Annotated in this window: 110 protein-coding genes (2 of these 110 cut by a window edge); 55 read left to right on the top strand and 55 right to left on the bottom strand. The window is 62.4% G+C overall.

All coding sequences use genetic code 11. The features are described from left to right. Positions 1-127, bottom strand: partial view of a metal/formaldehyde-sensitive transcriptional repressor gene (locus tag FB597_RS14810; RefSeq protein ID WP_141915777.1) — the start only. 149 nt of this gene lie to the left of the window's left edge; 127 of the gene's 276 nt are visible here — the first part of the coding sequence; its start codon is at positions 125-127; the stop codon falls past the left edge of the window. 272 nt (positions 128-399) lie between these two features. Between FB597_RS14810 and FB597_RS14805 the strand changes: the two genes are divergently transcribed. From FB597_RS14805 to FB597_RS14755, 11 genes are all read left to right on the top strand, one after another. Continuing rightward, entirely contained in the window at positions 400-2,013 is a 1,614-nt protein-coding gene (locus FB597_RS14805; protein WP_255517180.1) for a methyl-accepting chemotaxis protein, read from the top strand. A gap of 194 nt (positions 2,014-2,207) precedes the next feature. Then, on the top strand, positions 2,208-3,077 hold the full coding sequence (locus FB597_RS14800) for a CheR family methyltransferase (RefSeq protein WP_141915771.1): 870 nt from the start codon (positions 2,208-2,210) through the stop codon (positions 3,075-3,077). After that, positions 3,074-3,679: a chemoreceptor glutamine deamidase CheD gene (cheD, locus tag FB597_RS14795; protein ID WP_141915768.1), complete on the top strand. Its 606-nt coding sequence runs from the start codon at positions 3,074-3,076 to the stop codon at positions 3,677-3,679. The genes FB597_RS14800 and cheD overlap by 4 nt, the downstream gene beginning before the upstream one ends. 54 nt (positions 3,680-3,733) lie before the next feature. After that, positions 3,734-4,810 (top strand): chemotaxis response regulator protein-glutamate methylesterase, encoded by a 1,077-nt coding sequence (locus tag FB597_RS14790; protein WP_141915766.1) that lies wholly within the window; start codon positions 3,734-3,736, stop codon positions 4,808-4,810. Between the two features lie 183 nt (positions 4,811-4,993). Next, positions 4,994-5,389, top strand: coding sequence for a chemotaxis response regulator CheY (gene cheY / locus FB597_RS14785; RefSeq protein ID WP_050466451.1), 396 nt, complete (start codon positions 4,994-4,996; stop codon positions 5,387-5,389). Further along, positions 5,382-6,026 (top strand): protein phosphatase CheZ, encoded by a 645-nt coding sequence (gene cheZ, locus FB597_RS14780; protein WP_141915763.1) that lies wholly within the window; start codon positions 5,382-5,384, stop codon positions 6,024-6,026. The genes cheY and cheZ overlap by 8 nt, the downstream gene beginning before the upstream one ends. 365 nt (positions 6,027-6,391) lie before the next feature. Next, positions 6,392-7,564, top strand: a complete 1,173-nt coding sequence (gene flhB, locus FB597_RS14775; protein WP_141915760.1) for a flagellar biosynthesis protein FlhB — start codon at positions 6,392-6,394, stop codon at positions 7,562-7,564. A 2-nt stretch (positions 7,565-7,566) separates the two neighbouring features. Then, positions 7,567-9,663, top strand: coding sequence for a flagellar biosynthesis protein FlhA (flhA, locus tag FB597_RS14770; RefSeq protein ID WP_141916065.1), 2,097 nt, complete (start codon positions 7,567-7,569; stop codon positions 9,661-9,663). Next, a complete protein-coding gene (gene flhF, locus FB597_RS14765) occupies positions 9,660-11,132 on the top strand; it encodes a flagellar biosynthesis protein FlhF (RefSeq protein WP_144769935.1) in 1,473 nt (490 codons plus the stop codon). Before flhA ends, flhF begins: the two co-directional genes overlap by 4 nt. A 34-nt stretch (positions 11,133-11,166) precedes the next feature. Then, positions 11,167-11,967 (top strand): MinD/ParA family protein, encoded by an 801-nt coding sequence (locus FB597_RS14760; RefSeq protein WP_141916064.1) that lies wholly within the window; start codon positions 11,167-11,169, stop codon positions 11,965-11,967. Positions 11,968-11,972: 5 nt separating this feature from the next. Continuing rightward, complete coding sequence (locus FB597_RS14755; RefSeq protein ID WP_141915755.1) at positions 11,973-12,707, top strand: RNA polymerase sigma factor FliA; 735 nt, start codon at positions 11,973-11,975, stop codon at positions 12,705-12,707. 345 nt (positions 12,708-13,052) lie between these two features. On the opposite strand, the gene FB597_RS14750 is transcribed toward FB597_RS14755, so the two are convergent. The 3 genes from FB597_RS14750 to flgA form a co-directional block, all read right to left on the bottom strand. After that, positions 13,053-13,514: a flagella synthesis protein FlgN gene (locus tag FB597_RS14750; protein WP_141915752.1), complete on the bottom strand. Its 462-nt coding sequence runs from the start codon at positions 13,512-13,514 to the stop codon at positions 13,053-13,055. A gap of 28 nt (positions 13,515-13,542) precedes the next feature. After that, a complete protein-coding gene (flgM, locus tag FB597_RS14745; RefSeq protein WP_144769934.1) occupies positions 13,543-13,845 on the bottom strand; it encodes a flagellar biosynthesis anti-sigma factor FlgM in 303 nt (100 codons plus the stop codon). Positions 13,846-14,009: 164 nt separating this feature from the next. After that, entirely contained in the window at positions 14,010-14,738 is a 729-nt protein-coding gene (flgA, locus tag FB597_RS14740; RefSeq protein ID WP_183405853.1) for a flagellar basal body P-ring formation chaperone FlgA, read from the bottom strand. A 210-nt stretch (positions 14,739-14,948) separates the two neighbouring features. Here flgA and flgB point away from each other — a divergent pair, with 210 nt between their 5' ends. The 11 genes from flgB to flgL all read left to right on the top strand — a co-directional run bounded on the left by flgB (position 14,949) and on the right by flgL (position 26,056). Beyond that, a complete protein-coding gene (gene flgB / locus FB597_RS14735) occupies positions 14,949-15,377 on the top strand; it encodes a flagellar basal body rod protein FlgB (RefSeq protein WP_141915748.1) in 429 nt (142 codons plus the stop codon). 6 nt (positions 15,378-15,383) lie between these two features. After that, positions 15,384-15,788 carry a flagellar basal body rod protein FlgC gene (gene flgC / locus FB597_RS14730; RefSeq protein WP_141915746.1) on the top strand — a complete coding sequence of 135 codons (405 nt, stop codon included), beginning with the start codon at positions 15,384-15,386 and terminating at the stop codon, positions 15,786-15,788. A gap of 11 nt (positions 15,789-15,799) precedes the next feature. Continuing rightward, a complete protein-coding gene (locus tag FB597_RS14725) occupies positions 15,800-16,525 on the top strand; it encodes a flagellar hook assembly protein FlgD (RefSeq protein WP_141915744.1) in 726 nt (241 codons plus the stop codon). Positions 16,526-16,551: 26 nt separating this feature from the next. After that, on the top strand, positions 16,552-17,814 hold the full coding sequence (gene flgE / locus FB597_RS14720) for a flagellar hook protein FlgE (protein ID WP_141915742.1): 1,263 nt from the start codon (positions 16,552-16,554) through the stop codon (positions 17,812-17,814). 110 nt (positions 17,815-17,924) lie between these two features. Then, complete coding sequence (gene flgF, locus FB597_RS14715; protein WP_141915740.1) at positions 17,925-18,665, top strand: flagellar basal-body rod protein FlgF; 741 nt, start codon at positions 17,925-17,927, stop codon at positions 18,663-18,665. Between the two features lie 45 nt (positions 18,666-18,710). Then, on the top strand, positions 18,711-19,493 hold the full coding sequence (gene flgG, locus FB597_RS14710) for a flagellar basal-body rod protein FlgG (protein ID WP_141915738.1): 783 nt from the start codon (positions 18,711-18,713) through the stop codon (positions 19,491-19,493). Positions 19,494-19,545: 52 nt separating this feature from the next. Beyond that, positions 19,546-20,205, top strand: coding sequence for a flagellar basal body L-ring protein FlgH (locus FB597_RS14705; protein ID WP_144769933.1), 660 nt, complete (start codon positions 19,546-19,548; stop codon positions 20,203-20,205). Positions 20,206-20,303: 98 nt separating this feature from the next. Next, complete coding sequence (locus FB597_RS14700; protein ID WP_255464040.1) at positions 20,304-21,362, top strand: flagellar basal body P-ring protein FlgI; 1,059 nt, start codon at positions 20,304-20,306, stop codon at positions 21,360-21,362. Between the two features lie 91 nt (positions 21,363-21,453). Continuing rightward, complete coding sequence (gene flgJ, locus FB597_RS14695; RefSeq protein WP_141915732.1) at positions 21,454-22,425, top strand: flagellar assembly peptidoglycan hydrolase FlgJ; 972 nt, start codon at positions 21,454-21,456, stop codon at positions 22,423-22,425. 178 nt (positions 22,426-22,603) lie between these two features. Then, positions 22,604-24,898: a flagellar hook-associated protein FlgK gene (gene flgK, locus FB597_RS14690; RefSeq protein WP_141915730.1), complete on the top strand. Its 2,295-nt coding sequence runs from the start codon at positions 22,604-22,606 to the stop codon at positions 24,896-24,898. 24 nt (positions 24,899-24,922) lie between these two features. Further along, entirely contained in the window at positions 24,923-26,056 is a 1,134-nt protein-coding gene (gene flgL / locus FB597_RS14685) for a flagellar hook-associated protein FlgL (protein ID WP_141915728.1), read from the top strand. Between the two features lie 214 nt (positions 26,057-26,270). Here flgL and fliR read toward each other — a convergent pair whose 3' ends face one another. The 13 genes from fliR to fliF form a co-directional block, all read right to left on the bottom strand. After that, a complete protein-coding gene (gene fliR, locus FB597_RS14680) occupies positions 26,271-27,074 on the bottom strand; it encodes a flagellar biosynthetic protein FliR (RefSeq protein WP_141915725.1) in 804 nt (267 codons plus the stop codon). Positions 27,075-27,142: 68 nt separating this feature from the next. Beyond that, positions 27,143-27,412 (bottom strand): flagellar biosynthesis protein FliQ, encoded by a 270-nt coding sequence (fliQ, locus tag FB597_RS14675; RefSeq protein ID WP_141915724.1) that lies wholly within the window; start codon positions 27,410-27,412, stop codon positions 27,143-27,145. 45 nt (positions 27,413-27,457) lie between these two features. Continuing rightward, on the bottom strand, positions 27,458-28,279 hold the full coding sequence (fliP, locus tag FB597_RS14670) for a flagellar type III secretion system pore protein FliP (RefSeq protein WP_370454701.1): 822 nt from the start codon (positions 28,277-28,279) through the stop codon (positions 27,458-27,460). Continuing rightward, the gene (gene fliO / locus FB597_RS14665; protein ID WP_141915722.1) at positions 28,263-28,748 is read right to left on the bottom strand and encodes a flagellar biosynthetic protein FliO; all 486 of its coding nucleotides are present in this window, start codon (positions 28,746-28,748) and stop codon (positions 28,263-28,265) included. The genes fliP and fliO overlap by 17 nt, the downstream gene beginning before the upstream one ends. A gap of 85 nt (positions 28,749-28,833) precedes the next feature. Further along, positions 28,834-29,289, bottom strand: coding sequence for a flagellar motor switch protein FliN (gene fliN / locus FB597_RS14660; protein WP_141915720.1), 456 nt, complete (start codon positions 29,287-29,289; stop codon positions 28,834-28,836). A gap of 2 nt (positions 29,290-29,291) precedes the next feature. After that, a complete protein-coding gene (gene fliM / locus FB597_RS14655; RefSeq protein WP_141915718.1) occupies positions 29,292-30,296 on the bottom strand; it encodes a flagellar motor switch protein FliM in 1,005 nt (334 codons plus the stop codon). 23 nt (positions 30,297-30,319) lie between these two features. Further along, complete coding sequence (gene fliL, locus FB597_RS14650; protein WP_141915716.1) at positions 30,320-30,832, bottom strand: flagellar basal body-associated protein FliL; 513 nt, start codon at positions 30,830-30,832, stop codon at positions 30,320-30,322. Between the two features lie 146 nt (positions 30,833-30,978). After that, positions 30,979-32,295: a flagellar hook-length control protein FliK gene (locus tag FB597_RS14645; RefSeq protein WP_144769932.1), complete on the bottom strand. Its 1,317-nt coding sequence runs from the start codon at positions 32,293-32,295 to the stop codon at positions 30,979-30,981. 51 nt (positions 32,296-32,346) lie between these two features. Next, on the bottom strand, positions 32,347-32,787 hold the full coding sequence (gene fliJ / locus FB597_RS14640) for a flagellar export protein FliJ (protein WP_141915711.1): 441 nt from the start codon (positions 32,785-32,787) through the stop codon (positions 32,347-32,349). Positions 32,788-32,824: 37 nt separating this feature from the next. Beyond that, the gene (gene fliI, locus FB597_RS14635) at positions 32,825-34,231 is read right to left on the bottom strand and encodes a flagellar protein export ATPase FliI (RefSeq protein WP_144769931.1); all 1,407 of its coding nucleotides are present in this window, start codon (positions 34,229-34,231) and stop codon (positions 32,825-32,827) included. A gap of 54 nt (positions 34,232-34,285) precedes the next feature. After that, positions 34,286-34,990 carry a flagellar assembly protein FliH gene (gene fliH / locus FB597_RS14630; protein WP_141915707.1) on the bottom strand — a complete coding sequence of 235 codons (705 nt, stop codon included), beginning with the start codon at positions 34,988-34,990 and terminating at the stop codon, positions 34,286-34,288. Between the two features lie 29 nt (positions 34,991-35,019). Further along, positions 35,020-36,015 (bottom strand): flagellar motor switch protein FliG, encoded by a 996-nt coding sequence (gene fliG / locus FB597_RS14625; protein WP_141915704.1) that lies wholly within the window; start codon positions 36,013-36,015, stop codon positions 35,020-35,022. After that, complete coding sequence (gene fliF / locus FB597_RS14620; RefSeq protein WP_144769930.1) at positions 36,008-37,792, bottom strand: flagellar basal-body MS-ring/collar protein FliF; 1,785 nt, start codon at positions 37,790-37,792, stop codon at positions 36,008-36,010. The genes fliG and fliF overlap by 8 nt, the downstream gene beginning before the upstream one ends. Positions 37,793-38,048: 256 nt before the next feature. On the opposite strand from fliF, the gene fliE reads away from it, so the two are divergent. Then, a complete protein-coding gene (fliE, locus tag FB597_RS14615; protein WP_144769953.1) occupies positions 38,049-38,405 on the top strand; it encodes a flagellar hook-basal body complex protein FliE in 357 nt (118 codons plus the stop codon). Positions 38,406-38,522: 117 nt separating this feature from the next. On the opposite strand, the gene FB597_RS14610 is transcribed toward fliE, so the two are convergent. The 10 genes from FB597_RS14610 to lexA all read right to left on the bottom strand — a co-directional run bounded on the left by FB597_RS14610 (position 38,523) and on the right by lexA (position 48,683). Continuing rightward, on the bottom strand, positions 38,523-39,278 hold the full coding sequence (locus FB597_RS14610; RefSeq protein WP_141915700.1) for a flagellar brake protein: 756 nt from the start codon (positions 39,276-39,278) through the stop codon (positions 38,523-38,525). 23 nt (positions 39,279-39,301) lie between these two features. Then, entirely contained in the window at positions 39,302-39,646 is a 345-nt protein-coding gene (locus FB597_RS14605; protein ID WP_144769929.1) for an EscU/YscU/HrcU family type III secretion system export apparatus switch protein, read from the bottom strand. Beyond that, positions 39,633-40,808 (bottom strand): flagellar hook-length control protein FliK, encoded by a 1,176-nt coding sequence (locus tag FB597_RS14600; protein WP_144769928.1) that lies wholly within the window; start codon positions 40,806-40,808, stop codon positions 39,633-39,635. The genes FB597_RS14605 and FB597_RS14600 overlap by 14 nt, the downstream gene beginning before the upstream one ends. A gap of 2 nt (positions 40,809-40,810) precedes the next feature. Then, positions 40,811-41,140 (bottom strand): flagellar protein FliT, encoded by a 330-nt coding sequence (locus FB597_RS14595; RefSeq protein WP_141915693.1) that lies wholly within the window; start codon positions 41,138-41,140, stop codon positions 40,811-40,813. Between the two features lie 2 nt (positions 41,141-41,142). Continuing rightward, positions 41,143-41,610 (bottom strand): flagellar export chaperone FliS, encoded by a 468-nt coding sequence (gene fliS, locus FB597_RS14590; RefSeq protein WP_144769927.1) that lies wholly within the window; start codon positions 41,608-41,610, stop codon positions 41,143-41,145. A 29-nt stretch (positions 41,611-41,639) separates the two neighbouring features. Next, the gene (fliD, locus tag FB597_RS14585; protein ID WP_144769926.1) at positions 41,640-43,715 is read right to left on the bottom strand and encodes a flagellar filament capping protein FliD; all 2,076 of its coding nucleotides are present in this window, start codon (positions 43,713-43,715) and stop codon (positions 41,640-41,642) included. A gap of 185 nt (positions 43,716-43,900) precedes the next feature. Beyond that, positions 43,901-44,260, bottom strand: coding sequence for a flagellar protein FlaG (locus FB597_RS14580; RefSeq protein WP_144769925.1), 360 nt, complete (start codon positions 44,258-44,260; stop codon positions 43,901-43,903). A gap of 78 nt (positions 44,261-44,338) precedes the next feature. Then, positions 44,339-45,427, bottom strand: a complete 1,089-nt coding sequence (locus FB597_RS14575) for a flagellin (RefSeq protein ID WP_141915684.1) — start codon at positions 45,425-45,427, stop codon at positions 44,339-44,341. Positions 45,428-45,865: 438 nt separating this feature from the next. Next, entirely contained in the window at positions 45,866-47,815 is a 1,950-nt protein-coding gene (locus tag FB597_RS14570; protein WP_144769924.1) for a tetratricopeptide repeat protein, read from the bottom strand. A gap of 211 nt (positions 47,816-48,026) precedes the next feature. Beyond that, on the bottom strand, positions 48,027-48,683 hold the full coding sequence (lexA, locus tag FB597_RS14565) for a transcriptional repressor LexA (protein WP_141915680.1): 657 nt from the start codon (positions 48,681-48,683) through the stop codon (positions 48,027-48,029). Between the two features lie 294 nt (positions 48,684-48,977). Here lexA and rpsF point away from each other — a divergent pair, with 294 nt between their 5' ends. The 7 genes from rpsF to FB597_RS14530 all read left to right on the top strand — a co-directional run bounded on the left by rpsF (position 48,978) and on the right by FB597_RS14530 (position 54,071). Beyond that, entirely contained in the window at positions 48,978-49,343 is a 366-nt protein-coding gene (rpsF, locus tag FB597_RS14560) for a 30S ribosomal protein S6 (protein WP_006462645.1), read from the top strand. A gap of 24 nt (positions 49,344-49,367) precedes the next feature. Next, entirely contained in the window at positions 49,368-49,661 is a 294-nt protein-coding gene (gene priB / locus FB597_RS14555) for a primosomal replication protein N (protein WP_141915678.1), read from the top strand. A 42-nt stretch (positions 49,662-49,703) separates the two neighbouring features. Continuing rightward, positions 49,704-49,988 carry a 30S ribosomal protein S18 gene (gene rpsR / locus FB597_RS14550; RefSeq protein WP_006462643.1) on the top strand — a complete coding sequence of 95 codons (285 nt, stop codon included), beginning with the start codon at positions 49,704-49,706 and terminating at the stop codon, positions 49,986-49,988. A 26-nt stretch (positions 49,989-50,014) separates the two neighbouring features. Continuing rightward, a complete protein-coding gene (gene rplI, locus FB597_RS14545) occupies positions 50,015-50,467 on the top strand; it encodes a 50S ribosomal protein L9 (protein ID WP_141915674.1) in 453 nt (150 codons plus the stop codon). Between the two features lie 204 nt (positions 50,468-50,671). Continuing rightward, positions 50,672-52,126 carry a replicative DNA helicase gene (locus FB597_RS14540; RefSeq protein ID WP_141915671.1) on the top strand — a complete coding sequence of 485 codons (1,455 nt, stop codon included), beginning with the start codon at positions 50,672-50,674 and terminating at the stop codon, positions 52,124-52,126. A gap of 216 nt (positions 52,127-52,342) precedes the next feature. Continuing rightward, positions 52,343-52,969 (top strand): DUF47 domain-containing protein, encoded by a 627-nt coding sequence (locus FB597_RS14535; RefSeq protein ID WP_141915668.1) that lies wholly within the window; start codon positions 52,343-52,345, stop codon positions 52,967-52,969. An 88-nt stretch (positions 52,970-53,057) separates the two neighbouring features. Beyond that, the gene (locus FB597_RS14530; protein WP_141915665.1) at positions 53,058-54,071 is read left to right on the top strand and encodes an inorganic phosphate transporter; all 1,014 of its coding nucleotides are present in this window, start codon (positions 53,058-53,060) and stop codon (positions 54,069-54,071) included. A gap of 99 nt (positions 54,072-54,170) precedes the next feature. On the opposite strand, the gene FB597_RS14525 is transcribed toward FB597_RS14530, so the two are convergent. Then, positions 54,171-55,856, bottom strand: coding sequence for a PhoH family protein (locus FB597_RS14525; RefSeq protein WP_183405854.1), 1,686 nt, complete (start codon positions 55,854-55,856; stop codon positions 54,171-54,173). A 125-nt stretch (positions 55,857-55,981) separates the two neighbouring features. On the opposite strand from FB597_RS14525, the gene FB597_RS20305 reads away from it, so the two are divergent. Continuing rightward, on the top strand, positions 55,982-56,140 hold the full coding sequence (locus FB597_RS20305) for a hypothetical protein (RefSeq protein WP_183405855.1): 159 nt from the start codon (positions 55,982-55,984) through the stop codon (positions 56,138-56,140). A 158-nt stretch (positions 56,141-56,298) separates the two neighbouring features. Here the strand turns inward: FB597_RS20305 and FB597_RS14520 are convergent, their stop codons facing one another. The 9 genes from FB597_RS14520 to FB597_RS14480 form a co-directional block, all read right to left on the bottom strand. After that, a complete protein-coding gene (locus FB597_RS14520; protein ID WP_141915662.1) occupies positions 56,299-56,775 on the bottom strand; it encodes a peroxiredoxin in 477 nt (158 codons plus the stop codon). A gap of 92 nt (positions 56,776-56,867) precedes the next feature. Beyond that, positions 56,868-57,809, bottom strand: a complete 942-nt coding sequence (locus tag FB597_RS14515) for a polysaccharide deacetylase family protein (RefSeq protein WP_144769923.1) — start codon at positions 57,807-57,809, stop codon at positions 56,868-56,870. Between the two features lie 179 nt (positions 57,810-57,988). Next, complete coding sequence (locus FB597_RS14510) at positions 57,989-59,044, bottom strand: bifunctional UDP-4-keto-pentose/UDP-xylose synthase (RefSeq protein ID WP_141915658.1); 1,056 nt, start codon at positions 59,042-59,044, stop codon at positions 57,989-57,991. 27 nt (positions 59,045-59,071) lie between these two features. Next, positions 59,072-59,989 carry a formyltransferase gene (locus FB597_RS14505; RefSeq protein ID WP_144769922.1) on the bottom strand — a complete coding sequence of 306 codons (918 nt, stop codon included), beginning with the start codon at positions 59,987-59,989 and terminating at the stop codon, positions 59,072-59,074. Beyond that, entirely contained in the window at positions 59,986-60,942 is a 957-nt protein-coding gene (locus FB597_RS14500) for a glycosyltransferase (RefSeq protein ID WP_141915652.1), read from the bottom strand. The genes FB597_RS14505 and FB597_RS14500 overlap by 4 nt, the downstream gene beginning before the upstream one ends. 127 nt (positions 60,943-61,069) lie before the next feature. Continuing rightward, entirely contained in the window at positions 61,070-62,191 is a 1,122-nt protein-coding gene (locus FB597_RS14495; protein ID WP_141915650.1) for a DegT/DnrJ/EryC1/StrS aminotransferase family protein, read from the bottom strand. Positions 62,192-62,265: 74 nt separating this feature from the next. Then, complete coding sequence (locus tag FB597_RS14490) at positions 62,266-62,637, bottom strand: EamA family transporter (RefSeq protein ID WP_141915647.1); 372 nt, start codon at positions 62,635-62,637, stop codon at positions 62,266-62,268. Continuing rightward, positions 62,634-64,364 (bottom strand): glycosyltransferase family 39 protein, encoded by a 1,731-nt coding sequence (locus FB597_RS14485; RefSeq protein WP_144769921.1) that lies wholly within the window; start codon positions 64,362-64,364, stop codon positions 62,634-62,636. Before FB597_RS14485 ends, FB597_RS14490 begins: the two co-directional genes overlap by 4 nt. A 56-nt stretch (positions 64,365-64,420) precedes the next feature. After that, the gene (locus FB597_RS14480) at positions 64,421-64,801 is read right to left on the bottom strand and encodes an Mth938-like domain-containing protein (RefSeq protein ID WP_141915642.1); all 381 of its coding nucleotides are present in this window, start codon (positions 64,799-64,801) and stop codon (positions 64,421-64,423) included. Positions 64,802-65,219: 418 nt separating this feature from the next. Here FB597_RS14480 and FB597_RS14475 point away from each other — a divergent pair, with 418 nt between their 5' ends. Both FB597_RS14475 and FB597_RS14470 read left to right on the top strand, forming a co-directional pair. Then, complete coding sequence (locus FB597_RS14475; RefSeq protein WP_141915639.1) at positions 65,220-66,449, top strand: pyridoxal phosphate-dependent aminotransferase; 1,230 nt, start codon at positions 65,220-65,222, stop codon at positions 66,447-66,449. 130 nt (positions 66,450-66,579) lie between these two features. After that, positions 66,580-67,890, top strand: coding sequence for a homoserine dehydrogenase (locus FB597_RS14470; protein ID WP_141915636.1), 1,311 nt, complete (start codon positions 66,580-66,582; stop codon positions 67,888-67,890). 89 nt (positions 67,891-67,979) lie between these two features. Here the strand turns inward: FB597_RS14470 and FB597_RS14465 are convergent, their stop codons facing one another. The 5 genes from FB597_RS14465 to FB597_RS14445 all read right to left on the bottom strand — a co-directional run bounded on the left by FB597_RS14465 (position 67,980) and on the right by FB597_RS14445 (position 72,153). Further along, positions 67,980-68,420 carry a surface-adhesin E family protein gene (locus tag FB597_RS14465; protein ID WP_141915634.1) on the bottom strand — a complete coding sequence of 147 codons (441 nt, stop codon included), beginning with the start codon at positions 68,418-68,420 and terminating at the stop codon, positions 67,980-67,982. Positions 68,421-68,618: 198 nt separating this feature from the next. Next, entirely contained in the window at positions 68,619-69,479 is an 861-nt protein-coding gene (locus FB597_RS14460) for a penicillin-binding protein activator LpoB (RefSeq protein ID WP_141915631.1), read from the bottom strand. A 21-nt stretch (positions 69,480-69,500) separates the two neighbouring features. Then, positions 69,501-70,112: a penicillin-binding protein activator LpoB gene (lpoB, locus tag FB597_RS14455; RefSeq protein WP_141915629.1), complete on the bottom strand. Its 612-nt coding sequence runs from the start codon at positions 70,110-70,112 to the stop codon at positions 69,501-69,503. 40 nt (positions 70,113-70,152) lie between these two features. Further along, positions 70,153-70,566 carry a YcfL family protein gene (locus tag FB597_RS14450; protein ID WP_141915626.1) on the bottom strand — a complete coding sequence of 138 codons (414 nt, stop codon included), beginning with the start codon at positions 70,564-70,566 and terminating at the stop codon, positions 70,153-70,155. A gap of 48 nt (positions 70,567-70,614) precedes the next feature. Then, entirely contained in the window at positions 70,615-72,153 is a 1,539-nt protein-coding gene (locus tag FB597_RS14445; protein WP_255464027.1) for a COG3014 family protein, read from the bottom strand. Positions 72,154-72,443: 290 nt separating this feature from the next. Between FB597_RS14445 and FB597_RS14440 the strand changes: the two genes are divergently transcribed. The 9 genes from FB597_RS14440 to FB597_RS14400 all read left to right on the top strand — a co-directional run bounded on the left by FB597_RS14440 (position 72,444) and on the right by FB597_RS14400 (position 81,347). Continuing rightward, positions 72,444-73,592, top strand: coding sequence for a helix-turn-helix transcriptional regulator (locus FB597_RS14440; protein ID WP_144769920.1), 1,149 nt, complete (start codon positions 72,444-72,446; stop codon positions 73,590-73,592). Between the two features lie 102 nt (positions 73,593-73,694). Further along, positions 73,695-75,155 carry a threonine synthase gene (thrC, locus tag FB597_RS14435; protein WP_144769919.1) on the top strand — a complete coding sequence of 487 codons (1,461 nt, stop codon included), beginning with the start codon at positions 73,695-73,697 and terminating at the stop codon, positions 75,153-75,155. A gap of 154 nt (positions 75,156-75,309) precedes the next feature. Further along, the gene (gene glp / locus FB597_RS14430; RefSeq protein ID WP_141915619.1) at positions 75,310-76,593 is read left to right on the top strand and encodes a gephyrin-like molybdotransferase Glp; all 1,284 of its coding nucleotides are present in this window, start codon (positions 75,310-75,312) and stop codon (positions 76,591-76,593) included. After that, entirely contained in the window at positions 76,590-76,847 is a 258-nt protein-coding gene (gene moaD, locus FB597_RS14425; RefSeq protein WP_141915617.1) for a molybdopterin converting factor subunit 1, read from the top strand. Before glp ends, moaD begins: the two co-directional genes overlap by 4 nt. 1 nt (position 76,848) lies before the next feature. After that, complete coding sequence (locus FB597_RS14420; protein WP_141915615.1) at positions 76,849-77,481, top strand: bifunctional 2-polyprenyl-6-hydroxyphenol methylase/3-demethylubiquinol 3-O-methyltransferase UbiG; 633 nt, start codon at positions 76,849-76,851, stop codon at positions 77,479-77,481. Between the two features lie 107 nt (positions 77,482-77,588). Beyond that, positions 77,589-78,995 carry a gluconate:H+ symporter gene (locus tag FB597_RS14415; RefSeq protein ID WP_183405856.1) on the top strand — a complete coding sequence of 469 codons (1,407 nt, stop codon included), beginning with the start codon at positions 77,589-77,591 and terminating at the stop codon, positions 78,993-78,995. Between the two features lie 111 nt (positions 78,996-79,106). Further along, positions 79,107-79,559: a molybdopterin synthase catalytic subunit MoaE gene (gene moaE / locus FB597_RS14410; protein ID WP_144769918.1), complete on the top strand. Its 453-nt coding sequence runs from the start codon at positions 79,107-79,109 to the stop codon at positions 79,557-79,559. 208 nt (positions 79,560-79,767) lie between these two features. Next, positions 79,768-81,057 (top strand): type II toxin-antitoxin system HipA family toxin, encoded by a 1,290-nt coding sequence (locus FB597_RS14405; RefSeq protein WP_144769917.1) that lies wholly within the window; start codon positions 79,768-79,770, stop codon positions 81,055-81,057. Beyond that, the gene (locus FB597_RS14400; protein ID WP_141915606.1) at positions 81,057-81,347 is read left to right on the top strand and encodes a helix-turn-helix transcriptional regulator; all 291 of its coding nucleotides are present in this window, start codon (positions 81,057-81,059) and stop codon (positions 81,345-81,347) included. Before FB597_RS14405 ends, FB597_RS14400 begins: the two co-directional genes overlap by 1 nt. A gap of 276 nt (positions 81,348-81,623) precedes the next feature. On the opposite strand, the gene FB597_RS14395 is transcribed toward FB597_RS14400, so the two are convergent. The 4 genes from FB597_RS14395 to FB597_RS14380 form a co-directional block, all read right to left on the bottom strand. Next, positions 81,624-82,610, bottom strand: a complete 987-nt coding sequence (locus tag FB597_RS14395; protein ID WP_141915604.1) for an HlyD family secretion protein — start codon at positions 82,608-82,610, stop codon at positions 81,624-81,626. Between the two features lie 82 nt (positions 82,611-82,692). After that, positions 82,693-82,893, bottom strand: coding sequence for a DUF1656 domain-containing protein (locus FB597_RS14390; RefSeq protein ID WP_141915601.1), 201 nt, complete (start codon positions 82,891-82,893; stop codon positions 82,693-82,695). Next, positions 82,883-85,111: an FUSC family protein gene (locus tag FB597_RS14385; RefSeq protein WP_141915599.1), complete on the bottom strand. Its 2,229-nt coding sequence runs from the start codon at positions 85,109-85,111 to the stop codon at positions 82,883-82,885. The genes FB597_RS14390 and FB597_RS14385 overlap by 11 nt, the downstream gene beginning before the upstream one ends. After that, entirely contained in the window at positions 85,108-86,619 is a 1,512-nt protein-coding gene (locus FB597_RS14380; RefSeq protein ID WP_144769916.1) for an efflux transporter outer membrane subunit, read from the bottom strand. The genes FB597_RS14385 and FB597_RS14380 overlap by 4 nt, the downstream gene beginning before the upstream one ends. A 223-nt stretch (positions 86,620-86,842) precedes the next feature. On the opposite strand from FB597_RS14380, the gene FB597_RS14375 reads away from it, so the two are divergent. From FB597_RS14375 to rraA, 5 genes are all read left to right on the top strand, one after another. After that, complete coding sequence (locus tag FB597_RS14375; protein WP_141915595.1) at positions 86,843-87,823, top strand: LysR family transcriptional regulator; 981 nt, start codon at positions 86,843-86,845, stop codon at positions 87,821-87,823. A gap of 84 nt (positions 87,824-87,907) precedes the next feature. Next, a complete protein-coding gene (gene crcB / locus FB597_RS14370; RefSeq protein ID WP_141915592.1) occupies positions 87,908-88,282 on the top strand; it encodes a fluoride efflux transporter CrcB in 375 nt (124 codons plus the stop codon). A gap of 123 nt (positions 88,283-88,405) precedes the next feature. Next, positions 88,406-90,991 (top strand): ATP-dependent chaperone ClpB, encoded by a 2,586-nt coding sequence (clpB, locus tag FB597_RS14365; protein ID WP_141915590.1) that lies wholly within the window; start codon positions 88,406-88,408, stop codon positions 90,989-90,991. Between the two features lie 387 nt (positions 90,992-91,378). Next, positions 91,379-93,061: a sensor domain-containing diguanylate cyclase gene (locus FB597_RS14360; protein ID WP_141916054.1), complete on the top strand. Its 1,683-nt coding sequence runs from the start codon at positions 91,379-91,381 to the stop codon at positions 93,059-93,061. A gap of 40 nt (positions 93,062-93,101) precedes the next feature. Then, a complete protein-coding gene (rraA, locus tag FB597_RS14355; RefSeq protein WP_141915588.1) occupies positions 93,102-93,593 on the top strand; it encodes a ribonuclease E activity regulator RraA in 492 nt (163 codons plus the stop codon). Positions 93,594-93,649: 56 nt separating this feature from the next. Here the strand turns inward: rraA and FB597_RS14350 are convergent, their stop codons facing one another. Both FB597_RS14350 and FB597_RS14345 read right to left on the bottom strand, forming a co-directional pair. Then, complete coding sequence (locus tag FB597_RS14350) at positions 93,650-95,878, bottom strand: FUSC family membrane protein (RefSeq protein WP_144769915.1); 2,229 nt, start codon at positions 95,876-95,878, stop codon at positions 93,650-93,652. Positions 95,879-96,113: 235 nt separating this feature from the next. Then, complete coding sequence (locus FB597_RS14345; RefSeq protein ID WP_144769914.1) at positions 96,114-96,644, bottom strand: PaaI family thioesterase; 531 nt, start codon at positions 96,642-96,644, stop codon at positions 96,114-96,116. Between the two features lie 40 nt (positions 96,645-96,684). Between FB597_RS14345 and FB597_RS14340 the strand changes: the two genes are divergently transcribed. Beyond that, entirely contained in the window at positions 96,685-96,921 is a 237-nt protein-coding gene (locus FB597_RS14340; protein ID WP_222428651.1) for a hypothetical protein, read from the top strand. 148 nt (positions 96,922-97,069) lie between these two features. Next, positions 97,070-98,377: an isocitrate lyase gene (gene aceA / locus FB597_RS14335; RefSeq protein WP_144769912.1), complete on the top strand. Its 1,308-nt coding sequence runs from the start codon at positions 97,070-97,072 to the stop codon at positions 98,375-98,377. Between the two features lie 133 nt (positions 98,378-98,510). Here the strand turns inward: aceA and FB597_RS14330 are convergent, their stop codons facing one another. The 3 genes from FB597_RS14330 to modA are packed head-to-tail and all read right to left on the bottom strand — an operon-like array spanning position 98,511 to position 100,700. Further along, positions 98,511-99,188: a sulfate/molybdate ABC transporter ATP-binding protein gene (locus FB597_RS14330; RefSeq protein WP_141915577.1), complete on the bottom strand. Its 678-nt coding sequence runs from the start codon at positions 99,186-99,188 to the stop codon at positions 98,511-98,513. Positions 99,189-99,240: 52 nt separating this feature from the next. Then, complete coding sequence (modB, locus tag FB597_RS14325) at positions 99,241-99,915, bottom strand: molybdate ABC transporter permease subunit (RefSeq protein ID WP_141915574.1); 675 nt, start codon at positions 99,913-99,915, stop codon at positions 99,241-99,243. A gap of 26 nt (positions 99,916-99,941) precedes the next feature. Then, positions 99,942-100,700 (bottom strand): molybdate ABC transporter substrate-binding protein, encoded by a 759-nt coding sequence (gene modA, locus FB597_RS14320; RefSeq protein WP_144769911.1) that lies wholly within the window; start codon positions 100,698-100,700, stop codon positions 99,942-99,944. Between the two features lie 263 nt (positions 100,701-100,963). Here modA and FB597_RS14315 point away from each other — a divergent pair, with 263 nt between their 5' ends. The 4 genes from FB597_RS14315 (at position 100,964) to FB597_RS14300 (ending at position 105,712) form a co-directional block, all read left to right on the top strand. Continuing rightward, on the top strand, positions 100,964-101,317 hold the full coding sequence (locus FB597_RS14315) for a winged helix-turn-helix domain-containing protein (RefSeq protein WP_144769910.1): 354 nt from the start codon (positions 100,964-100,966) through the stop codon (positions 101,315-101,317). Positions 101,318-101,326: 9 nt separating this feature from the next. Beyond that, entirely contained in the window at positions 101,327-103,063 is a 1,737-nt protein-coding gene (locus tag FB597_RS14310; protein WP_141915566.1) for a ClcB-like voltage-gated chloride channel protein, read from the top strand. Between the two features lie 260 nt (positions 103,064-103,323). Beyond that, a complete protein-coding gene (locus FB597_RS14305; RefSeq protein WP_141915563.1) occupies positions 103,324-104,211 on the top strand; it encodes a 23S rRNA (adenine(2030)-N(6))-methyltransferase RlmJ in 888 nt (295 codons plus the stop codon). A gap of 154 nt (positions 104,212-104,365) precedes the next feature. After that, on the top strand, positions 104,366-105,712 hold the full coding sequence (locus FB597_RS14300; protein WP_141915561.1) for an EAL and HDOD domain-containing protein: 1,347 nt from the start codon (positions 104,366-104,368) through the stop codon (positions 105,710-105,712). Between the two features lie 142 nt (positions 105,713-105,854). Here FB597_RS14300 and FB597_RS14295 read toward each other — a convergent pair whose 3' ends face one another. Next, positions 105,855-106,490 carry a hypothetical protein gene (locus FB597_RS14295; RefSeq protein WP_141915558.1) on the bottom strand — a complete coding sequence of 212 codons (636 nt, stop codon included), beginning with the start codon at positions 106,488-106,490 and terminating at the stop codon, positions 105,855-105,857. 24 nt (positions 106,491-106,514) lie between these two features. Continuing rightward, the gene (locus tag FB597_RS14290) at positions 106,515-107,402 is read right to left on the bottom strand and encodes a methylglyoxal synthase (RefSeq protein WP_141915554.1); all 888 of its coding nucleotides are present in this window, start codon (positions 107,400-107,402) and stop codon (positions 106,515-106,517) included. Between the two features lie 243 nt (positions 107,403-107,645). On the opposite strand from FB597_RS14290, the gene greB reads away from it, so the two are divergent. Further along, complete coding sequence (gene greB / locus FB597_RS14285) at positions 107,646-108,200, top strand: transcription elongation factor GreB (RefSeq protein ID WP_141915552.1); 555 nt, start codon at positions 107,646-107,648, stop codon at positions 108,198-108,200. Positions 108,201-108,323: 123 nt separating this feature from the next. Further along, a complete protein-coding gene (locus FB597_RS14280; RefSeq protein WP_144769909.1) occupies positions 108,324-109,664 on the top strand; it encodes a DUF3422 family protein in 1,341 nt (446 codons plus the stop codon). A 29-nt stretch (positions 109,665-109,693) separates the two neighbouring features. On the opposite strand, the gene FB597_RS20300 is transcribed toward FB597_RS14280, so the two are convergent. Together FB597_RS20300 and FB597_RS14270 are read right to left on the bottom strand one after the other, a co-directional pair. Further along, positions 109,694-112,225: an aldo/keto reductase gene (locus FB597_RS20300; RefSeq protein WP_186442789.1), complete on the bottom strand. Its 2,532-nt coding sequence runs from the start codon at positions 112,223-112,225 to the stop codon at positions 109,694-109,696. A 13-nt stretch (positions 112,226-112,238) separates the two neighbouring features. Next, positions 112,239-112,785, bottom strand: partial view of a glycosyltransferase family 2 protein gene (locus tag FB597_RS14270; protein WP_141915548.1) — the 3' portion only. It continues 395 nt past the right edge of the window; only the last 547 of its 942 coding nucleotides appear in the window; its start codon lies off the right edge, out of view; the stop codon is at positions 112,239-112,241.

Here is a 112,785-nt window from a genome sequence, read left to right as displayed (position 1 = left end):
CCGCCAGATGCAAGGTTTTGCTGCAATCGGCATCGGCTTCCAGCGCGCGATCCAAGGCTTGCAACTGGCCGCCGATGCGGCGCACGCGCTTGAGCAGCTGGTTCTTGTGCTGCGCAATGTGGCTCATACCATACCCCCCTATCCTATATGAGGCGGATTGTATCGCCATATCCGGCGTTTGTGCCGCTTCCGGCGGGCGATGTCATTGAGACAATCCCGCACGGAAAACAGGCGAACAGATGTGCGTTCATAAGCTATGCGTAAGTTATCCGCTCTACATTGTGGACAATGCGGCTCTTTATGCACGCAGCCATGCCTGCCTTGAAGCAGGCGCTGATAAGCGGAATATCCGCAGGGAGACAAGCGATGGCAAAGTTGAAGGCAAACTCCAAGGGTTGCATGAGGGCTTGGAGCATCAGGCTGTTGCCCTGGGTAGTTGGCGTGCTGGCAGGAGTCGGCCTGGCTTTCGCGCTGGAGGCGTTGCATGCCGGCGCGGCGCTGGGCGCGCCCTTACCGGCTTGCCTGGCGGTGCTGGCCGCGCTGGCGTGCTCCGCCCTGGCGCAACGCCGGCGCAATCCGGGCGGCGCGCAACTGGTCGAGAAGGTCGGCAACGAGATCGACCACATCATGATCGGCGCCGCCGAAACCTCCTTCTTCGTCGATTCCATCAAGGGCAAGATCAGCAAGGACGTCGACGCGGCCAATAACATCGCGGCCAGTGCCGAGCAAAGCGCGGCCAGCACCGAACAGATTGCCGTCAATGCCGAACGCGCTTCGGCCATCGCCTCCAAGGTGCGTTCGGAAAGCATCAGCGGCCGCACCGAGGTCGACCACGGCTTGCAGCAGATCGGCCAGGCGCGCACCGATGCGCAGGCGGCTTCCGGCATGATGGCTCAGCTGCAGGAAAAATCGCGCCGCATCCATGGCATCACCGAAGTCATCAGCGAGATTGCGGCCCGCACCAATCTGCTGGCGCTCAATGCCGCCATCGAGGCCGCGCGCGCGGGAGAGCAGGGCCGCGGGTTTGCCGTGGTGGCCGGAGAGGTGCGCCAGCTGGCGCAACGCACCAAGGAGGCCACGGACGATATCGGCGTGATGGTGCGCGCCATCAATGAAGAGGCCGAGCGTGCCGCATCGGGCATGAATGCGCTCAGCGGCCGCGTGCTGGAAGCGGCCCAGAATGTCGAGAAGGTGCATGCGCTGCTCAATGGCATCGAGCGTTCGGCCAGCCAGTCCCAAGAGCAGATCGAGGAGATCGCCCTGGCTTCGCGCGAACATGTGCAGACCACGCAAAACATCGCCGAATCCATATCGGCCATTCGCAACGGAATGCTGCAGACCGACGCCGAACTGCCGCGCGTGGCGGCGTCGGCGATGGCCTTGTCGGAGCGCGCCGAAATCGTGTTCGAGGCGATCGCCGAAAGCGGCGCGGGCACGGCGCACGATGCGATCCGCGCGGCGGCGGCCGAAGGCGCGCATCGGGTCGGCCGGCTGTTTGAGGAGTCGATCGCCGCTGGGCGCATCACCGAAGCGGCGCTGTTCGACCGCACTTACAAGCCTATCCCGAATACCTCGCCGCAAAAACATGCGACGCTGTTCGACGGTTTTACCGACCGTGTGCTGCCGCAGATCCAGGAGGCCCTGCTTGAGCGGATGCCACAACTGGCGTATGCCGGCGCGGTCGACAATAACGGCTATTTCCCCACGCATAACAAGAAGTTTTCGCAGCCGTTGACGGGCAACTATGACGTCGATCTGGTCAACAACCGGACCAAGCGCATCTTCAGCGACCGCACCGGCAAGCGTTGCGGCGCAAATACCAAGCCTTTCCTGTTGCAAACGTATAAGCGCGATACCGGGGAGGTGATGCACGACCTGTCGGTGCCGATCTATGTCAACGGCAAACACTGGGGCGGTTTCCGTGTCGGCTACCGTTCAAGCCATGCGCCGGCGCCGTCCGCGGCGGCGGCCAGGGCGCAGCCAGCCGGCCGCCCCGGTATCGCAAAAGCGTAGGCCGGCTTGGCAAGCCTGCTTGACGTGGCGCAATAGGGGGGTAATTCCGCTTCATTTCCAAGGTTGATTCGCTTGACCCCGTTCAGCGACTGATAGATTATTCGACAAGGGGGAACCCCGCCCGCGAGGAGCAGGGAAAGCAGAAATCATATGCATTCGCGCCGTTGGCGCGATGTGCCAGAGAAGGAAAATCAGTGAAGCCTACTGTGCCAAGCAAGGGGGAGACCGGGAAGGAGTTCGATTTCACCGGCCGCGATTTCGAGCGTGTCAGGGGACTTATCTACCAGCGTGCGGGCATCGCCTTGGCCGACAGCAAGCAGGAGATGGTCTACAGCCGCCTGGCGCGCCGCCTGCGCGCGACCGGCATCACCTCGTTCAATCAGTACCTCGATATGCTCGAGCGTACCCATGATTCCGATGAGTGGGAGGCATTTACCAATGCGCTGACCACCAACCTGACTTCATTTTTCCGGGAGTCGCACCATTTCCCGATTCTCGCCGATTTTGTCAAGACGCTAAAGGAGCCCGCTTCCATCTGGTGCTCGGCGGCATCGACCGGCGAGGAACCCTATACCATTGCCATGACGGTGTGCGAGGCTTATGGAACGCTGACGCCGCCGGTGCAGATCATCGCGACCGACATCGATACCAATGTATTGGCGACCGGCGCCAATGGCATTTATCCGATGGAGCGCATCGAGAAGCTGGCGCCGGAGCGGGTGAAAAAGTTCTTCCTGCGCGGCAAGGGCAACCATGAGGGCTATGTGCGCGTGCGGCCGGAGTTGCGCAAGCTGATCACCTTCAAGCAATTGAACCTGCTGGCAGACGGCTGGCCGATCAGCGGCCAGTTCGACGTCATCTTCTGCCGCAACGTGATGATTTACTTCGACAAGCCGACCCAGAGCAAGATCTTGTCGCGATTCGTGCCCCTGATGAAACCCCATGCCTTGCTGTTTGCCGGGCATTCGGAAAACTTCCTGTACGTTTCCGACGCCCTCAAACTCAAGGGGAAGACGGTCTACGAACTGAATGCGGCGCAGCGTGGCGCAAGGAACAAGACATGAGTCAAGCACCCGAGCAGTTTGCCACCAACCTTTACTACGATCGCACGTTCGACTGCGATGCGGCGAAGATCCTGCCGGGGGAGTATTACTTTACCCATAAGGACATGATGATCGTCACGGTCCTGGGGTCTTGCGTCTCGGCCTGTATCCGCGACCGGGTATCGGGCATCGGCGGCATGAACCACTTCATGCTGCCAGACGGCGGCGGCGATGACGGCAGCCCGGTGTCGGCATCGGCGCGCTACGGCACCTATGCCATGGAAATCCTGATCAACGACGTGCTCAAGGCCGGCGCGCGCCGCGATAACCTGGAGGCCAAGGTGTTCGGCGGCGGCAATGTGCTGCGCGGGTTTTCCGCCATCAACGTCGGCGAACGCAATGCCGAATTCGTCCGGCGCTATCTCAAGGCGGAAAGCATCCGCGTCGTGGCCGAGGACCTGAACGACATCTGGCCGCGCAAGGTGTATTTTTTTCCGCGAACCGGCAAGGTCCTGGTCAAGAAACTGAAGCAACTGCACAACGATACGCTGGCGGTGCGGGAAAAGGCTTATGCAAGCAAACTGGTTACCAAGCCGGTGGGCGGCGAAGTCGACCTGTTCTGAGCGTGGCCGCCCCTGCAGCAGGCAGGCGCGGCAAGCAATACGGAAAGCATGGTTATGAAAATAAAAGTACTCATCGTTGACGACTCCGCGCTGATTCGCAGCGTGATGCGTGAAATTATCGGCAGCCAGCCGGACATGGAAGTGGTAGGCGTGGCGCCCGACCCGATCATTGCCCGCGAACTGATCAAGCAGACCAACCCGGACGTGCTGACGCTGGACGTCGAAATGCCGCGCATGGACGGCCTGGATTTCCTGGAAAAGCTGATGCGCCTGCGCCCCATGCCGGTGGTGATGGTGTCTTCGCTGACCGAGCGCGGCTCGGAAATCACCTTGCGCGCGCTCGAACTGGGGGCGATCGATTTCGTCACCAAGCCCAAGATATCGATCCAGAGCGGCATGCAGGAATATGCCGACATGATTGCCGACAAGATCCGGGCCGCCTCCAAGGCGCGGGTAAAGGCCCGCGCGCCGCGCGCGGCCGAGCAGGGGCATGTGCCGGGCGAGGCCTTGCCGCAGATCCGCAATCCGCTCACCAGCAGCGAAAAGCTGATCATCATCGGCGCTTCCACCGGCGGCACCGAAGCCATCAAGGAGTTCCTCATCCGCATGCCCTCGGACTGCCCCGGCATCCTGATCACCCAGCACATGCCGGAAGGCTTTACCCGTTCCTTTGCGCAGCGCCTCAACAACCTGTGCAAGATATCGGTGACCGAATCGGCCGGCAACGAACGCGTACTGCCCGGCCATGCCTACATCGCCCCCGGCCACTCGCACCTGAAGCTGGTGCGCAGCGGCGCCAACTACATGACCCAGCTCGACCAGGGGCCGCCGGTCAACCGCCACCGGCCATCGGTGGATGTGCTGTTCCAGTCGGCCGCGGCCTGCGCCGGCAAGAACGCCGTCGGCGTGATCCTGACCGGCATGGGCAAGGACGGCGCCCAGGGCATGCTGGAGATGAAGGGGGCCGGCGCCTACAATTTCGCCCAGGATGAAGCCTCCTGCGTGGTGTTCGGCATGCCGCGCGAAGCCATCGCAATCGGCGCCGCGCACGAGGTGCTGTCGCTGCAGGCGATGCCGGGCAGGGTGCTGGCATGGCTGGCCGAGCACGGCAGCCGGGCGTTGCGCGTATAAAACACGGCGGCAGCGCCGATTCCACTGCCATTTTCGTGGTTGCTGCACTACAATGCCGTGGCGCAGAAGAGGGGCGCATGGACGGAATGTCGCGTGCGTACGGAATAAGAAAGCGGGACGGTTCAAGTTCGCATGCGGGCTTGCCGTTAACCAAGAAATCAATTGATCAGATGGAGTCTTAGCATGTCGGGTCCCAATACCAAGTTCTTAGTCGTCGATGACTTTTCGACCATGCGCCGCATCGTGCGCAACCTGCTCAAGGAATTGGGCTACACCAACGTGGACGAGGCCGAGGATGGCGTGCAGGCGCTGCAAAAGTTGCGCAGCGACCAATTCGACTTCGTCGTCTCCGACTGGAACATGCCCAACATGGACGGCCTGACCATGCTGCAGGAAATCCGCAAGGACCCGTCGCTGTCCAAGCTGCCGGTGTTGATGGTCACGGCCGAAGCCAAGAAGGAAAACATCGTGGCCGCCGCCCAGGCCGGCGCCAACGGCTACGTGGTCAAGCCCTTCACCGCGGCGACGCTGGACGAGAAGCTGGCCAAGATTTTCGAAAAGATGGCCGCAGGTGGCTGAGGTGAGCGAGGACGCAAACGCCCCAGCCACGGGCGTGCTCAACGAGGAGGTACTCTCCCGCATCGGGCACATGACGCGCAACCTGCACGACAGCCTGCGCGGCCTGGGTTTCGACCGCTTGCTGGAAAGGGCCGCCAGCGACATGCCGGACGCGCGCGACCGCCTCGAATACGTGGCGCGCATGACCGAACAGGCGGCGCAGCGCGTACTCACGGCCACCGAGCTGGCCAGCCCGCTGCAAGAGCGCATCAAGGATGGCGCCGCCGAACTCAAGGCGCAGTGGGATGCGGCGGGGGCATCGGGCCTGTCCGAAGCGGGTTATCTGGCGCTGGGAACGAAGACATCGGCATTCCTGGCCCAGGCAGTCGAGGACAGCAGCGTCACCAAGCAGCAATTGCTCGATATCATGATGGCCCAGGATTTCCAGGACCTGACCGGGCAGGTGATCAAGCGCGTCACCCAATTGGCGCACGATCTGGAGTCGCAATTGGTGCAACTGCTGGTGGATTATTCGCCCGGCGAGGCGAAGAAGGAAGACACCGGCCTCCTGAACGGGCCTCAGATCGACCCGGCCGGCAAGGATGTGATCGCCAACCAGGGGCAGGTCGACGACCTGCTGGAAAGCCTGGGCTTCTGAGAAAGCGCGGCAGGCCGTTGTCGCAATGGCAATGGCCTGGTCTTGCGGGATGCAGCGACGTGCGAAATGCGCGAAACGCGCGAAACGCACGATGCGCCGGGGCGCATCCCTGGCGATGCGGCATTCCCGGCGAAAATCCGGCCGGAGCAGGTCGGATGTTGTCGTTCCAGCCTTTTTTCTTTCCTTTTCGATACGATCCGTTTTGCCACAGGCAGAGACTTGTGTTTTTGCCTAGTCCGAAATGGGGGACCTTTTTGCCCCTATTCCCCTGATGATACCGATGCCGGCTCCCCAATAATTCTGGCTATCGTTCTCGAAATCCGTCTATCAATCGGGAATGCAGTTTATGCAGGGGGATTCGGCAAATGGCCGACGACAGCGACATGGAGCGGACCGAGCCCGCCACGAGCAAACGTCTTGAGCGTGCTCGTGAGCAGGGCGATGTGCCACGTTCGCGTGAAATGGCGACGTGCGTGCTGCTGCTCATCGGCGGTTGCTGCGTATGGATGTTCAGCGGGCCGCTGGTGACCAGCCTGGACCGCATCATGGTCGCCGCCTTCACTTTCGAGCGCGCCGCGGCGTATGACCATATCGTGCTGTTCGACATGCTCAGCGCGCACTTCGTCGATGTCGCCATCGCCATCATCCCGATCGCATTCCTGATGACCCTGGCCGCGGTGGCTTCGCCGTTGATTCTCGGGGGCTGGCTGTTCAACACCGAGTCGCTGCTCCCCAAATTCAGCAAGCTCAACCCGGTCAAGGGCTTCACCAATATGTTTTCCCTCAATTCGCTGGCCGAATTGCTCAAGGCCGTGCTCAAGACCTTGCTGGTCGGCACGATCGCCTGGCTGGCGATCAAGAGCCAGATCGACGCGGTGATGGGGCTGGGCGTCGAGTCGATCAAGACCAGCAGCCAGCATTCGGCGCACCTGCTGTGGGTCAGCTTCATCATCATCGTGTCGTCGCTCATTTTCATCGCCATCCTGGACGTGCCGTACCAGATCTGGAACTACGGCAAGAAGCTGCGCATGACGCGCCAGGAAGTCAAGCAGGAACACAAGGAAGCCGAAGGCGACCCGCATATCAAGGGCAAGATCCGCGCGATGCAGCGCGCCATGGCCCGCCGCCGGATGATGGCCGAGGTGCCGACCGCCGACGTCGTGGTGACCAACCCGACCCACTACGCGGTCGCGCTGAAATACACCGAGGGCAAGATGGGCGCGCCCAAGGTGGTGGCCAAGGGCGCCGACGACATCGCCGCCAAGATCCGCGAACTGGCGCGCGAGCACAAAGTGCCGCTGCTGGAGGCGCCGCCGCTGGCGCGTGCGCTGCACACCCATACCGAAATCGGCGACGAGATTCCGGAAGCCCTTTATACCGCCGTGGCCGAAGTGCTGGCCTATGTCTTCCAATTGCGCACCTACGGCCAGTTTGGCGGCCACCGGCCGACCGAGCCGACCGAGCTTCAGGTGCCCAGTGAACTCGATCCGGCCACGGCGACCAAGTCGCGGGCGGCGCGGCGTAGAACGATGCAATGACTATGGCCAAACTCAATACCATGAAACTGCCGGCCTGGGTGCCGGTGAAAAGCTCGCGGGCGATGGCCGCGCCCATCCTGATCGTCATGATGCTGGCGATGATGGTGTTGCCGTTGCCGGCCTTCATGCTGGACCTGCTGTTCAGCTTCAACATCTCGTTGTCGGTCATCGTGCTGATGACGGCGCTGTACACCGTCAAGCCGCTGGACTTCATCGCCTTCCCGGCCGTGCTGCTGGTGTCCACCATGCTGCGCCTGTCGCTCAACGTCGCCTCGACCCGGGTGGTCCTGACCGAGGGGCATACCGGGCCTGACGCGGCCGGCAAGGTGATCGAAGCCTTCGGCCACTTCCTGATCGGCGGCAATTACACGGTCGGCATCGTCGTGTTCGTGATCCTGACCATCATCAACTTCATGGTGGTGACCAAGGGCGCCGGCCGTATCGCCGAAGTGGGCGCGCGTTTCACCCTGGATGCGATGCCGGGCAAGCAGATGGCGATCGACGCCGACCTCAACGCCGGCCTGATCGGCGAGCCCGAAGCCCGGGCCCGCCGCAAGGAAGTGGCGCAGGAGTCCGAGTTCTACGGCGCCATGGACGGCGCCAGTAAATACGTGCGGGGCGACGCCGTGGCCGGCATCATCGTGACGGTGGTCAACATCGTCGGCGGCCTGGTGGTCGGCATGGTGCAGCACGACCTGGCATTCGACACCGCACTGAAGAACTACACCTTGCTGGCCATCGGCGACGGCCTCGTGGCGCAGATCCCTTCCCTGATCATCTCGACCGCGGCCGGCGTGGTGGTCTCGCGCGTGGCCAACGACCAGGACGTGGGCGGGCAACTGATCAACCAATTGTTCGCCAAGCCGGAAGTGCTCTACATCACCGCCGTCATCATCGGCGGCATGGGCCTGATTCCGGGAATGCCGCACTTCGCGTTCATTGTCCTGGCCGCCGCCATGGCCGGCAGCGCCTACGTCATCGGCAACCGCAAGGAACTGGCCAAGACCGCCGCTGCGCAACCGGAATCGGTCACCGCCGCGCCGACCCAGGAAACGGAAGAAGCCACCTGGCAAGACGTCATGCCGGTCGATACGCTGGGCCTGGAGGTCGGTTACCGCCTGATTCCCCTGGTCGACAAGGCGCAAGGGGGCGAGCTGCTCAAGCGCATCAAGGGCATCCGCAAGAAATTCGCGCAGGAGGTCGGTTTCCTGTCGCCGCCCATCCATATCCGCGATAACCTGGAACTGAAACCTTCGGCCTACCGCATCACCCTCAAGGGCGTGGAAGTGGGCAAGGGCGAAGCGCATGCCGGGCAGTATCTGGCCATCAATCCAGGCATGGTCACCGGGCCGTTGCCGGGCATGATGACCAGCGATCCGGCGTTCGGCCTGCCGGCGGTGTGGATCGACAACAGCCTGCGCGAACAGGCTTCCACGATGGGCTATACCGTGGTCGATGCCGGCACCGTGGTGGCGACCCACCTGAACCACCTGATCACCACCCATGCGGCCGAACTGCTGGGGCGCCAGGAAGTGCAAAGCCTGCTGGACCACCTGGCCAAGGAAGCGCCCAAGCTGGTCGAGGACCTGGTGCCGAAGATGCTGCCGCTGGGCACGCTGCAGAAGGTGCTGCAGAACCTTCTGCTGGAAGGCGTGCACATCCGCGACATGCGTACCGTCATCGAAACGCTGGCCGAGCATGCGGCGCGCATCCAGGAGCCCAACGAGCTCACCGCGATCGTGCGTATCGCGCTGGGCCGCGCGATCGTGCAACAGATTTTCCCGGGCGACAGCGAACTGTCCGTCATGACCCTGGATGTCAAGCTCGAGCGCTTGCTGCTGCAGGCCTTGCAGGCCGGCGGCGACAGCGGCGGCATCGAACCCGGCCTGGCCGATTCGCTGGTTGCGCAAACCGAACAGGCGGCGCAGCGCCAGGAGCAACTGGGCCTGACGCCGGTATTGCTGGTTCCCGCGCCGTTGCGCGCATTGCTGTCGCGCTTCCTGCGGCGCGCCATGCCGCAGTTGCGGGTGCTGTCCCATTCTGAAATACCAGATTCGAAAACGATTAAAGTTACCAGCCTAGTTGGAGGGCAAGCATGAACGTCAAGAAATTTATCGCCAATTCGTCTCGCGAAGCGTGGCGCCAGGTACGTGAAGCGCTCGGCCCGGATGCCGTCATCCTCTCCAATCGCAACATTCCCGACGGGGTGGAAATCCTGGCGATGGCCAATGAGGACATGACCACGCTGGTGGCTCCCGGAGCCGCGCGCGAAGCGGTGACCCGGCCCCAGGCGGCATCGCTGCAGCAGCAGTCGGGCTTGCCGCCGGCGCCGCCATCCAGGCGCCCGGCCTTGCTGTCCTCGCCGCTGGCGCAGCAGCCGCCGCGGGCGCCGCGCGCCGAATCCGGGCCGTTGCTGGACCAGCAGCCGATCGGCCTGATCGCTCCCAGACCGGCCGAGCCAGCCGCGCCTGCCGACGCCCGTGTCTGGCGCAGCCGCAGCAGCGACCAGCGCCGTGCGCGCGATGCGGAGCAGCAAGGCGGGCAGGAGCAGGCCCCGCGCTCCTCGCTACCTGAATTCGACGGCAAGGATTATGATGAGATCCTGTCGGAAGTGATGAGCGAGATCCGTTCCATGCGCGGCGTGCTGGAAACGCAACTGGCGGAGATTTCCTGGGGCGGCACGCAAAAGCGCGAGCCCCTGAAGGCCCTGGTCATGAAGGAAATGCTGGCGGCCGGTTTCAGCGCCAGCCTGTCGCGCCTGATCACCGAAAACCTGCCCAACAACTCCAAGTCGCAGGACATCATGTTCTGGGTCAAGTCGGTGCTGGCGCGCAACCTCAATACGCTGGCCAGCGAAAGCGAATTGCTGGAAAACGGCGGCGTGTTCGCCATGGTCGGGCCGACCGGCGTGGGCAAGACCACGACGACCGCGAAACTGGCGGCGCGTTGCGTGATGCGCCATGGCTCCGGCAAGCTGGCGCTGATCACGACCGACGGCTACCGTATCGGCGGCTACGAGCAACTGCGCATCTACGGCAAGATCCTGGGAGTGATGGTGCACTCGGTCAAGGATGAAACCGACCTGCGCATTGCGCTGGAAGAACTCAAGGGCAAGCATACCGTGCTTATCGATACCGCCGGCGTGGGCCAGCGCGACCAGATGGTGGCCGAGCAGGAGGCGATGCTGGCCGGCGCCGGCGTCGACATCAAGCGCTTGCTGTGCCTGAACGCCACCGCCACCGGGGGCACCCTCAACGAGGTGGTGCATGCCTACTCGGGCTCGGGCCTGGCCGGCTGCATCGTCACCAAACTGGACGAGGCGGCCACCATCGGCAATGTGCTCGACGTGGTGATCCGCCACAAGCTCAACCTGCACTATGTGGCCAACGGCCAGCGGGTGCCGGAAGACCTGCATGTGGCCAACAAGCTCTACCTGGCCGACCGCGCCTTCAAGCAAAAGCGCGAAACCGCGCCGTTCGAATTCCAGGAGGGCGAGTTGCCGGTGGTGGTGGGGCCGACCGCGCTTTCCATGAATGACAAAGGCTTGCGAGAGGTGACCTTTGGCTAGTTACGACATCGACCAGGCGGCAGGACTGCGCCGGATGCTGGAGCGTCCGGTGCCGCGCCTGTTTACCTTTTTGTCGGTACTGGGCGAGGAAGAGAAGAGCGCGATGCTGATCAACCTGGCGGCATCGCTGAGCCAGGCCGGCCATCAGGTGCTGCTGGTTGACGGCGGCGTTGCGTCATCGGGCTTGCTGACGCGCATCGGCCTGCGCCACGATGTCGCCACGCTGCAGGAAGTCGCCCGCATGGAGCGGCCCTTGCATGAAGCGGTGCGCCTGCTTCCTGAGGGTTTTTCGATGGCCCGCATCGCGCGCCGCGCGGTGCCCGCGGCCGGCCATCCGCAAGCGGGCCGGCTGGTCTCGATCTTCGATACGCTCATTGAGCAGGCCGAAATCACGCTGGTCAACGGCGTATTGGCGGAGGATGACTCGTTTCCGGTATCGACCATGGAAATGGGGGAGATCGTCATCCAGCTCTCCACCAGCGCATCGTCGATCAAGGCCGCCTATGTGCTTTTGAAGAGCTTGACCGACAGGATCGGGCGCCGTCCGTTCAGCCTCATCATCAACGATGCGACCGAAGCGGAAGCGCAGACCGTCTATGCCAACATGGCGCAGGCGGCCAGTCGTTACCTGGCGGCGCAATTGAATTTCCTCGGATCGGTTCCGGCTGACGATCATATCCGGCGCGCCTGCGGGCAAGGCAGGGCGGTGATGGACGTGTTCCCGTTCGCGGGCGCGTCGATCGCCTTCCATCGCTTGGCCAAGCAACTGGCAGGGCAGGATGCGGCAAAAAGCGCTTACGGCATGGCAACCGACGGTGCAAGTCTCGGAGTGTGACGTGCATGTATAACGTCAAGGGAAAAACAGGCAAGAACGATTTGCTGGAGCTGCATGCGCCGCTGGTCAAGAAGCTGGCGCATCAGCTCAAGGCGAAGTTGCCCCCTAGCGTCGAGGTGGACGACCTGATCCAGGCCGGCATGATAGGCCTGCTGGACGCGGTCAACCGTTATGAGGAAACGCACGGCGCACAGTTCGAGACCTATGCCGTGCAGCGCATCCGCGGCGCCATGCTGGACGAGTTGCGCAGCAGCGACTGGCTGCCGCGCAGCATCCGCCAGAACGCGCGCAAGGTGGAAGATGCGATGCAGGCGCTGCTGCAGAAACTGGGGCGCCAACCGCAAGAGAACGAAGTGGCGCAGCACATGAAGCTCAGCCTGGCCGAATATCAGGCCATGCTCACCGATTGCGGCGGCCACCAGTTGATCTACTATGAAGACTTCCACGATGACGACAGCGGCCATGAGCATTTCCTCGATCGCTACCAATCGGCCGAAACCGACAATCCGCTGCAGAACCTGATCAACGGGGGCTTTCGCGAGGCCGTGGTCGAGTCGATCCGGGCCTTGCCGGAGCGCGAGCAAATCCTGATGGGTTTGTATTACGAGCAGGAGATGAACCTCAAGGAAATTGGCGCCGTCATGGGCGTGTCCGAATCGCGCGTATGCCAGCTGCACAGCCAGGCGATATCGCGCATGCGTTCCTACCTGCGCGAGCATGCCTGGTCCGGGGTGGCCTGAATCCCGCTGCTGATGCGCCCCATGGCGTGGTCAGGGCACGGCAATCACAGAAAAACGGCATGTACTACCGTAACGCCGCTTAGTTAAGGCAAACTCTCTCGCGCAATCATCAAGAGTCCGTTCGGGCTGAGTAGGCCCGCCAGGGCCGTATCGAAGCCAGCATGCCGGCGTCAGCGGGTCTTGCCTGCCCTTCGATACGCTGCTACGCAGCTACTCAGGGCGAACGGAGTCTGAACTCCACAAACAAAAATGCCGTTCAGCGCTTAACTGAACGGCATTACGGTATGCACCGGGCTTTTTTATATGGCTTGCGCCGATTCCCGGTCGAGGAACCTGCGGTCGGATTTACACCACGCCAAGGCGGCGGCCGACCGATTTGATGCTGCTTTGGCCATCCGGGCCATAGAAGTTGCCCGCGTTGGACTTGCCTTGCAGGATGGTCAGCGCGCTTTGGTTGATCGACAGTTTCTTGCCGATCAGGAGGCCGTTGACGCGGTTCAGTTCCTTGGCGTCTTGCGCCAGGTCGAACAGGGCAGCCCAGATTTCCTTGTCGTCATCCGAACCTTGTTCATTCATCCACTGTTGCATGCCGCTTTCATCGTCGGCATAGCCAAGGCTGGCCAGGAGCTGGTGGCGCTGGCCGGCGAGGGTGGTCATTTCGGCAACGATGGTGGCCTTTTCGCCGATGAGGTCGGTCATGCCTTCGGACGCGGTCTCGGAGAGCAATGCTTGCTCCTGGCGCAGTTTTTCAACCAGCCGGGCCAGCGCCGTTTTTTCCTGTGTCAGGCTGTGTGCCGGGTTGCTCATGGTCTGTGATGGTTCGTGCGAATCCGGGTTAGGCCTTGCGCGCGTTGATCAGCGTCTGGACGGTATCGAACAGGCCGCTGGCGACCTTGTCCGGGTCGACCTGGAAAGTGCCGTTGGCGATGGCCGCCTTGATTTCCGCGACCTTCTTGGCATCGAAGCTGCCGTTGGCCTTGGTTTCCAGCGACTGGTAAGTGGCCGACAGGCGCACGTTGTCCGAGGCGGCGGCCGTCGAGGCTGCGCTGTTGCCGGTTTGCGCGCCCGGACGCGGCTGGGCCTGGGTTTGCTCGGTGGTGCGTCCGGAGGTGGATTTCAGGGCGTCATTAACATTCACGGCAGTATTCCTTGTAGGGTGAGGGTGCTTCGCACCGCCTGTCGCTTTGATTATCGGCTATTTTTCCGCAAACTTTAACAACTGGCGCCGCAATTTGAACCCTGTCGCCATCTTTCCTGGCATCCGTTCGATGCGGGTTCCTGGAAGAAACATATTGCCCTGTATTAATAGTTGATTTCCAGAATGCCGCCTGCCTTGGCAATGCCGCTGACCACCTGTCCGGCCGCTGTCCGCGCTTGCGCCATTTGCCCCTCGGAGGCGTTGGACAGGGCGCGCGCCTCGGTTGAGATCTGGAAGCCGGGACCATTGGAGACGACGCGTACCGGCTGGCCTTGCTGCACCACGCGCTGGTTGCGCACGGTATCCATGCGCAGGGGAGTGCCGGCGCGCACCGACATGGAGGCGACTCGCCCGACGGCCTGGGATTCGTCGGTAATGATGCCGTTAGGCAATCCCGACAAATCGCCGCGCATGCGCGTGACGTCGGCGGCGCTGATGGTTTGTCCCTGGACCAGCGGCACGGCCGCCACCAGGTAATCCGATACCACCCGGACGTTGGCGCGCACATAAACAGTCCACGGGGAGGGCGCCACGCATTTGATACCGATGGTGGTCCTGCCCCACAGGCGCGCGCCATTCGGCATGAAGGCTTGCGGTTCGATGCAGGCGTTCAGGTTCAGGCGGGGATCCACCGGATCGACATCGACGGTGACGCTGCCCGGCAAGCCGGAGGTCTGCGTCTTGAGGAATTGCTCGGCGACCTGCTGCAGCGCCGGCAAGTCCTGGCGCTGGGGGGCATTCGGGTCTGCTTGGGCGAACGCGCCTTGGAAGCCGCAAGCCAGCAGGGCGAGGACGGCCGCGGCATGGCGCAATACGCGGGAAGGCTGTTTCATTTTGTGCAACTCGCCCCGGACGGGGCATTGGCGAATCTTGGCAGCAATGTTACTTCGCGCGCGCGAGGTCAAAAGCAGGAACAAGGGAGGCTTTTCTCTGCTTATCGCCCATTAAACTTCCGGGGGCAACCGTATGATCGAGCTTATGTAATTCCATCATCGGCGCAGTCCGCGATAACTTGAGCGGCGCCGGCATTCCAGGAGGGCCAGATGGTCTCAAAGCTCGACGACTATTTCCGCTTCAACGAACTGGCGCTGAACCTGCGGGCCCAGCGCCAGCAGGTGCTGGCATCCAATATCGCCAACGCCGATACCCCGAATTACAAGGCGCGCGACGTCAATTTCGCCGATGCGCTCAAGAATGCGCTGGACAATAAATCGACCGCGTTGCCTCCGCTGCGGTTGGCGCGTACCGCTGCGGCGCACGTCGCCGGCGAGGCAGCCGGTTCGGGCGAGGGCAGCATTGGCGGTTCGCCGCTGCTGTACCGCACCGCGACCCAGGGCAGCGTCGACGGCAATACCGTCGACATGGACGTCGAGCGCAATGAGTTCGTCGACAACGGCATTCGTTACGAAGCCGGCGTCACCGCAGTCAACGGCCAGATCAAGGCCATGATTAACGCCATCCAACCGGGTTGATAAGCCATGTCCCTCTCTAATATCTTCAATGTTGCCGGCTCGGCCATGAGCGCCCAGGCGCAGCGCCTGAATGCCGTGGCGAGCAATATCGCCAACGCCGACAGCGCCACCAGCCCCGACGGCACGCCCTACAAAGCCAAGCAGGTGGTGTTCCAGGCGATCCCGGTCGGCGACGTCAAGGACAGCGGCGTGAAGGTCGCGGCAGTGGTCGAAGACCAGGCGCCGCCCAAGCTGGTCTACGATCCCAAGCACCCGATGGCCGACGCCAACGGCTACGTGGCGATGCCCAATGTCAATCCGGTCGAGGAAATGGTCAACATGATCTCCGCCTCGCGCTCTTACCAGACCAACGTGGAAACGATGAACACCGCCAAGTCCATGCTGGTTAAAACCCTCACCATCGGCCAATAGGACTCTAGCCCATGACCACCGTATCTTCCGACCTGCTGACGGCCATGAACGGCACCGGCGGCACGAGTTCCTCCAGCGGCTCGGGCGGCCTCAACGACAATAGCGCAGATGCGATCCAGAACCGCTTCCTGACGCTCTTGATCGCGCAGATGAAGAACCAGGATCCCAGCAACCCGATGGACAACTCGCAGCTGACCACGCAAATGGCGCAACTGTCGACCGTCTCGGGCATCAGCCAGCTCAATACCACGCTGTCGACCCTGATGGGCAACCTGAGCTCCTCGCAGGCGCTGCAGTCGGCCAACATGATCGGCCACAGCGTGCTGGCGCCGGGCAACAGCATCCAACTGACCTCGGACACAACCAAGGCCGAGGACGGCACCGAAACCACGACGCAAAAGGCGGTGTTCGGCGTGCAGCTGGATTCGACGGCGTCTTCGGTCATCGTCACCGTCAAGGATTCCACCGGCGCCGTGGTGCGCACGATGGACCTGGGGCCGCAGGCGGCTGGCACGATGCCGGTGATCTGGGATGGCACCAACGACGTCGGCAGCAAGGCCGCGGACGGCAATTACACCTTTACCGTGACGGCCGCCAACAACGGCGTCGGCGTGAATGCGACCGCGCTCGCATTCGGCACCGTCGCCAGCGTGACCACGGCCGCCGATGGCAGCATCAAGCTCAACGTCTCGAACATCGGCACCATCAAGCCGACCGACGTCGTGCAAATTCTTTAATCGTCATTACCGACAGGGAGCAACAAATGGGTTTTCAACAAGGTTTGAGCGGACTGAACGGCGCGGCAAAGAGCCTGGATGTCATCGGTAATAACGTGGCCAACGCCAGCACCGTCGGCTTCAAGGAAGCGCAGGCGCAGTTCGCCGACATGTACGCCAATTCGATGAACCGTTCCGGCAATTCGCCGGTAGGTATCGGTGTGATGGTGGCCAATGTGGCCCAGGCGTTTACTCAGGGCAATATCTCCACGACGAACAATCCGCTGGACATCGCCATCAATGGCGACGGATTTTTCCAACTGGCATCCAGCCCGGACAGCAAGGCGCCGATGTATGGCCGCAATGGCCAGTTTGAACTGGACAAGAACGGCTACATCATCAATCCAAGCATGAATGGGGCTTACCTGATGGGGTATGCCGCAGGCGTGTCCGGCGGCGACCCGGTCGCGCTGAAGATCGATACCTCGGCAATGCCGGCCACGGCTACCACCAAAGTCAGCACCAAGGTGAACCTGGATTCGCGCCAGAGTGTGCCGACCGTGACCCCTTTCGATCCGGCCCAGCCGAATTCGTACAATAACTCGACCGGTGTGACGATGTACGACAGCCTCGGCAATCCGTACAGCGTGCAGACTTACTATGTGAAGAATGCGACCACAGGCACCCCGCCGACCACCACCTGGGATATTTACGCGACCATCGATGGCACAACCGTGACCAACGGCGCAACGCCGCCGGCTCCCTTGGCCATCGGCACGATGACCTTCGACTCTACCGGCGCGATGACCGCGACCACCGGCATGACGCTGGACATGACCAATTACACCAAGGCTGGCGGTACCTTCCCGGGAACCATCGCTTTGTCGTACACCGGTTCGACCCAGACCGGTTCGGCTTTCGTCAACCTGGCGCAAAGCCAGGATGGCATGATGCCGGGTACGCTCTCGAGCTTCTCGATCGCCAAGGATGGCAGCATCATCGGCTCCTACAGCAACCAGCAAACCAAGACTCTGGGGCAGGTGGTCCTGGTGAATTTTGCCAACCCGAACGGCTTGCAGCCGATCGGCAACAACCTGTACCAGGCGACTGCAGAAGCCGGCTCCCCGCTGGTCGGTACGCCTACGAGCGGCAGCTTCGGCACGTTGCAATCGCGCGCGGTGGAAGACTCCAACGTCGACCTGACCGCCGAACTGGTCAACATGATCGTGGCCCAGCGCGTCTACCAGGCCAACTCGCAAACCATCAAGGTGCAGGATACCGTCTTGCAGACCCTGGTCAGCATGCGCTGATCGGGTGATGGGCGCGCCTTCCGGGGCGCATATGCTTCACAGCCGCCGGCCGCGCCGGCGGCCGGTTTCAATCAGCGGCAGAGCCAGGCTTTGCCGCGCAGAGGGGTTCTATGGATCGTCTGGTCTACACAGCGATGTCGGGCGCCAAGCACACGCTCGAGCAACAGGCCACCGCCAGCAACAACCTGGCCAATGCCACCACCACGGGTTTTCGCGCCCAGCTCAATACGTTCCGTTCGGCGCCGGTGGTGGGCGACGGCTTGCCCACGCGCGCCTTCGTGGTGGACTCCACGGCGGGCAACGATTTCTCGCAAGGCCCGATCCAGGACACCGGTCGCGCGCTCGACGTAGCGGTGCAGGGCCGCGGCTGGATCGCCGTGCAAACGGCCGATGGCGGCGAGGCCTATACCCGCAACGGCAGCTTCAAGACCACTGAGAACGGTATCCTGCAGACCCAGTCCGGACAGCCTGTGCTGGGCGACGGCGGCCCGATCACCATCCCGCCCGATGTGACGGTGGCGATCGCTGCCGACGGCACCGTGTCCACCATCCCGACCGACGGCATTCCGAATGCGGTCAACATCCTGGGCCGCATCAAGCTGGTCAATCCTGACGACAAGAACCTCAAGCGCGGCGACGACGGCATGTTCCGCACCATCAACGGCGGCGCCGCCCAGCCCGATGCCAATGTGCGGCTGGCCAGCGGCGCGCTGGAAGGCAGCAATGTGAACGTGGTGGAGGCGATGGTCAATATGATCAACCTCTCGCGCCAGTTCGAGATGAACATGAAGATGATCCAGACCGCCGAAAGCGATGCGACCAAGGCGACCCAGATCCTGTCCTTGACCTGACTATCCTGATTGCCTCGGTGTAATCGCCGATTACCGGAGAAATAAATGATTCGTTCCCTTTGGATTTCCAAGACTGGCCTGGATGCGCAGCAGACGCAGCTGGACGTGATTTCGAACAACCTGGCCAACGTCAGCACCAACGGTTTCAAGCGTTCGCGCGCCGTGTTCGAAGACCTGCTGTACCAGACCGTGCGCCAGCCCGGCGCGCAATCGTCGCAACAGACCCAGCTGCCGTCGGGTTTGCAGATCGGTACCGGCGTGCGTCCGGTGGCGACCGAGCGCATCTTCACGCAGGGCAACGTCAACCAGACCAACAACGACAAGGACCTGGCCATCCAGGGCGCGGGTTTCTTCCAGATTCTGCTGCCGGACGGCACCACCGCCTATACCCGCGACGGCTCCTTCCAGACCGACAACCAGGGCCAGCTGGTGACCTCCAGCGGCTACACATTGCAGCCGCCGATCACCATTCCCCTCAATACCACCAAGCTGTCGGTCGGCCGCGACGGCACCGTCTCGATCATGCAGGCCGGTTCGACTGCCAGCACGCAGATCGGCACCATCCAGGTGGCGACCTTCATCAACCCGGCCGGCCTGGAAAGCCGCGGCGAGAACCTGTATGTGGAAACCTCCGCATCGGGCACGCCCAACCCCAATACGCCGGGCACCAATGGCGCCGGCGCGCTGTGGCAAGGCTATGTGGAAACCTCGAACGTCAACGTGGTGGAAGAACTGGTCAACATGATCCAGACCCAGCGTGCCTATGAAATCAACAGCAAGGCGATCACCACCTCGGATCAGATGCTGGCCAAGATTTCGCAGTTGTAATCGTCACGCAGTTGAATGGGGAGTTAGCAGTTTGAAGAAGGAAGAGGCAAATATGAATCGCTTGCTGAAGTTCGCCGCCGTAGTGGGCACATTGGCCGTCGCCGGCTGCAACACCGTGCCCGAATCGATCGTCAAGGGGCCGATGACGGCGCGCCCCCAGCCAGCGTCGTATGCGCCAGCCACGTCCGGCGCGATCTTCCAGTCGGCAGTCTATCGGCCGTTGCTGGAAGACCGCCGTGCGCGCCTGGTGGGCGATACGCTGACCATTGTGATCAATGAAAGAACCAGCGCAGGCAAGACCGCCGGCAGTTCGGCCAGCAAGACCGGCACGGTCGCATCGCCGGCGCCGACCATCTTCGGCACCACCATCAAGGAACTGTCGGCCAGCGGCACCTCTTCCAACAAGTTTGAAGACAAGGGGGCAGTCAGCTCCAGCAATACCTTTACCGGCACCATCGGCGTGACCGTCACGGAGGTGCTCCCTAACGGCAACCTGGTGGTGAGCGGGGAAAAGCAGGTGGCCCTCGACAAGGGGGTGGAATACGTACGCTTTTCGGGCACCGTGAGTCCGGACAATATCCAGACCGGCAATACCGTTTCCTCGACCGTGGTGTCCGACGCCAAGGTCGAATACCGCACCAATACCCGCGTCGACATGGCGGAGTTCATGTCGTCGCTGGGACGTTTCTTCTTTAGCGTGTCTCCTTTCTGATGTGGGGTTTTGTCATGTTCGTGGAAAGGTTTTCCGCTGTTAACCTGGTTCGCAAGGGGCTGTTGGCCGTTGCGGCGGGGCTGTGCGTGGCCGCAGCCATGCCGGCGCATGCCGAGCGCCTCAAGGATCTCGCCAGCATCCAGGGCGTGCGCCAGAACCAGCTGGTCGGCTACGGTCTCGTGGTCGGCCTTGACGGTAGCGGCGACCAGACCACCCAGACCCCGTTTACCGTCCAAAGCGTGATCAGCATGCTGCAGCAGCTGGGCGTGAACGTGCCGACCGGCACCAGCAACAACATGCAGTTGAAGAACGTGGCGGCGGCAATGGTGACGGCGACCTTGCCGGCCTTTGCGCAGCCGGGCCAACTGATCGACGTCACGGTTTCTTCCATCGGCAACGCCAAGAGCATCCGCGGCGGCACGTTGCTGATGGCACCCCTGAAAGGCGCCGACGGCCAGATCTACGCAATCGCCCAGGGCAACGTCGTGGTCGGCGGTGCGGGCGCCTCGGCCGCGGGCAGCAGTACCACCATCAACCATCTGAGCGCCGGGCGCATCTCGGGCGGGGCCACCGTGGAGCGCGCGGTTCCCAGCGCGCTGGGCGGCGGGGACGTGGTCATGCTGGAGCTCAACGACAACGACTTTTCCACCGCCAGCCGCGTGGTGGATGCGCTCAACAAGCGTTTCGGTTCGGATACCGCGGTGGCGCAGGACGGACGGGTGATCCGCGTGCGCGCGCCGATTTCCAGCGGTGACCGCGTGGCCTTCCTGGGCGCGCTGGAAAACATCGATGTGACGCCCGGCAAGCTGTCGGCCAAGGTCATCCTGAACGCCCGCACCGGCTCGGTGGTGATGAACCAGAGCGTGATGCTGGAGACTTGCGCAGTGTCGCACGGCAACCTGTCGGTGGTGATCCAGGCCGACAATGCGGTGAGCCAGCCCAACGCTTTTGCCGGCGGGCAGACCGCAGGCGTCCAGAACGCGCAGATATCGATCAACAAGGAGCCCGGCAAGGTCATGCTGCTCAAGGGCGGCGCTTCGTTGGCCGATGTGGTCAAGGCGCTCAACGCCATCGGAGCGACGCCGCAGGATCTGCTGGCGATCTTGCAAGCCATGAAGGCGGCCGGTTCGCTGCGCGCCGAGCTTGAAGTGATTTGATCGCCGGGACGGCGCTGATGCAACAAGGCAGCAAGGACGAAGCCGCACTCGGCTTTGCCAACAGATAACTGATCGCCAATCAAGGTACTTCATGCTCAACAAGATCAACCCATCCAATCCGACCGACAATCTGGCTGTCGATGCGAATGGGCTGAACAGCCTGCGCGAGGCGGCGCGGCAGAATGGAAATTCGCCGGAGGCGATCAAGGGCGCGGCCAAGCAGTTCGAGGCGCTGTTCCTGAACATGATGATGAAAAGCATGCGCGACGCCACGCCGCAGAATGGCCCGTTCGATAACGAACAGACCAAGATGTTCACCTCCATGCTGGATCAGCAGATGAGCCAGAACCTGGCGCAGCGCGGCATCGGCCTGGCCGATGTGCTCACGCGCCAGCTGTCGGCCGCATTGCCGAAGAAGTTGCCGGATGCGCAAGACCTGGAGCAACAGCAACTGGACGACGGTTTGCCGATGAACATCCCGCTGGCCAAGGACATGAGCGAGGCCGACCGTGCCAGGTTCGTCCAGAGCTTTGCCAGCCAACAAGCCGCCGATGGCGCCGACCGCGACGGGCAGGGGCGCAACAAGCGCCGTTCCAACAAGCCCGCCCACGTCGAGGCCTTCCAGAGCCGCCTGCAGGCAGATGCCGAAATAGCCAGCCGCATGACCGGCATTCCGGCCAAGTTCATGCTGGCCCAGGCGGCGCTGGAAACCGGCTGGGGCAAAAAGGAAATCATCTCCCGCGACGGGCGCTCGGCGCACAACCTGTTCGGCATCAAGGCCACCGGCAATTGGAAGGGCAAGGTTGTCGAAGCGACCACGATCGAATACATCAACGGCAAGCCGCAAAAGCGCGTGGAAAAATTTCGTGCTTACGATTCGTATGCCGACGCTTTCCGCGACTACGCCAATTTGCTGCGCAGTAACCCGCGTTACGAGAAGGTGCTCGCCAGTGCGCAAGACGCGCACGGATTCGCCTATGGCCTGCAACGCGCAGGTTACGCGACCGATCCGCACTATGCCGAGAAGCTCTCCCGCATCATCCGCCAATCCTTGTCGGCATAAGAACCGGCTCATACGCTTATCGGGAGTGGTTCGATGGCCCGATGGCATGGTGAATACAGGTTTTTAGCACGCGTACAATGCCGATCGGGTGCCGTCCGGCAACAAAAACGGACGGCCCGATCTAAAGTTTTTGTAAAGCGTGCCGTAGACTTGGTTATTCCGTTAAAGAAGATCCAGCATGGCAACCAATATCTTTAGCATCGGTCAGAGCGCGTTGCAGGCAGCGATGGCGGCGCAAGCCACGACCAGCCACAACATCTCGAATGCGACCACCCCCGGCTACAACCGCCAGGTTGTCGTGCAAAGCACGGCCGGCGGCATCAACTATGGTTATGGCTTTGTCGGGCAGGGTACCCAGGTTGCCGAGATCAAGCGCGTCTATAACGATTTCCTGGTCAAGCAGCAGCTGGCATCGCAGACCACGGCCAGTTCGCTGGACTCCTACTATTCGCAGATCTCCCAGCTCGACAACTTGCTGGCCGACAGTGACGCCGGCTTGTCGCCCGCGCTGCAGGATTTCTTCAAGGCTGTCCAGAACCTGGCCTCCAATCCGAATACCGATGCCTCGCGCCAATCCGTGCTGTCGATGGCTTCCACCCTGGTGGCGCGCTTCCAGAGCCTGAACGACCAGATGGCGCAAAGCCGCACCAGCGTCAATAACCAGATCACTTCGACTGTGAGCACGGTCAACTCGTATGCAGCCCAGCTGTCCGAGCTCAACAAGGCCATCGTCAAGGCGCAAGGCGCCGGCGGCGGCCAGGCGCCGAACGACCTGCTGGACCAGCGCGACCAGGTGATCGCCGAGATCAACAAGTATGTCAAGGTCAGCATCGTGCCGCAGGACAGCGGCGCGGTCAGCGTGTTCATCGGTTCCGGCCAGCCGCTGGTGATGGGCGACCAGGTGACCACGCTGGTGGCCACGCCTTCGGTGGATGACGTCTCGCGCCTGCAGATCGGCTATCCGGTGGCCGGCGGTAAAACCGCCATCATTCCCGACAGTTTCTTCTACGACGGCGGCAGCCTGGGCGGTTTGCTCAAATACCGCACGGAAACGCTCGACCCGGCGCAGAATTCCCTGGGCCGCATCGCCACCATCCTCGGTTCCACCTTCAACGACCAGCAAAAGCTGGGCCTGGACCAGAACGGCGTGGCCGGCACCGACTTTTTCAACATCGCCAAGCCGGCGGTGTCGGGCAAGTCGACCAATAGCGCCACCGCGTCCATGACGGCGACCATTACCAACGCCTCGGCGCTGACGACCAGCGACTACACGCTGTCTTATGACGGCACCAACTACACCGTCACCCGCTTGTCCGACAATACCCAGACCGTGATCAACCCGGCTGCCGTGCCGGCGCCGGTGGTGGATGGAGTGTCATATTCCGGGGTGACCATGGCCGCTGGCGACAGCTTCAGGATCAAGCCCACCGTCGATGGCGCCGCGCAACTGTCGCTGGCGCTGAACAATACCCAATTGATCGCGGCTGCGGCGCCCATCGTCACCGGCGGCAATGCCGCCAGCAGCGTAGGCCTGACGACGGCCGGCAATACCGGCAGCGGCGTCACATCCAACACGGCGCTGGATACCTCGGTGTTCGTGCAAGGCTCGACACTGGGTTTTGCCGTCACTACCGGTGGCGGCGGTCAACTGCAACTTACCGGCACTTGGGCGGGGGTGACTCCCGCGCCATCCATCATCGTCACCGCCCCCGACGGCACATCGTCCACGGTAGCGGCGGGTACGGCATTCGATTATGTCCCGGGCTCGACCCTGAGCAGCGGCGGGGTCAGTTTCACGCTGTCGGGCACGCCGGCTACCGGCGACAATTTCAATTTCGCGCCGGTGGCGGGCAACAAGGGAACGGCCTCCATCAGCGCCGGCTCGGTCGACTCCAGTTATCTGGCATCGCCGCTGACCGCGCCGGTGAAGATGACCTATTCGACCACCGCGCCGGTCGGTTTTGCGATTTCCCCGGCGGTGCCGGCGGCCGGCGGCGTCATTACCCACAAGGATGGCACGACTACGCCCATCGCCGGCGGCGCGACCTCCTTGCCGTATGTCCCCGGCGATTCCTATACCTTCGGCGGCATGACGTTCGCCATCAGCGGGCAACCGGCCAACGGCGACCAGTTCACCATCTCGCCCAATACCAACGGCACCGCCGACAACCGTAACGCGCTGTTGCTGGCAGGCTTGCAGACCAAGAACACCATCGGCAATACCACCTATCAGGGCTCGTATTCGCAACTGGTGGCCACCATTGGCAACAAGACCAACGAAATCAACGTGACCAACACCGCCGAGAAGGCGCGGTTGGCATCGATTACGGCGGAACAGCAATCCGAGTCCGGCGTCAACCAGGATGAGGAACTGGCCAACATGATCAAGAACCAGCAGCAGTACCAGGCTGCGGCCAAGATCATCCAGGCGGCCAGCGATATGCTCAACGTGCTGTTCACGTTGGGTAATTGATCGAGGATTTGAAGGAATACCGACATGCGTATCAGTACCCAGATGTTGTATCAGATGAGCAATAACGATCTGACAAACATGCAAAGCCAGCTCCTCAAGCTGAACCAGCAGGTCTCGGCCGGCCAGAAGGTATTGGTGCCGTCGGACGACCCGGTAGCATCCGCCCGCGCGCTGGACTTGAAGCAGAGCCAGGATCTCAACGCCCAGTACAAGATCAACCGCCAGAACGCCAACAGTTCGCTGGCGCAGGTTGCCAGTACGCTCTCCAGCTTCACCGACATGCTGACCAAGCTGAAGTCGGACGTGATCAAGGCTGGCAACCAGTCGTTCAGCAATGCCGAACGCACCAACCTGGCCGCCGAGCTCAAGGGCAACTTCCAGGAAGTGCTGGGCTATGCCAATGTCACCGATGGCCAGGGCAATTATCTGTTCTCCGGCTTCAAGAGCACCACCCAGCCGTTCACGCTGGATGGCAACGGCAACGCGGTGTACAACGGCGACCAGGGCGCGATGAGCTTGCAGGTCGATTCGTCGCGTCAGATGGAGATCAGCACTTCCGGGCAATCCATCTTCCAGGGCAATGGCCAGGATATCTTCCAGACCATGAACAACCTGATCAACGTGTTGTCGATGCCGGTGACCGAGGCCGCCAACCAGGCTGACGAAACGGCGGCCAATACTTTTGAATATCCGGCCGGCTCGGGGCAGTTTCCGATCCAGGCTTACAAGACCGCGCAGGCGACGCTGGATGCGACCGATCCCAACGATCCAGCATATGCCGCTAATTTTTCCGCTGCTGCCGCCGCCAAGCTCAAGGCCGACGCCGCCGAGGCGGCGCGCACTCCGGTGACCGGCAGCCAGGCTTACCTGACGAAGCAGCTGGCCAAGTTCAATACGCAATTCGACGGCATGATCAACAACGTCGGCACCGCCACCGCATCGGTCGGCGCGCGCCAGAATGAACTCGACAGCCTGGACGCCGCTGGCGAGACCAAGAATGTGAACTACACGGCGACGATCAACGACCTGCTGGGCCGCAATACCTCCGACATGTCTGAACTGATCAGCGATTTGACGCTGAAGCAGACTTACTTGGCGGCGGCGCAAAAGGTGTTCGTGTCGACCAGTAGCCTGACGTTGCTGAACTACCTGAAGTAAGAAGCGAGAAGCGGCATGGCGCGCATCGGGTGCGCAGGCGCAAGAAAAGAAAAAGGCGAACGATGTTCGCCTTTTTTCATTCCGGCGACCCGTCCTGAATTAGGATTATGTTGACACTTTCCGGCGAGGGGAGGGGGTGTCGAATGGCGCAACGGATACGGCGTGGCCAGCGGGATTACAGCCTGCTGGGCCGGTGCGGCCGGGCGCCTGGGGTTCAGGGTTTGGGGGCGGCGCCGATAGGCGGCACGCTGCCCAGCAGGCGCACCATTTCGATACCGTCGGAGAGGAAGTGCTGCAGCGGCGTGAGCATGTAGGGCAGGCCCATGCCGATCAGGATGAAGCCGGCCAGCATGGTGATCGAAAAACCGATGCCGAACAGGTTCAGCTGCGGCGCCGCGCGCGTCAGGATGCCCAGCGCAAAGTTGGTGATCAGCAGCGCGATGAGCAGCGGCAGCGACAATTGCAGCCCCATGCTGAACACCCGCGCGCCCCACAGGGCCAGGCTGTGGAAGCCTTCGGCGGTGATCGGCTGGGCGCCGATGGGCAGGGTATGGAAACTGTCTGCCATGACCGAGAGCAGGATCAGGTGGCCGTTCAGGCTTAGGAACACCATGGTCGCCAGCAGCGAATACACCTGGCTGACCACCGAGGTGCGGCCCTGGGTCTGCGGATCGAAGAAGGCGGCGAAGGACAGGCCCATGGTGGCGCTGGTGAGTTCGCCCGCGGCTTCGACGGCGGCGAACACGATACGCATGGCAAAGCCCATGGACAGGCCGATGACCAGTTGCTGGGCCAGGATCAGCAAGCCGCCCATCGACATCGGGTCCAGCGCGGACGGCACCGGCACGTCGGGGGCGATCACCAGCGCGATCGCGATTCCCAGCATCACCTTGACCAGCATGGGGACGCTGGCGCTGCCGAACGGCGGCGCGATCGCCAGCAGGCCCAGGATACGGGTAGTCGGCCAGATGAACATGGCGATCCACGTATAGAGTTGCTGGCTGGTGAAATTGATCATCTGACGCTGTGTCGCGGGCCGGTTGCGATGCCGGCCTGCAAAGGAGGATGGACGCGCGCTGCGCGGCCTTATTGGACCATGGCGGGGATGCCGCTGAACATGGTGCGCATGTAGTCCAGTATGACGGTGAGGATCCACGGACCGGCGATGATGAGCGCCAGGAACACGCCGACCAGCTTGGGAATGAACGACAGGGTCTGTTCGTTGATCTGGGTGGCAGCCTGGAAAATGCTGACCAGCAAGCCGATGATGAGCGCCGTCAGCAGCATCGGCGCGGCGATCATCAGGGTGACTTCCATGGCCTGGCGGCCCATGCTCATGACGCTTTCAGGAGTCATCTGGCTCTCCGGAGGGGGTGATGGTGAAGCTGGTCATGGCGCCCTCTAATAAAAACTTTGGGCAAGGGAGCCGATCAACAATTGCCAACCGTCGACCAGCACGAACAGCATCAGTTTGAACGGCAGCGAAACGATGGCCGGCGACATCATCATCATCCCCATGGACATCAGGATACTGGCCACCACCATGTCGATGATGAGGAAGGGGATGAAGATGGCAAAGCCGATCTGGAACGCGGTCTTGAGCTCGCTGGTGACGAAGGCCGGGATCAGGAGGCGCAGCGGCACGTCTTCCGGCCCTTGCAGCTCGGGGCCGCGCGAGAGCTTGACGTACAGCGCCAGGTCGGACTGGCGGGTCTGCTTGAGCATGAACTCCTTGAGCGGCGCGGCGCCTTTGTCGAGCGCCTCCATCATCTGGATCTTGTTTTCCGAAAAGGGCTGGTAGGCGTCGGTGTAGATGCGGTCGAACACCGGCCCCATCACGAAGAAGGTCAGGAACAGCGACAAGCCCACCAGCACCTGGGTGGGCGGCGTCGATTGCGTGCCCAGGGCCTGGCGCAGCAGCGACAGCACGATCACGATGCGGGTGAAACACGTCATCATCAGCAGCGCCGCCGGAATGAACGACAGCGATGTCAGCAGCAGCATCGTCTGGATCGGCAGCGTGTAATTCGTGCCGCCGCCAGGCGCTGGCGTGCTGTTCAGTGCGGGGATGCCTTGCTGGGCCGATGCCGCCAGCGGCAGGCACAGCAGGAGGAGCAGCCAGAAACGGCCGGAGCGCAGCAGCGATGCCGCGCCGGCGGTCCATGGGCGAAGTCGGGAAGCGTGTCCGAAGCGGGTCCCTTGCGGGTTAGGTTGTGCTGCCATCATTGCCTGCGCGACCGCCGCTGGCGGGGTCGCTGTTACGTTTGTCCATGGTATGCCGCAGCCAGGAAGAAAATGCCGGCCCGTTTGTTTTGGCGGACTGGGCCGCCACGTTTTCCTGGCGCGGCATGGTGGCCAGCGCATTGACGCGGCCGGGGGCGACGCCGACCACGATCCACTGGTCGCCCACCTCGATCACCATCACGCGCTCGCGCGTGCCTACGCTGACGCCGCCGATCACCTTGGCCGCGGCATTGCCGGCCTGGTTCTGTGCCAGGCCGAAACGCTTGAACAGCCAGGCGATGCCGGCCATCAGCGCCAATACCGCAGTCAGGCCGAGCAGCATGGTAAGCACGCTGCCGCCGGATGAGGACAGGGGCGACCCCGCCGGCGCGGACGCGCTTGCGTTGTCCGCCCAGGCCAGGTTGAGGTGGAACATGCAGCCGGCGCCCAGGAGGAGCAGGGCGGCCATGAGCCTGGAAGCTGATGGCGCGGGCCGTGAGCTGCGTGAAGGGGATGTGGCGAAGAGGCGATTCATCGAATGGCGGTCGCGGCGCTCAGCGGTTGAGCTTGCGGATGCGTTCTGCCGGCGTGATGATGTCGGTCAGGCGGATGCCGAATTTGTCGTTGACCACCACCACTTCGCCCTGGGCGATCAGGCAGCCGTTGACCAGCACGTCCATCGGTTCGCCGGCCATGCCGTCAAGCTCGACCACCGAGCCTTGCGCCAGTTGCAGCAGGTTCTTGATGGCGATCTTGGTGCGGCCCAGTTCGACTGTCAGCTGAACCGGGATGTCGAGGATGAAATCGATGTCGTTAGGCGTGTTGGTCTGGATGTCGCTCGAGCTCAGGTCTTTGAACACGGTGGCAGCCGCCGGCTGGGCGGCGATGCCTTGTTCGTCTTCCATCTGGCCTTTTTTCTGCTCTGCCTCGGCTTGCGTCTGTTCGGCCATGGCCGCGCCCCACGGATCATCCTCCGCCGCGGTTTGACCTTCTACGTTCTCATCAGCCATTGCTACTCTCCTTGAAAGCTTTCCGGTGGTTCATTTTGGGTGATGGAAAGCAGCTTTTCGACGCGCAGGGCGTATTGGCCATTGAACTGGCCGTAGCTGCATTCCATCACTGGCACGCCATCGACCTGTGCATTGACGGTCTGCGCGGTTTGCAGCGGGATCACATCGCCGACCTTCATGTTGAGCAGGTCGGTAAAGGTAACGCGGGCGGTGCCGAAATTGACGATCAGTTCGACTTCGGCGGTCTGGATCTGCTGCTTCATCAGGCGGATCCAGCGCTTGTCGACTTCCAGCGCCTCGCCCTGCATGCTGCTGGTGAGGCGGTCGCGCACCGGTTCGATCATCGAGTAGGGCGTGCAGATGTGGATTTCTCCGCTGACCGGGCCCAGCTCGATGGTGAAGGTGGTGGCCACGACCACTTCGTTGGGCGTGGCGATGTTGGCGAACTGGGTGTTCATTTCCGAGCGGATGAATTCGAATTCGATCGGATAGATCGGTTCCCAGGACTTGGAATAGGTCTCGAAGGTGATTTCCAGCACGCGCATGATGATGCGCTGCTCGGTGGGCGTGAATTCGCGGCCTTCGATGCGGGTATGGAAGCGGCCGTCGCCGCCGAACATGTTGTCCACCAGCATGAACACGAACTGCGGGTCGAACACCACCAGGCCGATCCCGCGGAAGGGCTTGATGTGGACCAGGTTCAGGTTGGTCGGCACCACCAGGTTGCGGATGAACTCGCTGTACTTGGACACCTTCACCGGGCCGACCGAGATCTCGGCGGTGCGGTGGATGAAGTTGAACAGGCCGATGCGGAACAGGCGGGCGAAACGCTCGTTGATGATTTCAAGCGTGGGCATGCGCCCGCGGACGATGCGCTCCTGCGTTGCCAGGTTATAGGTACGTACCGTACCGGGAGCTTCTTCGACGGTCTTTTCGTCGTCTTCATCTCCCGTCACGCCCTTCAATAGGGCATCGACTTCTTCCTGCGATAGAAAGTGCTCGGCCATGGTCTCTGACTTCTCTTACGCTCTTACTGCTGTTGGATCACGAAGGACGTATAGAACACGTCGGTGATCACGGGGCCCTTGCCGCTGCCGGAGAAGGGTTCGCCCAACTGGTCGATGATCTCGTCGGTCAATTTGCGCTTGCCTTCGCTGGTCAGCAGCTCGGATGCTTTCTTGCTCGACAGTACCATCAGCAGGCGGCTGCGCACTTGCGGCATGTACAGCTTGAGCGCTTCGGCGGTCGCGCCGTTGGGCACTTGCAGGGTCATGGCCACTTGCAGGTAGTGGTCGCCGGTTTCCTGCTGCAGGTTGACGACGAACGGCTCGATGACCACGAAGGTCGGCGCCTTGGCTTCGACCTTCTCGTCGGCGCGCTCGTCGTCCTTCTTGTTCTTGCCGCCCATCATGAAAAACGCTGCCCCGCCGATCGCCAGCACCAGCACCACGCCGACGATGATGAACAGCATCTTCTTGCTGGACTTCGCCGGAGCCGTATCCGCTTCGGCGCCTTTGGCCGGGGCCTTTCCTTTTGTTGCCATCTACTTTCCTTTCTGTTCGTCAGCGCGTGTAGCCTGATGTGTGCTTATCGGCAAAGAATTCTTATTGTTGAGTCCGGCGCGGACGATAATTCGATTCCCCGGTGTTGCCTGTGCGCTTGTTGCCTGTTTTCCTGATCTCTCCGGATTCAAGCGAAGGTGTCGACCAGGCCCAGGCCGCCGCCGGTGACGGCGGCATTGCCCGTGGCGGCTGCGATATCGCCATCCTCGCCCTGGCCGCCGAAGCTGCCGGAAGAGGAGGGAGCGCGCGCCTGCTGGCCGTTGGCGCCTTGCTGCTGGTTGGGCATGCCGGTATTGACGGTGGCCTGGCCCAGCTGGATGCCGGCCTGGTCCATCATTTCGCGCAGTTTGGGCATGGCCGCTTCCAGCGCCTGCTTGACTTCGGGCTGGGCCGTGGTGAAGGTGGCGTCGGCCTGCGAGTTGTTCACGCTGAGCACCACCTGCAGCGGGCCCAGGTCGGGGGGATTCAGCGTCAGCGAGGCGCTTTGGATGCCGCCGCTGACCATCCAGGTGATTTTCTGGCCGACCGCCTGGTCCCAGCCGGCGCTGCCGACGTTGGGCTGGATCTTGTCGGTATAGGCCGCGAACACGGCTCGCGGCTGGTTGGCCGCCATGGCCTGCTGCATCGCCGGCATGACTGCCGGGGCCGGGGTGGCCTGCGGAGCATCCTGCTTCAACGCGGCCAGTTCCGGCGCGGCTTTGGCGGTTTGGGCGCGGGACGCCAGCGCGCTGGCATCTTCCTTCGGTGCAGCCTTGGCATCGGCGCTGCTCAAATCGATGGCGGGTTTGGCGTCCTTGGCCGGGCGTGCCGCGGCATCGGCATGCTGCTGTGCGGATTCGGGGACGGCTTCCGTCTTGCCGCTGTTGGCGTTGTTGACGTTGTTGGCATTGACGCTGCCTTGCAGGGCCGCGAAGTCGATTTTCTTGTCCTTGCCGCCCAGTGCCTGCGGTTGTTCATCGCTATCGCCACGCAGCGACGACTGCTTCGATATGCCGCGCTTGGCTTGCGCCAGCAGGTCGGCATCGGCGTTTTCGCCCTTGCTGTCGGTTGCCGGCTTGACCGCGTTCTGCCCGAGGTTGGCGACCAGGGCCAGCAGTTCGGCAGAAGCCTGGGCGGTGCTGTCGTCGGCCTGGTCTTCGTCTTTGTCGTCGCTTTGCTTCTTGTCGGCCGAGGCGGTCGACGAGGCGGTGGAGGAAGAGGATGTGGCGGCCTTGTTGGCGGCGGCCGCGGGTTGCGCAGGCTGGCTGGGCTGCGCTGGCGCTTCGGCCGCGCGCGGCTTGTCCTGCGACCTGTTTTCGGCGTTGCGGTTGCTGACCTGGCTGTTGAGCACCTGGTTGAACGGGGCGTCGGCAGTGAAGCTGTCGGCCGGATTGGACGAGCGCGAACCGGTGGCGGCGCTTTGCGAGCCGGTGATCACATTCAACAGCGGCAGGGATGTGTTCATGGGATAGTCCTGTCCAGTAACTTGCTGATCGTTGTTGCGTCGGTCGTTCGTTTATCGTTTGTAGAAGGTAATGCGCGAGGCATGTTCATCCGTTGTCTTCTGGTCGCGGCGGTTTTCCTGCTGCAATTGCTTTTCCCTGGCGCGCGTGGCCAGCGTGTCATAGGACATGCGCTTGCGTTCGCAGGCTTGCCATGCCAGCCGCGCATCGGCCACTTTCTGCTGGGTGCTGTACACCACATCCTGCTGGCCGGTGATGGCGGTATCGATCTTTTCAATGAAGAGCTGGAAGTTGCGGTAGCTCAGCGCCGTCAGGCCGGTGGTCAGGGTTTCCTGGAAGCGCGCGGCGTAATCGTCGCGATATTGTTGCAAAATGGCAAGTTTCTGCTGCGCCTCTTCGCCCACGCGGATCGCCCGGCCGAGACGCTTGGTTGCTTCGTCGGTCTCTTTCGTCGCCAGGTCGATCAGCGTCTCGAGTGCAGAGGGGGTAGCCATGATAGCTTTGATTATATTTTTGGGGGCCGGCGCTCAATCAACCGAATAGAGCGGTAAGTTGCCTCAAGCTCTCTGATACATCGGCCCGCTCCTGGATTGCCTGCTGCAAAAACGCCTCGATTCTTGGCAATAAGGCAATGGCCTCGTCCAGGACGGGGTCGCTGCCGGCGGCATAGGCGCCCACGCTGATGAGGTCGCGATTGCGCTGGTAGCGGGAATACAGCTGTTTCAGATGGCGCGCGCGGCGCTGGTGTTCTTCGTCGGTGATGCTGTGCATGGCCCGGCTGATCGATTGTTCGATATCGATGGCGGGATAATGCCCGGCTTCGGCCAGTTGCCGGTTGAGCACGATGTGGCCGTCCAGGATCGCGCGCGCGGCGTCGGCGATCGGATCCTGCTGGTCGTCGCCTTCGGTCAGCACGGTGTAGAAGGCGGTGATGGAGCCGCCGCCTTCTTCGCCGTTGCCGGCGCGTTCGACCAGGGCTGGCAGTTTGGCAAATACCGAGGGCGGGTAACCCTTGGTGGCCGGCGGTTCGCCGATGGCCAGGGCGATTTCGCGCTGGGCCATGGCGTAACGCGTGAGCGAGTCCATGATCAGCAGCACATCCTTGCCCTGGTCGCGGAAGTGTTCGGCGATGGCGGTGCAATAGGCGGCGCCTTGCAGGCGCATCAGCGGCGGGGTATCGGCCGGGGCGGCGACCACCACCGAGCGCGCCAGGCCTTCGGGGCCGAGGATCTGTTCGATGAATTCCTTGACTTCGCGGCCGCGTTCGCCGATCAGCCCGACCACGATCACGTCGGCGCTGGTATAGCGCGCCATCATCCCCAGCAAGACGCTCTTGCCCACGCCCGAACCTGCGAACAAGCCCATGCGCTGGCCACGGCCGACGGTGAGCATGGTGTTGATGGCGCGCACGCCGGTGTCCAGGATGTCGCGGATGGGCGCGCGGTTGAGCGGGTTGGCGGAGCGCACGGCCAGCGGCGCCGAGCGTTCGGTATGCAGGGGGCCGAGGTTGTCGAGCGGGCGGCCGGCGCCGTCGAGCACGCGGCCGAGCAATTCGTCGCCGACCGGCAGGCGGCGGCTGTGTTCGTCGGCGCGGCGCGGCGTGAAGCTGATGGGGCCGGTGCGCGGCGGCGGCTTGACCGGCTCGACAGGAAACACGCGGGTTCCGGGCACGATGCCTTCGACATCGCTTTGCGGCATGAGGAACAGGCGTTCGTCCTGGAACCCGACCACTTCGGCTTCGATCATGGTGCCGTTGGGGAGGGGCACGTTGCAGGGGCTGCCGACCGGCAGTTTCAGGCCGACCGCTTCCATCACCAGGCCGGCCACGCGCGTGATGCGCCCGGCGGTCTGGGTGGCTTCGGTCATGTCGATCAGGCTGCGGCAGTTATGCAGATAAGCTTGCCACAGGCTGCTGTGGGAGGGCATCGGGGAGTTCATGCGGCGCCCCCCAGGCAGCGGTCGAATCGGGCCGGACGAACGGGCGGCATGGCGTCAGTCCAGCCAGTCAAGTTGTTTGGAGAGCGATTCGGCCAGGCGTTTCCAGCGTGTCTGCGTCGTGGCGTCGATCTGGTTGCTGCGGGTTTCGACGCGGCAGCCGCCGCGTTCGATCTGCGCATCTTCTTCGATCTTCCAGTGATGCTTGGCCAGCTCGTCGCCCATGTGTTCGCGCACCAGCGCGGCATCCTCGGGGTGAAGCGAGAGGATGGCCGGCAATTGCAACACCGGCAGCGAATGGATGGCGGCGCTGACGGTGGGCAGGACCAGTTCCGGGCGCGCGTTGAGCGCGGTCTTGAGCATGGCCTTGGACAGGTCCAGCGCGAGGTCGAGCAGTTCCGGCGCCATGGTCTCGCTGCATTGCGCGACTTCGGCGCCGAAGTTGGCGGCGATCTGGCGGAAGTGCTGGATGACTTCGTTGATTTCTTTCTGGCCTTGCTGCAACCCGGCCATGTAGCCTTCGGCGCGGCCCGCCTCCAGGCCGTGCTGGCGGCCTTCGGCGAAACCTTCCTGGCGGGCGGCCTCGCGGATGGCGTCGAGTTGCTCGGCAGTCAGCTGCGGCGGCGGGGGCGGCTCTTCGTCGAGCGGATCTTCGTAGGCTGCGGGCTCAGGTTCCGGCTCCGGTTCCGGCTCGTTGAAAGACGCCAGCTCCCAGCGCTGGTAGGGCGTCATTTCTTCCTTGGGGATGATCTTCGCACGCATGGCTTTAGATTAACTCCAACCGGACTGCATCAGATGAAGGCATCTTCGCCCTTGGCGCCCAGCACGATCTGCCCTTCGTCGGCCAGGCGGCGCACGATCTGCAGGATCGCCTTTTGCTGCGCATCGACTTCGGACAGGCGGACCGGGCCCTTGGACTCCAGGTCTTCCTTCATCATTTCCGCCGCGCGCTGCGACATGTTCGCAAAAATCTTGTCGCGCAGGCCCTGCGAGGCGCCCTTGAGCGCGACGATGAGCGATTCGGACTGGACTTCGCGCAGCAGCAGCTGGATGCCGCGGCCGTCGATGTCGATGATGTTCTCGAAGACGAACATCTCGTCCATGATCTTCTGCGCCATGTCCTCGTCGTAGGAGCGCAGGTTGTTCATGACCGAGGTTTCGTTCTCGCCGGACATGAAGTTGAGGATCTCGGCCGCGGTGCGGATGCCGCCCATCTGCTGTTTCTTCAGGCTTTCGTTGCCGGTCAGCAGCTTGGTCAGGACGTCGTTCAACTCCCGCAACGCGGCCGGCTGCACGCCGTCGAGGGTGGCAATGCGCAGGATCACGTCGTTGCGCAGGCGTTCCGTGAAATTGTTGATGATGCCGCAGGCATGGTCGCGCTCCAGGTGGACCAGGATGGTGGCGATGATCTGCGGGTGTTCGTTGCGGATGAGTTCGGCCACCGACTGCGCGTCCATCCACTTGAGGCTTTCGATGCCGCTGGCATCGCGCCCGCCCAGGATGCGGTTGAGCAGGGAGGTCGCCTTGTCGTCGCCCAGCGCCTTGGTGAGCACGCTGCGGATGTATTCGTCCGAATCCAGGCCCAGCGAGGAGGCCTGGCCGGTTTCGGCCACGAACGCTTCCAGCACGACATTGATTTCTTCGAAGCTGACGTTTTTGAGTGCCGACATGGCGGCGCCGAGCTTCTGGACTTCGCGCGGGCCGAGGTATTTCATGACCTCGGCGGCCTCGTCCTCGCCCAGTGCCAACATCAGGATGGCACCTTTTTGAACGCCGTCGTTACTCATTATTCACCCATGCCTTAATGATGCTTGCCACCAGTTTGGGATCGTTCTTGGCCCACTGCTTGGCGATTTCGAGGTTGGCCTTGTACTGGGCGCGCTCATCGATTTCGGCTTCGCCGCCGGACAGGTTGACGATGGCGTCCGGATCGTCGGGATCGAAGCCGGCGGCGACCGCGGCAGCCGCTGCGGCGGCTTCGGCCTCGGCCTTTTCCTTCTCCAGGCGCTCGCGTTCTTCGCGTCCCGACAGTTTCCAGATGATCGGGCGCAGCACGCCGAAGTAGAGGTACAGCAGCACGGCGGCCAGCAGCACATACTTGCCGATTTCCTTGGCCAGTTCGATCATGTTCGGCTGCTTCCACAGCGGCAGTTCCGGCTCGAGATCGGTGCTGAACTGGGTGTTGACCACGTTGAGCGAATCGCCGCGATCCTTGTTGTAGCCCATCGCTTCCTTGACCAGGTCGGTGATCTGGTTGCGTTCGGCTTCGGTCAGCGCACGCATGACGATCTTGCCGGTGTTGTCGACGGTGCGCTTGTAGTTCACCACCACGGCCACCGTCAGGCGGCGCACGCCGCCCATGGGCTGCTGCGTATAACGGACGGTCTTGTCGACCTCGTAGTTGATCGTTTCGTCCTTGCGCGAATTGCCGCTGGCGGTGGGGGCGGGAGCCGCGCCATTAGGCGTGCCGGCCGCGCCGGCCTGGCCCGGCGGCGCCGGATTGACGATCTGGGCGGTGGCCGGTGCCGGGGGCTGGTTGGTCAGCGCGCCCGGAACGCCGGAGGTGCCGGTCGACGAATTGGACGCTTCGCTGCTTTGCTTGCTGCGTACCGCGGCAGTGTCTTGCGTCTGGTTCGGCTTGTAGGTTTCGGCGGCTTGCTCGGTGCGCGAGAAGTCGACGTCTGCCGTCGCCTCGGCGCGCACGTTGCCATTGCCGACGATGGGGGCAATGATCGATTCGACGCGCTTGACGATGTCTTGCTGCAGGTCCTGGACGTACTTGAGCTGGGTCGGATCCAGGGTATTGGTCTGGGCTTGCTTGGTGGTGTCGGAGAGCAGGTTGCCGTTCTGGTCGACGATGGTGACGGCCTTGGGCGAGAGTTCAGGCACGCTGCTGGCTACCAGGTGGACGATGGCGCTGACTTGCTGCCCATCCAGGAAGCGGCCGGGGTAGAGGCTCAGCACCACGGAGGCGGTCGGTTTTTGCTGGTCGCGCACGAAGACCGAGGCCTTGGGCAGGGCCAGGTGCACGCGGGCGGTCTGCACCGACGACAGCGATTGCACGGAGCGCGCCAGTTCGCCCTCGAGCGCGCGCTGGAAGTTGACCTGTTCAAGGAACTGGGAAATGCCGAGTTTCTGGTTTTCCATCAGCTCGAAGCCGACGTTGCCGCCCTTGGGCAGGCCTTGCGCCGCCAGTTTCAGGCGCGCGTCATGCACCATGTTCTCGGGCACGAGGATGGCCGAACCGCCGTCCGAGTACTTGTAGGGCACGTTCATCTGCTGCAGCGAGGCCACGATGGCGCCGCCGTCGCGGTCATTGAAGTTGGAGAACAGAACCCGGTACTCGACCTTCTGGCTCCACATCCAGATGCCGATCATCAGGGCGACGGTGGCCGCCGCGGCGACGATGAGCAAGATGCGCCGGCCTTGTTGCGAGCGGGCATAGCCGAGCACGCCCCCCTGGTTGGCGCTCATTTGATCGGATGCAGCATTTCCCGCAGTGCCGTGTTCGTCTGCGGGAGAGTTTGGGTCGCTGGTCATCGTACCATCGGCTGCTACCGCCATGATTTCCCCTCTGGCGTACCCTCGGTTGCCAGGTTGATAATGACTTTGTTCACTGCTGATTTGTCCTTGAGTAGGATTTTTGCTTAGTGTGGATTGTCCGTGCAGCGAGGGAATTTGATCGGCCGAACAGAATGGCAAATTCCCCGCTTATTGTTGCGAGTTGTAAATGCAATGATGTTAAGGTGCTGATGTAGAAAGCGTCATTGCGGGTAGCGTGCCCAGGGCAATGGCCAAGACTGAAATCGCGAGGTGGAATATGGCAGTTGAGAGTGCAATCGATACCAGCAGGATTGAGGCGATGGTGGCGCAGCTGAAGGCCGCGGCGGCCCGCGCGCAGGGCGCGGCAGCGCCGGTGGCGCCTGCTTCGGCAGTCGAGAAGGCCGCGCCGCGGGTGGACTTTTCCGACGTGCTCAAAGGTGCGATCGACCAGGTCAACGATTCGCAGAAACAGGCCGCCAAGATGTCCCAGGCGTTTGCGTTGGGCGACGATAACATCAACCTTTCCGATGTCATGGTCGCGTCGCAGAAGGCCAGTATTTCATTCCAGACCAGCATCCAGGTGCGCAACAAACTGGTGTCGGCTTACCGCGATATCATGACGATGCAGGTTTGACGGAATTGTGTTGACGTTTGTCAGTTTTTCCGGCGATCAAGTTTGTTACTGGAGCAGCAATAAAAAAACCCGCATCGGCGGGTTTTTTATTTGGCAGGCGGGATCGTAAACAGGTTCTTAAAGCATGCCTGAGGCTTTGGCGTTCTGTTCGCGTTCCAGCTTGGTGATGAAGCGTTGGACGGCGGATTCGACTGCGCGCGAGAGATTGACGAATTCGCAGCCGAAGCGGTTGACTGTCTTGCCGGTGGCCATCTTGAATTCCTTGCAGTCACGGATCTGCAGCTTGACCGAAACGAGGGTGTTATCGGCCAGTTCCAGTTGGCAGTCTTCGTAGATCACGCCGGTGGTGGTCGGCAGGATCTTTTTTTCATCCGTAATGCCGACGCCGCCACCACTGATATTGTTGAGCTGCGTGATGACGGTGGCGAAAGAGCCGTCCGGCTGGGTGATGCGGAAGGTGCAGCGCAGTGGTTTGGCGATCGGCGTGGCGATGCGGAAATATTCGCGGCGCTGCAGGCGCACCAGGCTGGCGGGAATGCCGACCTTCAGCGCCGGCCGGTTCTGGTATTGGACGTGGTACGCCTTGTCGGCGGTAAAGGTGATGCGGATGTTGTTGTACAGCGCCTCGAAACCGATGCGGTTGCTGGTAACGATATTCTCATTGAGCGACGCGCTGGGGGCGGCATCGATGATCAGGGCATCGGCATCTTCATCGATTTCCAGTATCGACGTGATGATGGACTCGTCGCCACCCTTGATCAGCAGGCTCAGCAGCTGGTTTTTCTCCAGCATGTTGTTGAGAAGGGAAATGATTTCCCTCCGTGAGTGAACCCGGTATGGGCTGTCGTCATCGATCTCGTCGTGGTTAGCCATCTGCGTTTCTTGTACGTCTGAATTCAGCGAATGGGATCGCCTTCCCCTGAAGTATTTGTAGTGGTAATTGACCCTCTATCATACATCACGGGCTCGCTTAATTGCATATTTTCAATACGATATAACCAGGCCAGCAATTCGGCGACAGTGCGATATAAGGCGGGGGGAATCTGCTGGTCCAGTTCGACTTGCATCAGCAGCGAAACCAGTTCTTTGGATTCGTGGATATAGACGCCGCTTTCCTGGGCGCGGGCAATGATGGCCTCGGCCACCAATCCGCTGCCTTTGGCGACGACCGTAGGGGCAGCCTGGCTGGCGTTATAGGCGAGCGCAACCGCGTTCTGCAGGGGGATATTAGGTTTCTCCATCTTGCTTGACGATCAGCGAGTCCAGAGAAGTGCCGGCGGCCGACATGGCGTCGGCGAACATGGCGCTGTTGCTGCGCAGGGCGGTGGCGGTTTTTTCATTGTCGGTCTTGACCTGTACGTGGATCTGCTGGCCGATCAGCCGGATCGACGCCGAGACGCCGCCAAGGTGCTCGAAATTGAAGCGCACCAGGCTATGCCAGGCCGGGGGCGCGGCCTCTTCATCCTGTTGCTGGGAATTGCCGTCCTGGTGTTCCTGGCTGATTTCCCATTCCATATGCTGTCCTGGCCAGACTTCGCCGTGCCAGACGAGGCGCTGCTGTTCCAGGGCGTTGAGCTGCAGGTTGATGATCTGTCCCAGCTGGCTTTGGGCCGGGTCGTTCTGGTTCAGCAGGTTGATGTCGCCGGCATGTTGGCGGGCGACCTGGGCCTGGGGTTCCTTCATCAGCTCTTCCATCGGCCGCTTGCCCTCAGCCCAGGCCGCGACATGGGACTCGTAAAATACGCCGCTGTTGGCGATGGCGTCGTGCAGCGCTGCGGCGACCTGGCCAGCCGGAGCGCCGGCTTGCGATACCAGTGCGGCAGGGGAGGACGCGTGGTTGGCGACGCTGCCTTGCTGGGATGCCTGCAGCAAGCTGTCGATCAGCTTGCCGGCGTTGCTGAGGGTCGTGGTGGTGCTGGCGGGGGCATTGGATTGCGCTTGCCGGTTGCCTCTGGCGCCGGGATCGAGCGGGATTTCTTCGTTTTCGGCGACCTGGTCGGCGCCTTCGCGGGTGACCGCCCGCAGCGACTGCAGGTCTTTCTGCATGGCGCGCCCGGCGGTGCTGAGCGACACCGCGGCGCTTTCCTCGTCGGCCTGGAGGCTGCCTTCCTTGATGGAAAAGGTAGGGCGGGGATCCTTGGAGACGAGCGTCAATACCAGCGAGTCGCCGGTGCGCGCGTTGGCCGGCAGCACCATGCGTGCCGCGGTATTGGCGATGCGCACCAGGTAGGTGCCGTCATTGAAATTGGAGAGGATGCGCCCAGGCATCTGCTGCCCGATGGCGATTTGCGCCAGGCGGCTGAAGGCCTCCTGCTTGGTATCGGCGACCGAAACAATCGCAGTCGCGGCCACGGCGGCGTTGACGGGCTGGACGGCGCTGGCGATGTCGGCCCGCGGCAGCATGGTCAGTTACCTGTGCCGTAGGTATTGAGCAGTTTTTGTTCTGTCTGGTTGCTTTGGATAAGCGCCGACAGGCGGCGCAGGCCCGGCTCCGTCAAGTTGCGGATATCGCGGTCATCCTCCAGGATTTTCCGGATGATGTCGACCTTGCGATGGCGGTGCTGCTCGGAAAGGGAAACGTTATCTTCAAAGTTCTTGAGGGTGGCGATATGCTTGCCGCACTGGATTTCCAGCGAGGCCAGCAATTCCCAGTCGCTGGCGCGTGCGGCGGACAGCATCTCGTCGGTCAATGTGGCAATCGACTCATAAATGGCGATGACGTGATCACCGTTCATATTCACGCTTTCGCAAAGCTGTTTTGGGGATGGCCGGCGCCGCTGGCGACCGGCATTTGCGGTGCCGAATGTTCCGCCACACTCGGCCCGATTTGTTCCCAGGCTGAACGGATGTCGTCGAGCAGTCCATGGATCTCGGTCAGGATGGCCGGGTTGTTGCTGGCATTGGCTTCGAACAGGCGTCGGCTCATGTATTCGTACAGCGCGTCCAGGTTCAGCGCCAGGTCGCCGCCGACATCCTTGTTGAGGCTGGCGCGCAGGCCGTTGTCGATGATCAGGATGGCCTTGGTGATGGACTCGCCCTTGTTCTTGATATCGCCTTCGGCCATGTACTTCTTCGCCAGCGAAATGGCGACCAATGCGCCATCGAACAGCATGGTAATGAGTTTGTGCGGGCTGGCGGCAAGCACGCCGGTTTCCATGCCGATATTGGCGTAGGCGTTTGCCCCGCGTTTCATGCTTCCGAACATGACGTTCTCCTATGTTCGCCGTATCAGCGTCAGCTGCTTGCCTTGGGCAGGTTGGCCAATTGCTGGGTCAGGTAGCTTTGCGTCGCCGCCATGCTGGCCAGGGTGATGTTGAGCTGGTTGAACTGGTTGGTGTAGGCATCCTTCATGTTCGACAGGCGGGCTTGCACCGCCGTCTGGCGATCCTGGTTGATTTTCAGGCTGGCTTGCAGGCCATTGGTCTTGGAGGCAATGATGCCGTTGTCGCTCAGGATGCCGGTCAAGAGGGATTGCAACTTGGTGACGATACCATTTTTGGACGAGGTGGTGTTGGTGGTATCGGGGTCGGTGGCGTTGAACAGGTTGGCGATGCCGGCAAAATTGCTGCTGGCCGCCGTCGACAGTTTGGTTGCGTCAAGCGCAAGCGTGCCGTCTTTTTGGAAAGAAATGCCAATATCGGACAGCGTTCTGATGCCGTTGCCGCCATCCACCGAGCTGAACAGCGTGCTGCGCAACTGGGTCATGATGTTTTGCACCGACGATTCGCTGGCCAGCGGCGAGGACGTCGAGGCTTCCCCGAGCTTGGTCGACGGCGTCTGCTTGGTCATGTCGGCGATGGCCTTGGCCAGCGTGTTGTATGCCGAAACGAAGCTGTTGGCCGCCGAGGTGACGCCGGTAGTGTCGTTGGAAATATTCAGGGTGAAGTTGTCGGCCGAGGTGGTGACCTTGGCCAGGTTCAGCGTGACGCCGGAAATGACGTTTTCGACCTTGTTGCTGGGGCTGGTGACGGTCACGCCGTCAATCGACAGCTTGGCATCCTGTGCCTTGAGCAACTGGCCCATGCCGCTCATGGTGAGGCCTGAATAGTCGCCTGTTCCGGTCAATGAGACAGGGCTGGTGGTATTGGCGCCGGAAGGGGTGAGCACCAGATGGTCGTTGGTGCCGTCATTGGTGATGCTGGCGGTTACGCCGGCGTTGGCATTGTTGATCGACGTCATGATGTCGTTGAGATCGATCGCGCCGCTGCCGTTAAGGTCGGTCGGATTGATGGCGACGGTGCTGTCGCCGACCTTCAGGTTCATGGTGCCGGAGGCATAGGTTTGACCGCTGGCGACATTGGGGGAGGTAACGGCGCCGCTGGGATCGAAAGAAAATGCCGAATAGTTGCCGGTGCCGGTAATCTTGATGGTATTGGCCGCGCCGCTGTCCTTGGCCGTGATCACAAGGTGGTCGTTGGTGCCGTCGCTGACGATGGTGGCATTGACGCCGGCGTCGCTGGCGTTGATGGCATCGCGCACGCCCTGCAGGGTGTTGGTGGTCGGCTTGATGATGGTGGTCGAGCCGGTGCCCGTCTTGATTGCCAGCAGGCCGCTGTCGAACGTGGCGCCGGGAGCGAATCCGGTCGAACTCAGCTTTTGCGTCTGCGCCAGTTGGGAGACGGACACGCTGTAGCTGCCCGAGGTGGCCTGCGATGCATCGCGCGGCGCCTGGGTCTGGGTCATCCTGCTCGGGGTCGAGCTGGATGCGTCATAGGCAAAACGGGACAGGGTGTTGTTGGCCGTGACCTTGATGGTGTTGGCCGTGCCGCCGGTATTGGATTCCAGTACCAGGTGGTCGCCGGTGCCGTCGGTAACGATGGACGCGGTCACGCCTGCCTTGGAGGCATTGATCGCATCGCGCACGCCGGCCAGGGTCGCGTCGGCCTTGAGCGTGATGAACGTGGGCGAGTTGGTGCCGACCTTGATGGCGAGCGAGTCGCCGGCATTGAATATTGTGCCGCTGGAAACGCCGTCAGACTTGATTTTCTGCGCGAGGACCTTGGTCGACGCGTCGGTGTTGACGTCGGCGGTGAATGGGTCGGTGGTGAGGCTGGTGCCGGTGCCGGCATTGTTGACGGTGCTTTTTTGCGAGCTGAAGCTGGCCGAAGTCAGGGCCTTGATCGCGCTTTGATAAGTCGACAGCGCGCTCTTGAGGTTGCCATAGGCGGAGATGAGGGTGTTGTAGCTGCTGGCCTGGGTGGTCAGCGGCGTCAGTTGGGACTGGCTTTCGGCCGAGATCAGCTGGCTGACCAGCGTTGCTACGTCGAGAGGGCCCGCCGAGGTGGAGATGGTGCCGGTGGAAGTCGCCATTGTTCACTCCTGAATCTATGCGTTGCGCACGGCGTCATGCAGGCTACGGCGCAGTCAAGAGTGACGATTGTTGGCTCTTAAGTACGGCGTCGGTGCAATGGGTTGACGCTGTGCGAAATAAATACTCGAATCCGTTATGAACTGTGGTGCATGAGACCAACATGCCACTGCAGTTCGTACCAGACTCAAACCTTGTGGTTGATCAGCAAGCCTTGCATCTTATCAATCGATTTTGCAATTGCAATGGCTTCTTCGCTGGGAATCTGGCGAATGACGGTATCGGTGGCCGTATCGACAACCTTGATAATCGTTTTGCCGGTGTCCTCATCTTTCGAGAAGTTCAGGGCCGATGCGTTGGCGGCGGCGAAATCATTCAGCTTGCCGACTGCATCATTGACGTCGCTTTCAGCTGCGCGGCGGGCTTCAGGCGCCGCAGCCGGTGCAACGGTCGATACCACTGGATCGGGCTTTGCGGCAGTCTGCGGCAGCGCGTATGCGGTGCCCGAGTCGCCTGCAGTTGTTATATTAAGTGGGGCAATCGACATGGTGTTACTCCCTTCCTTAAAGGAACGTGCGGAGAATATCAACTATCCTCCGCACGCCATCCTACCTAGCTCTCAGGCTTATTTCAACAGCGAGAGAACCGACTGTGGCGAGGAGTTCGCTTGCGACAGCATTGCGGTACCGGCTTGTTGCAGGATCTGCGCACGGCTCAAGTTCGAGGTTTCCGCCGCATAGTCGGTATCCATGATACGGCTGCGCGACGCGGTGATGTTCTCGCTCGACACTTGCAAGTTGCTGATAACCGCGGTGAAGCGGTTCTGCACCGCACCGAATTCCGCACGCTTGGACGAAATCAGGTTGATTGCCTTGTCCAGGTTCTTGATCGCGTTTTGCGCATCGCTTTGCGCGCTCGGAGCGGCAACTGCGGCATCCAGGCTCAGCTTGGCGCTGTCGATGGAGGCTTGCAGGGTCACAGCCGAAGAGGCCAGTGCTTCGGCGGTCAGGGTCGAGCCGGTGGCGAACAGGTCGTCCAGGGCAGCCTTGGCCGAAGTATAGGTGGCTTGGGCAGTGCTCACGCCGCTGGTGTCGCCCAGGCCGATCAGGCCCTTGGCGCTGGTGCCGATGACGCTGGCGATGGTGCCATTGTTCGACAGGTCGTCCAGGGTGATGGTGATCTGGTCGTTCAGCTTGTTGTCAACGACGTTGGCGCCGACCTGGAACGACAGGGTCAGCGAAGCCGAAACGCTGTTGGAATCGGAACCGATGCCAGCCGAAGCGCCTTGGCCGACGCCGGTGAACAGGTTCTGGCCGTTGAAGGAGGTGCCGTTCAGCACGCGGAAGACTTCTTGCGACAGTTGCGTGTATTCGTCGTTCAGGGTCTTGCGGTCCTGGGCGCCGTTGGTGCCGTTGGCTGCTTGCACAGCCAGTTCACGCATACGTTGCAGGTTGTCGGTCACGGTGGACAGGGCGCCTTCAGCGGTCTGGGCCATCGAGATGCCGTCGTTGGCGTTACGTTGCGCCACTGCCAGGCCCTTGACCTGGGCGTTCATGCGGTCGGCAATTGCCAGGCCGGCGGCATCGTCCTTGGCGCTGTTGACGCGCAGGCCGGAGGACAGGCGTTGGATGGAGGTGTTCAGCGACGACTGCGACGCGCTCAGGTTGCGTTGCGTGTTGAGCGACGGGATATTGGTGTTGATGATTGATGCCATGCTAATTCTCCTAAGATTTGAGACCGATGATCCGAGTTTCAGTGCTTAACTTTGGTCTTCTACCCATGAGTCCCAGGCGTTTCAACCTCTGTTGTATGCGTTATCGGGCAGCCTTGGAAAAAGTTTAGGGCTATTCGCAAAAAATCTTTTCAGGGCTTTCCGAACCAAAACTACGTGCTTAAAAAGTAACCAAGCAAATCCCTTTTCGGCGTCTTCATCCAAAACTTTAGGTTTAATTGCACAGCGGGAAGATGGAATGGCAAAAAAACTGTATCACGAGGGGGAGGGGATGCCCTTTTGTTTTCAGATTGGCATCATCAGGATGTTTTGCAAACGCCCTGGGATGAGTCAATGAAAGGGGGGGCTTGTGTCCGTTTTTTGAGGGCGGGCGGCGCGCAAAATATCGATCCGGCTCTGCTTTTGCGCGCCAGCGGTTCTTTATCGATTGCGCATGGCAGTCAATTCGGTTGCCATTTTTGCAATGACGGCCTCCCAGTTGCCTTCTTCCGGCTGGCGGAAGAGCCGGGTGTTCGGGTACCACACGCAGTCGTCGCGGTCGAGCAGCCAGCGCCAGTCAGGCGTATGCGGCAGCATTACCCAAGTGGGGCCGCCGAGTGCGCCGGCCAGGTGCACGACCGAGGTGTCGACGCTGATGACGACGTCGAGATTGGCGATGGCGGCCGCCGTATCGGCAAAATCCGTGCAATCGTCGCCCAGGTTGAACACAGGGAGGCCGGGTTGCAGATTGTTCAGATCCGCCGTGGGTTTGCCTTTTTGCAACGAAAAATAGTCGATGCCCGGGAGATTGAACAGGGGCAGCAGCTTGGTCAACGGGATGGAGCGGCGGCGATCGTTGCCGTGCTCCGGGTTGCCGCCCCAGACAAAACCGACGCGCAGATTGCCCGGTTTGGACAATCTTTCGATCTTGTCTTTCCAGATGGCCTTGCTGCTCTCTTCGGCCGACAAATAGGAGGGCAGGACGGGGATGTCGTCGATGGTATCGGTGCCTAATGCGTGAGGCAGGCTCATCAGCATGTAGGCGTAATCGCAGCGGGGTATCGGGTCGCTCTCGCGCACCAGCATGATGTCCGGCGAATAACTCTGGAACAAGCGATACAGGGGATTCTTGACGTGTACGGCAACCTCTGCCCCCAGTTCCTGGACCAGCTTGGCATAGCGCAGGAACTGGATACTGTCGCCAAAGCCTTGTTCGTGCATCAAGAAGATGCGCTTGCCCTTGAGCGAGGAGACGCCATCCCATTTGGGGATGATCTTGAACAGCTTGTGCACCACGCGATAGACATCGGCCCGTTCGCGCGTGACCAGGCGGCTTTCGTGGTTTGCCCAGCCTTCTTTCAGGTTGCCTTGCAAGAGCTGGCTGAGTGCCAGGTTGTGCATGGCGGTCGAGTAGTTCGGCTTGAGTTCCAGTGCCTTCCTGAAGTACGGGATGGCTTCTTCGCGGCGTCCATGGTCATGCATGATGGCGCCGATGTTGTTGTAAGTCAGGGCATGGCGCGGATCGAGTTCGAGCGCTTTGTTGAACAGGGCCAGTGCCTCCTCGACGCGATCTTGTGTATTTGCGAGGCTGACGGCTAATTTGGCATAACTGTTGGCATCGTTGGGCAGCAGTTCGATGACGCGCCGGTAATGCTCATGCGCCTTGTCGACCTCATCGAGCTTCAGGTAGGCATCTGCGATCTTGTAATGCGCGTAGCTGTCCGTTGGGTCCAGCAGCAAGGAGGTCTTGTGCGACTCGACAGCCTCCTTGTACATGTTCATGGCATAGAAGGCTTCGCCCAGTGCGGTATGTGCGGGGGCGAAACTGATCTGCAGTTCGAGCGACTTCATGATCGTCGATACTGCTTCGTTCAAGCGTTTGGCGTCAATCAGCGCCCGTCCCAAGTGGCTCAGGGGCCCCGGCGCGCTGGGTTCGCGCGCTACTGCATCTTCAAAATAGGCAATTGTCGCTTCGGGGTCGTTCTTTTCATGCAGGGCATTGGCCAGGCCGATGCGGGCATCGCGATTGTCAGGGTCGCAGGCGATGGCGCGTTCGAAAAGCTCGATCGCCTCATCGACGCGCTCCTGTTTGAGGACGCAATTTGCCAGGCTGGTGGCATATTCCGCGTTGCTTGGATCGCCCTCCATGGCCTTTCTCAGCCATTTTTCTCCCAGCGCGTAATCGTATTCTTGTATCGCAATCAATCCGCGGGCATTGTGGGCGAAGATCAGATTGGGCGCGCGCTTGAGCACTGCATCGCATTTTTGCCGGGCTTCGCCAGGCTTGCGCGCTTCCAGCAGGTCAAGGCTGGCGCGAACGTCAAGCAGGTCTTGCAACTGATATTTCGATGGTGATGGGGAGGCTTTTGAGTGGCCCTTGCGCGTAGACATCAAATTTCCTTGCTAGATGGATCAGTACCGTTCGCGAAGACGAAGGCGGAATGCGACAGCTAGGCATGATATGTGGCTACGCAGCTGGATGAAAGTGCGAACAGAAAGCGAAACAGGGCGTTTTTGCTCAGACTCAAGCTTCGTTTTGCCTGGCCGGCGTGGCAGGCCAAACGAAGCGATAGCGATGGGCGGGGCGGCGGGAATGAATGGCTTACCAGCTGCGCAGCAATCCTACGGCGAGCCCTTCAAGCGCGAAGTCTTCATCGTTCTGGTCGATGAGGATGGGGGCGAAGTCGGGATTCTCGGGCAGCAAGGTAATGGTGTTGCCGGATTTCTGGTAGCGCTTGACGGTGACGTCGTCGGCCAGACGGGCAACGACGATTTGGCCGTTGCGCGCCTGGTCGGCCTTCTTGACTGCGAGCAGGTCGCCATCGAGGATGCCGGCATCGCGCATGGACATGCCGCGCACCTTCAGCAGGTAGTCGGGTTTGCCTGAAAACAGGGCGGGATCTACCTGGTAGGTTTTTTCCACATGCTCTTGCGCGAGGATGGGCGAACCGGCTGCGACGCGGCCCACCAGCGGCAGGCTCAATTGCATCAGGGCCGGATGGGGCAGCGCCATCTGGCGGTTGCCTGGCAGGCCGGCTGCGACCCCGGACTCCCGCAGCCGGATGCCGCGGGAGGTGCCGGGGGAGATTTCAATGGCGCCCTTGCGGGCCAGGGCCTGCAGGTGTTCTTCAGCCGCATTGGCGGAGCGAAAGCCCAGTTCCGAGGCGATCTCGGCGCGCGTGGGGGGGAAGCCGGTGTTTTCGATGGCGTTCTTGATCAGGTTGAGGATCTGTTCCTGGCGCGCGGTGAGCTTGAGCATGTGGAATGCCTTTCCGGGAAGGAAGGCTGTTTGTATGAACAGTCTGTATTTTTATACAGTTGCCATCTTTGTGTCAACGGCAACATGGGGCAATGCGGCCGATATCGCTTCGCATGCGCATATATATAGAAGGAAGGCGGGGCGGCGGAGCCGGGTTGTCGCCGCCAGGCCTCGCCCAATCCTTGCCTGGATTGCTGTTTGGCCGGATATCTTGTATGATTGCCGGCTTTCCTCTTCCCACACTCGTCTTGACGCCGGGGTGGGCGTTTTGTCAATAGTCCAAAAGGAGTCTACATGCGTCATTATGAAATCGTATTTATCGTCCACCCGGACCAAAGCGAGCAAGTGCCTGCGATGATCGAGCGTTACAAGGGCATCGTCACCACCCGCGGCGGCAAGGTGCACCGTGTCGAAGATTGGGGTCGTCGTCAACTGGCCTACCAGATCCAGAAGCTGGCCAAGGCACACTACGTCTGCCTGAACATCGAAGTCGACAGCGAAACGCTGGCCGAAATCGAAACCGGCTTCAAGTTTAACGATGCCGTCCTGCGCCACCTGACCGTCAAGATGAAGAAGGCCGAAACCGGTCCTTCTCCGATCCTGAAGGCAGTGCAAAAGGAAGACGCAGCCAAGAGCCGCACCGAAGCACCCGCAGCCTGATTGCGCAGCGATTCATAGCGGAGAGTGAACCAGCTTCAAGTCATCGCCAGCCTGGCCGAACGTGATGTGTTGCGTTATACGCCGGCCGGCATCCCGATTGTGACTGCCAGGTTGCAGCACCAGTCGGAGCAGATGGAAGCGGGGATCAAGCGCTTGGTGGAGTTCGACATCGCGGCCATGGCCGCCGGGGAAATCTCCGGTCGACTCAATAAGGCAGCGCTGGGAGCCATGTTCCAATTCACCGGCTTTCTGGCCCGCAGGAATCGCAACAGCAAGAGCGTCGTGTTTCACATCGTTGATTTTGATCCCGTCGGTTGATCCGACACAGACATTACCCAATTTAGATACAGGAGCCAAACCATGGCATTCGGTAAAAAGTTCGATAAAAGCAAACTGAAAAACAAGCGCCAACAGCAAAACCCGCTGTTCAAGCGCAAGAAATTCTGCCGTTTCACCGCCGCTGGCGTTGAACAGGTCGATTACAAGGACGTGGACACCCTGAAGGACTTCGTTCAGGAAAACGGCAAGATCATGCCGGCACGCCTGACCGGCACCAAGGCCCACTACCAGCGTCAGGTGGATACCGCGATCAAGCGTGCCCGCTACCTGGCCCTGCTGCCGTACACCGATCTGCACAACGCGTAATCGCCGCCGAGAAATAGGAGAAAAACATGCAAGTCATTCTGTTGGAAAAAATCGTTAATCTCGGTGGTCTGGGCGATGTCGTGCGCGTCAAGGACGGTTTCGCGCGCAACTTCCTGATCCCGCAACGCAAGGCCCGCCGCGCTACCGATGCAGCCATCGCTGAATTCGAAGCCAAGCGCGCCGACCTGGAAAAGGCCGCCGCTGAAAAGCTGGCAGCAGCCCAAGCCCAAGGCGAAAAGCTCAACGGTGCCACCATCGAAATCTCGCAAAAGGCGGGCGTCGATGGCCGTCTGTTCGGTTCGGTCACCAACTTCGACATCGCCGAAGCGCTGGGCAAGCAAGGCTTCGCCGTCGAAAAGGCGCAGGTTCGCCTGCCTAACGGTCCGTTGAAGATCGTTGGCGAGCACCCGGTTGCAGTTGCCCTGCACACCGACGTGGTGGTCGATGTGACCATCAACGTGAAGGGCGAGCAAGCGTAAGCATTGCATTCGCTGCAATTCAATTTGCAATAAGAAAGCCGGGTTCGCCTGGCTTTTTTATTGCCGCCCGGCATCAGGGCGCAAGCGTTGCCGGCCTTATCCCGAGGCCGGAGCGGTCCAGCCCGGGAAACGGAAATGACCGCGCAAGATATGGGCTGCGATTTGCCTCCAGCCTGAAACGGCCAACTCCCATAGCAGGTTATAATGCGCGCCATGAAAGAATCATCCCGCGCCAAGAAAGACTCCTTTCCATCGTTCCGCGGCCCCAGAGATTCCTCTGATCCCGAGGTCGATTCGCTACGCGTGCCGCCGCATTCGATCGAGTCCGAACAATCGGTGCTCGGCGGTTTGCTGCTGGACAACGCGGCGTGGGACCGTATCGCCGATTTCGTCAGCGCTGACGATTTCTATCGTTACGACCACCGCATCATCTTCGAACATATCGTCAAGCTGATCAACAGCACCAAGCCGGCTGACGTCATTACCGTCTACGAAGCCTTGTCGACCAGCGGCAAGGCAGAAGAAGTGGGCGGCCTGGTCTACCTCAATGCGCTGGCGCAGAACACGCCGTCGGCAGCCAATATCCGCCGCTACGCCGAGATCGTGCGCGACCGCGGCATCCTGCGCAAACTCATCACGGTGGCCGACGAGATTTCCGGCAATGCCTTCAATCCGCAGGGCAAGGACGTCAAGCAGATGCTGGACGAGGCCGAATCCAAGATTTTCGCCATCGCTGAAGAAGGTTCGCGCGGCTCGCAGGGTTTCATGGAAATCCAGCCCTTGCTGACGCAAGTGGTCGAGCGCATCGATGAACTGTACAACCGCGACAATTCCAGCGACATCACCGGGGTGCCGACCGGCTTCATCGACCTCGACAAGATGACCTCCGGCCTGCAGCCGGGCGACCTGATCATCGTCGCGGGACGTCCTTCGATGGGCAAGACGGCATTTTCTATCAACATCGGCGAAAACGTTGCCATCGACAGCGGCCTGCCGGTGGCGGTGTTCTCGATGGAAATGGGCGGCGCCCAGCTGGCCATGCGTATGCTGGGCTCGGTCGGCCGCCTGGACCAGCACCGCCTGCGTACCGGCCGTCTGCTGGACGAGGACTGGCCCCGCCTGACGCACGCCATCCAGAAGATGAACGATGCCCAGTTCTACATCGACGAAACGCCGGCCCTGAGCCCGATCGAATTGCGCGCGCGTTCGCGTCGCCTGGCGCGCCAGTGCGGCAAGCTGGGCCTGATCATCATCGACTACCTGCAACTGATGTCCGGCAATGGCGGCAGCTCCTCGGAGAACCGCGCATCGGAAATCTCGGAAATCTCGCGTAGCCTGAAGGGCCTGGCCAAGGAACTCAATTGCCCGGTGATCGCGCTGTCGCAGCTGAACCGTTCGCTGGAGCAACGCCCCAACAAGCGCCCCGTGATGTCCGACTTGCGCGAATCCGGCGCCATCGAGCAGGATGCCGACGTGATTTTGTTCATTTACCGGGATGAGGTTTACAATCCGGACTCGCCCGACAAGGGGACGGCGGAAATCATCATCGGCAAGCAGCGTAACGGGCCCATCGGCAGTATCCGCCTGTCATTCCTGGGCATGTATACCAAGTACGACAATTACATCGGTAATCTGGCCCAGCCTTACGGCGGCGATTGATGGACCATTTTTCGGCCGCGCGCAATGCCTGTGGCCATGAGGGAACCACGAGCGGCTTTTTTGCCGCTCGTGTCGTGTAAGTAAGGCGCGGAGCCGGTCGGTTCGGCGCGCAAGACGGGCAGGGCGGTTTTTCGCAAGCAATGGGAGCGGAGTCCCGTATCGCCGGTCCGAAACAGCGCTTCATGCAAGCGCGAATCATTGACGAGAGAGTGAAACATGTTTGGACGATTGATGCCGACTGAAGGCAAATTCTTTGACCTTTTCAATCAGCATGCCGAATTGGGGGTCAAGGGGGCAAAGGAAATGGTCGCGCTGATGACCAATTTCGATGACCTCGAAATTCGCGTGCACGCGATTGAAACCGTCGAGAAGCAAGCCGACAAGGTGACCCACACCACCATCGACCTGCTGCACAAAACCTTCATCACCCCGCTCGACCGCGACGACATCCACCAACTGATCACCCGCATGGACGACATCCTCGACCTGCTCGAGGATGCGGCCCAGACCATCTCCCTGTACGACATCAAGTCCATCACGCCCGAAGCCAAGCGCCTGGCGGAGCTGTGCCTGGCCTGTGCGGAGAAGGTGCAGGCCGCCGTGGCCCTGCTGCACAACATGGACAATTCGCGCCAGATCCTGGCGATCTGCCAGGAAATCGACCGTCTCGAATCCGATGCCGACCATGTGATGCGCGCGGCCATGTCCAAGCTGTTCCGCGACGAGCCCGACGTGCGTACGCTGATCAAGCTCAAGGCCATCTACGAGATCCTGGAAACCGTCACCGACCGCTGCGAAGACGTGGCCAACATCATTGAAGGCATCATCGTCGAAAACGCCTGACGCCAAGTTGCCCGGCAGTTGCGGCAACCGCCGCCTGCCAGTGTGACCTGGCCACGGCTGCGGGTCGGCCTCAAATAACGGTTTATCCATGCATACAGTTCAAATCAGCTTACATATCCTCGCATTCCTGATCGTCTTGGCCTTGCTGTTCGATTTCATGAACGGTTTCCACGATGCGGCCAATGCCATCGCCACCGTGGTGTCCACCGGTGTGCTGCGTCCGCAGACGGCGGTGGCCATGGCGGCGTTCTTCAACCTGGCCGCCGTCTTCGTGTTTCACCAGCTGCATGTGGCGGCCTCGGTGGGCAAGGGCACGATCGAGCCGGCCGTGGTCGACCATTACGTGGTCTTCGGCGCGCTGATCGGCGCCATTTTCTGGAACCTGGTCACCTGGTACTACGGCATCCCATCGTCGTCCTCGCATGCGCTGATCGGAGGCCTGGTCGGTTCGGCCGTGGCCAAGGCCGGCACCGGCGCGCTGATCTCCTCGGGCCTGCTCAAGACGATCCTGTTCATCGTGCTCTCGCCTTTGCTGGGCTTGCTGTTCGGTTCGATCATGATGCTCATGGTGTCATGGATCTTCTTCCGCTCCACGCCGCGCAAGATCGATGGCTGGTTCCGCCGCCTGCAGCTGTTGTCTGCCTCGATGTACAGCCTGGGCCACGGCGGCAATGATGCGCAAAAGACCATCGGCATCATCTGGATGCTGCTCATCGCGGCAGGCTATTCCAGCGCCGGCGCCGAAGCGCCGCCGATGTGGGTGATCATTTCCTGCTATTGCGCGATCAGCCTGGGCACGCTGTTCGGCGGCTGGCGCATCGTCAAGACCATGGGTCAGAAGATCACCAAGCTGAAGCCGGTGGGCGGCTTCTGCGCTGAAACCGGCGGCGCGATCACGCTGTTCATCGCCACCGCGCTTGGCATTCCCGTTTCGACCACCCATACCATCACCGGCGCCATCGTCGGCGTCGGCGCATCGCAGAAGATGTCGGCGGTGCGCTGGGGCGTGGCCGGCAATATCGTCTGGGCATGGATTTTCACGATCCCCGCCTCGGCGTTCGTCGCCGCGATCGCATGGTGGGTCGGCGTGCGCATCCTCTGATTCCGCACATGTCTTGATTCCGGCGATGCCAACAAAAAAACCACCTTGCGGTGGTTTTTTTGTTGGAGCCGATCGCGCTTACATCATAGCGCGCTTACATCACAGCACATCGCTGGCATGATCCGCCAGGCGCGAGCGTTCGCCGCGCGCCAGGGTCACATGGCCGCTGTGCGACCAGCCCTTGAAGCGGTCGACCACATAGGTCAGGCCGCTGGAGCCTTCGGTCAGGTAGGGCGTATCGATCTGCGCGATGTTGCCCAGGCAGATGATCTTGGTGCCGGGGCCGGCCCGGGTGACCAGCGTCTTCATTTGCTTGGGCGTGAGGTTCTGCGCTTCGTCGATGATCAGGAACTTGTTGACGAAGGTGCGGCCGCGCATGAAGTTGAGCGACTTGATCTTGATGCGCGAGCGGATCAGGTCCTGGGTCGCGGCGCGGCCCCATTCGCCGGCATCGCCATCGGACTTGTTGAGCACCTCGAGGTTGTCGTCGAAGGCGCCCATCCATGGCCCCATCTTCTCTTCTTCCGTGCCCGGCAGGAAACCGATATCTTCCCCCACCGGCACCGTCACGCGGGTGACGATGATCTCGTTATAGAGCTTGGTTTCCAGCACCTGCGCCAGGCCTGCCGCCAGCGCCAGCAGGGTCTTGCCGGTGCCGGCCTGGCCCAGCAGCGTGACGAAATCGCACTCGGGGTTCATCAGCAGGTTCAGCGCGAAGTTCTGCTCGCGGTTGCGCGCGGTGATGCCCCACACGCTGTTCTTGGCGTGGCCGTAGTCGCGCAGGGTCTGCAGCACGGCGGTCTTGCCGTTGATCTGCGTGACCTGGCCGTAGAAGGCCGGTTCGCCGTTCTTGGGCTCGATGAACACGAACTGGTTGACCAGCAGCGACGGCACATAAGGGCCGGTCACGCGATAGTAGGTGAGGCTGCTGCCGTGCTTGCTTTCCTGCCAGGACTCCATGCCCTTGGCGTGCTTGGTCCAGAAGTCGTCCGGCAGTTGCTGGATGCCCGAGTACAGCAGGTCGGTGTCTTCCAGCACATGGTCGTTGAAATAGTCTTCGGCGGGCAGGCCGATGGCGCGCGCCTTGAGGCGCATGTTGATGTCCTTGGACACCAGCACCACCGGGCGCTCCGGATATTGCTGGTCCAGCGCGCGCACCACGCCCAGGATCTGGTTGTCGGCCTTGCCTTCGGGCAGGCCTTCCGGCAGCGCGGCATTTTGCAGCTTGGTCTGGAAGAACAAGCGGCCCTTGGCGTCCTTGTTGCCCAGCTTGGCCAGCGGGATGCCGAGGTCGATCGCATCCTCGGCGATGTCGGACACCAGCGCATCCAGCGAGCGCGAGATCTGGCGCGCGTTGCGGGCGACTTCCGACATGCCTTTCTTATGGTTGTCCAGCTCTTCCAGCGTGATCATCGGCAGGTAGATGTCATGCTCTTCGAAGCGGAACAGCGAGGTCGGGTCGTGCATCAGCACGTTGGTGTCGAGCACGAACAGTTTGGACACGCCCAGCTTGTCGGCCGTGCGGCTGGTGGGGGATTTGGCGCGCGATTCCAGGTTCCTGGGGGCGCTCTTCGGCTTTTCCGCGACCGGAGCCTTGCCGCCGATGCGCGCGCGCGGTTCTGCAATCTTTGCTTCAGGGGCGACGAGTGCTGCAACAGCTGGTTTTGGGGCGGGTGCTTCGACGAGAGTGATGTTCGGTTTGACAGGTTTATTGCGATCAGCCTTGGGGTAGTCCTCGGGAGACAACAACGCAGCTGGCTTGCTCGGCATTTTGGGCAGGGGCATCAGAACCTCGGTAGTAAATGAAGAAAACACCGCTTTGTCAGAGCGAACAGGTATTGCGGTACGGCTAACAGCGAAGGGAACATCGACTGAGCAATGGCACCGCAGGATCTAATGAAGCCCTTCTGATGGCCCGCCATGCCGAAAAACGGCATCGTGGCATGGGCAAAACCATGGGGCAGGAGGGCTTGATTAGCGTCAGCGGCGATTTGAAAAGTAAAAAAGCCGTTTCGGCAGGCCTTCGGCCTAAACCAGAAACGGCTTTCAAAAAACGTTTTTCTATTTGAATTCAATGACTTGTATCGATTGACCGCATATTCGTCGAACGCGGCAGCATCGCTTGCCAGGCGACCCTGACACGGCCTGCAAACATCGTTCGGGCAGATTCTCACTGCACGGTTCCGGTAGTGCCGGCAGATGGCGCTACAAGATTTCCGATGGTTGTTCAGGCAATGGTTTTGATGAAGGCCAGCACTTCATCCACGTGGGCTGGAACCTTGACTCCACGCCATTCTTTCACCACTTTGCCCGATCCGTCAATCACAAACGTGCTGCGTTCGACGCCGCGAACTTGCTTGCCATACATATTTTTCATCTTCATGACATCGAACATGGCGCACAGCGTTTCGTCAGGATCAGAGATCAGCTCAAAGGGCATCTCCAGCTTGGCTTTGAAATTCTCGTGCGATTTCAGGCTGTCGCGGCTGATGCCGAAGATGTCGGTGTTGTGCTGCTGGAATTGCGGATGCAGGTCCCTGAATTGCATCCCCTCGGTGGTGCAGCCGGGGGTGTTGTCCTTCGGGTAAAAGTACAGCACCAGGTTGCGGCCCTTGTAGTCGGCAAGGTTGAAGTCCTTGCCGCCGGTCATGCTGGCCGAGAATTCCGGCACGGTCTTGTTCAGGATGGTTGGTCTGTCGGTCAAAATGGCGCCCCGTATATCGGTTGTCGTTGGTGTGGTCGGTTATTGCGTATGCCTGCAATTCTGGAAGTGGTGGCGAGCCTGCAAACCGGCTCCTACATCGCCTGTACGATCATGTCGCCCGAGCGGCCCGGCAATTCGCCCCAGCTGATCGGCAGGATGGGCAGTACATCGTTTTTCACGCTCTGGTAATAATCGCCCATGGAAACCAGTTCATAGCCTTGCGTACGCCAGCCTGCCAGCAATTGCTCGAAAATGGGGGCGAGTTTCTGGCCTTCAAGTTCGGCATGCAAGGTGAAGACGTGGTCGCGCGGTTGCCGGGTCAATTCGAGCAGGAGCTCGGCGGCATTGCCGGCATCGATCAGCTTGCCGCGGATGGTGCGGCCCAGGATTTCATCCAGCGTCGGCAGCGTGGTCGGCAATTGCACGCAGGACAGCGGGCGGCCGAAGGCCGACAGGCGGTGCGGCCCGGCATCCGGATCGGCCAGCCGGCCGTCTTCGTGCAACTGCGAGCGGCCGTCGGAGGAGTAGGCGATGCCGAACTGGTCGAGCTGCACGAAGGCATGGTCGTTCATCTGCCAGCCGGCCGCGCCGTGGGTGACCGGCGCGCGCCCGAAGATATCGTGGTAGCGGCCGTAGGATTGCTGCATGGTTTCCTGCGTCCATTGCGCATCGGCGGTGCGGACGTTGTCTTGCCAGACGCGGTGGTCCCAGGTGTGGATGCCGCACTCAAAGCCGGCGTCGTAGGCTTCGCGCATGAAGTCGGCGCAGGTCTTGCCGATATCCGGCGCCGGCAGCAGCGTGCCGTACATCAGCGTCTTGAGGCCATAGTGCTCGACTACCGAGGTGCGCGATACCTTGCTGAAGAAGCCCGGGCGGAAGATCTGCTTCAGGGCCCAGCCGGTATGGTCGGGACCGAGCGAGAACAGGAAGGTGGCGCCGGCGCCGTGTCGGCGCAACTGGGCGATGAGGTTGGGAACGCCCACGCGGGTGCCGCGGTAGGTATCGGCGTCGATCTTGAGTGTAAGTTTGGGCAATGTCGGCGAATCGGAAAGGTGACAGGGAATACGAGCAACCCGGGAATTGCTGCAATGCGGCTCAGATAGGGAGACTAGCACCGCATGCCGCACAGAACAATACACAGACGGCAAATGCCGTGGCGAAAAAAGAAAACCGCGCCGTAGCGCGGTTTCCTGGCAAGGCGGATATTTGCGGATCAGTCGACCAGCGCACGCGCTTCGGCCACCTGGCTGCGATAGGCGTCGAAGATGTTGCGCAGGGTGTCGGCCATGGTGGTCTGCGGCTTCCAGTTCAGTTCGTCGCAGGTATTGGTGATCTTGGGCACGCGGTTCTGCACGTCCTGGTAGCCCTTGCCATAGTAGGCTGCCGAGGTCGTTTCGACCAGCTTCACCTGCTTGGCGGTCTCGGCGTACTCGGGGTATTCGGCGGCCAGTTTCAGCATCATGTCGGCCAGTTCCTTGATCGAGTAGTTGTTGACCGGATTGCCGATGTTGTAGATCTTGCCCGAGGCCACGCCGCCTTCGTTGGCGATGATCTTCATCAGCGCGTCGATGCCGTCGTCGATATAGGTGAAGGCGCGCTTCTGCTGGCCGCCGTCGACCAGCGAGATGTTCTCGCCGCGCACGATGTGGCCGAAGAACTGGGTCACCACGCGCGAGCTGCCTTCCTTCGGGGTATGGATCGAATCCAGGCCGGCGCCGATCCAGTTGAACGGGCGGAACAGCGTGAAGTTGAGGTTGTCTTCCATCCCGTAGCCCCAGATCACGCGGTCCATCAGCTGCTTGGCGCAGGAGTAGATCCAGCGCGGCTTGTTGATCGGGCCGCAGATCAGTTCGGACTCTTCCGGATCGAATTCCTCGTCATGGCACATGCCATAGACTTCCGAGGTCGACGGGAACACCAGGTGCTTGCCGTACTTGGCGGCCGAACGCACGATCGGCAGGTTGGCTTCGAAGTCCAGCTCGAACACGCGCAGCGGCTTGTTGACGTAGGTCGACGGCGTGGCGATGGCTACCAACGGCAGGATCACGTCGCACTTCTTGACGTGGTACTCGACCCATTCCTTGTTGATGGTGATGTCGCCTTCGAAGAAGTGCATGCGCGACTTGTAGGCCTCGTTTTCCAGAATGTCGGTGATGCGGTCGGTCATCATGTCCATGCCGTAGACATGCCAATCCGTGGTTTCCAGGATGCGCTTGGACAGGTGGTGGCCGATAAAGCCGTTGACGCCGAGAATGAGGACTTTTTTCATAATGAGAGCAGTGTGAATGGCCGGACTTCAGGAGGCCATGTATTTCAGGTAATTGTTGAGCGACGCATCCCGGTCATTGATCTGGATGCCCAGGATCTGGAGGAAGTTGCCGTCGCCGCAGCGTGCGTACAGTTTGCCTCCTTCAAAGAACTTGTCTTGCATGCCATGCGCCTTCTGCAGGGCCGGATGGGCCGATGGCGGAACCAGCCGGGTTTTGGTGACCGTAATTTTATCACCCGCGATTTCTTCGAAGGCGCCGGGATAGGGCGGGGCCACCGCACGCACCAGGTTATGCACCTCGCGCGCGGTGCTGCGCCAGTGGATGCGGCCGTCTTCCGGCTTGCGGCCGCCGAAGTAGCTGCCCTTGGTCAGGTCGTTGGGCAGGCGCGGGGTATGGCCCGACAGCATTGCCGGCAGCACTCCCCACAGGGTTTGTTCGGCCGCCACGACGACCTTGCCGAAGACCTCGTAGGCCGTGTCTTCCGGCAGGATCGGCACGGCGGTCTGGGCCACGATGGCGCCGGCGTCGGGCTTGACCGTCATCTCGTGCAGGGTGGCGCCGGTTTCGGTCTCGCCATGCAGCACCGCCCAGTTGATCGGCACGCGGCCGCGGTACTTGGGCAGCAGCGAGCCGTGCATGTTGTAGGCGCCGTGCCTGGCCGCGGCCAGCAGCTCCACCGGCAGCATGTGGCGATAGTAGAAGCTGAAGATGAAGTCCGGTTGCGCCGCCTGCACCTGGGCCAGCAATTGGGGCGATTTCGCGTCGGCCGGCGTGATGAACGGGATGCCGTTGTCGCGGCATACGCCGGCCACCGAACCGAACCAGATGTTCTCGGTCGCGCTGTCCTCGTGCGTGACCACCAGCGACACCTGCACGCCGCGTGCGAGCAGCACCTTCAGGCAACGCACGCCCACGTCATGGTAAGCGAATACGACGGCATTCATGATGTCTGCTTGTCCTCGTCGGAGGATTGTTCAAGGATGGCCTGCACCACATAGCGCGGTCGCGCGCGCACCTGCATGTAGATGCGGCCGATGTATTCGCCCAGCAGGCCGATGGAAAACAGGATCACGCCCATCAGGAAGAAGGTGATCGCAAACAGGGTGAACACGCCGCCCACTTCCGCCCCGATCAAGAAGCGCCGCACCACGATCAGGATGAACAGCGCCGCCGAGGCGAACGACAGGAAGATGCCCAGCAGCGAGAAGAACTGCAGCGGCACCAGCGAGAAGCCGGTGACCAGGTCGAAGTTCAGGCGGATCAGGCTGTAGAACGAATACTTGGATTCGCCGGCCGAGCGCTCTTCGTGCTCGACCGTGATTTCGGTCGGCTTGCGGGCGAAGGTGTAGGCCAGCGCTGGCACGAAGGTGTTGACTTCGCGGCATTGGTTGACCAGGTCGATCACGTTGCGGCCGTAGGCGCGCAGCATGTTGCCCTGGTCGGTCATCTTGATGCGGGTGATTTTCTCGCGCAGGCGGTTCATGGCCTTGGAGGCGATGGTGCGCCAGGCCGAATCCTGGCGTTTGCGGCGGATCGAGCCGACGTAGTCGTAGCCTTCGCGCATCTTGGCGACCAGGTTGCCGATTTCCTCGGGCGGGTTCTGCAGGTCGGCATCCAGCGTCACCACGATATCGCCGCGGGTGGCTTCAAAGCCGGCCATGATGGCCATGTGCTGGCCGTAGTTGCCATTGAACAGCACCACGCGGGTGACGTCGGGACGGATGCGGTACTGCTCGGCCAGGATGCCGGCCGAGCGGTCGCGGCTGCCATCGTTGACGAAGATGACTTCATAGCTGTAGCCCAAGGCGTCCAACGCCGGGTAGAGGCGTTCGAACAGCTTGGCGAGGCCGGATTCCTCGTTGTAAACCGGGATGACGACGGACAGTTCTGGTTTCATCAATGGCGGGTACTGGAATATGTCAAAGGCCCGAAGCCGCAGCGACCGTCAGGCGTCGCGGCATTCAGGCCCGCTTGGAGCTGAAATTGCAAGTGGTGCGGAATTTAAACGGAAAATTGCCGCAAAATCAACGCAAGACCGATTTTACCGTTTCGACTGCGCGCTCCACGTCATCTTTACTCATTGCATTGAACATCGGCAAGGAAACGATGCGCCGGCCCACGCGCTCGGCCACCGGGAACATGCCTTCCTTGAAACCGCGCTCGCGGTACAGCTGCAGCAGGTGGATGGCCGGGTAGTGGTAGCCGATGCCGACTTGCTTTTCCATCATCTTTTCCATGAAGGCGGCGCGCGTGATGCGCTCGGGCAGCACCAGCTGGAACATGTGCCAGTTGGAGTTCTCGAAGTCGGCCACCGGCAGCTGGGCGCCGTACTCGGCTTCGAAACGGTCGCCGAAGGCGGCGAAGTAATGCCTGGCCAGCGCCTTGCGGTGGGCGGTGATGGCATCGATATGGGCGAACTGGCCCAGGCCGATGGCGGCGGCCACATCGGTCATGTTGAACTTGCCGCCCAGCACATCCACTTCCAGGCCGTCGAAGCCGCTGCGGGTCACGCCCTGCAGGCGGTACTTCTCGGCCAGCCTGGCTTCGTCGGCGTTGTTGAGCACGAGGAAACCGCCTTCGGAGCTGGTGATGTTCTTGTTGGCCTGCAGGCTGAACGAGACGAAGTCGCCGAAGGCGCCGATGCGTTTACCGTTCCAGGTCGAACCCAGCGCCTGGGCGGCGTCTTCCACCACGCGCAGATTGTGTTTCCGGGCGATCGCGTACAGGCGATCCATGTCCACCGGCAGGCCCGACAGGTAGACCGGGATCACGGCCTTGGTGCGCGGGGTAATGGCGGCTTCCAGCTGGTCCAGGTCGATGTTGCGGGTGACCGGGTCGATGTCGGCGAACACCGGCGTGGCGCCGGTTTCGATGATCACGTTGGCGGTCGCCACCCACGAGATCGGGGTGGTGATGACTTCATCGCCCGGACCCACGCCGGCGATGCGCAGCGCGATTTCCATCGTGCAGGTGCCGGAGTTGAAGGTGCGCACGATGCGTCCGCCCAGGTACTCGGACAGCGCCTTCTCGAAGGCCTGCACCTTGGGGCCGCTGGTGATCCAGCCGGAGCGCAGCACGTCGGCGACGGCGGCGATGGTGGGTTCGTCGATGGTGGGTTTGGCGAACGGCAGGAAAGGCAGGCTCATGAGTGTGTTTCTCGGTCAGGCTATAACGTAGAACGTAGATGGATGCCAGGCGCAGGGCAGCGCGCTATTGTAAATCAGCTTCTAGTCAGCAAAACCACGCCGATGATGATCACCCCGATAGCCAGCAGGCGCTGGGCGGACACCGCTTCCCCGAGGAAATACCAGGCGCCGACGGCATTGATGATATAGCCCAGCGACAGCATCGGGTAGGCGATGGTCACGTCCACGCGCGACAGGCCGATGATCCACACCACCACCGAAATCACATAGCAGGTCAGGCCGCCGATGATCGGCAATTGCGTGGCAAGCTTGATACCCGTGGCAAACCAGTTCTCCGCGCTCAGGTGGATCGCGCCCACGGCGTTGGTGCCTGCCTTGAGCAGCAATTGCGCCACGGCGTTGAGGCAGATGCCGGCGAAGATGAAACCGAACGTGGCCAGGTTCATGGCGCCGCTTTCTTGCCGTCGCCGGTCATGGCCGCGTCCGGGGCCGGATCATTGGCCACGATCACGCGGCGCGGATCCTGGCCGATCAGGCGCATCGGCAGCTTGCGTTCCTGCAACTGCTTGTAGAGGGTGGGATCGACGATGGCGATGTCCTTCTTGCCGGCCGCATGGTCGGCCACCCATTGGGCGACGAAGGCGTCCACGGTGGGCAGCCACAACTGCGGTTCCTGCTTCAGGCCGAATGCCATTTCGTCGGCGTGCTGCACCAAGGTCATCGTGCGGCGCAGGTAGAAAGGCAGCGCCTGCTCATAGCGGCCCACCAGGTAAATCGGGGTTTCGGGCTTCAATTCCGCCTGCAGCACGGGAACATAGTCGACGCCGGCGGAGTAGCGGCCCTGCGGATCGTGCCCCAGCATCAGCACCTGGCCGGCGAGGAAAGAGGTGGCGGCCAGCGCGGTCACCGCCACATCCTTGTGCTGGCGAGCCAGGCGGATGGCGGCGATGCCGCCGATGAAAAACAGCAGTGTGGCGGCATAGATATACGGCACATGCGCCTCGACCAGCGGACGCGAGAAGGCGTCCTTGGCCAGCGACGGGACGCGTGGAATGAATGCCAGCCCAACCGCGCACGGCACCGCCACCAGCGAGCCGGCTAGGGCCAGCGCCTTGTAGTCGGCCTTCTCCAGGTAACAGGCGATCAGCAGCGCCAGGGCCGGGAAGATCGGCAGGATGTAGGAGGGCAGCTTCGAGTCCGAGATGCTGAAGAAGACGAAGATGAAGACGGCCCAGATCAGCAGCAGTTTCTTCGGCTGGAAGCGTCCGCCGTTGAGGCTGTTGTAGGCGGCGGTGTCGCGCTGTTCGCGCATGCCTTGCCACAGCCCCTGGAAGAACACGCCCAGCCACGGGACGATGCCCAGCAGCAGGATGGGAATGAAGTAGTACCACGGGCCGGTGCGGCTGTGGATCTTGGAGGTGAAGCGCTGGAAGTGCTCGTGGATGAAGAAGAACTGCGGGAATTCCGGGTTCTTCAGCGACACGGCCACGAACCACGGCGTGGTAATGGCGAAGAACAGGAGCAGGCCCTTGAGCAGGTGCAGCCGCTTCCAGATCGCCCAGTCGCGCGAGAACAGCGTGTACAGCACCAGCACCGCGCCAGGCAGCACGACGCCGATCAGTCCCTTGGACAGCACCGCCAGCGCCATCCCGGCCCAGCACAGCAGCATCCAGTTGCGCTGGCTTTCACGCGAGGCGTCGTTGCGCTGGGCCATGAGCAGCGCGCACAGCGCGATGGTCATCATGCCCGACAGGCCCATGTCCAGCGTGTTGATATGGCCCATGCCGGCCCAGAAGAAACTCGACGCCAGCACCAGCGCGGCATAGAAGCCGACGCGGCCGTTGAACACGCGAACGCCGGTGTAGGCTGCCAGGCCGATGCCGAGCAGGCCGCACAGGCCGGTCCACAGGCGCGCCTGCCATTCACCCAGGCCGAACAGCTCGAAGGTGAGGGCATTCATCCAGGTTTGCAGCGGCGGCTTTTCGAAATACTTGATGCCGTTCAGGCGGGTGGTGATCCAGTCCTGGGTGGCGACCATTTCGCGCGCCATTTCCGCATAGCGGCCCTCATCGGTGGGCACCAGGGTGCGGGCGCCCAGCATCCAGAACCACACCAGCAAAAACAGGATAAGCAGCGTCCAGACGAACGCTTTCGATTTGTACAGTTCGCGCATTGACGGCGGTTCCTTGTGCGTGTCTTGGGTTTTTTGTCGCGGCAGGCCGAAGCCGTTCAGCTCTTGGGAGGGATGATCAGCGCCAGCGCCACCTTGCGGCCTTCGGCCATCAGGATATTGTAGGTGCGGCAGGCAGCCTGGTTGTCCATGCACTCGACGCCAATGCGGCGCGCGGTCAGGGCGGCGATCAGCTTGGGATGGATAAAGCGCTGGCGCTCGCCGGTGCCGAGGATGACCACGTCGGGCTGGGTGGCGTCGATCTGGGCGAAGTCGGCCACGGTAAGCGCCTCGAAGCTTGCCACGGGCCACGGAGCCGGTTCGGTTTCGGGCAGCACGACCAGGCTGTGGGTGAAGCGGATGGCATTGAGCTCGACGCCGTCTTCATCGTAAGCGGTGACAGTCTGGTATTGCTTGGTTTCGGTTGAATGAAGCTTCATCGCAAGATGGGCTGGAAGGCGTGCGGATCATCGGCCGGCGGGGGCGCCGGGATGTCATTCCGACATGCGTTGCAGCAATCTGGTCGTAAAGTGCTGCATTGTAGCCGTTTCCTTATCCGGCGCACGCCTATTTGATTGATAAAATGAACAGCTTTGGGCAAAATGGCCGGTTCCCGGCCGCTGGGCGATGGGCGCGCGCAAGCGTGTTTTGCGTCGCTTTCATTGCGTTGCGCTGCGCGCATGCGCGCCAAGCGAAGCCGCCGCGCGAGTTGCCGCAAGGAACCGGAGATAAACCAAGGGATGCGCCGTGATGGAGAGGCAGGAACCTGAAAGGTTCCTTGCCCGCCCGGCGCCAAGAGAAACGGACCAGCCCCGCATGCCGCGGCGCCCCCGCTTCAGAACAAGTAGAGGAATGGCTGTGCGACCGATTCAGAAATCCAAGAAACTGGCAGATGTTTGTTACGACATTCGTGGTCCCGTGCTGGAAAAAGCGCGTCAGATGGAGGAAGAGGGCCACAAGATCATCAAGCTCAACATCGGCAACCTGGCCGCCTTTGGCTTCGACGCCCCGGACGAGATCGTCCAGGACATGATCCGCAACATGGGCAACGCCTCCGGCTATACCGATTCCAAGGGCCTGTTCGCGCCGCGCAAGTCGGTCATGCACTACACCCAGCAAAAGAAGATCGAGGGCGTGACCATCGATGACATCTACCTGGGCAACGGCGCTTCCGAGCTGATCGTCATGAGCGTGAACGCCTTGCTCAACACCGGCGACGAAGTGCTGGTGCCGTCGCCCGACTATCCGCTGTGGACCGCCGCGGTGAGTCTCTCGGGCGGCACCCCGGTGCATTACGTGTGCGACGAGCAGCAAGGCTGGCAGCCCGACATCGCCGACATCAAGAAGAAGATCACGCCCAACACCCGTGCGATCGTGGTCATCAACCCCAACAACCCGACCGGCGCGCTGTACTCGGTCGAGGTGCTGAAGGAAATCATCGAGCTGGCGCGCCAGCACCAGCTGATCATCCTGGCCGACGAGATCTACGACAAGGTGCTCTACGACGGCAATACCCATACCTCGCTGGCTTCGCTGGCCGACGACGTGCTGTTCATCACCTTCAACGGCCTGTCCAAGAACTACCGCTCGTGCGGCTATCGTGCCGGCTGGATGGTGGTCTCGGGCGAGAAGAAGCATGCCAGGGACTATATCGAAGGCCTCAACATGCTGGCCTCGATGCGCCTGTGCGCCAACGCGCCGGGACAGTTTGCGATCCAGACCGCGCTGGGCGGCTACCAGAGCATCAACGACCTGGTCGGCCCGAACGGCCGCCTGACCAAGCAGCGCGACCTGGCGCACAAGCTGCTGACCGACATCCCGGGCGTGAGCTGCGTCAAGCCGAAGTCGGCGTTGTACATGTTCCCGCGCCTGGATCCGGAAATCTATCCGATCAAGGATGACCAGGAGTTCGCCTACGAACTGCTGGCCGAAGAGAAGGTGCTGATCGTGCAGGGCACCGGCTTCAACTGCCCGACGCCGGACCACTTCCGCGTGGTGTTCCTGCCCAATACCGACGACCTGACCGAATCCATGGGCCGCATCGCCCATTTCCTGGAAGGTTATCGCCGTCGGCACGGCACCGCCTGAACTGTCGGCAACGCATCCGGCATCACCGCGCGGCAACGTGGCAAGGCCGCGCAGCGATTACCGTTTTACTTGCAGTACCCGTCCTGTTCCGTGAGCAGGGCGGCAATTTTTCACCAACCACGAAGACAATATGAAATCCATCAAAGTAGGTTTGCTCGGCATCGGCACCGTGGGTTCCGGTACTTTCAATGTTCTCAAGCGCAACCAGGAAGAGATTGCGGGCCGCGCCGGCCGAGGCATTGAAATTACCATGGTGGCCGATCTCAACACCGAGCGCGCCACCGAACTGACCAATGGAGAAGTCAAGGTTGTCAACGACGCCAACCTGGTGGTGAACGACCCTGACATCGACATCGTCATCGAGCTGATCGGCGGCTACGGCATCGCCAAGGATCTGGTCTTGAAGGCCATCGCCAACGGCAAGCACGTGGTCACTGCCAACAAGGCGCTGATCGCCACGCACGGCAACGAGATCTTCAAGGCGGCGCAGGAAAAGGGCGTGATGGTCGCATTCGAAGCGGCGGTCGCCGGCGGCATCCCCATCATCAAGGCGCTGCGCGAAGGCCTGACCGCCAACCGCATCCAGTGGATCGCCGGCATCATCAACGGCACCACCAACTTCATCCTCTCCGAGATGCGCGACAAGGGCCTGGACTTCGACGTGGTGCTCAAGGAAGCGCAGCGCCTGGGCTATGCCGAAGCCGATCCGACCTTCGACATCGAAGGCGTGGACGCCGCCCACAAGCTGACCATCATGGCCTCGATCGCCTTCGGCATCCCGGTGCAATTCGACAAAGCCCACGTGGAAGGCATCACCAAACTGCAGGCCAGCGACATCACCTACGCCGAGCAACTGGGCTACCGCATCAAGCTGCTGGGCATCACGCGCCAGACCGAGAAGGGCATCGAACTGCGCGTGCACCCGACGCTGATCCCGGCGCAGCGACTGATCGCCAATGTCGAAGGCGCGATGAATGCGGTGGTAGTACGCGGCGACGCCGTCGGCGAGACCCTGTACTACGGCAAGGGCGCCGGCTCCGAGCCGACCGCCTCGGCCGTGATCGCCGACCTGGTCGACATCACCCGCCTGGCCACCGCCGATCCGGAGCACCGCGTGCCGTACCTGGCGTTCCAGCCCGGCGCCATGGCCGATACGCCGGTGCTGCCGATGGCCGAGGTCACCACCAGCTATTACCTGCGCATGCGCGTGGCCGACAAGCCGGGCGTGCTGGCCGACGTTACCCGCATCCTGGCGGATTCGTCGATCTCGATCGATGCCATGCTGCAGAAGGAGCCTGCCGAAGGCGAGCAGCAGACCGACATCATCATGCTGACCCACCAGACCCAGGAAAAGAACATCGAGGCGGCCATCGCCAAGATCGAAGCGCTGCAGACGGTGGTCGGCAAGGTTACCAAGATCCGCCTGGAAGAGTTGAACTGAACGGTGGGGCCAATGGCAATGGCCCGCCAATGAAAAACGGAGCCGTATGGCTCCGTTTTTTTATGCCTGACGCAGGGGGGGGCGGGGGCTTACTTCTTCTTGAGCTCGTAGCCGCACACCGCCTGCAGCATGGCGTCGCCGACTGACATCGGCTTGGGCTTGGTGAATTCCATGCCCTTGAGGGCGCTGGTATGGTCGCGCTTGTCGCCCTTGCCGTCGTTCTCGGCGAAGATGATCTCGCTGACCAGCTTCATGGTGCCGGCCTTGCAGTTGTACTGGTGCAAATCCTTGTAGGACTTCAGGCTGGGGAAGCTGGCGTCGCCGGTGTTGGGGCGGGCTTCCTTGAAATTCCACAGCGACCATGCCTCGCGGATGCCGCCGCTTTCGACGATGGAGTCGGTATCGACCAGCAGCGAGGACTGGTCCGTGCCGCCCAGGGCCTGCCAATTCTCCGCATGCGCCGGCGCGCCAGCCAGCAAGGCGCCGAATGCGCCGGAGATCGCCAGCAAGGTCTTGATCTTTTGTTTCATGCCATTTCCATCCTTCTTGAGTTGAATGCCGTCTTTGATGTGGCTGTCGCGCGGGAGTTTCCGCCATGGCGGACGCACGAAGTGCCGCAGCATAGCCCGGCGTTGCCGGGCTTTCAAGGGTGGTAACGTTTTATTTCATCTGGCCGGGCGGGATTTGTTTCTTTATGGAAACAAATTGGGCGCATCCCGGATGCCTGGTCACTTGAAGACCACGGTGCGCTCTTCCTGTGCAGGCGCATTGGCCGGTCCGGCATTGCGCGCGGCGCGGGAGGCGCGGGTGGATGCGGCAGGGTTGAATTGCGCCTCCATTTCGCTGGCCACGGCATCGCCCAGCGAGCGCGAGACTTCCTGCATGACCTTGCTCTTGTTGAGCGCGATCCGGGTTCCGGCGGCATTGGCCAGGCGCGTGTCCGAACCTTCGCCCATGGCCGAGAAGGCCGCCTTGATCTCATAGGTCCTGGTATTGATCAGCGAGAACTCGCCCACCAGTTCCAGCGCCAGCGAGAACGACACCGCATTCGATCCCTGGATGGGATGGGTCTCCTGGCGGAAGTCGACGTTGTTGATGCTGCCGAACAGCACATAGTCGGCCCCGAGGTAATAGCCTTGCTTGATGCGGGCGATGATGTCGTACAGCTTTTCCGTGTTTTGCTGGGTCCACGGCTTGCCTTGCACCAGGCGGTATGAGCCGGACTTGAGCAGTTCGCCCTTGATGTCGGCGGTAAATTTGCGCAGTTCGCCGCGGCTGATCACGGTGACGCTGCCCGAGGCCGCCACCACCGAACTTTCGCCGCGGCTCGACGAGCGTTCGGACGCCGAGCCCGACGAGCTGTTGGCCGAATCGCGGAACTGCCCGCTGGACGAGGAGCGGTTGTCATGCTTCTCGCGCGCTTCGAAGTATTGGAAATACTCCTTCACCTGCTCTTCATACGACAGGTCGGTGACGGCGATCTTGGGCAGGTTTTGCGCGCCGGCCGTGGGAGCGTCCAGCACGATGCAGGCCAGGCCGCCGATTGCGCAGGCCGCGCGCAAGATGCGCAGGAGGGAGGATGGGTACATGAGCGTTTCCTGAAGCGCCGTTCAGCGGCGCGAAGTCTTGCGGATTTCCTTTTCGTCGGCCCATTCGATGGTGCCGGCCTCGATGTCGGTCATGATCAGGCTGAACTTGTAGTAGACGTCCTTGACGTCGCCGCCGCGCTTGACGATGGAAGTGATGTTGCCTTCGATGCGGTATTGCGCGCCTTGCATCTTGCCGACCTTGGCGGTGGCCGATTTCTTGTACAGGCCGCTGTTGTTCTGGCGGGTCAGCTCGTCGGTCTGGTTCTGCATGGCGTCGATGTCGGTGGCGAAGCGCATGGTGCCGCTCTTGACCAGCTGGGTGCGGATCGAGTCGCTGATGGAACGCGTATCGATGTATTCGCTGGTCTTGTTCTTGACGTCGGCGAAGGTGACCAGCGGCTTGCTCTTGTAACCGCTGGCCGATTGCGCCAGCGAGCGCGCCATCGATTCGGCGATGGTCTGCAGGTCGGTCGAGCCGAATTCGTTGGTCACCTGTTCCACCGCCTTGGCGTCGCCGTACTGGACGTTGCCGCCGACGGTCGGCGTGCCGGGCGTGGCGCAGCCGAACAGGGCGGCGCACAAGGCGCACAGGGCCGTATGGCGAAGCTGGCGGGAGTGGGGGATGGCGTACATGGCGTTTCCTTTTTTGGATGGCGGATAAGAATTCAGCGGGTCATGGGCTGTTGCCGGAAGCGCTGGGCCGGCTCAGCGAACGGTTATCGGTGGCGCTGAACTGGATCTTGAAGTCGCGCGCCCTGGTGGTCGGCGCGACGATCTGCAGCGTCAGTTTTTGCGCGCCGTGCAGCAGCACCGGTTTCCAGGCTTCGTCGTCCCATACCTGGAAGCCGGCGTCATCGAGCCACTGCACCCGGTAATAGGCGCTTTGCGGGGCGGTGTCCTGGTTGGTCAATTCGGCCTGCACCCGCAGCAGACCGTTCTGTTCGCGCATGCGCAAACCGGTGAATTGCAGCGAGGCCGGTTCGCCCATGGTTTCGATCTTGGAGGCGATGGTCTGGCCTGCGGCCGGGGAGCCGAAAAACAGTGCGCAGGATGCTGCCAGCACGATGTTGCGTAAAAAAACTTGCATCTGGATTCTCCGATGTGTCGATGTCGTGATGGCGCTGGCGCAGAGCAGTTATTGGCCGGCCGTGGCCGAGACCGGCACGATCGCCTTCTTCCTGTCGGCGGCGCTGGCCAGGGCCTTTTCCTTGGCCGCCGCCGCGGCTTTGGCGGCATTGTTGGGGGCGGCTTTCTTGCCGGCCTTGGCGACCTTGGCTGGCGGCGTATCCGGGGCGGCCAGGGCCAATGCGGCCTGTTGTTCGTTGAACGGCGTCTGTGCCAGATACAACGCCGGTCCGGAAGTGCGCATGGTCACCACCGCGTAATTGCCGGAGAGCTTCACTTCCCGTGTCAGTTGGCTGGTGCCGGAGAGCAGGCTGATGGTGTGCGCCCCGACCGGCAGCTTGACCCGCGCCACCGAGAAGAAGCCCGGCAGGGTGCGCCAGGTGCGTTCATCGGCCACTTCCGCCACCACCGAGCCGACCTTGGCCGCCAGGCTCAGCAGCGAGCCGAAGGCTCCCATCGAGCCGGCGTTGTCGTCGATGGCTTTCTGGGCGACGCCGCGCGTGATGGCGCGCACCGAGGAGCGCGCAATGATGCCGGGCATCTCGTCGGAGAGCGCCTTGCGCGCCATCTGGTCGACGCTGGTGAGCAGGGCGACCGGCGCGGACTTGCCATCGATGTTGATGGCCGCGGGCACCATCGAGCTATCCGCGGCGCGGATCACCGGCCAGGAAATCGGCGTGGCGATGATGGACAGGCCGCTGCGTCCCGGGATCGGCAGCATGATGGGCAGGGTCATGGAGGAGATGGCCGGGGCGCTGCCCGATTCGATCACGATCAGGGTATCGACCAGCTTGGGCGAGCGGGCGCGCACGCGGCCGTCGAGCCCCTTGAGCCCGTCTTCCAGCACCGGCTCGCCCGGGCGCATCTCGATTGCCTTGCGGTAACCTGCCGCAGCCAGCGAAGGTTCGCCCAGGCTTTCGTAGACGAAGCCGGCCAGGTAGTTGGCGATCGCGGATTCATAGGAATTCTTCAGCGCCTGCACTTGCGGATCGACCAGGGTCTCGACCGGATAACCGCTGAGTTCCTTGAACGAGGTCGTCTTCAGTCCCTTGGACTCGGCGCTGCTTTTGGCTTGTTCCAGCTCCTTGCTGCGGAACTCGGCAATGATGGCCTCGCGTTCATGCATCTTCTTGATCTCGGTGCGCGCCGAATCCCAGTCGCCGATGGCCAGGTGGTCCAGCGCCAGCCGCAGGTTGATGAAGGTCTTTTCGTAGTCGCGGCCATCGTAGCGGCGGGTCGTGTCGTTGAGCACGAAGGAGCCGATGTCGCCGAACAGCTTGGACGGATCGCTCTTGGCCTGTTCTTCCCAGCCGCGCACCTTCTCGTCGGCGGCCAGCCAGCTTTCCTTGCTGGCCTCGTAGGCGCCTTTCATGCGCAGCAGCTCGCCCTTTTCCATGAAGTAGAGCAAGTCCTTGTCCTTGTCGGGATTTTGCTGTTCAAGCGTTTGCAGCGCGAGGTCGGGATTGCCGCCCTGCATGGCGCCGACGGTGCTGCTGGCCTTGTTGTCGTAGCCCTGGGTAGCGCACCCGGCGATGAGTCCGGCTGCCATGGCCCCCGCGCACAGGCGTTTGCCCAAGAACAGGGCCGCCATTGTCCTTTGGCCGTTCGGCTTGATTTGCATGATGAGTTTCTCCCCGGAATTGCCAGCATCCCAGTCGTGCATGTCCCCTGACAGTTGCTCCTGTGAAAAAGCGAGCCGACTGACTGTTTGGCAAGAAAAATTCTAGAGAAATGCAACACAAAAAGCCTCATCCGTTTGAATGAGAAAGTGAAATGTTCTATGCTCGGAAGCGGGAAGGCCAATCAAGTCGCCACAGTGAGCGACATGGGGATAAAACAATGAAAACCGCCAATCAGGAACAGCGGTTCGACCAACTGGTCGGGCTGATTTACGAGTCGGTGCAACATCCCGGGCAGCTGGCGCCGCTCATGGAATCGATATGCGATGAGATCGGCGCGGTCGCCGGGCATTACCTCCACATGGTCCACATGGATATGTCGACCCGGGAGGTGTTCAGCTCCGTCATCAGCAATCCCATCTTCAACGCCGCCGATGTCGAATACCGGACTTACTACAACAGCGTCGACGAGCGCCTGCAGTGGGTTGCCGCCGGCGCCGTCGGCGAGTGGCGCGCGGACTACGAGCGCTTCGACGAAAGCTTCGTGCGCCGTAGCGAGATCTATAACGATTTCCTGTTCAAGCACGGCGCGCGCCACATGGTTCTCGGCCGTGTCGGCGGCGAGGGCCTGGACAATGAAGTGCTGTCGTTCCTGCGCCCGGTCGGCGCCGGGCATTACGACGCCGACGATCTCCAGCTGCTGGAACGCATCACCGGGCACATGATCCGTTCCTCCGTGCTGCGGCGGCGCCTGCGCGCCCTGGAAAGCCAGCAGCAGGCCGACCAGGCCCTGCTGAAATACTTTCCCTACGGTACGGTGTGGGTCGATGCCGCCTGCCGCGTGGCGTCGTTCAACAACGTGGCGGCAGACATGCTGGCCGGCGCCGACGGCATCTGCGTGAAGGCGCAACGCTTGCGCCTGGCCGACCCCGGCGCCGATGCCATGCTGGTTGCCGCCGTCAGCCAGGCCACCGGCGCTGAAGGCCGGCGCGGGCAATGGTTTGCCGCCCGCCGCGAGCGGGGCGGGCAGCCGCTGGTGGTGTCGGTCATTCCGGCGCAACCGGACCGCCAGGCCGGTTTTGCCGATGACAGCGGGCCGCTGGCCCTGGTGATCCTGCAGGACATGGGCCGGCAGCAGCTGCCGCGCAGCGCCATATTGCGCAAGATGTTCGGCCTGACCCCGGCCGAAGCCCGCCTGGCCGAAGCGCTGCTCGATAACGACACCATCGAGAGCTATGCGCAAAAAGCCGATGTCAGCCGCAATACGGTGCGCACCCATATGGCCAGCCTGTTCTCCAAGACCGGCACGCGGCGCCAGGCGGAACTCCTGCGCATCCTGATGGTGGCCGAACCGCCGATCCGTATCTGATGGCCTGCCGGCGGCAAAAGTGAGCGCGGCAGTGGCGGGACGCTATAATGAGCGACTTCTCCGATTCCCCCGCATTCACGCATCCTGCAGCCATCACACGTCATGCAATACGTCTCTACCCGCGGTCACTCTGCCACTCCTTCCTTTTCCGAAATCCTGCTGGGCGGCCTGGCGCCGGACGGCGGCCTGTACCTGCCGTCGCAATACCCGCAGGTAAGCGGCGCCGAGCTGGACCAATGGCGCAAGCTGTCCTATGCCGACCTGGCCTTCGAGGTGCTGAAGAAGTTCGCCACCGACATTCCCGAGGCCGACCTCAAGGCCCTGGCGCACAAGACCTATACCGCCGACGTCTACCGCAATACCCGCGCCGGCGAAGACGCATCGCAGATCACCCCGCTGCGCACGCTGGAAGACCAGGACGGCAAGAAGCTGGTGCTGCAAGGCTTGTCCAACGGCCCGACCCTGGCCTTCAAGGACATGGCCATGCAATTGCTGGGCAACCTGTTCGAATACGCGCTGGCCAGGAAGGGCGCCGAACTCAACATCGTCGGCGCCACCTCGGGCGACACCGGCAGCGCCGCTGAATACGCCATGCGCGGCAAGCGCGGCATCCGCGTGTTCATGCTGTCGCCGCACAGGAAGATGAGCGCCTTCCAGACCGCGCAGATGTTCAGCCTGCAGGACCCCAACATCTTCAACATCGCCATCGAAGGCGTGTTCGACGACTGCCAGGACATCGTCAAGGCGATTTCCAACGACCTGGAATACAAGGCCGCCAAGAAGATCGGCACCGTCAATTCGATCAACTGGGCGCGCGTGGTCGCGCAGGTGGTGTACTACTTCCGCGGCTACCTAGCGGCGACCGCCTCCAATGAGCAGAAGGTCTCGTTCACGGTGCCGTCGGGCAACTTCGGCAACATCTGCGCCGGCCACATCGCGCGCATGATGGGGCTGCCGATCGACAAGCTGGTGGTGGCCACCAACGAGAACGACGTGCTCGACGAGTTCTTCCGCACCGGCGTCTACCGCGTGCGCAAGTCGGCCGAGACTTACCACACCAGCAGCCCCAGCATGGACATCAGCAAGGCCTCGAACTTCGAGCGCTTCATCTACGACCTGCTGGGCCGCGACAGCGACCGCGTCAAGGCGCTGTTCCACAAGGTCGAGAGCGCCGGCGGCTTCGACCTGACCGGCAAGCCGGGCAGCGACGGCAACGAATTCGCCAGCGTGATCAAGTACGGTTTCGCCTCCGGGAAATCGACCCACGCCGACCGCCTGGACACCATCCGTTTCGCCGAAAAGAATTACGGCATCACGGTCGACACCCACACCGCCGACGGCATCAAGGTGGCGCGCGAGAACCTCGCGCCGGGAGTGACCATGATCGTGCTGGAAACCGCGCTGCCGGCCAAGTTCAACGAAACCATCCGCGAAGCGCTGGGCCGCGACGCCGACCGTCCGGCCGGGTTCGAGAACATCGAGGCGCTGCCGCAGCGTTTCGAAGTGATGCCGGCCGACGCCGTCAAGGTCAAGAGTTTCGTGGCGCAGCACACCGGCCTGTAAGTTGCATCGATATGCCGGACGCCGCCCGGACCCTCAAGTCCGTGCGGCGTTTTTCATGCGCAAGGTGTAATACTGATTCGCTGTGCCGATTGCATTAAAATGGCAGATCGCTATATCCGCACGGAATCAGCGAAAACCAGATAACAGGCCAGACATGCAAGCCAATACTTCTCTACCGAATCCAAGCGACAAAGCGGCGGCGCCGTCGCGCCCACCGCTACAAAGCGTGGCGCAGGCATTGAATACCTTGCTCGACGCCGCCGTGCCGGTGCAAGGCAGCCAGACCATCTCCACGCTCGACGCCTGCGGCCGTGTGCTGGCGGCCCCGGTACAGGCGCACATCAACGTGCCGGGCATGGACAATTCGCAGATGGACGGCTATGCCGTGCGCGCCGCCGACTGCGCTTCGGGCCAGGCCCGCTTGCGCGTGTCGCAACGCATTCCCGCCGGCCATGTCGGCCAGCCGCTGCAAGCCGGCACCGCCGCACGCATCTTCACCGGCGCGATGATGCCCGCAGGCGCGGATGCGGTGGTCATGCAGGAGGCCTGTGACACCGAGGGCGAATACGTCATCGTGCGCCACGTCCCGCAGCAGGGCGAATGGGTGCGCACCATCGGTGAAGATATCCGCCAGGGCAGCACCATCCTTGAAGCCGGCACCCGCTTGCGCCCGCAGGAGCTGGGTTTGGCGGCCTCGGTGGGGCAGGCCGAACTCTCCGTGCGGCGCCGCTTGCGCGTGGCGGTATTTTTCACCGGCGATGAGTTGGCCATGCCGGGCCAGCCGCTGAAGCCCGGCGCCATCTATAACTCCAACCGTTTCCTGCTGCGCGGCCTGCTGGAGAAACTGGGCTGCGAGATCACCGACTACGGCATCGTCCCGGACAACCTCGACGCCACCCGCAAGACGCTGCGCGAGGCGGCGCAGCAGCATGACCTGATCATCACCAGCGGCGGCGTGTCGGTGGGCGAGGAAGACCACGTCAGGCCGGCGGTGGAAGCGGAAGGCCGCATCAACATGTGGCAGATCGCCATGAAGCCGGGCAAGCCGCTGGCCTTTGGCGAAGTGAACCGCCAGACGGCGCAAGAGGGGCGCGCCTTCTTCATCGGCCTGCCGGGCAACCCGGTATCGTCCTTTGTCACCTTCCTGGTCTTTGTGCGGCCCTTCCTGTTGTGCTTGCAGGGTTTGCCGCGCGCAGCCGTGCTGCCGCAGGCGCTGGCCATGCGCGCCGATTTCGCCTGGCCCAAGGCCGACCGCCGCCAGGAATTCCTGCGCGTGCGCCGCAACGCCAATGGCGGGCTCGACCTGTTTCCCAGCCAGGGCTCCAACGTGCTGACCTCGACCGTGTGGGCCGATGGCGTGGTCGACAATCCTGCCGGCAAGACCATTGCCGTGGGGGACATGGTCTCCTTCATTTCTTTCCAGGATTTGCTGTCATGAAAATCGAACTGCGTTTCTTCGCCAGCGTGCGCGAAGCACTCCAGACCACGCAGGAAGTCATCGAACTGCCGGCCAGCGTCAAGACCATCGGCGACGTGCGCGCCTTCCTGATCGGGCGTGGCGGTATCTGGGCCGAAGTGCTGGGGCCGGAAAAGAATTTGCGCATGGCTTACGACCATGTGATGGCCGAAGCCGATACCGAGATCGTCGATGGCGGCGAGGTGGCCTTCTTCCCGCCGGTCACGGGGGGCTGACATGCCCGCGAAGGACGATGCCTCGGCCGGCACGCTCGAACATTACAGCCGTAATGCCGAGGGGTTTCGCGCAGGCACCTGGGAGCACGACGTCAGCCAGAACATCGGCGCCTTGCTGGATGCGCTGGCGATGCGCCCCGGCATCGCCGGCCATGGGCCGTTCTCCATCCTCGACTTCGGTTGCGGCCCGGGGCGCGATTTGCTCACCTTGTCGAAGCTGGGGCATGAAGCGGTAGGCCTGGACGGCACGGAGGAATTCGTGTGCATGGCGCGCCAGGCTTCCGGCTGCGAGGTCTTGTGCCAGGATTTCGTGAAGCTCGATTTGCCGGCGCAGCGCTTCGACGGCATTTTCGCCAATGCTTCGCTGTTTCATGTGCCATCGGCCGACCTGCCGCGTGTGCTGGCGCAACTGCGCGAAACGCTGAAGGAAGGGGGCATTTTGTTCAGTTCCAATCCGCGCGGCGACGATGAGGAAGGCTGGAGCGGCGAACGCTATGGCGTGTGGCATAGCCTGGAGGGCTGGCGCCGCTACCTGCTGGCTGCAGGATTTGCCGAATTGCGGCATTATTACCGCCCTGACGGTTTGCCGCGCGAGCAGCAACCGTGGCTGGCCAGCGTCTGGCAAAAGACCTGATCTGACCGGCGATCCGCTGCAAGCGGGCCACGATCCGTTTTTTGGGAGGAGACAGGGCATGCGCCAAACATGCCTGTTCGAGGGGATGCACAAGACATCGTCCAGCGATGCGCATTCATCCACACCTGAAGAAGGAACCCGTCGTGATATCAACCCAATTGGCCGCCTGGGCGGCCCAGGATACCCAGCTGTTGCTGGTCACCCTGCTGGCGCTGGTCGCCATCGTGGTGCTGATCAGTTTTCTCAGCATCGCTCCCTTTCTCTCCATCCTGATCGGCACCTTCGTGGCCGGCATCGGCGCCGGCCTGCCGCTGGAAGACATTGCCAAGGCATTCAGCAAGGGCGCCGGCAGCATCCTCGGTGAAGCCGGCATCATCATTGCGCTGGGCGCCATGCTGGGCGCGCTGATGGCCGATTCCGGCGCGGCCGACAAGATCGTCACTACCTTGCTGCGCTACGCGCGCGGCCGCACCATCCCCTGGATGATGGCGGCGGTGGCGCTGGTGATCGGCTTGCCGCTGTTCTTCGAAGTGGGCCTGGTGATGATGGCGCCGATCATCTTCGTGATGGCGCGCCGCTCCGGCCTGCCGATCATGCGCGTGGCCATTCCCGCGCTGGCCGGCATGACCACGCTGCACGCCTTGTTGCCCCCGCACCCGGGGCCGTTGATCGCGGTGAGCGCGCTGCATGCCGACCTTGGCACCACCATGTTGCTGGGCTTGCTGGTGGCGATACCGGCGGTGATCATCGCCGGCCCCCTGTATGGCAACTTCCTGGCGCCGCGCCTGAACGTGGTCGAGCCGGACCAGATCGGCAAGCTGTTCGCCGGGCGCGAGCAGAAATCGCAGCCCGGTTTCGTGCCGGCGCTGGTCACCATCCTGTTGCCGGTGGCGCTGATGCTGGGCCGCACCGTGGCGCGCATCTGGGTCACGCCCAAGACCGGGCTGTATGAGATGCTGAACTTCTTCGGTGAGCCCATCATTGCGCTGACCGTCACGGTCCTGTTCGCCGTGGTGGTGCTGGGCTGGGGCCAGGGCACCAGCCGCTTCGATGTCGGCGCCACCTTGCGCAAGGCGCTGCCGCCGATCGCCGGCCTGCTGCTGACCATCGGCGCCGGCGGCGGCCTGAAGCAGGCGCTGCTGAGCGCTGGCATCAGCGACACCATCACCAAGATCGCAACCGGCACCCATGTGCCGCTGATCCTGCTGGCCTGGATCATCGCCGTGGCGCTGCGCCAGGCGACCGGCTCGGCCACGGTGGCCACCACCGCCACCGCCGGCATCGTGGCGCCGCTGGTGGCGGGCCTCTCGGCTACCCACAATTCGCTGATGGCGCTGGCCATCGGCGCCGGTTCGGTATTCTTCTGCCACGTCAATGACGCCGGTTTCTGGATGGTCAAGGAATACTTCGGCCTGAACCTGAAGCAGACGCTGGCGACCTGGTCGGTGATCCAGACCCTGGTGTCGGTGATCGGCCTGGGCATGACGTTGCTGTTGTGGGGCATACTGGTCTAAGCCGGTTCGGCCGGGGCCTGGCGCAAGCCGGGCTCCGCGTCGTTTGCGTCGCTTTCGCGCCCGCCGGCGCTGTTAGAATCTGTCGCTGCACTTCACTTTATTTCCGCTGCCATGCCCGTTCGCGTCCAGACCGCCGATTTCGATCTTTCCACCGAAGTGGCGCAACTGCGCCTGGCCAATCCCAAGGTCGGCGCGGTGGTGAGCTTCGTCGGTACCGTGCGCGACCTGAATGAGGGCGCGGAAGTGTCCGGGATGGAGCTGGAACATTACCCCGAGATGACTGGGCGCGCGCTGGAGCAGATCGTGGCACAAGCCAGGGAGCGCTGGCCGATCTTCGATGCGCTGGTGATCCATCGCGTCGGCCCCATGCAGCCGCTGGAGCAGATCGTGCTGGTGGCCGTGACTGCGTGCCATCGGGGCGAAGCTTTCGCCGCCTGTGAATTCATCATGGATTACCTCAAGACCCGGGCGCCGTTCTGGAAGAAGGAGCAGACGCCGGACGGCGCGCGCTGGGTCGACGCGCGCGAAAGCGATGACGCCGCATTGGGCAAGTGGGATAACTGACGCCGGGATAACGCGCCATCATTGGCGCCGCCGTGATGGCGCACAAGCTTTATCCTCATCCTCCATTTAGAGGCCGAGACGCGCACGGTGCGGTGACCGGGCTTGGTTTTTGTCCGCGTGCTCGGAAGGAAGTAATCTACAATATTTACACATTAAACCATCATTATTAATAAGAATTTATTTTTATTAATGATATTATGATGTGTATATGGATACTTCCTGCACACTCCAGCTCTTCCTCGCCGGACGCTGGCACGATGCTGCCGCACTGTCGCTGATAGGGGAGCCCGCTCGTGGAATGGCCTGCGCGACTTATCTTGCCTACACCACCGAGCACGCCATGGCTTATCAGCAGCGGGTGGATGCGGCCGCCTTGTCGGTCAATCTGCCGGTGGATTTCACCGACCATAGCGGCGACGCCTGGCCGCCTTTCCTGATCGACCTGTTGCCCCAGGGGCATGGCAGGGGGGAGTTGCTCAAGCAACTGGGTTTGGATGGGCGAGCCGAGGCCTCGGCCGACTGGCCGCTGCTGTGCGCCGGTGCAGGCAATCCGATCGGCAATCTGCGCGTGCTGGAAGCCCATGAGTGGGTGCAAGCGCGCAGTGGCAACAAGTTGCGCGGTTTCACCGCAGATGAGATCGCCTCCCGTTCGGAAGACTTCAACGAATACCTGGCGCAGCATGGGTTGTTCCTCGCCGGCTCGTCCGGCGTCCAGGGCGAATGGCCGAAGATCCTGCTCACGCGCGGCGACGACGGGTTGTATTACCTTGACCATGCGTTACCCGACGAGCTGGCACGGCAGCATTTCATCGTCAAGTTCGGTCGCGGCCAGGATGAGGCCCTGGCCGACATCTTGCGTTTGGAGGCGCCCTATATGCATCTGGCACGCAGGCTGGGGCTTAAAGTACATGGCGAACTCGTCTTGCGTGGGCGGGCATTGTTCATTCCGCGCTTCGACCGTGAAGTGGTTGCTGGAGCAGTGCTGCGCCATGCGCAGGAAAGCATCGCTGCGCTATGCGGTGTCAGCGGCTTCGGCGCCATTCCTTCGCACAATACCGTGTGCACGCGGCTGGGGCAGGTGGCGACCGATCCGCTGAGCGAGGTGGCCGAGTACATCAGGCGCGACATTGCCAATATCGTCTTGCGCAACAAGGACAATCACGCACGCAACACCGCCATCTGGCGCAAGGCCGATGGCAGCATAGGCCTGACGCCGCTGTTCGACTTCGCCCCGATGTGGCTGCACCCGGACGGCATCGCCCGGCGCATGCGCTGGGAGGCCGATGACGGCGGTTCGCCGCAATGGGCCAGCGCGATTGATCAAGCGGCACAAGCCGCGCAGCTTGACCGCGATCTGCTGGTGCAGCGTGTGCGGCCGATGGCGGCGCCGCTGGCAAGTTTGCTCGATGATGCCCGCGCCCTCGGTATTGAGGAAAAATTTTTGACTCCGCTGGCGGCGACCATCAACCAGGTCGTGCTGCAATTGGAGGCGTTGTAATGGACAAGCGATTCAAACCGCTGACGCCGGTCGAGCAGTTGGCCGAGCGCAAGGCATTGGCCGATGAGTTGGCGGCCGACCCGACGCTGCCGGTGCCGGCCGTCATCCGCAAGATCCGCGCTGCGCTGCGGCTGACGATTGCCGAATATGCCCGCTTGTGCGGCGTATCGGCACGTACCTTGCAAGATATCGAAAGAGGCGAGTCCAGCCCCACATTGGCTACGGCGGAAAAGCTGCTTAAACCGATGGGCTTGACGGTCGGGGCGGTGAGTCAAAAACGTTCCGCTTGAAGGGGTAATGCCGTTCAGTTAAGCCGAAATTTCCCCGTCGCCCTGACGAAGGTCAGGGTCCAGCGTCGCGTCATTCGTCATTCGTCATTCAACGGCCATTGAGGCACAACGAAAGACACTGGATCCCGGCCTTCGCCGGGATGACGATTTGCAGATGGAAGGCTTAACTGAACAGCATTACGCTTGAAGGGGGATGCCTGCGATGCCGGGCGTACGAAAGAAGCGGGCGGATGAGAAATCATCCGCCCGCTTTTTATTGCCCGGACATGCCGGAACTCAGCTCTTGGGCGCTGGCGCAGCCTGTTCCTGCTGCTTGCCGCTACCCGGTTCCAGCACCACGGTGCAAGTCAGGCCGGAAGCCAGCAGCACGTCTTTCGGCACTTCGTCCAGATGGATGCGCACCGGAATGCGCTGGGCCAGGCGCACCCAGTTGAAGGTCGGATTGACGTCGGCGATCAGCTCGCGGCTTTGCGGATTGTCGCGGTCGTAGATACCGCGCGCGATGCTGTCGACGTGGCCGGAGAGGGTGGCGCCGTTGATCAGCTGGATTTTGGCCTTGTCGCCCACCGACAGCAGCGGCAGCTTGGTTTCTTCAAAGTAGGCGTAGACCCAGAAGGAATGGCTGTCGATCACCGCGATCTTGGCCGCGCCGGCGGTGGCATAGTCGCCGCGGCGCACGTTCAGGTTGGTGATGTAGCCGTCTACCGGCGAGAACACCTTGGTGCGTTCCAGGTTCAGCCTGGCGGTGTCGCGCTGGGCGATGGCCGCCTGGTACTGCGCCTGGGCCGACTGGAATTGCGCTTGCGCGGCCTGGAACTGGGCTTCGGATGCGGCGACCTGGGTGCCGGCGTCTTCGCGCGCCTCGCGCGAGACTACCAGCGCATCCATGTCGGCGCGGCGGCGGGCCTGGGCGCGGCGCATGTTCAGCTCGGCGCGGCGCGCGTCGACATCGGCGCGGCGCACGTCGAGGTCGGACTTGCGCGCGGCCACGGCGGCATCGGCCTGCTGGAGCGCCAACTGGTAGCGCGCCGGGTCGATTTCCATCAGCAGGTCGCCTTTCTTGACCAGCTGGTTGTCGCGCACCGGCAGCCCGACCACCTGGCCGGAGACGTCCGGCGCGATGTTGACCACATCGGCGCGCACGCGGCCGTCGCGGGTCCACGGCGAGACCATGTAATGCTGCCATAGCGTCCAGGCGAGGAAGATGGCCAGCAGGAAAATCAGCAGGGTGATGGCGAGGCGAAAAATCGATTTGACCGACATGATGAACTACTCCTGAATGTTTCTTTATCTTTTCGTATTGCGTGTTTGTTATTGATTGGCGCGGCAGGCGTTGGATACGCAGCTAGGCATACACGTATAGCCCCATCAACGCGGCGAAGCAGACGAACATGCTCACGCGGAACAGCGCCGGATGCCAGACCAGGTTGTACAGGCCGATGCGTACCAGGATGCGGTCGACCACGAAGGCCACGGCGCCGGCCGCAATCGCCAGCAGCAACAGCGTGGGGATGTAGGCGTCGAAAAAGGAAATCTCACGTGGCATGGCGGGCTCCGGAATGCGAGGTGTTGGCCGCGCCGTCGCGCATGGTGTGCAGCGGCGATTGCTGGTCCAGCAGGGCGGTGCGGATGAAATGCAGGTAGCTCAGCGTACGCTGCAGGCGGTGGCGTTCGCTGCGTTCGCGGTAGTGCGGGCCGATGGCTTGCTGGACCTGGGCGATGGCGTGGTCGTTGGCGGCCAGGGCGTTGGCGAAGGTATCGGGGTCGGGGCTGCCGAACAGCGCCGGGATGGTTTCGCGCAGGCGGTTCAGCGCGGCATAGGCCTGGGCCGACAGCAGGTCGGGGCGCTCGGTGCGGATGCCGTTGAGTTCGGTGCGCAGCTCGATGATGGCGTGGCCCACTTCCAGCGTGGCGAACATCCAGCCGAATGCATTCTGGCGCAGCGCCGGGCGGCTGCTGGTGAGCATGGTGATCTGGTGCATCAGGTCGCGGGTGCCGCTTTCGAATTTCAGCGCCAGGTGGCCGAGCTTGCCGAAACAGGCATCCACGACTTGCTTGCGCAGCTGTTTTTCCAGCACGCGCACGGTCCAGTCGGTGGTCGGCGGCAGCAGCAGCATGAAGGAGACGGCGGTGACGATGAGCGACACCAGCAAGGCGACCGATTCGTTGAGATAGCCGGCGGCGTTGAAGCGCGCGAAATTGTCCGGCACCGCGAGGAAGGGGAAGAAAATGCAGATCCCCAGGCCATAGCCGGCCCATTTCGGTTTGGTGGTCAGCCACACGGCCAGCATCAGCACGGGGGTGAGCATCGCCGCCAGCATCCAGTAGCCGTCGGCGCGCGGCAGCAGGTGGAAGGTATAGACGTAGCCGGCAATGGCCGCGAACACCACGCCGATGGTGACCGTGCGCGTGGCCTTGGCCGGGTCGGGCGCGGCCGAGGTGATGGCGCAGAAGGCGGCGGCATTGAGCGCGGCCACGTCGCCGCTGGGCCAGCCGCTGGCGAGCCAGAAGGCCGACAGCAGCAGCAGCGTGACGGCGGCGCGGGCGCCGGCGATCAGCGCGGTGGTCATGCTGGTCTTGGAGGCGTAGGCATGCTCCCATTGCTCGCGCTCATGGCGGCGCGGGTTGAGCGACGCATAGGTCAGGGTGTAGGCGTGCAGTTCTTCGATGACGCGGTACAGCAGTTCCGAAGCGGTGTCGAAGTCCAGCATGGTGCTATCGCTGTCGATTTGCAGCGCATTGCGGGTGGCGCGCACGCGGCGCGGCAGTTCGCGCTTGTAGGTTTCCAGCTTCAGTGCGGCGTCGGCGGCGTCCACCGCGCTCATCACCGGTTCGCCGCCGGTGCGGGTCAGCAGCGGCTGCACCTCCTTGAAATAGGGGGAAATGGCGTCGATGACGACTTGCGCGCTGGGGGCGGTATTGGCATGCAAGCGGTTCATCAACTGGTGCAGCGCATGCACGCGGGTCGACAGCGCCATGAACTCGCTGTTCATGCGCGTGAGGCGGCCGCTGCGCAGGCGGATTTCGGGATCTTCGAAGATGGCCGAGCTGCGCAGCGCTTCCAGTCCGATGATGTCGCCCACGAAGCGGGCATTGGCGGCTTCCAACTGCTTGCGCTCGCTGGTGCCGCCCAGGGTGGCGCCGATCAGGTCGACGAAGGCGGTGAAGCGGCCGCGGATGATGCGCACTAGCCCCGGGGCGCTGGCTTGCGGAAACACCAGCGCGCTGACCAGGCCGGCGCACACGATGCCCACGGTAATTTCGGTGACGCGGGTCATGACCGAATCGAAAGTGATGCCGGGATTGAGCGCGGCCGGCAGGCCGATCAGGGCCACCGTATAGCCCGACAGCACAAAGCCGTAGGAGCGGAAATTGCGATTGTGCGCCGAGCCCACGGTGCACAGGCCGATCCATAAGGCGGAGGCGATCAGGAACAGCTCAGGCGTCTGCGCGAACAGGCCCACGAGCACCACCACGGCGACCGAGCCGACCAGGGTGCCGATCACGCGGTAGAAGCTCTTGGCCAGGATCATGCCGCTTTGCGGCTGCATCACGATGAACACCGTGATCAGCGCCGAGCGCGGCGATTCGAGGTCGAGCCCATAGCCGATGCCCAGCGCCAGCAGGCCGGCGAACACCATCTTGAAGACGTAGATCCAGGTCGGCCGCTCGTTGTGCCACCAGTCGCTGGCGGCTTCGCGCAGTTGCGCCCTGAAGGACGGGCGTGGTGTTGCGGCTGCGGCCGCGTTGGCGGGCTGGTTCATTTTGCGGCGGCCTTGAGGGTGCGGCTGCTGGCGATCCCGGCAGCGGCTTCGGTTTCAGTTCCAGGCGCGGCCGCCGGTTCCAGGCCGCCGCCCAGGGCTGCGGTCAGCGCGGCATAGGCGGCCAGGTGCCGGGCCTGCAACTGTTGCACGATCTGTTGCTGGCGCAGCCATTGGGTCTGCGCTTGCAGCACGTTGAGGTAATCGGTCAGGCCGCGCTGGTAGGCGCGGGTGGCGATGTCGACATTCTTTTGCGCGGCGGCGACCGATTCGCCCGCCTGCTGTTGCTGGCGGGCCACCGATTGCAGCGTCACGACCTGGTCGGAGATCGACTTCAAGGCCTGCGACAGCAGGGCGTTGTAATGCTCGACTTCGATGTCGTAGCCGGCGGTGGTGGCGCCCAGTTGGCCGCGCAGGCGGCCGCCTTCGAAGATCGGCAGCGAGATCGCCGGCCCGTAGGTGGTTTGCCAGTTTTTCATGCTGAGGAAAGACAGCATGCCGCCGCCGGCAGCGGCCGGGCCGATGCCGGCCAACAGGTTGAGGTTGGGGTAGAAGGCGGCCTTGGCCACCGCGATGCCGCGGGCCGCGGCTTCCACGCGCCAGCGCGCGGCGCTGATGTCGGGACGGCGGCCGACCAGTTCTGCCGGCAGCGCGCTGGGCAGGCCGATGGCCGTGTGCAGCGCCAGCACCGGCCGGGCGATGCGGTCGCCGGCGCCCGGGCCTTCGCCCAGCAGGGCGGCCAGCTGGTTGCGCACCAGCGCAATGCTCTCATGCAAGGCTTCGATCTGGCGGCGGGTTTCCGGCAGCGGGGATTCGGCCTGGGTGATTTCCAGTTGGGTGCCGATGCCGCCGGTGAAGCGGCGATGCGCCAGGTCGAGGATCTTCTGTTCTTCCTTGAGCATGGCTTCGGTGTTGTCCAGCAAGCCGTATTGCAGCGCCAACTGGACATAGGTGCGCACCACGTTGCTTTCCAGGTCGAGCTGGGCGGCGCGGGCATCGGCGGCGACCGCGTGCAGTTCATCCTGGGCGCGCTCGGTGGCGTTCTTGTTGCGATCCCACAGGTCGACGTTGTAGGTCAGGCCCAGGGTGGCGGTGTTGTTCCAGGTCAGCTTGTCGCGGAAGCTGGCGCCGTAATAGACGTTGTCGGACCAGTCCTTGCGGCCGATGGCGGCATCCAGTTGCGCGCTGGGCAATTCGCCGGCATGCGCTACCATCGCCATCGACTGTGCCTGGCGTACGCGGGCCGCGGCAATGGCCATGCTGGGGTTGCCGGCGACGGCTTTTTGCACCAGGGCGTCGAGTTGCGGGTCGTTATAGGCCTGCCACCATGCGCGTTGCGGCCAGCCGGCTTCGGCGCCGGCCTGGCCGATGGCCTGTCCGGCGTCGAAGGTGGCGGTGTCGCGGACTTGCGCTTGCGGCCTGATGCCTCCCTGGTCGGCGCAGCCGGCGATTGTCAACGCTAGCGCAATGACGGTCAGGGCAGGCAAATGATGGTGGAAGAGGCGGCGCATGAAATTACCCCAAAATATGCAAATATCAGATGATATGTATTATATTTTGTAATTATCTTGGGAAAAATTCGACAATTCGCAATTATTTGTCTTATAAATTGAAATAATTGACTAACTGTTTTAGGTAACAATGCTGTCATCCGCCAGTCCGGAAAAGCGAGTTTGCTGAGTGGACGACTCCGATGAGCTTATCCGAGAACTGGCCACAGCATAGAGAAAGAGTATGGATACCCTGCAAAACATGCGCGTGTTCGTGCGCGTGGTCGATGCCGGCAGTTTTACCGCTGCGGCCCAGCAAATGGAGTTGACCACTGCCCATGTGTCGCGCGCCGTGGCAGACCTGGAGCGGCACCTGCGCACCCGCCTGCTGAACCGCACTACCCGCCGCATTGCCTTGACCGAGGCCGGGGAGCGCTATCTGCTGCGTTGCCAGCAGATCATCTCCTATGTCGAGGAAGCCGAAGCCGAGGCCGGCGCCGCCTATGTGAAGCCGTCCGGGCGTTTGCGCATCCATGCGATGACCAGTTTCGGCCAGCGTTATGTGATCCCGGCCATTTCCGGCTACCAGAAGCGCTATCCCGACGTGGCGGTGGAGCTGACCCTGGCCCAGCGCATTCCCGACATGCTGGAAGAGGGCTATGACGTCTCGCTGGTGCTGGCGCGCGAGTTGCCGGATTCGGGCCTGATTTTCCGCCAGTTGGGCAGCACCTTCAGCATGTTGTGCGCCTCGCCTGCCTATATCGACAAGCATGGCATGCCGCAAAAGCCGGCCGATCTGCTGAATTACACCTGCCTGCAACTGGTCAGCCCGGTCTCGCCGCTGGATGAGTGGATCATCGAAGGGCCGGAAGGCCAGGACATGATCGCCGTCAAGAGCAAGTTCCAGGTCAACGTGGCCGAGGCCATGCTGGCAAGCGTCCGCGAAGGCATGGGCATCGGCGTGCTGCCGATCTATTCGGCGGTGGATCCGCTGCGCGCCGGCACCATCGTGCGCGTGCTGCCGCAGCATCGCATGCAGCACATGGGCGTCTATGCGTTGTACCCGTCGCGCCAGTACCTCGATGCCAAGATCAGTACCTGGGTCGACTGGATGCACGAGAGCGTGGACAAGGCCTTGCAGGAAGACCATCAGGCGCTCGAGCGCATCGGTTCGCTGCGTGAAGAAATGCAGGGGATCGCTACCGCCCGGGAACATACCCCCTGAGAGGGGCGGAGGACAGGGATGGAATGGCCGGGACGATTGCAGTTTCTGGCATCATCGCAGCGACGGACAAGACAAGGAGGCAGCATGGGATGGTTGGCGGTAGGCGCGGGAGCGACATTGGGGGCATGGCTGCGCTGGCGGCTCTCGGCGGTGTATAACGTGGGCGGCCATCTGGTGCCGATCGGCACGCTGGCGGTCAACTGGATCGGCGGTTATGCGATCGGCTTTTTGGTCGCCTGTTTCGAGCAGCATCCCGGCCTGTCGCCGGAATGGCGCCTGTTCGCCATTACGGGCTTCCTCGGCGGCCTGACCACCTTTTCGACGTTCTCGGCAGAGGCCATGATCCTGCTGCAGCGGGGCGACTATCTCTGGGCCATCGGCCATTCGGCGCTGCACTTGCTCGGCTCCATCGCGTTGTGCGTTGCCGGCTTTGCAACTTATCGCGCGTTGGCCGGATAACGCGCGACGGGAGGGCATCGGGTGTGGCGGGCATGATGCAAATCAAATTTCCGTGCCGGGCACTTTGCTTGAAAATCAAATGTCCGGCCCAATTTTCATTACATTGAAAAATTGGAGCGAACCATGCGTCTCGACAAACTCACCACAAAATTGCAGGAAGCGCTGGCCGACGCGCAATCCCAGGCGGTCGGCCACGATAACCAATACATTGAACCGGTGCACCTCGTCATCGCCCTGCTGAGCCAGGACGACGGCGGCGCGCGCTCGCTGTTGCAGCGCGCGGGCGTGAACGTGAACGGCCTGTCCGCCGCCTTGCAGGGCGCCTTGCAGCGCCTGCCGCAAGTCTCGGGCAACGGCGGCGAAGTGCAGATCGGCCGCGAACTGGTGGCCTTGCTGAACCTGGCCGACAAGGAAGCGCAAAAGCATGGCGACCAGTTCGTCGCCAGCGAAATGGTGCTGCTCGGCCTGGTGGACGACAAGTCCGATGCCGGCCGCGCCGCGCGCGAGAACGGCCTCACCCGCAAGTCGCTGGAAGCCGCCATCAAGGCCGTGCGCGGCGGCGCTTCGGTGTCGTCGCAGCAGGACGAGGGCCAGCGCGAAGCGTTGAAGAAATACACGCTGGACCTGACCGAGCGCGCCCGCGCCGGCAAGCTCGACCCGGTGATCGGCCGCGACGACGAGATCCGCCGCGCCATCCAGGTGCTGCAGCGGCGCAGCAAGAACAACCCGGTGCTGATCGGCGAGCCGGGCGTGGGCAAGACCGCCATCGTCGAAGGCCTGGCGCAACGTATCGTCAACGGCGAAGTGCCGGACAGCCTGAAGTCCAAGCGCGTGCTGTCGCTGGACATGGCGGCGCTGCTGGCCGGCGCCAAGTACCGCGGCGAATTCGAGGAACGCTTGAAAGCGGTCCTGAAAGAGATCGCCCAGGACGAAGGCCAGACCATCGTCTTCATCGACGAGCTGCACACCATGGTCGGCGCCGGCAAGGCCGAAGGCGCGATGGATGCCGGCAACATGTTGAAGCCGGCATTGGCGCGCGGCGAGCTGCATTGCGTGGGCGCCACCACGCTGGACGAATACCGCCAGTACATCGAGAAGGATGCCGCGCTGGAGCGCCGCTTCCAGAAGATACTGGTCGACGAGCCGAGCGTGGAGGCGACCATCGCCATCCTGCGCGGCCTGCAGGAAAAGTACGAGGTGCACCACGGCGTGGACATCACCGACCCGGCTATCGTGGCCGCGGCCGAATTGTCGCACCGCTACATCACCGACCGTTTCCTGCCGGACAAGGCGATCGACCTGATCGACGAAGCCGCCGCCAAGATCAAGATCGAGATCGACTCCAAGCCGGAAGTCATGGACAAGCTCGACCGCCGCCTGATCCAGTTGAAGATCGAGCGCGAAGCGGTCAAGCGCGAGAAGGACGAGGCTTCGCAGAAGCGCCTGCAACTGATCGAGGAAGAGATCGAAAAGCTGGAGCGCGAGTACGCCGACCTGGAAGAGACCTGGAAGGCCGAGAAGTCGACCGCCCAGGGCGGCCAGCAACTCAAGGAAGAGATCGAGAAGGTTCGCCTGCAGATGGAAGAGGCCACCCGCAAGAGCGACTGGCAGCGGGTGTCCGAGCTGAAGTACGGCAAGCTGGCCGAACTGGAAGCGGCGCTGGAAGTGCAGAACAAGAAGGATGCCGCGGGCGTCGCGGCCGAAAAGCCGAAGCTGGTGCGTACGCAAGTGGGCGCCGAGGAAATCGCCGAGATCGTGGCGCGCGCCACCGGCATCCCGGTGTCGCGCATGATGCAAGGCGAGCGCGAGAAACTGCTGCACATGGAAGACGTGCTGCATGAGCGCGTGGTGGGCCAGGACGAGGCGATCGTGGCCGTGTCCGATGCCATCCGCCGTTCGCGCGCCGGCCTGGGCGACCCCGGCAAGCCGTATGGTTCGTTCATGTTCCTGGGCCCCACCGGCGTGGGCAAGACCGAGCTGTGCAAGGCGCTGGCGTCTTACCTGTTCGACACCGAAGAGGCGATGATCCGCATCGACATGAGCGAGTTCATGGAGAAGCATTCGGTGGCCCGCCTGATCGGCGCGCCGCCGGGCTACGTGGGTTACGAGGAAGGCGGCTACCTGACCGAGGCCGTGCGCCGCAAACCGTACAGCGTGATCTTGCTCGACGAGATCGAGAAGGCCCATCCGGACGTCTTCAACGTGCTGCTGCAGGTGCTGGACGACGGCCGCATGACCGATGGCCAGGGCCGTACCGTGGACTTCAAGAACACGGTGATCGTGATGACCTCGAACCTGGGTTCGCACCGGATCCAATCGATGGAAGAGAGCGACCCGGCGCTGGTGAAGCTGGCGGTGATGGCCGAGGTGCGCACGCACTTCCGTCCGGAGTTCATCAACCGGGTGGACGAGATCGTGGTGTTCCATGCGCTCGACGAGAAGAACATCGGCGCCATCGCCAAGATCCAGTTGCGCATCCTGGAAGAGCGCCTGGCCAAGCTGGAGATCGGCTTGCAGATCAGCGATGCCGGCCTGCAGAAGATCGCCGAGGCCGGGTTCGATCCGGTGTATGGCGCGCGGCCGCTGAAGCGGGCGATCCAGCAGGAGATCGAAAACCCGCTGTCCAGGGAAATCCTGGCCGGCAAGTTCGGCCCGAAGGACGTGGTGCACGTGGACGCGCGCAACGGCCAACTGGTGTTCGCCAAGTAATTCCGCAAGCGGGGCGAGGCGCGGCGGCAGCGTTTTGCGCCGCCGTGCCGGTCCGGTTGGAAGCCGATTGCGCTTTGGGGCGCAATCGGCTTTTTTCGTGGTTTTTTGGAGGGGCGCCGCCGCCATTCTTGCTGTTGTTTCCGGGGAAACCCCGGCCGGATACGCAATGCATCCATTCGGCAATGCCTGTTGCCGGGCTTTTGGCATACAATGGTTGCTCAATCGAAAGAACTGGTGCAGTGCGCCGCAATGCCGGCCACAGCAGTTGGCAATGCGTACCAGCGGGGGAATTATGCGAAAGATAATTGGCGGCCAGAGTCCGCGAAGGGATCGATCCTGAGGCAATCGTCTTTGCAGCGGCTTTTCATCTTGCCGTTCATCTTCCTGATGGTTTGCCTGGCGCTGACGATAGGCTGGTTCCTGTATCGCGCCGGGAACGATGCCACCGAAGTCCTCGCGCGCAATGCGCTGATGGAGGTGATGGGACGCGTCGGCCAGGCCATCGACCGCCAGACCCTGAGCGCGCGCGAGAGCCTCAATATGGTGGCGCCGCCGCCGGTGCCGCCCGTCAACCCCGGCGACCAGCCGGCCGTATTGCCATTTCCGAAAGACCGCAAGCAGCTGGAAGAACGGCTGTGGCTGGCCAATTTCCTGTTCAGCGATCCCAGCTACGTTTATTTCGGCGGCGTCGACGGCAGCTTCCTCGGCATCAAGCAGGAAAGCGCCAGCGTGTTCAGGTACAGCATCCGCGAGCCGGAAGGGAAGGATTACGTCTATTACCTGCGCGGTCCCGGCACCGAGATGAAGCTGGCCGCGGTGCAGGATTACGAGCCGCGCAAGCGGCCCTGGTACATCCAGACGGTGGCGCGCGGACGCGAGACCTGGTCTTCGGTGTATGCCGATTTCCGCGAGAAGTTTTTGGGCATCAATCTCTCCAAGCCGGTTTTCGATACCGACGGCACTTTCCTGGGCGTGGCCAACAGCAGCATCGGCTTGAGCCAGCTCACCACCTTTTTGCAGCAGTTGCCCTTGAGCGCCAATGGCGTGGCTTTCGTCGCCGAGCTTAAAGGCGACATGGTCGCCACTTCCCTCAACGAAACGCTGCACGAGATCAAGGGCAACGCCGGCGAGATGGTGCGCCTGAACGCCCGGCAAAGCCAGTCGCCGCTGGTGCAGCAGGCTTTCGATGAGGTACGGAAGTACATGGAGGTGCATCGCCTCGTGCCGGGTCAACTGGTGTTTCTGGGCGCGCACAGCCAGGGCAGCAAGATCGAGGTAGCCGTCCGCTTGCATCACGACGATGCCGGCCTGGACTGGTTGGCCATCAGCGCTGCGCCGCGTTCGGATTTCCTCGGTTCGGTGACCGGCGGCGTCTATCAGACCCTGCTGTTGGGACTGGTGGCGGTGTGCCTGACTTTCGTGATCGGCTTCGCGTTGTTGCGCTGGGTGTTGCGCGACATCCGCAAACTGACGCTGGCGGCCAAGAGCATCGGCAACGGCAGCCCGTTCCCCCCTCTTAACATCAATCGCGACGACGAGATCGGGCAACTGGCGCTCAGTTTCCAGGAAATGGAGCGCAACCTGCGCACCGACCGCCTCACCAACGTGCTCAACCGCGACTCGCTGATCGCGCAGATCGAGTTCCGCCGCCGTAATTCGTCGGAGGCCAATCCGCTGCATTTTGCGATGCTGTTCATCGACCTCGACCGCTTCAAGGCGGTCAATGACGAATATGGCCACGACGAGGGCGACAAGGTGCTGGTCGTGATCGCCGAGCGCCTGCAGCATGCCTTGCGCCATGACGACTCGGTGGCCCGTTTTGGCGGCGACGAGTTCGTGGTGTATTTGCACGGCGTCAGCGAGATCGAGGTGGCGCGCACGATTGCCGACAAGATCCGCCATGCCGTCAACCGCCCCATCGAAGGGCGGGACGGCAACCAGTACACGGTGGACGCATCGGTGGGCGTGTCGTTGTATCCCGAAGACGGCCTGGATGTGGAAACTCTGCTGCGCATGGCCGACTCGCGCATGTTCGACCAGAAGCGCCTGCATCGCATGCTGTCGGTATGATGCCGTATTGCCCGTAACACACACCATCACGGAGACCACCATGAGCTTTGCCACCTGCGACCTGTGCGATAACAATGAAGACAAGCTGGCGGCTGGCGCCTTGCATGTGCTGCCGCCCATCTTCGCTTCGTTCGGCAAGCAACATGCCTTTGCCGGCCCGGCCAGGACGCTCAAGGTGTTCGAAGACAACGTGCTGGTGCGCGCCGCGCTGGAAACGCCGGGGGATGGCCATGTCCTGGTGGTGGATGGCGGCGGCAGCTTGCGCTGCGCGCTGGTGGGCGGCAACCTCGGCATGCTGGCGCAGAAGAACGGCTGGGCCGGCATCCTGGTCAATGGTTGCGTGCGCGACGCCGCCGAGCTCAACGCCTGCGATATCGGCATCCGGGCGCTGGCCACGCATCCGCAACGCAGCTTCCGCAAAGGGGCAGGCGACGCCGGCCTCAAGGTCAGCATCGCCGGCGTGGCGGTGTATCCGGGCGACTGGATTTATGCGGACGTGGATGGCGTACTGGTGTCGCGCACCCAACTGTGACGCGGGCATGGCATCGGCGGCCGGCGGCAGCGGCCTGCCGGATGCGGCGCAAGGGTTCAGTTCTGCTGGCGCAGGATATGGTCGATGGCGGCGGTCTGGACGACGATTTCGCGCAAATCCTGATTGAGCAGGCTGGTGCGGCGCTGCAAGGTATTCCAGCCAGACCACGCGCTGGCGTCGGCCGGCACCGGTTCCGGGGTGACAGGCCCGATCAGTTCGATCTTGGCCGATAGCGCCTTGTCTTGCGGCGCTTGCGGCGAGACGGTCACCGCGCCGCTGCGTTTCTTCGACTTCGGCGCCAGGATGCGCTGAGCCTCCGCCAATTGCTGGCTGGCTTCCAGGTAAGTGCTTTCGATCAACTGGTTGACCGCGCCTTGCGGGGTATTTTCCTGATGGCGCCGTAACATCAGGCGCAGGGCGGCAATGTGCGCCGCCACCAGGTAGTTTTGCACGATGAAGCGGTTGAGCTCCTTGACCGCGCGGTGCTTGGTCACCGGCTCATCCATCATACGCACCAGCGCCGAGATCAGCGCCGCCAGGCTATCCATGAAGCCCTTGCGGCATACCCGATAGAAAAAATCGTCCTTGACCTTGCCTTCCAGCATGTCGCGGCTGGCGGTGAGATAACGCTGGCTGGCCTTCAATACGTTGCGCAGCAGCTTGGGCAGGTCGCGGTATTCCCAGGCCGGCAGCACGTAGCTGAAGATAGTGGCGATCACCACCCCGATCACGGTGTCGATCAGGCGCTCGCTGACCACGCCCTGGTGGCCGGCCGGCAGCAGCAGGTTGAGCAGCATCAGGATCTGCACCGAGGCGGCGATGGCGGTGTAGCGGTATTTCACGTAGGTGAACGCGGGCGCGGCGACGCTGGCGGCGAACAGCACCGCCATCAGGCCCATCGGGTTATGGACGAAGCGCAGGATCAGCGCCGTGATCAGGCAGCCGATGATGGTGCCGATCAGGCGGTCGGCCATGCGTTGCTTGGTGGCGCTGAAATTGGGTTTGAGGATGATGACGATGGTCAGCACGATCCAGTAGCCGTGCGCCATGTAGGGCAGGTGGCTGGAGATCCACAGGCCGGTGGTCACCGCCAGCGCGACGCGGATGGCGAAGCGGAAGATCGGCGACTGCCAGCGCAGGTTGACCAGCAGCATGTTGAACTTGAACTTCTGCTGGGTCAGGAACGGCGTCATGTCCGAACCGGGCAGGATCGGGATGGGGTCGACCGGGTTCTGCGTGGCCTGGTGCAGCTGGCCGATCAGTTCGATGATGTCGCGGATCTTGTTGTAGGTCACGCGCAGGATGGTCAGGGCTTCTTCGGAGGCCCGGTTCGGCCCCGGTTGGGCCATCTGCTGCATCTCGTACTGGATGGCGCGCAGCTCGGCCTTGTAGTTGACGGTGGGGGAGGAGGCTTTCTTGCGGGTGATGGCGTAGGCGATCGATTCGATGTCTTCGGCGGTCTTGTTGGCCAGGTCGCGCAGGAAGATCATCACATCCTTGTCGCCGAAGTGGTCGCGCAGGAAGGCGTAGTCGGCGTGGGTGGACAATACCTGCTCATAGAGCTCCAGCATCGACAGGTGCACTTGCACCAGCAGGCCGTCCTGCTTGGTATAGAGGTCGCGCAGGATCAGGTCGCGAGAGGCTTGCTGCTTGTCGGCCACCACGATCTGCTGGCGCACCAGCTGGTTGAACTGGGCGGCGAGGTCGTGCCGCACATCGTAGAAATCGGCCTTGATGCGCAGGTAGCGCGCCAGTTCGAACAGGGCTTCGGCCAGTACCTGCTGCTTGATGCGGCGGCGCAGGAACCATGACACCATCATCGAATAGGCCAGGTAGCCGAGGCCGCCGCCCAGAAACAGCACGCAGTTCGCCAGCGCGGCCGAGATCGGCACCTGGTTTTCCATCGACAGCGTCATCACCATCAGCGCGGCGAACTGCAGCGGCATGGTCTTCTTGCCATAGACCACCATCATGCTGGCGAAGAAGCTGACCACCACCATCATCGCGCCGACCAGCCAGGGCACCGGCGCGCACAGGCTGATGAGCAACATCACCAGCGTGCACAGCAGCACGCCGGCCAGCATCTCGTTGAACTTGTGCCGCAAGGGGCTGGGCAGGTCCATCAGGCTGGTGCACAGGGCGCCGAGGAAGACCGTCATGGTGGTCGGCATGTCGGCCACGTTGTACACCAGCATGGTGAGGCCGACCACCCCGATCGCGATTCGCACCCCAGTATAGAAATAATGACTGAATAGAAATGTGCGGATGTCCAGGGCGTAATGCATGAAGACTATCGACGTTGGATCGCCGTTCAATTTTAGTAGGCGTTCATTTTGTGCCTTCTTCGTCGATTAAACAACCGAGCGGTGGCGTTGCCGCAAAAAGAAATTGGTGGAACGAAAGACGGCCGGCCCGGTCGGCGCGCTCCGGAGCGCAGGCGCGGGCTATTACCCCGGCGCTTTCGGTACGCGGAAGATCGGGAGGGGGAATACTGCGTGAAGTTTTTTCACTTCCGGCGCTTCAGGGCAGGGGAAAGACCAGGCAGGTCGTGGTCGCGTGGGCATACAGGCGGCCTTCGGCATCGATGATGCGCCCCTCGGCGAGGCCGACCTGCTTGCCGACTTGCACCACGCGGCCTTCGGCGCGCACCGGGCCGGTCTTCTCGGTCAGCGCCCGCACCAGGTTCACTTTCAGTTCGAGCGTGGTGTAGCCCATGCCTTGCGGCAGCACCGAATGCACCGCGCAGCCGACGGCCGAATCCAGCAGGGTGCAGAAATAGCCGCCATGCACGCTGCCCAGCGGGTTGTAGTGGCGCTTGTCGGGCGTGCCCTGGAATACGATGCGGCCCGGTTCGCCTTCCACCGGGATGAAATCCATGGTCTGGCCGATGGGCACCGAGGGCAGCAAGCCGTCCCAGATCTTCTGCAGGAAATCCATGCCGCTGCCGGCCTTGAGGTCGGCCATGGTGGCCACGCCGGGCGGCGCCAGCTTGGCGCGCACTGCCTCTTCCTGTTTGCGCCACAGCGCAAGCGTCTCTTCTTTGGTCGTCATGTTTCCTCCGGGCTGGCGCCCTCGATGTATATGGAAGGTCTTGTCTGGGCAAGTGACTTTTATTATGCAAGAGGTGGGGATGAACGTCAAAAAATTTCGAACGATCGTCTTAATCCTCAATGGATCGCCTGTGCCGCAACGGAAAAACCTGTACAAGGCGGCCATATTTCACGATGAGAATTTTTCATTTCGTATTGTGAAAAGCGCGGGTGCGGAGCATCAAAATGATTTTTCATTTCCAGAAATTTCGTTCCGTATCGCAAAAAACAAAAAATAAGTATTTGATTTTATTGGTATAAAAAAATTACCTATGTCTTATACAAGACATTGTTGCTCTGCACATGGCGGGACTACTATGAAGTCATGGAATTCGCGATTTCATCCGATTTTTAAACACTTCAACATTGACGAAAAAGGAGATCACCATGAGCACACGTGAACAGCAAATCCAGGCACTGGAAAAGGATTGGGCAGAAAATCCCCGCTGGAAGGGCATCAAGCGCAACTATACGGCCGAGGACGTGGTCCGCCTGCGCGGCTCGGTGCAGATCGAGCATTCGCTGGCCAAGCGCGGTGCCGACAAGCTGTGGCACCTGGTCAACAACGAACCCTTCGTCAACGCGCTGGGCGCCCTGACCGGCAACCAGGCCATGCAGCAGGTCAAGGCCGGCCTGAAGGCGATCTACCTGTCCGGCTGGCAAGTGGCGGGCGATGCCAACCTGGCCGGCGAAATGTATCCCGACCAGTCGCTGTATCCGGCCAACTCGGTGCCGATGGTGGTCAAGCGCATCAACAATACCTTCGCCCGCGCCGACCAGATCCAGTGGTCCGAAGGCAAGAACGACATCGATTTCTTCGCGCCCATCGTGGCTGATGCCGAGGCCGGTTTCGGCGGCGTGCTCAATGCCTTCGAACTGATGAAGTCGATGATCGAAGCGGGCGCCGCCGGCGTGCACTTCGAAGACCAGCTGGCTTCCGTGAAGAAGTGCGGCCACATGGGCGGCAAGGTGCTGGTGCCGACTCGCGAAGCGGTCGAGAAGCTCAACGCCGCACGCCTGGCGGCCGACGTCATGGGCACCAGGACCCTGGTGATCGCCCGTACCGATGCCGAAGCGGCCGACCTGCTGACCTCCGACGTGGATGCTAACGACAAGGCCTTCCTGTCGGGCGAGCGTACCGTCGAAGGTTTCTTCAAGACCCATCCCGGCATCGACCAGGCCATCTCGCGCGGCCTGGCCTATGCGGAGTACGCCGACATGGTCTGGTGTGAAACCGGCAAGCCCGACCTGGCGTTCGCCAAGACCTTCGCCGAAGCCATCCACGCCAAGTTCCCGGGCAAGCTGCTGGCCTACAACTGCTCGCCGTCGTTCAACTGGAAGAAGAACCTGGACGACGCCACCATCGCCAGGTTCCAGCGCGAGCTGGGCGCAATGGGCTACAAGTTCCAGTTCATCACGCTGGCCGGCTTCCATGCGCTGAACTACTCGATGTTCAACCTGGCGCATGGTTATGCCCGCAACCAGATGTCGGCCTTCGTGGAATTGCAGGAAGCCGAATTCGCCGCCGCCGCCAAGGGCTTCACCGCGGTCAAGCACCAGCGCGAAGTCGGCACCGGCTACTTCGATGCCGTGACCCAGGCGATCCAGCAGGGCCAGTCGTCGACCACTGCGCTGCACGGTTCGACCGAGGATGAGCAGTTCTTTGAAGAACAGGTCGAAAAGAAGGTTGCCTGATCGCCTGAACAGATTTGAGTTGGTTGTATGTTGTGCTGTGTGAAACCGGCTTGACTCCAGCGCAAGCCGGTCGGGGTATCCCCCCATCCTGGAACCGCACCTCAAAAGGGTGCGGTTTTTTTTCATGGTGGAGTCAGGGTGAACGCTGTGCCTGGATGCGCCCGTCGCGTATTTCGAACACTTCGTCGCCCAAGGCCTCGACATCGGCCGGATCATGCGTGATCAGCAGCATGTGCACGCCCAGGCGCTGCTGCAGTTCGGCCAGTTCGCGCCGCATGCGCTCGCGCAACGACGGATCCAGCGCGGAGAAGGGTTCATCCAGCAGCAGGATGTCGGGTTCCGACGCCAGCGCGCGCGCCAGCGCCACGCGCTGCCGCTGGCCGCCGGAAATCTGCGCCGGACGGCTGCCGGCGATCGCCTGCAGCTCAAATGCCGTAATCCATTGTTGTACCGCGGGATGCGCAGCGGGCCGGCGCAGGTTGAAGCAGCCGCGCGCCAGGCCGAAGGCGATGTTCTGCGCCACCGTCAGGTGTGGAAACAGCGCGTAATCCTGGAACAGGTAAGCCACGTTGCGCTCCTGCGCGCGCACGTTGATTTGCTGCCGCGCATCGAACAGCGTGCGGCCGTCCAGCCGGATGTGGCCGGCGTCGGGCGTCAAGAGCCCGGCCATGGCCTTCAGGGTCAGGCTCTTGCCGGAACCGGACGGGCCGTACAGTACGATGCGCTCGCTGTCGGAGGCGAAGGCGATGTCGAGTTCGAACACGCGGTCGCCGGCGCGCAGTGTCTTCTGGATCTGGAGTTCGACGCTCACGGCAGCTCGGGATGGGGTTGGAAAGTGGGGCGCATGGCGGGATAGGCGGAAATCAGCGCAACGTAAACCGGGCGCGGTCCGGCACCAGCCGGCCGGCCAGCATGAGGATGACCACGCAAGTGATGGAGGTGATCACCACCAGCATGGTGGCGGCGCCGTCGTCGCCCGCCTGTACCGCTTCATAGATGGCCACCGACAAGGTCTGGGTGCGGCCGGGCAGGTTGCCGGCGACCATCAGCGTGGCGCCGAATTCGCCCAATGCGCGGGCGAAGGCCAGCAGCACGCCGGCGGCGATGCCCTTGGTCGCCAGCGGCAGGCTGACGCGGAAGAACACGCCGGCTTCCGACACGCCCAGTACGCGGGCGGCGTTTTCGAGCTGGTGGTCGACGTTGTCGAACGCGGCGCGGGATGCCTTCATCACCAGCGGGAAGGCGACGATGGTGGAGGCGAGCACCGCGCCTTGCCAGGTGAACACCAACTGGATGCCGAGGCTTTCAAGCCAGGCGCCGAATGTGCCGCGGCGGCCGAACAGCACCAGCAGGTAATAGCCCAGCACGGTGGGCGGCAGCACCAGCGGCAAGGTCAGGATGGAATCGACCAAGTCGCGCAGCGGCGAGCGCCAGCGCGACAAGCCGTAGGCTGCGGCCACGCCCAGCACCATGTTGAGCAGGCTCGCCAGCCCGGCGACCTTGAGCGAGAGCAGCAGCGGCGTCCAGACGGGATGCATGGCCTTGGGGCAGCGAGCGCCGGTCGTTAAGGTTGCAGGAAGCCGTAGCGCGCCAGCACGGCCTGGCCGGCGGGCGAGAGCACATGAGCGATGAACTTGTCGGCCAGTTCCTTGTGCCGGTTGCCGGCGGTGGCGGCGATCGGATAGGTGGCCGGCGAATCCGACGGGATGCGGATGGCGACCCTGACCTTGTCCGGCATCACGGCGGCATCGGTGGCGAACACGAAGCCGGCATCGACTTCGCCGCGCGCCACATAGTCCAGGCTGGTGCGCACATTCTCGGCCATCACGGCTTTGGCCTGGAGCTGCTGCCACAGGCCGGCGCTTTCCAGGGCGGTCTTGGTGTAGCGGCCGAACGGCACGGAAGTCGGATTGCCCAGGGCGATGCGTTGGTAGCCGGGCTGGCTCAGGTCGGCCAGCGCAGCCGGCTGCAATTTGCTGTCATGCGGCACGATCAGCACGATCTGGTTGGCGGCGAAGTTCTTGCGGGTCGCCGGATTGACGGCTTTTTCGGCAACCGCCTTGTCCATTGCCGCCTGGTCGGCCGAGGCGAACACGTCGGCCGGGGCGCCGCGCACGATCTGTCGCAGCAGGATGTCGGAAGCGCCGAAGTTGGTGATTACCTTCACGCCGGGGTTCTGCTGCTCGAACGACTGCGCCAGTTCCTTGAAGGCATTGGTCAGGCTGGCCGCGGCTGACACCACCAGGTCGGTGGCATGGGCGACGCTGGCGGCAAACATCAGGGCGACGGCAAAGGCGAGTTTCAGGCGGGGGCGCTTGAACATCGGTAATCCTCTCGGTTCCGGTATGAGATGGCCTGCCATCGGCATCCGGCCGTGCCGCAGGCAAGTAAAAGCGCGCGGGCCGATGGCCGACGCGCGCTTGTTGGATGCTTCGAAATATACGCAAGGATATAGCGCTCGTCAACTGCGGGCAGCGCGGCGGCGTCCCGGGAGCGCGGCTGTCCAACCGGCGCTTGCCGCCGCATCGTTGCTGTCGCAGCACGGCGATGTTGGATGTGCCGGGAGGCCCTTGTACAATCACGCGCATGACTTATTCCAAGACCATCAGATTGCGCGTGATGCAGGGCGACACCATCGCCTTCGGCCCGGGGAAGGCCGATCTCTTGCAAGCCATCGAGCGTACCGGGTCGATCTCCGGCGCCGCGCGCGAGATGGACATGTCGTACCGGCGCGCCTGGTTGCTGGTCGAGGAAATGAACCGCTGCTTCTCCAGCCCGCTGGTGACGACCGCCACCGGCGGCGCCCGCGGAGGCGGGGCGGCGGTGACCGGGCTGGGTCGCGAAGTGCTGGCGCGCTACCAGCGCATGCAGAAGAAGGCCGAGGCCAGCATCGCCGCCGACCTCGGTTACCTGCATTCGCTGATGAACGATCACCGATAGGCGCGGACGATGCGGGAAATCTGGCTCAAATATCGTCTGCGGGTGCTCAATGCCTGCCGCGTTTCGGAAAACCATTCGATGTTGCTGTGGGGCGCCCTGGCTGGTTTCGTCGGCGCGCTGGCAACTGTCGCCTTTCGCGAGAGCATCGCGCTGCTGCAATTGCTGCTGACCGGCCATAGCGGCAGTTTCGTCGAAATCGCCAAGGGGCTGCCCTGGTACATGCGCATGCTGCTGCCGGCCGCCGGCGGCATCGTGGCCGGCTTGTTCCTGGTGTGGGCCCGGCGCGTGCCGGCCGGTGGCGGCGGCGACTACATGGAGGCGGTGGCCATCGGCGATGGCGCCATTCCCGTGCGGCACACCCTGTTGCGCAGCATGTCGTCGCTGGCGACCATCGCATCAGGCGGCTCCATCGGCCGCGAAGGCCCGATGGTGCAAATGGCGGCGCTGTGCGCTTCGCTGGTGGGCAAGTTTTCGCATTTCCCCGCATCGCGGCTGCGCCTGCTGGTGGCCTGCGGCGCCGCCGCCGGCATTACCTCGGCCTATAACGCGCCGATTGCCGGCGCATTCTTCATTACCGAGATCGTGCTCGGCTCGCTGGTGATGGAGAGTTTCGGCCCGGTGGTGGTGGCTTCGGTGGTGGCCAACATCACCATGCGCGAGCTGCCGGGCTACAAGCCGGCCTATGAAATGCCCTTCTTCCCGGATGTGGCGGGTTGGGAAATCCTGTTGTTCGTGATGCTGGGTGTGCTGGCGGGCTTGCTGGCCCCGCAATTCCTGCGCACATTGGAGTTGGGGCGTGCGGCCTTCGGCAAGTTGCGCCTGCCGTTGCCGGCGCGCCTGGGCGTCGGCGGTTTGCTGGTGGGCCTGATTTCGGTACAGGTGCCGGAAGTCTGGGGCAACGGCTATAGCCTGGTCAATTCGCTGCTGCATACCGACTGGATGTGGCAGGCGGTGCTGATGGTCTTGCTGATGAAGATACTGGCGACCACGATCACGGTCGGATCGGGGGCGGTGGGCGGCATCTTCACGCCGGTGCTGTTCGTCGGGGCGGCGGTCGGTTTCCTGTTTGGCGGTGCGGCGCAGGCGCTGATGCCGTTTCATATGTCGCAGCCTTTCGCCTATGCGATGGTGGGGATGGGGGCTTTCCTGGCGGCGGCGTCGAATGCGCCGTTGATGGCGATCCTGATGATTTTCGAGATGACCCTGAGCTACCAGGTGGTTCTGCCGCTGATGCTGTCTTGCGTGGTGGCCTATGTCGTCGCCCGCGGCCTGGATGGCCGCTCGATGTATGACATCACACTCAAACGCCATCGCGATGCCGAAGAGCGCTTGCGGTTGCGCGGCACCCACATGAGCGAACTGATCCGGCCCGCCGAAACGGTGCTCAAGGAAGACGCCAGCATGAAAGACATGAGCGCGATGTTCCTCAAATACCCGGTCAAATATATCTACATCGTCGATGACGACGGGCGTTACCAGGGCGTGGTGGCGCTGCAGGATCTGACTTCCTGGCTGCTGGACAAGAAAGACGACACCGGCCGCAAGGCCAGGGATTTCCTGCGCCGCCATTTCCTGCATGAGGTGACGCCGGACATGTCGCTGGGCGAGGCGTTGCAGCTGTTCCTGGATCACCAGGGGGAGCGCTTGCCGGTCATCGCCAATGCCGACGATCCCAGGTTATTGGGGGTTGTCTACAAGACATCCCTGCTTGACGCCTATTTCCGGCTCGACCGCGCGGGCAATTGAGCCGCGTAAATTTTTGTTAAGCATTAACATGGCCATGCCAGCCGCAAATACCTTGTGCGCCGCCTGTCCGGGCGAGATGCCGGCATGGATGCCAAGGCGGCGGGGTGTTATCCTGATGCGCTGTTTCTTTGTAACAATTGCCGCCTGTGCGGTTTACTGGCATCGTATCCTTGCTAGAATGCCAAACGTTTCTTCTGTCGTGCGATAGTCATTTGCCAACTCGTACGACTTCCACCTTTTTATAAAGAGCACAATTTCCCATGCTGAGTTATCGCCACGCTTTTCATGCCGGCAACCACGCCGACGTCTTGAAGCACATGGTGGCGATTCAGCTGATGCGCTACCTCGGGCAGAAAGATGCTGCCTACATGGTCATCGACACGCATGCCGGCGCCGGCGTATACGCTCTCGACAGCGACTATGCCAGCAAGAATGCCGAATACGAGACCGGTATCGCCCAATTGTGGGGCCGCAAGGATCTGCCGCCGGCGGTCCAGGAATATGTCGATCTGGTGCGCTCGCTCAATCCCAGCGGCAAGATGCGCTACTACCCCGGTTCGCCTTATTGCGCCGAGAAGGTCATGCGCGAACAGGATCGGTTGCGCCTGTTCGAATTGCATCCGTCCGAAGGCAAGGTGCTCGAAGATAATTTCCGCAAGCTGGAAGCCCACGCGCTGGCGCAAGGCCAGCGTCCCTCCGCGCGCGGCAAGCGCGTGATGGTGTATCGCGCCGACGGTTTCGCCGGACTCAAGGCGCTGCTGCCGCCACCTTCGCGCCGCGGCCTGGTGCTGATCGATCCCCCTTATGAAGACAAGCGCGACTACACGCACGTGGCGCAGGTGCTGGCCGATGCGCTGACGCGTTTCCCGACGGGGATGTATGCCGTCTGGTATCCGGTCTTGCAGCGTAATGAGTCGCGCCAGTTGCCGGAGCGGCTCAAGCGCCTGGGCGCCAAGAGCTGGCTGAATGTGACGCTGGCCATCCATGGCCCGGCGCCCGACGGCTTCGGCCTGCACAACAGCGGGATGTTCATCCTCAATCCGCCATGGACGCTCGAGCCGATGCTCAGGGAGGTCATGCCTTACCTGGCCGATGTGCTGGGCACCGACGACAGCGCCGGCTTTGTCTTGGAAGCGGGGGAGGCGTGATATGCTGGAACGCTGCCTGTTTTGTGATTTTTTGTGATTTTCTTCCGGTGACATTATTTCAGGTGGCCGAAGCGATGCCGAATCGGCATACAATGTGCGGCATTGCCGAAAATGAAGAATCGTTACCAAGCTTGGGGCTCCTAAAATAAGAACCATGTCAGACCAGCCATCCGACCAGTCCAGCCCTGCGCACCACGCTCTGGATTTCTTCCTGGCCCGCCAGCCTATCCTGAACCGTGAGCAGGACCTGATCGGCTACGAACTGCTGTTTCGCAGCGCCGCTTTCGGCCCCGCCAACGTGAAGGACGACGTCACCGCAACAGCCGCGGTGATCGCGCATGCCTCGGAGCTGGGCCTGTCCAACGTCATCGGCAACCTGCAAGGCTTCATCAACGTCGATGCGGCGGTGCTGATGAGCGACTTCATCTATTTCCTGCCGACCGACAAGGTGGTGCTGGAGATCCTCGAAACCGTCAAGGTCACGCCGCAGCTGGTGGAGCGCGTGCGGGAGCTGGTCAAGGCCGGTTACGTGTTTGCGCTGGATGACGTGGTGGCCGAATCGGAAGAAATCGAAGAGCTGCTGCCCTTGGTCAAGATCATCAAGATCGACGTCATGGAGGTCGATCCCAGCAAGCTGCTCAAGCTTTCCGTACACTTCAAGCGCGCCGGCAAGGAACTGCTGGCGGAGAAGGTCGAGACCCTGCAGCAGTTCAACGATTGCGTCACGTTCGGTTTCGATTACTTCCAGGGCTATTACTTCGCCAAGCCCATGATCCTCCAGGGCAAGAAGCTGGAAGCCTCGAAGGTGGTGATCATGCACCTCCTGACGCTTCTGGTGCGCAATGTCGACAATGGCGAGATCGTGCGCTACATCAAGCGCGACGTCGCCTTGAGCCTGACGCTGCTGCGCCTGGTCAACACCCCCGTCTACGGTTTCCAGAAGTTCATCGATTCGCTGGGGCAGGCGCTGATCGTGCTTGGCCGTCGCCAGCTCAAGCGCTGGCTGCAGATCCTGTTGTTCGCCAATACCGACAAGAACAAGGCGCATACCCTGTCGCCCCTGATGATCCTGGCGGCCACCCGCGGCAAGATGCTCGAACTGGTCACCGCGAAGATCCGTCCGGGACGCCGCAAGATGTCGGAAATGGCGTTCACGGTCGGCATCATGTCGCTGGTGGATGCGCTGTTTGGCATGAGCATGGAAAGCGTGTTGCGCCAGATCACGGTCAGCACCGAGATCCGAGAGGCGCTGCTGCGCCGCACCGGCTTTTACGGAACCGCCTTGAAGCTGGTCGAGTGCACCGAACAGCGCGAGCAGAACCAGGAAGAAATGCAGCAACTGCTCGATGAACTGGGCCTGTCCGCCGACGACTTTTTCGAGGCCGAAAAATACGCCTTCGAGTGGGGCAACAGCATCTCGACCAATAACATCGGCCAGGCGCCCGGCGGCTCGATGGCGCCGCCGCCGGACGGCTATGTCGACGACGATGACGACGATTGAGGATTAGGCGCCGGGCCGCACCCGGAGCAAAGACAAGGCCGCCGTGCAGATGCATTGGCGGCCTTGTCTTTATGGCCGGCCGCTGGCGGGGGGCCGGCACCCGGCATTCCGGATCCGATGACGCGCCATGCCAATGGCGGTTTCAGTTGGAGCGGAATTTACGCCATTTCCTCATGCGTGCGGCCAGGCGCCGGAACAGGCGCAGCAAACGTGCGCCCCCGGAGCGCGGCGAACCGCTCAAGCGCGATTTGGCGGTTTCGATGGCGCCGCGCACCGTGCGCTGCAGGCTTGCGATCGATTTCTGTATCTGCTGCCAACCGGGGCTGGCGTACAGGTGGGCAATCATCCTGTCCTTGAACGCGAGGATATTGTCATGGGCGCGTTGAAACCATGCCAGCGACAGCATGCTGCGGCGCGTGAGCGCGTAGATGCGGGCCACCAGCGCCGTGCCCAGCACCTTGGCGGCGAGGATGATGCCAACGCCCAGCGTCGGGTGGCCGTGGGTGATGGAGAGCAGGGCGAGGATCTTGACCGGCAACAGCAGCAGGGTCGGCGCCAGGAACACCAGCAACGCCGCATAGGGCGAGAGCCGTTGCACCCAGTGCTGCAATTTCACCAGGAAAGGCCAGGCGGGAATGCGCGCCAACAGCGCCTGGGTGACTTCCCACAGCCATTCTTCCAATATCAGCAGCAAGGCCGCCAGGTAGATCAGCGGCGCCAGCAAGCGCCGCCGCCATCTTGACGGACGGCGGGGAGGAAGAGGTGGGGGAGTCGACATGGCAGCGTCGGCGCAGGCCGGGGCTCAGACCTGGCGCGCTCCGATCAGCGACAGCCAGCGGTCGCCCCATTTGACGTCGCTCATGCAGGAGGCGTAGTCGGTCACGGTGCGCGCGGCGCGTTCCAGCAACTGGATGTCGGCCTCGTGCTGGCGCGCCACATGCGGGTCTTCCAGGAACAGCACGCGCCGGCACTGGTGTTCCAGGATCAGCTCGGCGATCTGCGCATCGCCTCCCAGCGGGCCGGAGAGGAAGGGCTTGACCCAATGGCGGCCGGCTTCGCCCTTGATCTTCATGGCCAACTGGTTGAGCTGGCCGCCGGTGGTGCCGGTGGCGCAGCGGAAGGCGAACTTGTCGAGCACGTCGAAATGCTTTTCGGCCAATTCCAGCATGCGCGGCTTCATCGCATCGTGGGCGATCAGCGCGATGCCTTCCTGCTCCAGTTTGAATCGGCTGTCCAGCGCCGGGTCGGCGATGCCGCCGTTGGCGATGGACTCCAGCTCCAGCCATTCCTGGGCGCCGGCCAGCGTCGACAGGAAAGGCTTGCCGTGGATCACGCACTGGCGCTTGAGCGCCACCGCCTCGGGGAAGGTGGAGGAGGGATCGACCGGGTCGATCAGATAGATCACCGCATCCAGCGTGCGTTCGGGATCGGCATCCACCGTGCGCGAGACCAGCTTCATCAGGCCGCCGTTGCGCCCGTAGGGAAAGCGCACCAGATGCGGGTAGCCGGGCAGCAGATCCATCTGGCCGATGGCGTCGAGGGTGCGGCCGACCACGATCAGTTCCGGCTGCAGCGCTTCGATGCGATGGCGCGAGCCGGCCAGCAGCCGGACCAGCGCGGAGTCGGGGGCGTCCTGGTGGGCGCGGTTGGCAATCAGGCCGATGCGGTAACGGGGAGCAATGGAGGACATGGATGGTCGCTTGATGGAAACGGACAAGAGGAATGGCGTTACCCGGAATTATCGCCGAGGGCGCGGCAAAGGGCGAGGGGCCAGGCAAGAAAAGCCGGCAAAGGCCATGCGGCACGGTAGCACAGTACAGCAAAGGGGGCGTTTGCCCCCGCAACTGTACCCTCGCTGCTTCCCGCATCCGGCTACAATGGCATGTAAGCCATGCGCTGCGCGGCTGCAGCCCAATTGAACCGAATATTGCAGATGAACAAGGCCTTTGTAAAAGAATCCGACGGCGATGACGATGATGAAATCGCCTTGCCCGCCATTCCCGCAGGGTCCAAGAATTACATGACGCCCCAGGGGCATCGGCGCATCAAGGACGAGCTGCTGCAACTGATCGACGTCGAGCGCCCGGAGGTGGTGCGCATCGTCTCCTGGGCCGCGTCCAACGGCGACCGTTCCGAGAATGGCGATTACCTGTACGGCAAGAAGCGCCTGCGCGAGATCGACCGCCGCATCCGCTTCCTGACCAAGCGCCTGGACCTGGCCGAGGTGGTCGACCCCACGGTGCACCATGGCAGCGACCAGGTTTTCTTCGGCGCCACCGTCACGTATGAAAACCAGCGGGGGGAATCCCATACGGTGACCATCGTCGGCATCGACGAGCTCGATCCGCTCAACGGCAAGATCAGCTGGGTTTCGCCGGTGGCGCGCGCGCTGACCAAGGCGCGCGAAGGCGACGAGATCGTGTTGCAGACGCCGTCGGGCATCGAACAGCTGGTTATCCTGGAAGTGAGTTATCCGGCGCCGCAATAAGCGCGGCGATTACGCTCGGACAGGTACCCATCACCGGAAAGAAATAATGCGCGCCGTTCCCGGCATGCTTTTCGCATGCGTGCAACGGCGCCAAGCCAGTTCAACATCATCTGCGGAAAACCCATGTCTATCGTCTATGCCAGCCTGAACCATCCCCAGCGCGTCGTCCTGGCGGCCGAGGTGCATTCGCGCCCGTTCCTGCAACTGACCCTGTCCGAGACGCTCACGCATCTGGCCGTCTACGTGCGCGAGGAGGGCAACGGCAACCGGCACGCCAAGACCCAGCACGCGCTGCTCGAAGCGCTGTGCGCCCATTTCGGGGTGGTGGCGCCCGGCGCCGAAGCCAAGCATTTTTATCATGACTTCGGGCGCTTCCGCCTGAAGTGGGAGTGCCATACCGAATTCGCCACTTACACTTTCGCGCAAGCCCATGAGGAGCCGTTGTCGACTGCCGAAGCGTTCGCCCGCGCGCCGCTGTCGCACATTCCCCAGCAATGGCTGCTGTCGTTGCAGGGCAAGCTGATGGTGGCTGCGCATGTGGTGGTCGAACCCGGCGCCGACGACCTTGCCGATACCGCGCGCAGCATGCAGCGCATCTTCGAAGGCAAGTTGATGAGTTCCAGCAAGGTCTTGCAGGGCGGCGAGATCTGGACCGATTTCCAGATCCAGTCCGACGGCTTTTCGCGTTTCGTGGTGCGCGACATCGGCTTGCGCGAACTGCAGGGCGGCCGCCTCGCGCAGCGCATCCTGGAGATCGAGACCTATCGCATGATGGCCTTGCTGGGCCTGCCGCACGCCCAGCAATCCGGGCCGCTGCTGAACCAGGTCGAAGGCGACCTGGCGGCCTTGACCGCGACCATGGTGCAGTCCGAGCAATCCATGGGCGGCACCCCCGAGGAGCATGCCGAGGATGAACGGATGCTGCGCAAGATCACCGGGCTGGCCGCGCGCATCGAAAAGCTGTCGCTGGAAAACAGCTACCGTTTCTCGGCCTCGCAAGCCTACTTCCAGCTGGTGCAGGCGCGTATCGAGGAGTTGCGCGAGCAGCGCATCGAAGGCGTGCCGACCATCGGCGAGTTCATGGAACGCCGGCTGGCGCCGGCCATGAATACCTGCCAGGCCGTTGCGCGCCGGCAGGAAGCGCTGGCCGAGCGCATCGCCCACACCAACGACTTGCTGCGCACCCGTATCGGCATCGTCCAGGAGCAGCAAAACCGCCAGATCCTGCAATCGATGAATGCGCGCGCCGCGCAGCAGTTGAAGCTGCAGCAGGCGGTCGAAGGCTTGTCGGTGGCGGCGATCTCGTATTACGTGATCGGCCTGATCGGCTACGCCGGCAAGGCCGCCAAGGCGGCCGGCCTGGCGGTCAATCCCGACCTTGCCACGGGCCTTGCGGTGCCGCTGGTGGCGGCTTGCGTGTGGCTGGGATTGCGCCGCATGCACCGGGGGCTGGACCGCCATTGACGCCGCTGCGGCGGCCCTGAACCTGGCCTTTATTCCCCCGCCAGGCCGGGCAGGCTGGCCAGTTGGGCGACCCGTTCCAGTTTGCGTGTGGAGACGATGATCGAACCGCTCGCGTTGCGGGCCAGGGCCTGGGTCAGCTTGACCGGCGCCGGCACCGCGCGCGTGGCGGCATCGGTCATATAGCCGTAGGTGAATTGCAACGGGCGCTGGTGCGCCTGGAGCAAGTCGGCCTGATGCAGGCTCAGGCTGTCGCGTACCTGCACCAATTGCGTCAGCCCCGGGCTTTGCTCCAGCATGGCGGCAATGGCCGCGGCTTCCCCCGCGATGCCCCAATAGCGGATTTTCCCGGCCAACACCAGGCTCTCCAGCCAGCGCTGCCATTCATCGGAGGCGATCAGTTCAGCCACCGGCTCATGCAGGTAAAGGATATCGACATGGCCGCGCCGCAGCCGGCGCAGGCTTTGCTCCAGGCTGGCCCGGGCGCGCGCCAGCGACCAGTCCACGACCGGCTGGTTGAGGCTCTTGATGAATTTGCCGGCGACCTTGCGCAGCAGGATGTCCGGCACCTGGGGACTGGAGCCGGATGGGCCGTAGAGGCCGACCTTGGTGGCGATCGTGATGCCTTGCAGCTCGCTGGCGGAAAGCTGGCCGAGGCTTTGTTCGGCCAGTCCGAAGCCGTAGTAAGGCGAGGTATCGAAATGCGTGAAGCCGGCGTCGATCGCCGCGCGCAGCAAGGCCAGGCGCTGTTCCTGCCTGAACAGGTGGTGCAGGCTGGCGGTGCCGAAGGAAAAGCGGCTGACAGCCAGGTCGGTGCCGGGGATGGTGATTTTCTTCATGGGCGGAATGGGGGGATTGTCCTGGCCCGATGTCGGTAGCGGGAACGGATAAAACGAAGGGATGGCGCTGCGCTCCTGCGCTCCGCCGGCCAGGCGCGCGGCCAGGCGCACGCCCATCGCCACCGCGAGGAAGGTCGGGTTGGCTTCGCCGGTGGTGGGGAAATTGCTGCTCGATGCCACATGCAAATGCGCCACGCCATGCACCGCGCCATTGCGGTCGACCACGCCGGCGCCGGGATCGGCGCTCATGCGCGTGGTGCCGGTCTGGTGGAAGCCATCGGAGGCCTGTTCCAGGATATGGTCGAGGCGTTGTTCGGGCGGCCGGTGATAGGCGACATGACCCATGCCCGCCGCGCGCAGGTTCTGGTCCAGCACTTCGTGCGCCCGCAGCACCGATTCGGCATCGGCCGGCAGGTAGCGGAAGTCGATGTGCAGGCGCGGCCTGCCATAGGCATCCTGTTGCTTGGCCAAGGTAACCCGGCTATCCGGATTGGGCAATTGTTCGGCGTGATAATTCAGTGCATAGGTGCCGCCCTCGTTGCGCAGCACGAAGCCCGGCTTGCGGGTCGGCGACAGGTAGCGCAGGTGCAGGATGTCGAATACGTCGGCGACGGCGCGCCAGGGCCGCCGCAGTACGTTCAGCATATGCGCGCCATAGCGGTATGGCGGAGGACCGATGTGTTTCAGGCGAATCGCTTCGCTGAGCAGGCGGCGGCCGAGCAGCGGGACGGAGAGCGCGAGGAACACCAGCGACAAGGTCGGGTTGCGGTGGCGCTCGTCGTAGAACGGCGGGTTGTCGGCGAAGAACGAGGTATTGAGCAGTTGCCGTTCGCGCTGCACGCGTTCGGTCAGCGTGAAGCGGCGGCGCACATAGGTGCCGGTCTGGTCGAGTGAGAAGTCCAGCGCCGTGAAGGATTTCGGCTTGGTCAGCACCAGGCTGCCGATGCTGCCGAAAATATGCCCCATGTAATAGCCGCCGAGCGGTCCGCCCTGGCCGCCGAACAGTCCGGGCATGTCGTGTGCCCGGCGCGCCTGTTCGGCCAGTAGCAGGCGGGTCGTCTCCAGCCCGCCGCAGGCCAGCACGTAATCGCCGGCATGGACTTCGATGGCTTGGTCGACATGCCGCACTTGCAGGCCGCGCAGGTGGATGCCGCCGTCGGCTTGCGGTATCAGGTCCAGGCCGGTGACCGTCGCATCGCACAGGATATCGATGCCCGGCGTGGCCAGTGCCCAGCCGCCAAGCTTGGGCGCCAGCTTGGGCTGCTGCGACCAGCGCTCCAGCTGCGAGAGCTCGATTTCCGGCATTGCGGGCCAGTCGGATGGAGAGCGGAACAGCGCCTTGCTGCAATCGAGGAATTGCGCCGCCGCCGGATACCAGGGCAGCAGTTCGTCGAGCCCAATCGGCCACCCGCTGCCGGGCACGAAATCGCGTGGGGCGAAATCGATCGGCTCGAACGGCACGCAACGGCCACCCCATAACCAGGAGCCGCCACCCAGGCCGCGCTGTGTGGCAATTTCCATCGGCGCATGGCGTTGCGCATCGGCGATGTGGGCCCTGACATGTTCTTGTCCGGTGTCGTCGCACTCACTCGTTCCCGATTCCAGGAGCAGTACGCGCGCGCCGCGCGCCCGCGCTTCCAGCGCCATTGACAGGCCGACCGGGCCGGTGCCGACAATGCATAGGTCGTAACAATGGTCGGCGCTCAGGCCGGACAGAATTGCCATAAAGGCCCCCCGATTAATTCTTTTTACCGAAAAAATGCTGCTTCAGACGCTTCATTTGCCATGCACGCAGGTAGCGCCGGAATTCGGGGTTGTCGTAACGCGGCAGGCCCCGCAGCGCCGACAGGAAATAGCTGTAGATCATCAGCAGGCCGCCGATGACGACAGGCTTTTCGCGCATGCGATTGATGCCGGTGGCGATCGCGTAGAGCGGGTGGTACCCCATATACCAGTTGCCGCGCCCCCAGCGCAGGCGTCCCTCGTAGATATGCTTGTCGGACGAGCCCATGATCCGGTGGTGCCACAGCCAGGCTTGCGGATCGTAGTAGCAGAAGGTTTTCCAACCCTTCATCCAGGCCGTATGCACATCGATGCCATCCCATGACAGATGCTGCACAAAGCCGCCGATGTCCTCGAAGGCATCGCGCCGGTACAGTTTGAACTGGCCGGCGACTTGTTCATCGATATGGCTTTCCTCGATGTACTTGCCGTCTTCGTAGCGATAGACCTTGCCCGATACCGCGGCCAGTTTTGGGTCTTCGCTGAATTTTTGGAACATGCGT

Source organism: Herbaspirillum sp. SJZ099 (assembly GCF_007828355.1).
Taxonomy (GTDB): Bacteria; Pseudomonadota; Gammaproteobacteria; order Burkholderiales; family Burkholderiaceae_D; genus Herbaspirillum.
Note: the sequence above shows the minus strand (reverse complement) of the source record. Positions and strands in the feature narration are given on the sequence as shown.

Excerpts from the sequence above, each read along its gene's own strand:
- FB597_RS14805 (WP_255517180.1), top strand. The coding sequence starts at position 400 with ATGAGGGCTTGGAGCATCAGGCTGTTGCCCTGGGTAGTTGGCGTGCTG.
- cheD (WP_141915768.1), top strand. The coding sequence starts at position 3,074 with ATGAGTCAAGCACCCGAGCAGTTTGCCACCAACCTTTACTACGATCGC.
- FB597_RS14790 (WP_141915766.1), top strand. The coding sequence starts at position 3,734 with ATGAAAATAAAAGTACTCATCGTTGACGACTCCGCGCTGATTCGCAGC.
- cheY (WP_050466451.1), top strand. The coding sequence starts at position 4,994 with ATGTCGGGTCCCAATACCAAGTTCTTAGTCGTCGATGACTTTTCGACC.
- flhB (WP_141915760.1), top strand. The coding sequence starts at position 6,392 with ATGGCCGACGACAGCGACATGGAGCGGACCGAGCCCGCCACGAGCAAA.
- flhA (WP_141916065.1), top strand. The coding sequence starts at position 7,567 with ATGGCCAAACTCAATACCATGAAACTGCCGGCCTGGGTGCCGGTGAAA.
- flhF (WP_144769935.1), top strand. The coding sequence starts at position 9,660 with ATGAACGTCAAGAAATTTATCGCCAATTCGTCTCGCGAAGCGTGGCGC.
- FB597_RS14760 (WP_141916064.1), top strand. The coding sequence starts at position 11,167 with ATGCTGGAGCGTCCGGTGCCGCGCCTGTTTACCTTTTTGTCGGTACTG.
- FB597_RS14755 (WP_141915755.1), top strand. The coding sequence starts at position 11,973 with ATGTATAACGTCAAGGGAAAAACAGGCAAGAACGATTTGCTGGAGCTG.
- FB597_RS14750 (WP_141915752.1), bottom strand. The coding sequence starts at position 13,514 with ATGAGCAACCCGGCACACAGCCTGACACAGGAAAAAACGGCGCTGGCC.
- flgA (WP_183405853.1), bottom strand. The coding sequence starts at position 14,738 with ATGAAACAGCCTTCCCGCGTATTGCGCCATGCCGCGGCCGTCCTCGCC.
- flgB (WP_141915748.1), top strand. The coding sequence starts at position 14,949 with ATGGTCTCAAAGCTCGACGACTATTTCCGCTTCAACGAACTGGCGCTG.
- flgC (WP_141915746.1), top strand. The coding sequence starts at position 15,384 with ATGTCCCTCTCTAATATCTTCAATGTTGCCGGCTCGGCCATGAGCGCC.
- FB597_RS14725 (WP_141915744.1), top strand. The coding sequence starts at position 15,800 with ATGACCACCGTATCTTCCGACCTGCTGACGGCCATGAACGGCACCGGC.
- flgE (WP_141915742.1), top strand. The coding sequence starts at position 16,552 with ATGGGTTTTCAACAAGGTTTGAGCGGACTGAACGGCGCGGCAAAGAGC.
- flgF (WP_141915740.1), top strand. The coding sequence starts at position 17,925 with ATGGATCGTCTGGTCTACACAGCGATGTCGGGCGCCAAGCACACGCTC.
- flgG (WP_141915738.1), top strand. The coding sequence starts at position 18,711 with ATGATTCGTTCCCTTTGGATTTCCAAGACTGGCCTGGATGCGCAGCAG.
- FB597_RS14705 (WP_144769933.1), top strand. The coding sequence starts at position 19,546 with ATGAATCGCTTGCTGAAGTTCGCCGCCGTAGTGGGCACATTGGCCGTC.
- FB597_RS14700 (WP_255464040.1), top strand. The coding sequence starts at position 20,304 with ATGCCGGCGCATGCCGAGCGCCTCAAGGATCTCGCCAGCATCCAGGGC.
- flgJ (WP_141915732.1), top strand. The coding sequence starts at position 21,454 with ATGCTCAACAAGATCAACCCATCCAATCCGACCGACAATCTGGCTGTC.
- flgK (WP_141915730.1), top strand. The coding sequence starts at position 22,604 with ATGGCAACCAATATCTTTAGCATCGGTCAGAGCGCGTTGCAGGCAGCG.
- flgL (WP_141915728.1), top strand. The coding sequence starts at position 24,923 with ATGCGTATCAGTACCCAGATGTTGTATCAGATGAGCAATAACGATCTG.
- fliR (WP_141915725.1), bottom strand. The coding sequence starts at position 27,074 with ATGATCAATTTCACCAGCCAGCAACTCTATACGTGGATCGCCATGTTC.
- fliQ (WP_141915724.1), bottom strand. The coding sequence starts at position 27,412 with ATGACTCCTGAAAGCGTCATGAGCATGGGCCGCCAGGCCATGGAAGTC.
- fliP (WP_370454701.1), bottom strand. The coding sequence starts at position 28,279 with ATGGCAGCACAACCTAACCCGCAAGGGACCCGCTTCGGACACGCTTCC.
- fliO (WP_141915722.1), bottom strand. The coding sequence starts at position 28,748 with ATGGCCGCCCTGCTCCTCCTGGGCGCCGGCTGCATGTTCCACCTCAAC.
- fliN (WP_141915720.1), bottom strand. The coding sequence starts at position 29,289 with ATGGCTGATGAGAACGTAGAAGGTCAAACCGCGGCGGAGGATGATCCG.
- fliM (WP_141915718.1), bottom strand. The coding sequence starts at position 30,296 with ATGGCCGAGCACTTTCTATCGCAGGAAGAAGTCGATGCCCTATTGAAG.
- fliL (WP_141915716.1), bottom strand. The coding sequence starts at position 30,832 with ATGGCAACAAAAGGAAAGGCCCCGGCCAAAGGCGCCGAAGCGGATACG.
- FB597_RS14645 (WP_144769932.1), bottom strand. The coding sequence starts at position 32,295 with ATGAACACATCCCTGCCGCTGTTGAATGTGATCACCGGCTCGCAAAGC.
- fliJ (WP_141915711.1), bottom strand. The coding sequence starts at position 32,787 with ATGGCTACCCCCTCTGCACTCGAGACGCTGATCGACCTGGCGACGAAA.
- fliI (WP_144769931.1), bottom strand. The coding sequence starts at position 34,231 with ATGAACTCCCCGATGCCCTCCCACAGCAGCCTGTGGCAAGCTTATCTG.
- fliH (WP_141915707.1), bottom strand. The coding sequence starts at position 34,990 with ATGCGTGCGAAGATCATCCCCAAGGAAGAAATGACGCCCTACCAGCGC.
- fliG (WP_141915704.1), bottom strand. The coding sequence starts at position 36,015 with ATGAGTAACGACGGCGTTCAAAAAGGTGCCATCCTGATGTTGGCACTG.
- fliF (WP_144769930.1), bottom strand. The coding sequence starts at position 37,792 with ATGGCGGTAGCAGCCGATGGTACGATGACCAGCGACCCAAACTCTCCC.
- fliE (WP_144769953.1), top strand. The coding sequence starts at position 38,049 with ATGGCAGTTGAGAGTGCAATCGATACCAGCAGGATTGAGGCGATGGTG.
- FB597_RS14610 (WP_141915700.1), bottom strand. The coding sequence starts at position 39,278 with ATGGCTAACCACGACGAGATCGATGACGACAGCCCATACCGGGTTCAC.
- FB597_RS14605 (WP_144769929.1), bottom strand. The coding sequence starts at position 39,646 with ATGGAGAAACCTAATATCCCCCTGCAGAACGCGGTTGCGCTCGCCTAT.
- FB597_RS14600 (WP_144769928.1), bottom strand. The coding sequence starts at position 40,808 with ATGCTGCCGCGGGCCGACATCGCCAGCGCCGTCCAGCCCGTCAACGCC.
- FB597_RS14595 (WP_141915693.1), bottom strand. The coding sequence starts at position 41,140 with ATGAACGGTGATCACGTCATCGCCATTTATGAGTCGATTGCCACATTG.
- fliS (WP_144769927.1), bottom strand. The coding sequence starts at position 41,610 with ATGTTCGGAAGCATGAAACGCGGGGCAAACGCCTACGCCAATATCGGC.
- fliD (WP_144769926.1), bottom strand. The coding sequence starts at position 43,715 with ATGGCGACTTCCACCGGCACCATCTCCACCTCGGCGGGCCCTCTCGAC.
- FB597_RS14580 (WP_144769925.1), bottom strand. The coding sequence starts at position 44,260 with ATGTCGATTGCCCCACTTAATATAACAACTGCAGGCGACTCGGGCACC.
- FB597_RS14575 (WP_141915684.1), bottom strand. The coding sequence starts at position 45,427 with ATGGCATCAATCATCAACACCAATATCCCGTCGCTCAACACGCAACGC.
- FB597_RS14570 (WP_144769924.1), bottom strand. The coding sequence starts at position 47,815 with ATGTCTACGCGCAAGGGCCACTCAAAAGCCTCCCCATCACCATCGAAA.
- lexA (WP_141915680.1), bottom strand. The coding sequence starts at position 48,683 with ATGCTCAAGCTCACCGCGCGCCAGGAACAGATCCTCAACCTGATCAAG.
- rpsF (WP_006462645.1), top strand. The coding sequence starts at position 48,978 with ATGCGTCATTATGAAATCGTATTTATCGTCCACCCGGACCAAAGCGAG.
- rpsR (WP_006462643.1), top strand. The coding sequence starts at position 49,704 with ATGGCATTCGGTAAAAAGTTCGATAAAAGCAAACTGAAAAACAAGCGC.
- rplI (WP_141915674.1), top strand. The coding sequence starts at position 50,015 with ATGCAAGTCATTCTGTTGGAAAAAATCGTTAATCTCGGTGGTCTGGGC.
- FB597_RS14540 (WP_141915671.1), top strand. The coding sequence starts at position 50,672 with ATGCGCGCCATGAAAGAATCATCCCGCGCCAAGAAAGACTCCTTTCCA.
- FB597_RS14535 (WP_141915668.1), top strand. The coding sequence starts at position 52,343 with ATGTTTGGACGATTGATGCCGACTGAAGGCAAATTCTTTGACCTTTTC.
- FB597_RS14530 (WP_141915665.1), top strand. The coding sequence starts at position 53,058 with ATGCATACAGTTCAAATCAGCTTACATATCCTCGCATTCCTGATCGTC.
- FB597_RS14525 (WP_183405854.1), bottom strand. The coding sequence starts at position 55,856 with ATGCCCCTGCCCAAAATGCCGAGCAAGCCAGCTGCGTTGTTGTCTCCC.
- FB597_RS20305 (WP_183405855.1), top strand. The coding sequence starts at position 55,982 with ATGGCCCGCCATGCCGAAAAACGGCATCGTGGCATGGGCAAAACCATG.
- FB597_RS14510 (WP_141915658.1), bottom strand. The coding sequence starts at position 59,044 with ATGAAAAAAGTCCTCATTCTCGGCGTCAACGGCTTTATCGGCCACCAC.
- FB597_RS14505 (WP_144769922.1), bottom strand. The coding sequence starts at position 59,989 with ATGAATGCCGTCGTATTCGCTTACCATGACGTGGGCGTGCGTTGCCTG.
- FB597_RS14500 (WP_141915652.1), bottom strand. The coding sequence starts at position 60,942 with ATGAAACCAGAACTGTCCGTCGTCATCCCGGTTTACAACGAGGAATCC.
- FB597_RS14495 (WP_141915650.1), bottom strand. The coding sequence starts at position 62,191 with ATGAGCCTGCCTTTCCTGCCGTTCGCCAAACCCACCATCGACGAACCC.
- FB597_RS14490 (WP_141915647.1), bottom strand. The coding sequence starts at position 62,637 with ATGAACCTGGCCACGTTCGGTTTCATCTTCGCCGGCATCTGCCTCAAC.
- FB597_RS14485 (WP_144769921.1), bottom strand. The coding sequence starts at position 64,364 with ATGCGCGAACTGTACAAATCGAAAGCGTTCGTCTGGACGCTGCTTATC.
- FB597_RS14480 (WP_141915642.1), bottom strand. The coding sequence starts at position 64,801 with ATGAAGCTTCATTCAACCGAAACCAAGCAATACCAGACTGTCACCGCT.
- FB597_RS14470 (WP_141915636.1), top strand. The coding sequence starts at position 66,580 with ATGAAATCCATCAAAGTAGGTTTGCTCGGCATCGGCACCGTGGGTTCC.
- FB597_RS14465 (WP_141915634.1), bottom strand. The coding sequence starts at position 68,420 with ATGAAACAAAAGATCAAGACCTTGCTGGCGATCTCCGGCGCATTCGGC.
- FB597_RS14460 (WP_141915631.1), bottom strand. The coding sequence starts at position 69,479 with ATGTACCCATCCTCCCTCCTGCGCATCTTGCGCGCGGCCTGCGCAATC.
- lpoB (WP_141915629.1), bottom strand. The coding sequence starts at position 70,112 with ATGTACGCCATCCCCCACTCCCGCCAGCTTCGCCATACGGCCCTGTGC.
- FB597_RS14450 (WP_141915626.1), bottom strand. The coding sequence starts at position 70,566 with ATGCAAGTTTTTTTACGCAACATCGTGCTGGCAGCATCCTGCGCACTG.
- FB597_RS14445 (WP_255464027.1), bottom strand. The coding sequence starts at position 72,153 with ATGGCAGCCGGACTCATCGCCGGGTGCGCTACCCAGGGCTACGACAAC.
- FB597_RS14440 (WP_144769920.1), top strand. The coding sequence starts at position 72,444 with ATGAAAACCGCCAATCAGGAACAGCGGTTCGACCAACTGGTCGGGCTG.
- thrC (WP_144769919.1), top strand. The coding sequence starts at position 73,695 with ATGCAATACGTCTCTACCCGCGGTCACTCTGCCACTCCTTCCTTTTCC.
- glp (WP_141915619.1), top strand. The coding sequence starts at position 75,310 with ATGCAAGCCAATACTTCTCTACCGAATCCAAGCGACAAAGCGGCGGCG.
- moaD (WP_141915617.1), top strand. The coding sequence starts at position 76,590 with ATGAAAATCGAACTGCGTTTCTTCGCCAGCGTGCGCGAAGCACTCCAG.
- FB597_RS14420 (WP_141915615.1), top strand. The coding sequence starts at position 76,849 with ATGCCCGCGAAGGACGATGCCTCGGCCGGCACGCTCGAACATTACAGC.
- FB597_RS14415 (WP_183405856.1), top strand. The coding sequence starts at position 77,589 with ATGCGCATTCATCCACACCTGAAGAAGGAACCCGTCGTGATATCAACC.
- moaE (WP_144769918.1), top strand. The coding sequence starts at position 79,107 with ATGCCCGTTCGCGTCCAGACCGCCGATTTCGATCTTTCCACCGAAGTG.
- FB597_RS14405 (WP_144769917.1), top strand. The coding sequence starts at position 79,768 with ATGGATACTTCCTGCACACTCCAGCTCTTCCTCGCCGGACGCTGGCAC.
- FB597_RS14400 (WP_141915606.1), top strand. The coding sequence starts at position 81,057 with ATGGACAAGCGATTCAAACCGCTGACGCCGGTCGAGCAGTTGGCCGAG.
- FB597_RS14395 (WP_141915604.1), bottom strand. The coding sequence starts at position 82,610 with ATGTCGGTCAAATCGATTTTTCGCCTCGCCATCACCCTGCTGATTTTC.
- FB597_RS14390 (WP_141915601.1), bottom strand. The coding sequence starts at position 82,893 with ATGCCACGTGAGATTTCCTTTTTCGACGCCTACATCCCCACGCTGTTG.
- FB597_RS14385 (WP_141915599.1), bottom strand. The coding sequence starts at position 85,111 with ATGAACCAGCCCGCCAACGCGGCCGCAGCCGCAACACCACGCCCGTCC.
- FB597_RS14380 (WP_144769916.1), bottom strand. The coding sequence starts at position 86,619 with ATGCGCCGCCTCTTCCACCATCATTTGCCTGCCCTGACCGTCATTGCG.
- FB597_RS14375 (WP_141915595.1), top strand. The coding sequence starts at position 86,843 with ATGGATACCCTGCAAAACATGCGCGTGTTCGTGCGCGTGGTCGATGCC.
- crcB (WP_141915592.1), top strand. The coding sequence starts at position 87,908 with ATGGGATGGTTGGCGGTAGGCGCGGGAGCGACATTGGGGGCATGGCTG.
- clpB (WP_141915590.1), top strand. The coding sequence starts at position 88,406 with ATGCGTCTCGACAAACTCACCACAAAATTGCAGGAAGCGCTGGCCGAC.
- FB597_RS14360 (WP_141916054.1), top strand. The coding sequence starts at position 91,379 with ATGGTTTGCCTGGCGCTGACGATAGGCTGGTTCCTGTATCGCGCCGGG.
- rraA (WP_141915588.1), top strand. The coding sequence starts at position 93,102 with ATGAGCTTTGCCACCTGCGACCTGTGCGATAACAATGAAGACAAGCTG.
- FB597_RS14350 (WP_144769915.1), bottom strand. The coding sequence starts at position 95,878 with ATGCATTACGCCCTGGACATCCGCACATTTCTATTCAGTCATTATTTC.
- FB597_RS14345 (WP_144769914.1), bottom strand. The coding sequence starts at position 96,644 with ATGACGACCAAAGAAGAGACGCTTGCGCTGTGGCGCAAACAGGAAGAG.
- aceA (WP_144769912.1), top strand. The coding sequence starts at position 97,070 with ATGAGCACACGTGAACAGCAAATCCAGGCACTGGAAAAGGATTGGGCA.
- modB (WP_141915574.1), bottom strand. The coding sequence starts at position 99,915 with ATGCATCCCGTCTGGACGCCGCTGCTGCTCTCGCTCAAGGTCGCCGGG.
- modA (WP_144769911.1), bottom strand. The coding sequence starts at position 100,700 with ATGTTCAAGCGCCCCCGCCTGAAACTCGCCTTTGCCGTCGCCCTGATG.
- FB597_RS14315 (WP_144769910.1), top strand. The coding sequence starts at position 100,964 with ATGACTTATTCCAAGACCATCAGATTGCGCGTGATGCAGGGCGACACC.
- FB597_RS14310 (WP_141915566.1), top strand. The coding sequence starts at position 101,327 with ATGCGGGAAATCTGGCTCAAATATCGTCTGCGGGTGCTCAATGCCTGC.
- FB597_RS14305 (WP_141915563.1), top strand. The coding sequence starts at position 103,324 with ATGCTGAGTTATCGCCACGCTTTTCATGCCGGCAACCACGCCGACGTC.
- FB597_RS14300 (WP_141915561.1), top strand. The coding sequence starts at position 104,366 with ATGTCAGACCAGCCATCCGACCAGTCCAGCCCTGCGCACCACGCTCTG.
- FB597_RS14295 (WP_141915558.1), bottom strand. The coding sequence starts at position 106,490 with ATGTCGACTCCCCCACCTCTTCCTCCCCGCCGTCCGTCAAGATGGCGG.
- FB597_RS14290 (WP_141915554.1), bottom strand. The coding sequence starts at position 107,402 with ATGTCCTCCATTGCTCCCCGTTACCGCATCGGCCTGATTGCCAACCGC.
- greB (WP_141915552.1), top strand. The coding sequence starts at position 107,646 with ATGAACAAGGCCTTTGTAAAAGAATCCGACGGCGATGACGATGATGAA.
- FB597_RS14280 (WP_144769909.1), top strand. The coding sequence starts at position 108,324 with ATGTCTATCGTCTATGCCAGCCTGAACCATCCCCAGCGCGTCGTCCTG.
- FB597_RS20300 (WP_186442789.1), bottom strand. The coding sequence starts at position 112,225 with ATGGCAATTCTGTCCGGCCTGAGCGCCGACCATTGTTACGACCTATGC.